This window comes from Enterococcus sp. DIV0755f (genome assembly GCF_051713725.1).
In the GTDB taxonomy this organism is placed as follows: domain Bacteria; phylum Bacillota; class Bacilli; order Lactobacillales; family Enterococcaceae; genus Enterococcus_D; species Enterococcus_D casseliflavus.
Window position 1 is genome coordinate 3,177,501 of record NZ_JBIOQL010000001.1, and the last position, 115,343, is coordinate 3,292,843.

Consider the following 115,343-nt stretch of genomic DNA (forward strand, 5'->3'; position numbering starts at 1 on the left):
CCCGGGAACGTATTCACCGCGGCGTGCTGATCCGCGATTACTAGCGATTCCGGCTTCATGTAGGCGAGTTGCAGCCTACAATCCGAACTGAGAGAAGCTTTAAGAGATTAGCTTAGCCTCGCGACTTCGCAACTCGTTGTACTTCCCATTGTAGCACGTGTGTAGCCCAGGTCATAAGGGGCATGATGATTTGACGTCATCCCCACCTTCCTCCGGTTTGTCACCGGCAGTCTCGCTAGAGTGCCCAACTAAATGATGGCAACTAACAATAAGGGTTGCGCTCGTTGCGGGACTTAACCCAACATCTCACGACACGAGCTGACGACAACCATGCACCACCTGTCACTTTGCCCCCGAAGGGGAAGCTCTATCTCTAGAGTGGTCAAAGGATGTCAAGACCTGGTAAGGTTCTTCGCGTTGCTTCGAATTAAACCACATGCTCCACCGCTTGTGCGGGCCCCCGTCAATTCCTTTGAGTTTCAACCTTGCGGTCGTACTCCCCAGGCGGAGTGCTTAATGCGTTTGCTGCAGCACTGAAGGGCGGAAACCCTCCAACACTTAGCACTCATCGTTTACGGCGTGGACTACCAGGGTATCTAATCCTGTTCGCTCCCCACGCTTTCGAGCCTCAGCGTCAGTTACAGACCAGAGAGCCGCCTTCGCCACTGGTGTTCCTCCATATATCTACGCATTTCACCGCTACACATGGAATTCCACTCTCCTCTTCTGCACTCAAGTCTCCCAGTTTCCAATGACCCTCCCCGGTTGAGCCGGGGGCTTTCACATCAGACTTAAGAAACCGCCTGCGCTCGCTTTACGCCCAATAAATCCGGACAACGCTTGCCACCTACGTATTACCGCGGCTGCTGGCACGTAGTTAGCCGTGGCTTTCTGGTTAGATACCGTCAAGGGATGAACATTTTACTCTCATCCTTGTTCTTCTCTAACAACAGAGTTTTACGATCCGAAAACCTTCTTCACTCACGCGGCGTTGCTCGGTCAGACTTTCGTCCATTGCCGAAGATTCCCTACTGCTGCCTCCCGTAGGAGTCTGGGCCGTGTCTCAGTCCCAGTGTGGCCGATCACCCTCTCAGGTCGGCTATGCATCGTTGCCTTGGTGAGCCGTTACCTCACCAACTAGCTAATGCACCGCGGGTCCATCCATCAGTGACGCAAAGGCGCCTTTCAACTTTCTTCCATGCGGAAAATAGTGTTATACGGTATTAGCACCTGTTTCCAAGTGTTATCCCCTTCTGATGGGCAGGTTACCCACGTGTTACTCACCCGTTCGCCACTCTTTTTCTTTCGGTGGAGCAAGCTCCGGTGAAAGAAAAAGCGTTCGACTTGCATGTATTAGGCACGCCGCCAGCGTTCGTCCTGAGCCAGGATCAAACTCTCATAATGATTTGTTTGAATGACCATACGGTCATTAAGCTCATAAAAATTAACTTTGCTAGCTATTGCTTGCATGTATTTGTTTCAATAAATTGAAACGTCCTACACATTGGTTCGTTTGCTTGCTTTGTTCAGTTTTCAAAGGTCTACCGTGCTGTGTTAGCAACTTTTATATCATATCAGAGTGACATTTAACTGTCAACTCTTTTTTAAAAGTTTTTTTCGCTCGTTGTTTTTCAACTTCGCAGCGGCTGTCTCAGCGACTTAATTAGAATAACAAATGATTTGTTATTTGTCAACAACTTTTTTCAATTATTTTTGTTGATCTATCAACATCAATTAACTATTTTAAAATTGCGACTTCGTTATAATATCATCTGTCGAGCTGTGCGTCAACTACTTTTTTCAATTCTTTTTAGGAATTCATTTAGTCATTTGGCACATGTAATAATATACCAACTAAATCCCTTGCGGTCAATCATTTTCTATGGCTTTTTTCAATTTTTACAAACCCGTCTAATCGCATTGGATCCAGCTTTTATCGTTCGCATTTAATCCGTTTTCTGGCAACTTTCGTGGCATTTTCCCCTCTAATTCCTCGCTGTTTTTCTCCCTGATCCAGCAGACAAGAAAAAAAGCCGCCCACCTCTTGCGAGTGGACGGAGTTTTTTTATCTCATTGTTGGGAATAATAAAACGTCGCGAATCGATTGCGCATCTGTCAACAGCATCACTAAGCGATCGATCCCGATCCCTAATCCACCAGTTGGCGGCATACCGTATTCAAGTGCTTCTAAGAAATCTTCATCCACCCCATGGGCTTCATCATTTCCTGCTTCGCGCTCTTTTTCTTGCCCTTCAAAACGTTCTCTTTGATCGATTGGATCATTTAGTTCCGTGAAGGCATTCGCAAATTCACGACCAACGATAAATAATTCAAAGCGGTCGGTAAAGCGTTCATCTTCTGGATTCTTTTTCGCTAATGGCGAAACTTCCACTGGATGACCGAAGACAAAGGTTGGCTGCTGTAACGTTTCTTCAACAAATGTCTCAAAGAATTCATTGATGATATGGCCAACAGTCATGGCATCATTGATTTCGACATGATGTTCTTTCGCTAAGCTGCGGGCTTCTTCAACGGACATTGGTTGCCAGAAATCAACACCTGTTTGATTTTTGATTGCATCGACCATATGGATTCGCGCAAAGTCGCTAGCTAGATCGACTTCTTGTCCATCGTATTGGATCGTTGCTGTGTGCAAGACTTTTTCAGCAGCATTACGGATAATGCCTTCGGTCAGATCCATCACATCTTTGAAATCTGTATATGCCGTATACGCTTCTAACATCGTAAACTCAGGATTATGGGTCGTATCGATGCCTTCATTTCGGAAAACGCGGCCGATCTCATAGACTTTTTCCATGCCGCCCACGATCAATCGTTTTAAGTGAAGCTCAAGAGCGATCCGTAAATACAGATCCATGTCTAAGGCATTGTGGTGGGTAATGAAGGGACGAGCCGCTGCACCACCTGCTTGATTATGCAATACTGGCGTTTCGACTTCGATATACCCATGACCGTCAAGGTAACGACGAATTTCGCTGATGATTTGGCTTCGTTTCATGAAACGATCAAAGCTTTCTTTATTACTGATCAAATCCAAGTAACGTTGACGGTAGCGTTGTTCTACGTTCGTCAAGCCATGGTATTTGTCAGGCAATGGACGCAATGCTTTTGATAAGATCACGATTTCTTTGGCTTTGATGGTCACTTCACCGGTATCGGTCTTCATGATTTCACCAGATACGCCGAAGAAATCACCTAAGTCTGCGTGTTTGAATACTTCGTAAGGTTCATCCCCTACTTGGTCTTTACGTACATATATTTGAATACGGCCTTCGCGGTCTTGTAAATGCGCAAAACCAGCCTTACCTTTTCCACGTTTTGTAACGATTCTTCCTGCAATGCTTGCTGAAAGATTCATTTCGGCTAATTCTTCTTTGGTTCTTTGATCAAATAACTCATGTAACTCGGCAGAATTATGGGTGCGTTCGAATCGCTTGCCAAAAGGATCAATGCCTTCTTCCCGTAGTTTTTCCATCTTTTCACGGCGAACCAACATTTGATCATTCAATTCTTCTTGTGTTTGTCGTTCCTCTGTCACGAGTTTTCCTCCATTCTTAACTTGGGTTTCCTTCTTATAATGCCAATGATGACGCAAAAAATCAAGCCGAACTTTCGAATCGACTTGATTTGTTTCTTATTCCTTAAGAGTTGCTAGCGGCTGTTTTTCGGTCTTTTCCACAAATGCATCTAATAAATCAAAAATCGTCTGCTTATCTTCCGCTTGGTTGATAGCTGCCTTCACTTTGGCTGCCCGCGAAATACCTTTTAAGTAGTACGCAGCATGTTGACGGAATTCTCGCGAAGCGATTTTTTCCCCTTTTAGCTCAGCCAAACGTTCTAAATGAAGTTTCGCTGTCGAAATTTTTTCTCGCGGTGTTGGTTCTGGCAATAACTCGCCTGTCTCCAAGTATTGCTTGGTGCGGTGGATCATCCATGGATTGCCTAACGCTGCCCGTCCGATCATCACTGCATCTGCACCGACTTCTTCCAACATTCGCTTGGCATCTTCAGGGGTTTTGACATCGCCGTTACCCATAAAGGGAATCGTGATACTTTGCTTCACTTGTTTCAACACGTCCCAATCAGCCGATCCTTCATACATCTGTACACGGGTTCTGCCATGCATACCGATCGCTGCGGCACCCGCTGCTTCTGCGGCTTGGGCATTTTCAACCGCAAAGACGTGCTGCTCATCCCAGCCGATCCGCATTTTGACGGTAACGGGCTTGTCGATCGCACTGGAAACAGCATGGACCATTTCATAAACCTTGTCGGGATCTAAAAGCCACTTCGCACCAGCTTCTGCTTTGATGATTTTGTTTACAGGACACCCCATGTTGATATCAATGATATCGGCAGTTGTGTTTTCTGCGACAAATTGCGCTGCTTCTACTAAGGATGCTTTATTCCCACCAAAAATCTGAATACTAAGAGGATGCTCGGTCTCGTCAATAAATAGCATCTCAAGGGTCTTCTTGTTCCGCAGTTGAATCCCTCGATCACTGATCATCTCACAGACGACTAAACCCGCGCCAAATTCTTTGACTGTCACACGAAACGCAGAATTGGTGATCCCTGCCATTGGCGCAACGACGACGCGATTAGGAATCTCAACCGACCCGATCTGCCATGTTTGTCTATCTTTCACTTACGCTTCCGCCTCTTTCTTCAATGCCGCCAATTCCGTTTCATCAAAATGATACTTGTTGCCACAAAACGAGCAGACTGCCTCTGCCCCGTGGTCTTCATCGATCATCGCTTGGATCTCATCAGCCCCCAAGGTAATGATCGCCGTCGCAAATTTTTCTTTCGTGCAATCACAATGGAACTGGACTGGCATTTTTTCTAGTACTTCGATCGTCGTATCTGGCAACAATGTCGCTAAGATCTCTTCTGGTGATTGTCCTTCATCGATCAAGGTTGATACTCGAGGCAATTCTCCCAAACGTTTTTCGATGGCATCAATGATCTCTTCACTGGCACCAGGCATGATCTGCAGCATAAAGCCACCGGCTGCCCGAATCGAATCATCGGTTTCTACTAATACACTCAGACCAACAGCAGAAGGAATCTGTTCTGACACTGCTAAATAATAAGTAAAATCTTCCCCAAGCTCCCCAGAGACGATCGGTGTTTGTCCAGAGAAGGGTTCTTTTAGCCCTAAGTCTTTGATCACGGTAAAGATCCCTTGGTCACCCACTGCGCCCCGAACGTCCAATTTTCCTTGAGGGTTCAACGGCAGACTGATCTGCGGATTTTTTATGTATCCTTTTACGTCCCCACGACCATTGCTGTCTACGACGATTGCCCCAGCAGGACCATTTCCTTGAATTTTGACGGTCAATTTGTCTTCCCCTTTTAAGGTACTGCCTAATAACAAACTTCCCACCATCGCCCGCCCTAAAGCAGCGGATGCCGTATTCCATGTTTCATGGCGTCGTTGTGCTTCGGCGATCGTTTCTGTTGCCGATACTGCATATGCTCGGACGAAGCCGTCATATGCTAGTGCTTTTACTAAATAATCCTTCATCTTGATTCTCCTTTTTATTCATTAATGAATCATACTAGGAAGCGCCGCTTTTTTCAACTGAATGTGTTTGAATTTAAGGAAAGTCTTCTTAAATAGAAACAAAAAGGCACCGAGTTTCCTCGGTGCCTTGATACGTCTTGTTTTAGGCGTTATCATCTTTGTTTTCTTGATCAGTCGGTTGGCTTTCGCTATTGCGGCGAACGTCTTCCAATTGTTGATCAAAATCGTTTGATGGTGCATCTTCGCTGTGTTTTTCTGCAGCTTGCTTCTCTGCATCCTTTTCTTCCAGCGCACGTTTCGCTTCTTCAAACGTTTGAGCTTTTTCACTAGGATACTCAGAGCTTTCGGTTCCTTCAGGCATTTTGCCTTCTTCAAACAAGGATTTGATTGCTTTGGCATCTAATGTTTCATGTTCAAGCAGTTTTTCAGCGATCAATTTGTGCTGTGCACGGTGTTCTTCAATGATTTCATGGGCTTTTTGATGAGCATCCATTAAAATCTTGCGAACTTCTTGATCGATTTCAAAGGCAACTTGTTCAGAGTAAGCTTTTGTTTGACCATAATCACGACCAACAAAGACTTGATGGTTTCCTTCATATTGAACTGGACCTAACTTGTCACTCATTCCATATTCTGTCACCATGCTTCTTGCAAGCGCAGTTGCTTGTTCAAAGTCATTGGAAGCACCCGTTGATTGTACACCGAAGATGATTTCTTCAGCCGTACGACCACCAAGCAACCCAACGATTTGTTCAAACATATCTTCTTTGGTCATCAAGAACTGATCTTCTTTCGGCAAGGCGATCATGTAACCACCCGCACGTCCCCGAGGAATGATCGTTACTTTGTGTACCACACGGGCACGACTCAAGACTAACCCAACAATGGTATGTCCTGCTTCATGGTAAGCAACCATTTCACGTTCGCGTTTGTTGATGACCCGATCTTTCTTCGCTGGACCAGCGATCACGCGGTCTTCTGCTTCATCGATATCTGAAGCATCGATTTTTTTCTTGTTACGACGAGCAGCAACTAATGCCGCTTCATTCAAGACGTTTTCCAGATCCGCACCAGCAAAGCCTGGTGTTTGTTGGGCAACGACTTTCAAATCAACATCATCTGATAAAGGTTTGTTGCGGGCATGGACACGGAGGATCGCTTCACGACCTTTCACGTCTGGACGACCAACCAAAATCTGACGGTCAAAACGACCTGGACGTAGCAACGCTGGATCTAAAACATCCGAACGGTTCGTTGCGGCAATGACGATCACGCCTTCATTCCCATCAAAACCATCCATTTCAACCAACAACTGGTTCAATGTTTGTTCCCGCTCATCATGTCCGCCACCCATACCGGCACCACGTTGGCGACCGACTGCATCGATTTCATCGATAAAGATGATGGCTGGTGCATTTTTCTTCGCTGTTTCAAATAAGTCACGCACCCGGCTTGCACCGACACCGACAAACATTTCAACGAAATCTGAACCAGAGATCGAGTAAAACGGTACGCCAGCTTCACCAGCAACGGCTTTGGCTAGTAATGTTTTCCCGGTTCCTGGAGGCCCCTCAAGTAAGACACCTGCTGGGATACGAGCACCTAATTCAACGAAGCGTCGAGGATCTTTCAAGAATTCCACGACTTCGACAAGCTCTTGTTTTTCTTCTTCTGCACCGGCTACGTCTGAAAAACGCACGCGGTTGGCTTTTTTATCCGCTTCTTTGGCTTTTGATTTGCCAAAGTTCATCACACGGCCGCCACCGCCACCGCCGCCACCTTGTTGGCTCATCATCATGTAGAAGAAGAAAATGATGATCACAAGTGGTAAGAAGCTAACCAAAAGCGATAACCAAATGCCGCTGTTGGATTCTTCTTCGATCGTGGTTTTGACCCCTTCTGCCGAGGCCAAACTGGTGACTTCGCTTAGTGTGGAATCATTCGGTAAAATGATCGTTGAAAAGCGGGTCGAACTCGCCTGTGTATTACCTAAAACAGACAAGCTGTTGTCATTGCTGACGGTTTGTTCTTCATTGTATTCACCCACGATTCGATACACACCGTTAGCGGGTTGAACAGTAAACTGTTTGATCTTCCCGTCTTTCAGCTGCTCTGTAAACGTGGAGTACTCGATCGTTGGGGTCTGCTGATTGCCATTTCCAAAAATGAAATATACGACCATGACCATCGCCAACAAGACAAGTACATAATATAAGGTATTTTTTACCATACCGTTATTTTTCTTATTCATGCGTACCTCCCTGGCTATTTTGTTTTATCAATCCTGACCATTTAATTGTATCACAATTGATTTAGAACAGTCACTAATTTGACTGATAAACACTAGGTTTTAAGACGCCAACGTAAGGTAAGTTTCGATATTGCTCTGCATAGTCCAGTCCATATCCAACAACAAACTCATTTGGCACATCGAAGCCGACATAATCTGCATCGATCTCAACGACACGACCTTCTGGCTTATCTAATAACGTTACGATTTTCACTGATTTCGCTTTACGGTATTTGAATAGATCCACCAGATAAGCCAATGTGCGACCGCTGTCAATGATGTCTTCAACGATCAAGAGATCACGGCCCTCAACATTTGTATCTAAATCTTTGATGATCTTGACTTCCCCAGATGAAATCATGGCATTGCCATAACTTGAGACATCCATGAAGTCTAACTCCAAGTAACAATCCATCTCACGAACGATGTCTGCCATGAAAGGAACGGCACCTTTCAGCACACCTACGACTAGAGGATTTTTATCCGCATAAGCCGCCGTTAATTCTTGACCAAGTTCCACACAACGATTTTTGATTTCGTCACGGGAAATCAAAATTTTCTCAATATCTTTATCTAGCATAAAGTTCTCCTTCCAACTCTTACTCCTGGTATTTATAAAGAAGTATGTAGTGTATTTTATCAGTTTCTGGCGCAATACTCAAATAGGAAAATGTATGAGGTAGTAAGGCAATCACCTCTTTTTCAAGGTTTGTGACGACCCAACTTTTTTCTCGCACTTCATTAGGAATTTTTGAATCGATAAAAAAACGACTGATCTTTTTGGTCAGACCACGCGCCAAGCGGATTCGGTCTCCCGGCTGGCGCTTACGCACCACCAGCTCAGAGGAATAGTTTAGCGGTAAATCTTGGGAAAACTCTGACCAATTTGTGATTTTTTTGGGAATATGCTGTTCATTTATCGGAAAATACCCAATCCATTCCTTTTCAGAAAGATAGATCCCCTCCCCTAAAACCAGTCGCTGACTAACTTCTGTCAACGGCGCTGCAGGCTTTTGGGGAACAGTAACAGGTTCCAATAACAATTGGTCATAACTGCGCCGCAGCTGCCATTGTTTGTGCAACGCCAATTGCCATTGCCCTTTCTTTTCATCCAGCAAACGCAATACCTGCGGCAGCTGTTTTTGATTGAGGGGCTGCTTCGTAAAAGCCTCTGCTTGCTGTAAAAAACCCGCATAGAAAAAATAGCGTTGCGCTGGCGAAAACGTCGGCAGCTGCTGCAGATCGATCACTAAGCGAGCAGCTTGCTGTTGAACGAACGCAGACAACCATTGCTGCTGCTCTTGTTGGATCAGCTGATTGGCGAACTGTACTTCTTCAGAAAGCTGTTGAAAATGTGGCAGCAGCTGCGGATTTTCCGCTTTTAAGGCTGGCACTACTTGCTGGCGTAGTCGGTTTCGCAAATACAGCGGTTCGTGATTGCTTTCGTCTTCAAAGTAGGGAATCTGCTGTGCTTGCGCATAGTCGTAAATCGCTGCCTTACTGACAGTAAGCAGTGGACGCAACAAGATCCCTGTGTGAAAAGGCTGCTGCTGTTGCATCCCGCCAGCCGATCGCAAACGACCTTCTCGCATTATCTTCATCAACATCGTTTCTACTTGGTCATCACTGTGGTGAGCAGTCAGCAAAACATCATAGCCTTCTTGGGACATGACATCGGCAAAAAACGTATAGCGAAAGTCCCGAGCGCTGGCTTCTACGCCGGTTTCTGGCGGATTTTCCCAGCACCGCTCGTAAAAAGGAATGCCGCGCTCTTGGCAGTACTGCCGTAAAAAAGCCGCTTCCTTGGCAGATGCTGGACGCAATTGATGGTTCACATGTGCCACGCCAAAACATGGCTCTTTTTGCATTTCAGGAAACAACTGACAAAAGATCTGCAACAAGACCATCGAATCGACGCCCGTCGATACCGCCAGCAAAAAGCGGCGTTTTTTTTCAGGATCGATGGCAGTGAGTTGCCCTCGAACGGTTTGAATGACCATCGTTTGACCTCCTTCTCATTTGGTAGACCCACAAGAAAGAAAGCTGAAACAAAACGAACCAACAGTTTTGTTCCAGCTTTTTCCAACTTGCTATTCATGTTTAGTTACGGCGTCCGCCGCGGCCACCGCGTTTTCCTTCTGTATTTCGACGTAATGACGAAAGACGATCATCACTATCTTTTAGAAAAGAACTCATCAATGAATCGAAGTCTTGTTTATTTACATTCGTATTTTGATTGCGTGAAAAAGATTTTTTCGGATTTGGTCGATTGAATTCTTTTTTCAGGTATTCACGTTTTTCTTCCGGTTTATCTTCTGCTTTGCGGATCGATAGGCCGATTTTTCCATCGTTGCCGATTGCCGTAACAAGTACTGTCACTTCATCCCCAACAGACAACACGTCGTGAATGTCTTTGACGAATCCGTTTGATACTTCACTGATATGCACCAAACCAGTTTTCCCTTCACCAAGATCAATGAACGCACCAAAATTTGTAATACCAGACACTTTGCCCTTTAGTTTCGCTCCAACTTCGATTGACATATAAAAAATGTTCCTCCTAATTTTTACCCATTTAAAATAATTCAAACTACTGCGCTGAGTAGGTATGACATTGCTTAATCTTGTGACTCTGTGGATGATGATTCTTGTCCGCTTTGCGAAGAACGCTCATTGGTGTTTTGAGAATCCGTCCCGTCTGGCAAGACTGGATAGATTTTTTCGCCATCTTTTGAGTAGAAGAATCGGCTGCGGGCCAATTTTGCCACATACTCATCGTCTTGCAGCAAGGCAACGTCTCGCTCCAGTGAAGCCACCTTTTGTTCTGCCTCTTTTTGTTCGGCGACTGTTTCCGCCTTATATTCCTTTAGCTTTTGCAGGCGCATTTGATCGTTGAACATTTGAATCCCTACGATCGCAAATATCGCTAATGCCGCCACGAAAAACGCCACCAGCCGACGTCGGCGAAACACGACTTGCCGCCGCTCTTTTTCAAACTTGGCAAATTGCTCTTTCGCATAATCGGTCTGCAATAGTTCTATTTTTTTATTTGATTCTTTTGCCACCTGAACTCGCTCCCGTCGCTGTCTTTGTTTTTTACATTATACCAACATCCGCAAAGCTTGTCTAACTGAAAATGCCGTAAAAATCAAGCATTTTCTGAGATTCTTTCCTCTGAAACGATCTCATACATTTTTGCAGCGTCTTCTTTTTTCGTCGATTCATGCAATTCATTGACTTTTACTTCCAAGACCTTATTCCCGAATTGAATGCGCATGGTATCGCCTACTTTGACGTCACTGCTTGACTTGGCTAATTTGCCGTTGATCTGAATGCGTCCCTTGTCTGCCACTTCTTTGGCCACAGAGCGACGCTTGATGATGCGGGAGATTTTAAGAAATTTATCTAATCTCATGTTTTTCACCTCTTCTTAATAGTTTCTTTCCAAATGGAACTAACAGCCATTCGCGAATCGTTAACAATTTGATTTTGATCGCTGCCCCGATAAAGGCTGCGCCTCCCAGACCGACACCGCCTAGGCAAAAAAGCAGTGCCTGTAGTCGATGGGTCAAAGGACCGTTCAATAAGATCGCAACGAAGCTATAATATAAGAATAGCACGCTTGCCATGATCCCTAAACAAATAAATAGTTTTTTTCCATAATTTCCTTCATGCCAAAAGTGATTGATGCTGCTTTGTGCTCGACGCTGTTCGGAAACCACAAAACAGCATAAGGTCGCGCCTAACCCCAACAGTGTACTGATACTCGCTCCTGCAGTCCCATACGAAGCAGTCAGCGGCCACATCGATAGACATTTGATCAAAAGACCGATCCCCGCAGCGAGCAAGCCGAAGGTATAGGTATTGCGACTTTGTTGAATGCTTTGATAGGCTTGGATCGTCGCCATCAGAGCGATAGAAAAGACAAACAATACCAGCGCCGCATTGCCAGAACCGTCTTTGAATAAGGCAAAGTTAATATAAGGCAGCAAAATCGCTAAGCCCACGGCAGAAGCCGAAGCAATCCCGATCGTTAGGCGCAAATACATTTTTGCCGACTTTTCAAACAGCTGCTGATTTTTTACCGTCAAATACTTGGTCAACGTTGGCAAAAACGTCGAGCTTAACGCCATCGCCACCACAAGACCTAGTTGGACGAGGGGTTGTCCGCGATCATAGATCCCTTTTGAAATTCGGGCTGCTTGTGCCGTCATCCCCCCCGCTTCTAGCGCATTGGTCAATAAAAACGAATCCGCTAACTGGAACAAGATCAAATAGCCGCTATAAATCGTCAACAGACCGCCTTCTAAGAAGAAGCGTTTCTTCAACGAGGCGGATAAACCAGCGGGATTTTCTCCTGTACTGGTGACTGGTTTATGCCATAGCGATAAGCGTTTGCCGTTGATTTGTCGGCTATAATAACTTAAGATCCACCACGCCGCAAGGCCCCCGACTAAGGCACCCATCATGGCGACAGTCCCCGTTTGATAAATCGTCCAGCCCAATTGCTGGAAAGCTGCCGCAGCACCTAAAATCACACCAACTCTAAGCAGCTGCTCTACGACTTGGGAAACTGCTGTCGGCACCATTTGCAAATTTCCTTGAAACATTCCTCGATAAAAGGTCAAAGGCGGGACAAATAAGAAGGTAAAAGAAACGACTCGAATCAAGCCCGCCAGTTGGTGGTCCCCCATCACTTGCGCGATCGGACCAGCAAATAAAAAGGTCACCGCCCATAAACTGATCGCAGACCAAAGCACGAAAGGCGTCAACGCTTGCAGCCGTTCCTTGCTTTTCAAAGGATCGGGTTCTTCAGCGACGATGCGGGAGATAAACTGTGGCAACCCTGACAACGCTAACGTCATCGCCAATCCATAAATCGGATAGACTTGTTGATACACATAAAACCCTTCGTCCCCTACCAGGTTCTGAAAAGGGACCCGATAAACGGCACTTAAGATTTTTGCGATAAAGGAAGCGATCGTTAAAATAAACGCCCCTTCCATCGTACGCTTCAATTGTGATTTCGGCATCCCTCTGGTTCCTTTCTAGCCTTGGCTGGCGTATTTTTGTTCCCGTAACGCTTTGACAAAATCTTGGATTTCTAATAGCCAGGTGCTTTCCTTCATCACTGGCGGAATCTGTAATTTGATGGTCATTTGCTCATGATCGACACCCATCGTGGCTTTTAATTTAGTAGCTTTCAATGCTTCAAACAGCTGCTCCACCGAATAATTTTTCGTGCCGACTTTACTCAAAATAAACGACACCGTCTGCTGCTGCTTACGGATAGTTTCTAACAAGGCACGATCGCCGTTCATCTTGATCTCGCCCACCGTTAAGAGATGCGCCACTTCTACAGGGTATTCACCGAAACGGTCTAACAGATCATCTTGAAGTTCATCAACTGCTTCTTGGGATTCCAGCTCACGAATTCGTTTGTAGATCTCGATTTTTTGCCGTTCGTCTTCAATATACGAAGTCGGTAAGTAGGCATCGATCCCCAGATCGATCTCGACGGTCGTTTTTTCTGTTTGGGTATTTTTCCCTTGTTTCCGAGTGACTGCTTCAGACAGCATTTGCGAGTACATGTCAAACCCGACTGCATCGATAAAGCCGTGCTGCTGCGCCCCCAATAGATTACCCGCTCCACGAATCGAAAGATCTCGCATCGCGATTTTGAAACCTGACCCCAACTCGGTAAAGTCCTTAATGGCTTGCAGCCGTTTTTCACTGACTTCATTCAACACTTTTTGCTGTTCGTACATGAAATACGCATAGGCGACCCGATTGCTCCGACCGACACGGCCGCGCAGCTGATACAACGTCGAAAGCCCCATGTAATCGGCATTTTCCACAAACAACGTATTGGCATTGGGAATATCCACACCGGTTTCAATGATCGTCGTCGTCACCAACACATCGTATTGCCCTTCAATAAAGTCAAACAGGGTATTTTCCAATTGAATCTCGGTCATTTGCCCGTGGGCATACGCGATTCGTGCGTCTGGCACTAACGCCTGCAGTTCTTCGACTTTTCGCTCGATCGTATCGACACGATTATAGAGATAAAACACTTGACCTCCCCGTGCCATCTCCCGTTGGATCGCTTCTCGCACTGCTCCTGGATTCATCTCCATCACATAGGTTTGGATCGGGTAACGATTTTCTGGTGGTGTTTCGATCACAGATAGGTCCCGTACCCCCAGCATCGACATATGCAATGTTCGTGGGATCGGCGTTGCCGTCAACGTCAACACATCGACTTGCGAACGCAGTTGTTTCAAGCGCTCTTTGTGTTTGACCCCAAACCGTTGTTCTTCATCGATCACCAATAAGCCCAAATCAGCAAACTCGACATCTTTTGACAATAATCGGTGGGTCCCCACCAAAATATCGACTTGCCCTTTGCGCACTTGCTCGATCGTTTCATTCTGCTGTTTTTTCGTCCGAAAACGACTCAGTACCCCAACATTGACGGGGAATCCTTCAAAACGATCGACCATCGTTTCATAGTGCTGCTGCGCCAAGATCGTTGTCGGTACTAAGAAAGCCACTTGTTTGCTTTCTTTGATCGCTTTAAAAGCAGCCCGCAGCGCCACTTCTGTTTTCCCAAAACCGACATCCCCGACTAACAAGCGGTCCATCGGCTTTTCTTTTTCCATATCCCGCTTGATCTCTGCCGTACTGCGCAGCTGATCATCGGTTTCCGAATACGGAAAGGCATCTTCAAACTCTTTTTGATAGGCATCGTCTGGTTGAAAGGCATAGCCTTTTTCTGATTCGCGTTTGGCATACAATAAAATCAAATCATCTGCAATGTCTTCAATTTTAGCCGTCACTTTGCGCTTGGTCTTCGCCCACTCGCTGCCACCTAATTTATTGATTTTCGGTGTTTTCGATTCGGAAGCCACATATTTTTGAATCAAATTCAGTTGGGTGACTGGAATAAAGAGCTTGTCTTCGTTTTGGTACAAGATCGTCATGTAATCTTGGTGGACGCCATCGACTTCTAAGGTTTCCATGCCAATGTACTTCCCGATCCCATGATTCGCATGGACGACATAATCGCCCGCTTTTAACTCATTGTAGCTTTTGAGCCGTTCCGCATTAGTGACATTTTGCCTGCGGGCTCTTTTTTTGTTCATCTTTTGGAAAATTTCTTTTTCCGTAACCACCACTAGCTTGTCTTGCGGCATTTCAAAGCCGCTTTGCAAACGTTCCACCACGATTTGGGTGCGTCCCGTAAACAGGCGATCTTGTTGCGTCTGCACGGCATAGATATCATGATCTCGCAGATCTTGCTCTAACTTCTTGGCCCGCTCTTGATCACTGACCAGAAAAATCACCGTCTGCTGCTGCTTCTCCCAGCGATCGATTTCAACTTTCAAGAGACCCATTTGGCTGAAAAACTGCTGCATCGGCCGGTATTGGAATTGATGGATCGCTTGGAAGCGAATGTTCCCCATTCCTTTTTGGAATAAAGAAAAGAAGCTGGTCACAAAGGTTTCTTTTTGCAGCAGCTGATGGACATCGATCCCGAATTGCTGTTCAGAAAAGACCCGCAGCTCCGCTAATTTTTGGGTATGCCACTCCGCCTCTTCCCGTTCGATCTCACGATTGGTCTCCATGATCCGAGCATAATCATCGATCATCAAAAAGGCATCTTCAGAAAAATAATCTAAGACACTCGTTTGCTGACGATACAGTAAATCCGTGTAGTAACGGGCACTTTCACCAGGAATCCCTGCTTGCCATTGAGAAGCCAACTGACCAAAATAATCTTCTAAAAAGGCGCGATCGGTTGCTTCTTTGGTGACTGCCAACCGTTTGTTCAATAATTCTTGCAGCTGCTTTTGCCCCGCAGCTAAATCTTCCGCTGAGAAAACCAATTCAGTAGTGGGTAAAATAGCCACTTGCTGCAGCGTTTCCACTGAGCGTTGCGTTTCCACGTTGAAAGAACGCATCGAGTCGATTTCTACATCGAATAACTCGATCCGTACGGGATATTCGGCGTTTAATGGATAAATATCGAGGATGCTCCCACGAATACTGAATTCGCCAGGTTTGCCAATCATTGACTGACGTTCGTAACCCATCAAGATCAATTGTTGCGGCAAACGCTCTAAATCGATCTCATCGCCGATCTGCCATTGAAATTGATTGGCTAACCAGGTTTTCTTTTCAGGCAAATACTTTCGCAAAGCCGCTACCGGCAACACATAGATCCCCGTTTTCCCTTGAGAAACAGCATTCAGCGCTGCCACGCGTTCTTCTCTGGCTTCTGGTGAAGAAAAAGCCATTTCGGCTGACAACACTTCATCCACTGGAAAAACGTAGACATCTTCCATCACATTGCGCAGATCTTCGGCTAGTTGATTTGTATAATAGAGATTAGGTGTCACGACGATCACTTGTTTTTGAAATGCCTGATACACACCAGTGATCGCTAATGTTTTTGCCGATCCAGCTAGACCGGTCAGTAATTGCCGGGGGGCCTGTTCACGTAAACCTGTATGCCAAGCCGCCACTGTCGGCACTTTATTTATTAATTCAATTAAATCCATCTCGGCCCTCCTTAGTTAAATCGATTCATTGTGGCAAGAAAGTCGCCGTTGGTCAAGTAATCACTACTTGCCTCGACCGCTTTATCAATACTTTGTAAAACGATGGGCAGATCGTCTTTTGCAAAAGGACTCAGGACATGATTGACCACGGTTTGTCCTGGACGTGGACGATCGATCCCGATTTTGATACGGTCAAAGACTGTTGAATCCAAATGAGCGATCAAACTCTTGATCCCATTGTGGCCACCTGCACTGCCTTTTTGGCGCAAACGAATTTTCCCTAATGCTAAATCGAGGTCATCATAGACCACCACTAGTTCTTCTTGGTAGATGCCAAAATAGGTCATCAACGGGCCTACCGCACGACCCGATTCATTCATGAAGGTTTGTGGTTTGACCAAAAGGATTTTTTCACCCTTCAAGAAAAACTCTGCCACCTCTGCTTCAAAAGCCGACTTTTTAAAGGTTGCTTGGTACTTTTGTGCCAACGCATCCACTACCATAAAGCCAACATTATGTTTGGTTTTTTCATATTTTTTGCCAGGATTTCCCAAGCCTACAATCATTTTCATTTTTTATTTACGCTCCATTATTTCTAGTTTCAAGCTGATTCTTCATCTATTTTATCGGTTTTCTTATCCAAACACAAAATACTGGGCACACAAATGCGCCCAGTTCTTTTGCTTAGGTAATTATAACACGAAATGGACTGTTATGGTGGCACCCTCTTGCTCAGTTTTTATCTTTCTTAACGAATCTTAATAAAACCTTGATATATCTTCTTTTTGACGTAATAACAAAGAAAGCATTTACAACTGAAACAGCGATATTTTGTGTAATATTGTTGTGCAAATCACATGACAAACATACTTGAAAATGGTAGGATGATAGCGAGTAAAACAATTATGCGGAAGGAATGATACACAGATGACTGCAAAAACGAACAAAAAAGATCACCAAAAGGTAATTCTTGTTGGAGACGGTGCGGTTGGTTCTAGTTACGCGTTTGCGCTGGTGACCCAAAACATTGCGCAAGAAGTCGGAATCATTGATATAAATACAGCAAAAACAGAAGGCGACGCAATTGACTTGTCCCATGCTTTGGCATTTACTTCCCCTAAAAAAATCTATGCCGCTTCTTATGAAGATGCACATGATGCTGATTTAGTCGTTATTACTGCTGGTGCGCCTCAAAAACCAGGCGAAACCCGTTTAGACTTAGTTCATAAAAACTTGAAAATCAACCGTGAAGTAGTTACCCAAATCGTTGATTCAGGCTTTAACGGAATTTTCTTAGTTGCAGCAAACCCAGTCGATATTTTGACTTATTCTACTTGGAAATTCTCAGGCTTCCCGAAAGAACGCGTTATCGGTTCAGGTACCTCATTAGACTCTGCCCGTTTCCGTCAAGCATTGGCTGAATTGGTCGATGTCGATGCCCGTAACGTCCATGCCTATATCTTAGGGGAACACGGCGATTCAGAATTCCCTGTTTGGTCTCATGCCAACGTAGCTGGCCTACAAATCTATGAATGGGTCAAAAATAACCCAGACATCGATGAAGAAGCAATGGTCAACATTTTCTTCAGTGTTCGTGATGCAGCCTACACCATCATCGAGAAAAAAGGTGCGACCTTCTACGGGATCGCGGTAGCCTTAGCACGGATCACTCGTGCGATCTTAGACGATGAAAATGCTGTTCTCCCATTATCTGTGTACATGAACGGCGAATACGGCTTAAACGACTTGTATATCGGTGCGCCTGCAGTCATCAATGCCCAAGGGATCCAAAAAGTAATTGAGATCCCATTAACAGATGGTGAAAAAGACCGGATGGCCGCTTCGGCAAAACAATTAAAAGATATTCTTGATGAAGCTTTTGCAAAATTAGATGCGGAAGACAATCAATAATTTCTTTCCCCTCGTGTTAAATAGTCAATTTTAGTTAGTCAATTATGCGACTGAACGAATCCTCCAGCTCACTCTTTTTCAGAACCCTTTGATCAAGATGGCTTGCTGACGATTCGTTCAGTTTTTTTATCGTAAGAAATGCGTTTCTACAGCTTGCCTAAAGATAGTTTAAGAATTTTCTATTTTTCATGGAAGTTCTCATTTGCCATATTCGCTTTCCCGTGGGAATATGGTATGATTTAAGCGTTATTATCTATTATGCCATTAGAAAAAAGGAGTAGTTGAATGACTCGTTCAAACAAACATACTGACGCCAAGAATAATACGAAGAAAATTGTTCTGATCGTTGTGGCCGCTTTACTCGTAGTGATCGCTGGCGGCTATACCTACCGAAGTACATATTATGCAAACCGTTTTCTACCAAAGACTGAAATCGATGGGATCGACATCAGCAACAAAACCGTTGCCGAGGCCAACGCCCTGCTGCATGATCGCTATTCACAAGAAGACTTTACTATCAAAGATGGTGATAGCGAATGGAAAACAGTCAACCTTGCTCAATTTGGTTTGCAGACGGATTTCACCGATGAGCTGCAATCGTTAAAAGATGAACAAAATCAGTGGAGCTGGGGAATGGCTTACGTTTCGGCTGCCGAAGAAAAGAAGCTAGACAATCTCTCAGTAGACCAAGACACCTTGACTAGCGAGACCAACACGATCCAAAAAGAACTCGAAACCTTAAATGAAGATCGTACCAAATCGGCTGATGCCACGTTGGAAAAAGGCGAAGACGGTTTTTCTATCAAACCAGAAGTTGACGGCGATGCCATCGATGTTGACAAAGCAGTGGCAGACTTGCAAGAAGCCATCGTCAGCGGCGAAAAGGAATTGAATCTCGTTGATTATGTCACAAAACCAAGTGTGACCGCCGATGATCCAGACTTAACGAAAGAAATGGATTCGTTGAATAAAATCGCCAAAGTAACTGGCAATTATACGATCAACGGAAATACGTTTCAAATCCCAAGAGAAACGATCATGGATTGGCTCTCTTATAAAGACGGCAACACAACGATCGACGAAGACAAAGTACGAAGCTATGTCACATCGATCGGCGAACAATACAATACTAGCACCAATTCTTCGACCTTCCAAAGTACCAAGCAAGGCGAAGTGACCGTCCCAGCCGGTACTCTTAGCTGGACGATCCAAACCGATGCAGAAACAGAAGCATTGATCGAGGCGTTAAAAGCTGGCGAAGACTTCACGCGTACACCGATCGCTCAAGGAAGCACCGATGCAGGCAGTCCGCTGTTTGGCAACACCTATATCGAAGTTGATCTAAAAAACCAACACATGTGGTATTACAAAGATGGCGAGTTGGTGTTGGATACAAAAATTATCTCTGGGAAACCAGCTACACCAACGCCAACTGGTGTCTTCTATGTCTGGAACAAAGAAGAAGATGCAACCTTGACTGGTGAAGATTATGCGTCCCCAGTTGATTACTGGATGCCCATCGATTGGACCGGTGTCGGTATCCATGATTCTGATTGGCAGACGGAATACGGTGGCGATCTTTGGAAAACCCGTGGTTCTCACGGCTGTATCAATACTCCGCCAGGCGTGATGAAAGAATTGTACAGCAAAGCCGAAGTCGGTACACCCGTGATCGTGATTTAATCAAAAAAAGAATCAAACCTTTTTATAGACGAACCAAAAGCTGCAAAAGAAAAATCTTTTGCGGCTTTTTTGTTGTCTCCCAAATGTTCCTATTTACAAAGAACTTTTTAATTAATATACTTAATTAACCAATTTAATTAATAAGGAGAATCATTTTGGAAAAAGTCGTTTTTATTGATCGTTCTACTTTGGCTGGAAGTCTGATCAAAATTTTCGCCCGCAACATCCAACTGCTGTCCGAGGATCAAATCAGCGTAACTGTTGTGACACCAGAACGTCTGGCGAATTATCGTTTTTCGCAAGAAAAACTCGTTTTGGTCGATCCCTTGCTTTCTTTAACAGATCCGGTGATCAAGCAGGCTATCCCACCACGCATCAAGCGCCTTTCGTTTCCCGTCAATCATTACAGCGGGATGAATACTGAGGCCATTCTAGAATTGATCCAACAAGCATAACCTAAAAAGGCGGACGGAAACCAATGGTTTCTGCCGCCTTTTCTCACTCAAACTCAGCCCTGCGAGACAAGTGTCTCTTCTTGTTCCAGCAAAACAACGGGTTCCCCTTTGTCTTGCAGTGCAGCAACGTGCATCGTGCCCCATTGGCAAAGAGTATCCAATAAGCCGCCTAAGGTTTCTCCATATTCACTCAAGGAATACTCAACTTTAGGTGGTACTTGATTATAGGACTTGCGAGTAACGATGTCAGATTCTTCTAATTCCCGCAATTGCTGGGTCAACATTTTTTGACTGATGCCAGGGATCTTCCGCCGTAAATCACTGGGACGTAATGCCCCATGGCGCAAATTACAAAGAATGATTGGTTTCCACTTCCCGCCGATGACATCCATGGTTGCTTCAACACCGATATTATAAATTTTTTCTGCCATTTTTTTCACCTCATTACGCTTGATATCACACAAAGGTTACCAAAAGGTGGGTATCAAACAAAAAAGTACGTACTATACAGTATTACCACCTCATTATATGATGATACCAGAAAAAAATAAAGGAGATGTTTTTATGATCGAAAAATTATCAGATACCGTCACCCTGAACAACGGCAGTGAAATCCCCGGGTTGGGGTTAGGTGTCTTTCAAATCCCTGAAGCTGACACAGCAGAGGTCGTGAAGCAAGCGATTATCAATGGCTATCGCTTGATTGATACAGCAGCGATTTACGGCAATGAAACAGGAACAGGGGCAGGAATCAAACAAGGCTTACAAGAAACGGGGTTGGCTCGTGAAGAACTCTTTGTCACTTCCAAACTTTGGAACGATCATTTAACTTATGATGAAACGATCCACGCCTTCAATGAAAGTCTGGCCCGCTTAAACCTCGAGTATCTCGACTTGTACTTGATCCATTGGCCAGGAAATCAAGCATTTCAAGAGTCCTGGCGTGCCTTGGAAGACCTCTATGTGGCAGGAAAAATCAAAGCGATCGGGGTCAGCAACTTTCAAATCCATCATCTGGAGCAATTATTGGCCAATGCTAAGGTCGTTCCTGTTATCAATCAGATCGAGCTGCATCCCAAACTGACGCAGCAAGACCTGCGGGCTTTTTGTGCTGAAAAAGCAATTGCGATCCAAGCTTGGTCGCCATTGATGCAAGGCAAACTGCTGAAAGATGACACCGTCTTGACGATCGCCGATGCACAGCAAAAATCAGCGGCACAAGTGCTTTTACGCTGGGCTATCCAACAAGGAATCTTAGTCAATGTCAAATCGACACACCCTGAGCGAATGATCGCTAATGCAGCGATTTTTGATTTCCATTTATCAGAAGCTGACATGGCCCACTTGAACGCATTAAATGAAGACTTACGAGTGGGTCCAGATCCAGACACATTCGATTTTCATTAACCAAACGATATACTAAACAAAACCTTAGGAGGAAGTATAATGACAAACACAAACACAGGCTTTTCAATGGTCAACCACGTGGGAATCACCGTCAGCAATCTCGAACGTTCCATCCAATTTTATGAAGCATTAACGGGAAAGAAGATCGCCAATCAAGATACGATCGGCGGCAAACGCATGGCGCAAACGCAAGGATTAGCAGATACACTGATCAAATATGCCAATCTTCATTTAGACAATCTCAACATCGATCTTTTAGAATACGTCGAACCAAAATCCAACAAAGCCAGCTATTCCAATGAGCAAATCAGCGCGATGCATCTTTGTTTTGAAGTCGAAGCTATCGATGAAGCCGTTGCTCGTCTAAAAGCCATTGGCGTTGAGCCTGACGGCACCCCCATCGTTTTTGAAGCACAAGACGGTTTGAAAAGCGGCTTTGGGACAGGTGTCGCCTACTTTACAGATCCAGACGGCACCAATCTTGAATTGATTGCACCAAAAGGCCCTTTTCAACGGGGATAAAAAAACGGATGGCGCTGCAAATCGCCATCCGTTTTTTTGCTAGAAGCACGTATTTTTCGATTGTTCCCCTTCATAGAAGCGTTCATAGCGGATACAATAAGTATGTACTCATCTTTAGTGGCTTCACTTACTTATCCAACAAATCGCACGTGAAAGGTAGTGATCTCGATCGATATTGGACTTTTGTTGTTGATTTTTACGGGTATTTTTTTCATCGTCTTCTGGTGCTTTTACCGAGAAGAACCCAATTATGTATTCGGCTTTCGCACCAAGCGCAGTACAGCCAGTGTCAGCAATTGGCGTTTTGCCCAGCAGTGGTTCTCCTTGTTAGCGATGCTCTTTCTAGGCGGGGTCGTTTTATTGCAGCGCAACGAGCTGATCGCAGAGGCTTTTTACCAAGTAGCCGTTTTTGGCAGCTATCTTCTAGCAGCGCTACTCGTAGAAACGGCACTGTATCTCAAAGATTCACGCACAAGCACCAAAAAGTAAGACAAAAAAGACATTCCAGCGAATGTCTTTTTTCTATTGTTTATTTTGATGATGGATCGTGATCCCCAACACCAAGGCTAGAATCCCTGAAACCACCCAGATAGTGCGGTGGAATAAGAAAATCCCTAGCAAGCTGCTTAAGACTGCACCAAAAAAGAAGCCGCCGATGATCAAGGAAATAGAAATGATCTTGGGCGTCACTGATCGGTCCTTTTTAAACCAGCGCATGTACACATAATCAGCCAGTGAACGTAAGTTGCCGGTGGTCATCGTGGTGGCATAGGGCATCCCTGCCAATCGACGATAGGCGGCATATTGAATCGCTGCAAAAAAAGATAACCCCGAATCGATCATGACATTGGGTAATGATCGAGCAAAAAAGCCCAGAACCAAAATACCGATTGCTTCAAAGATCAATGCGGCATTTTGCCAAACGATCCAGCCCCCTGTCGGAAAATGATGCTGCAGATAATTCGTCACTACGATCCCCACTAAAAACATGAAGATTGGTGGCAGATATCGAAAGGCTTGTTCAAACTGCCCCGTTGAAAGATTGATCCCTAACAAAATGACATTCCCCGACTGCATACTTGCAAACACTTCCCCGTGAAACAAGTAGGTATACGCATCTAAAAAACCGCCCGCCATAGCAAGAAGAATCCCCACCGGTAAACTTTCATGCACGACAAACTCCGATTTGCTTTTGACACTGCTCAAACTTTTTTCCATTGGTTTCGCCTCTTGTTTTTATACTTTCTGACAGCTTACTGCTTAAAAAACGTCGACAACTCGTTATGTTTTGCGGCGTTTAAGTGACTTTTTCGATAGCTGACAAATCAACCACCCCAAAAGAACGGCGGTCAGTGCTCCAGCTGAATCCAGCATGACATCTTGAAAAAGCGGCGTCCGTCCTCCCGTCAGCATTTGATGGTATTCATCGATCCCAGCGTAGCCGGTGGCTGCCAACCAAGCAAAAAAAGCGGCTAGCCAATACGGCTGTTTTCGAAAAACAAGCGTTAAGAACAAACTGCCACCTAGGACAAAATAAGTGAAGAAATGCGCACCTTTGCGAATGAAAAATTCCACAAATGAGAAATAGCCTTTTTCCGCAATACTGATCTCCGAACCAGCATAGGAAAAAGAGATCGTCTCCAACCAATCTTTCAATGGTTCATTTTTTAAGATACGTGAAAGCAACCCGATTTGTGATTGCTGCTCATAGGTTTGTGAAGAGCTGATAAAGAGGATGACCATTACCGCAATTGCGATACAAAAGTAAAAGTTCGGTTCTTTCAGTAATTTTTTCATAGTTTTCACTCCTCATTTTCCTATCTTACCATTTTCATTTGGTGATGCAACTGTTTTTCCAGCAAACCGTGGAGACATTGCACACACAAAAAGAGTGCTTCCGTCAAGTTTAGAAGCACTCTTTCTTTTTAAAAATAGCCATCGGTATGAAAAGCCGTCACCCGTTTGGTTGTGAGATCTTTGGGCTTGTGACGTTCAGCTTCCTCAACGATTCTCAGGGCTGTTTTGCGTTTTTTTCTCCAGTAAATAATGACGAACCCATCTCGTAGCCTTCTACATAATGATTCAACCGCTCGACGACCTCTGCTGCCGCTTCTTGTGACGGCGTGATGATCAATAAAATATCAAACCCTGCAATCGTGCCGACAATTTCTGGCAGCTCCATTTCATCAAGATAATTGGCGATCACATCGGCGCCATTTTCAGCCGTATGAACGACAACTAAAAAGTCAATCTGCGTAATCTTTTTTAGATACTCATACATCGAAAACGCAATTCTGTCTTCTAGATCCTGCTCTTTGGATTCAAAAATTGAATAATACGGTCGCCCATTTTTGGCATACGTTTTAGCGATGTTCATTTCCCGCATGTCTCTAGAAATCGTGGCTTGGGTAGCTGAAACATTTTCTTTTTTTAATAAATTCATCAATTCTTCTTGAGACTCAATCCGATGTAGGACAAAAAGTTTTTTGATAATTGCTTGTCGCTCTTTTTTTTTCATTTACTTGATCCGCTCCTCTCAAGTCGCCTCGCTTACTGAAATAGTTGATCCGTCTCGTTCACTTCTTGAAACGCAGCTTACAAGAACAACATCGAGAAGATTAAAATGGCAAGATTGGAAATTCCGATAACCAGTAACGGTTTGCGCATAAAGCGAGTCCAAGTAGAATAGTTGACCCGCGCCAGCTCCAATCCGCCCATCACGACGCCAGAAGTTGGTGTGATCAAATTCACTAATCCGCAACCAGCAGTAAAGATCATAACCATGACGTTCGGATTGAGTCCGATGCTTTGCGCCAAGGCACCCATGATAGGGATCGATACATATGCCAGTCCTGAAGTCGATGGAATCAAGAACGATAAGAGCAGATACAAAATATAGGCGCCAATTACGAACAGGACAGGTGATAACCCTTCTAAAAGATGGGAAGCCCGATCCAAAATAAACAGATCCAAGTACGTCGTTTGCATAATGTAGGAAGCCCCCCGTGCCACAACGATGATCAAGACAACGGATAAAATGTCTTTGACCCCATCGATAAAGTTGGTCACGATTTCTTTTTCTGAGAATCCTTGAATCAATGCAATGATGATACTGACGTAGAAGAACCACATAGCCAAATCACCAAAATACCATTCACCGAAGCTATTCCCCGTCAAAAAGGCGGTCCAACCGTCAAATACATGGATATCAAAGTCGCCCCAAGGAATCAAGGAAACCACCATGATCACAAAGGATAAGCCAAAAATCGTCAAAATCAGGCGATGCTTTTGCGTAAACGCCAAGGCTTCGTTCGTGTCTTTGACAAAATGCTCTTCCATTTCTTTTTGCTCTTGCAGCGATAAGATCGTGGAGCCTTTGTCAGCTTTGACTTTTTTGGCATAAGACATCACCACAAAGATACAATACGCGGTCGTGACTAACCAAAGCAATGCGCCAACTACTAGGATCGTGCCATTATTCGGAGCAATATCAATGCTTCGTAAGGCATCCATTGCCACCCCAGTAGCGAAAGGGTTAACGGTGGAGCCGATCACACCGGCACCTGCCCCCAACATGACGGTTCCTGCTGCGACGATCGTGTCAAAGCCCGATGCCACCATTGTGATTGCTAATAAGGAATAGAACGGAATCGTTTCTTCCGCCATTCCATAAGTTGAGCCACCAATTGAAAACAACACCATCAAAATCGGGATCAAAATCAACTCGTTGCCTTTGAGTTTTTTGACCAAATGCTGAATACCAGCTTCTAAAGCGCCTGTTCGTGTGACAATATTCAAAAAGCCACCCAAACAAAGAATAAACACACAGATCTCGATCGCATCACGAAATCCGTTAAAAGGCGCCATAAAGAAATCAGAAAACTTGGCACCGACGACTTGGCTGACCATCTCTTCTTGGCCTGCTGGTAATGAAGGTGCAAAGGGCTGACCGGCTAGTAGCCAAGAAGCGACCGTCAACGCAATAATGATCAGAAATAAGATACTGAACGATGTCAGCGACTTTTTTTCTTTTTGCTTTTTTTTCATCTTCGTTCCTCCTCTATTGAATCAGTCTTAGGTGCAAATTGCCAACAGCTAGTCTGTCTGTGGTCAATTCGCAACATGGGAAAAATAATCTTTGTCATAAATAATGAGTTCTTTGTAACGATAATAAATCTTTCTTTTATGCACGAGCGCCTTGATGGTTTGACTGACCGTCTCTCGCGTCGTTCCACTGTATTTAGCAATATCATTGATAAAAACTGGAAAAGGAATGCGAATCTGCTCTCCTTGTGACTGTCCGTGCTCGATCATCAAGAGACCGATCGTATTGACGACTCTTGTCTGCGCGCTAGAGGTGACACAGTACTCCACTCGGCGTCTTTGCTTCTCCAACTGCTGGCTCATTTGCTGATTCAGCCACAGCAACTGACTTGTAGATGAAACAACCAGCGGTTCAAACAGCGACATCGCTGCAAACTGCACGACAATGTCTGTTGCAGCGAATGCCGATACATCATAGTTGTCTCTTTCAAACAAGCCAATCAAAGGAAATAACTGATCAGGCCCAACAAAGTCTACATAACAATAGGAATCAGTTCCGTCGGTTTTTTCGATCCGTACGAGACCTTCGATCACATGGAATATCCGATCTCTTACGTCGCCTTCATAAAAAAGCACTTGGCCTTTTTTGTACGTACGGCAGTAAATATGCTCCTTCAATCGCTGTTGATTTTCTTCTTCCAGCCATTGAAAGCTATTCGCTCTTGTTGATGGATCTTTTATTTGGTAGTCGATCATTTCTCTCACTCCAATGTTTTGGACTTGCTTTGCTACTTCGCTTATTTCCAGGTGATCTGTGTACCAGCGTCTTCAATTTCTGCCAGCTTATCTAAGGAAGTAATCACTGCCCGTTTTTCCGTGCCCATTTTGACAAAATTCAAAGCTGCTTGTACTTTCGGTAACATGCTTCCCGGTGAAAAATGCCCTTCATCGACATAGGTTTCCAATTCAGCGGCGGTCACATGATCCAACCACTGCTCATTTTCCTTGCCAAAGTTCAAAGCGATTTTTTCCACGCCTGTCAAAATGATCAGCTGATCCGCATCGACTAAACGAGCTAATTTTTCAGAAGCAAAATCTTTATCGATCACGGCTTCAACCCCCAGCCCATTATCTAACACGGGAATGCCCCCGCCGCCTGCGCAAATAACGATCGTGTTTTGTTCAATCAGCGCCTTGATGCTGGCAACTTCTTGAATCGCTTGTGGCGCTGGACTGGCAACGACTTTCCGCCAACCACGACCAGCATCTTCACGATAGATGGCATCTGTTGCCGCCATGGCTTCTTTGGCAGCTGTTTCCGTTAAGAAAGGACCGATCGGTTTGGTCGGATGGGCAAATGCTGGATCTTGGGCATCGACTGTAATTTCCGTCACCACTGTCACTACCGGCTTAGCCATTTGGGCTTCTTTCAACTGGATTCTCAGCTCATTTTGTAACCAATAGCCAATACTGCCTTGCGTCATTGCCACACAGGTATCTAAAGGCATCGCTGGGTTTTTGCTAGAATCACTGGCTTGTTGCTGCAAAACCAAATTTCCCACTTGAGGCCCATTCCCATGGGTAATGATCAAATGAACGTCTTTTTGGATCAGGGGAATTAAATACTCGACGGTCTGTTTAAGCCGTTCTTTTTGCCCTTTGGCACTGGCATCATCTGCTAGGATAGCGTTGCCGCCGAGGGCGACAACGATCGTTGGTTTCTTTTCACTCATCTGCTCACTGCTCCTTCTTACACTCTAGGAATAAAGAGATCGCCTAAGGTTACTGCCATGATTGCTTTGATCGAGTGCATTCGGTTTTCAGCCTCTTCAAATTGACGGCCCCATTGACTGCGGAAAATGTCGTCTGTGATCTCCATTTCAGAAATGCCGAATTTTTCTTCGATCATTTTTCCATACGTCGTATTCGTATCATGGAACGCTGGCAAGCAGTGAAGCACGATCAAGCCATCGTCTTGTTTTCCAGTCGCCATTACCATTTCGCGGTTGATTTGGTAATCTTTCAACAGCTTCACCCGTTCTTCAAACTGGTCTTCTTCCCCCATTGAAACCCAAACATCGGTATACAGAACATCGGCATCTTTGACGCCTTTTTGAATATCGTCTGTTACCATCAGCTGACTGCCAGATTCTTTGGCAAATTTGTTGGCATAGTCTGTCACTTCTTCAGCTGGGAAAAGTTCTTTTGGTGCACAGATGCGAACATTGACACCTAAAATCGCCCCCGTCACTAACAAACTATTCGCCATATTGTTTCGGCCATCGCCCACATAGACTAACGTAATATTTTCTAATGTACCGAAGTTTTCTTTGATCGTCATGAAGTCAGCGATCATTTGGGTTGGATGCCATTCATCGGTCAAGCCATTCCAAACAGGAACGCCAGAGAATTTGGCTAAATCTTCAACGACTTGTTGGCTGAACCCGCGGAACTCAATGCCATCAAACATACTGCCTAAAACTCTGGCGGTATCTTCAACGGATTCTTTTTTGCCTAGCTGGATATCATTCGCACCTAAAAATTCTGGATGGGCACCAAGATCGATGGCAGCCGTCGTAAATGCCGCCCGTGTCCGAGTCGACGTTTTTTCAAATAAGAGGGCGATGTTCTTGCCTTCCAAATAGCGATGAGAAATATTTTGCTTTTTCAACTGTTTCAAATAGATGGAAAAATCAATCAGGTATTCTAACTCGGCTTTCGTAAAATCTTTTTCTGCTAAGAAGCTTCTTCCTTTAAATACTTGTTTCATTAGTAATTCCTCCTCTAGATTAAATATCTTCTCTGATAAATGGCATGCTCATGCAGCGAGGGCCGCCACGGCCGCGAACCAATTCACTGCCGGAGATTTTATGCAATTTGATGCCGGCTTCAGTTAACTTTTGATTGGTGATCGTGTTACGGTCATAGACCACGACTTCACCAGGTGCGATCGTCAAGGTATTGGAACCGTCATTCCATTGTTCCCGAGCTGCAGCGACCAAATCGTTCCCCCCACAGCGAATCAATTCCACTGCATCTAATTCTAAGTAGCGGCACAAAATGTTTTCTAACGTATCTTTTTCTTCTTTGATGGTTACGCCATCCCCGTCACGTGAGATTGAATAAACGGTCAGTTCGCCTTCAATTTCTGGATGGATCGTAAATTTGTCATAATCAACCATTGTAAATACCGTATCTAAATGCATGAATTTGCGTTCTTGACCAATATCAAAAGCTAAGACGTACTCAAAACTTGGTTCATGTTGGAACACATTACGAGCCAACTGTTCAATGGAAGTGGCATCTGTTCGTTGGGAGATCCCGATCGCTAACACTCGTTTTGACAGAACCAATTCATCGCCACCTTCAATTCGTGTTGGCTGATCACGGTCATAAAGCAAGTGCGGTGGCTGTTGTTGGAACATTGGATGATGAGCAAAAATGTATTTGCCATACAACGTTTCACGACGTCTTGTTTCTGAATACATGCGATTCAAGGAAACCCCGTTACCGATCGTCGCAAACGGATCGCGAGTGAAATACAAATTCGGCATTGGATCGATCAAAAACGGATACTGGTCATCCACAGCACCAGCTAGGCTTTGACTATGGGGCAATTTCAATTCATTTTTCGCTAGACCTGCCATCGTTTTATCGATGAATTGACGGTTATCTTCAAAAGATAAGAAATAATCGGTAATTTCAGCAATGATTTCTGGGCTTTGTAACGTTGTTTCTTCTAAATATTCCTTGATAAACTGCTCTTTGATTTCTTGACTAGTTAACGCTTCTGCTGCTAAATCTTCTAAATACAACACCTCCACATTATTATTACGCAATACATCGGCAAATTGATCATGTTCAGCCCTTGCTTGTTCCAAAAAGGGAATATCATCAAATAACAAGCGATTTAAATGATCGGGCACGAGGTTTTCTAATTCTCGACCAGGGCGATGGAGCATGACTTGCTTCAAGCGGCCGATTTCTGAAAAAACATGAATAGCATTTGACATTTCTTTACATCCTCCTTTGTTTTGATTACGCCTACATAGTACAAGAATGTATGCGCTTACCAAGCGACGTATTTCGCCTTCATTATGCAAAGCATTTGTCATTATGCAATAAAGAGTGAATATCTTCTTGCGAGCGTTTTTTTACTCGTTGTTATTTTTTTTTATGTAATATTTATTCAGCAATTTTTAAATAAGAATTTGATGAGAATCAAAAAATGATCGATTTTGTTCTTTTCTTTTGTTTTTGACGTCCCCGCCCAATGCAGGCAAAGCTTACGAAAGAAAAGAACTTTTTCAACCAACAGCTTTCCTTTTTCGATTAAAAAAATCCGATGGTTGCGACTAAATGTGGCTATGCTATACTTAATAAGATCGTAGGAAAAGAAAGGGGTTTGATAGGAATGACCTATTCAATCAATTGGGATCTAGAAACAATTTTTCCAGGAGGCAGTGATTCTGTTCAATTAAAAGAACGCATGAGCCAGCTGGAAGAAGAAATCAAAACTTACCGTGAAAAAGTTGACGCTTGGGTACCAAACGCTTCAGACAATGCGACAAAATTAGAGGAATTAATCGAACTTTCTGGCACAATCAATCAAGGATTTTCACAATGTGGCAGCTTTATCAATGCCTTGCTTTCAGCGAATGTCAACGACAGCAAAGCCAAAATCCTGACAGGCGACCTCTACGCAAAACTGCCAGCATTGCAAGCAGCACAAACCGTTTTCTCGAAAAAATTGACAGAAATTTCTGAGGATGATTGGACCGCGTTACTTACCGCGGAAAACTTAGCACCAATCGCCTTTCGTCTAAGCGAGATTCGTCGCGACGGCAAAGAATTGTTATCTGAAGCAGAAGAAACCATCATCAACACGTTAAATTTAGATGGCTTAAATGCTTGGAGCCAACATTACGATACGATCGTTGCCTCGATCGAAATTCCTTTCCTTCAAGAAGACGGCACGACGATCAACTTGTCCGCTGGTCAAGCCTTCAATAAAATGATGGGTGATCCAGATCCAGAAGTTCGTGCACGTTTATTTGACACTTGGGAAAAGACTTGGGCAGAAAAAGAAGACCTCTTTGCAGATACCTTGAACCATTTAGACGGCTTCCGCCTTTCTACATTCAAGCTTCACGGGGTCACTGATTACTTGAAAGAACCATTAGAATACAATCGTCTGCAAAAAGCGACATTGGATGCTATGTGGGGCACGATCCAAAAGAACAAACAGCCGATCGTTGATTTCTTGACCCGCAAAGCCCAGCTTTTCGGCAAAGAAAAAATGGAATGGCAAGACCAAGATGCGCCGATCATCCTTGGAGACATGGAAGAAAGAACCTACACCTTTGATGAAGCAGCTGACTTTATTTTGACCAACTTCCGTAAGTTCAGTCCGAAAATGGCTGACTTTGCCCAAGTTGCTTTTGAAAAAAGTTGGATCGAAGCAGAAGATCGTCCTGGCAAACGTCCTGGTGGCTATTGCACCAGCTTGCCAGAAACCAAAGAGTCACGTATTTTCATGACCTACAGCAATTCAGTCAACGAAGTAGCGACGCTTGCCCATGAGTTAGGTCACGCGTTTCACAGCAGCGTTCTTTGGGAGCTACCAGAATTAAACCGCAACTATGCCATGAACGTCGCCGAAACAGCAAGTACCTTTGCTGAATTGATTGTTGCTGATGCAACCCTCAAAGAAGCGACAACGAAGGAAGAAAAAATCAATCTATTGGATGCCAAAATGCAAAATGCGATCGCGATGTTCATGAACATCCATGCACGCTTTATTTTTGAAAATAGCTTTTACCAAGCCCGTCAAAACGGCTTAGTTTCAGCAGAGCAAATTACGGAAATGATGACAGCGGCGCAAAAAGAAAGCTATGCGGATGGGTTAGCGACTTATCACCCGCATTTCTGGGCAGCCAAATTGCACTTCTTTATTGATGATGTGCCATTCTACAACTTCCCTTACACCTTTGGTTACCTCTTTAGTATGGGGATCTACGCGTATGCCAATGAAAAAGGGTCTAGCTTTGAAGAAGAATACATTGCTTTATTGCAAGATACTGCTTCAATGACGACGGAAGAACTGGCACAAAAGCACCTTGGTGTTGATTTAACAAAACCAGACTTCTGGCAAGCAGGGATCGATATGGTCCTAAAAGATGTTGCCAGCTTTATGGAATTGACTGAAGACTATATCTAAAAGAAAAAACCCTCTTCCAACACGACGCTTGGAAGAGGGTTTTTCTATCAGGCATTCAATAAAGTTAAGCCAATCGTTAAGTAGCCTGCGTACAGACACCAAATCAAATAAGGAATAAACAAGTACATTGCTTTTTTGTCGATGCGAGCAAAGAGGATCATACAAATAATCACTGATAGGACTAACAAGACAATAATGACCGTTCCTGCCCAGTAAGCATTCCAGCCAAAGAAAACGATACTCCACAAGAAGTTTAGTACTTGCTGGATCGCAAAGAAGATATAGGCATTCTTTTTAAGCGCTGGATTGACTTTGGCTACGATCAACAGATACAACGCTGTTCCCATAAAGGCATACAAAATCGTCCAAACGATCCCAATGATCCCACCAGGAGGGGCTAAAAAGGGTTTTTCCATTTGCGCATACGTTCCAGCGATGTCTCCTGCAAACAAACTCGAGATGATTCCTGTTGCTTCGATGCCGATCACACAGACCAGCCAAATCAAAAATTTCATGTTCTCCACTCCTTCTTTTTTTCATGACTCTCTCATTTAATCGTACCATCGAATCGAAAAAAAGCAGAATAGAACGCTTAAAAAAAGAAACGCCCGTGTGGACGTTTCTTTCTTGTTCCTTGCAATTTATGCTGCTTGCTCCCCTTCTTGGGCTTCTTGCTTGACTAGTCCTGCATCATAAGAACGAGCGAATGGGAAGTAGATCAAAAAGGCAACCCCTGCACATAAGAACGCACAAACGGCGGCTTTCCAATCGCCTCCACTTCCAATGAATGCGCCGATGCCGATTGGAGAAGGCCATGGCATTTGGGCGATCATCGGTCGAATGATCTCCAATTCGATCGCAAAATAGGCAATCGATGCGGATGCCATCGGTGCTAAGAAAAAGGGAATCGCTAAGAAAGGATTATAAATCAAAGGAATCCCGAAAATCAACGGCTCGTTAATATTGAATAAGGCTGGAATGATCGAAGCTTTTCCTAACACTCTCAATTGTTTTGATTTTGCCAGATAAACCAAGAATAAAGCGAGACCTAGCGTTGCTCCTGAACCTCCGACGGTCACATACGCATTGTTAAACTCACCAGCTAATGCAAAATTGGCGCCCTCAGCATTGGCTGTCAAATTACCTAAGGTGATTGGCGTCAATACAGAGAAAATGATATTTGCGCCATGGATTCCTACTAACCATAATGCACTGACTAAAAAGTAAATCACCATCAACCCTAACCAACTATTAGTCAAGTTCGTCACAAACCCAAAAGGCACGGCAATGATTTGGAAAATATCCGTTCCCGCTGCAACCAAAGCCCCATTGATAATAAGGACCGTGAATGCGACGACAAAGGCAGGGATCAATGCTGTAAAGGCACGGGCGACTCCCAATGGTACTTCTTCGGGCATTTTAATGACCCATTTTTTCGTTACACACAAGCGGTACAACTGAACAGCCAACACCGCCATGATAATACCGGTAAATATCCCGGTCGTTCCTAAACGCTCCACCCCATCGCCACCGATCGCCCAGCCATTGATGATGGTATTTTCTTGATCGGTGATTCGTGACATGCTGCCATCCACGATCATCAATTGTGGGATCGACATGAAAAAGGCAAACATCGATAGTAACGCCCCACTCATAGGCGCAAGATCCAACTCTTCTTCTTCCGCATAGATCTTGGTGTATTCATAGCCGAGAACGATACAAAAATATAATGCCAAAAGTCCCATTGTCGTACTGTTTGCCAGCATATACAAATCACTGACTCTGAAAAAAGTATTATTGAAGAAATCTTCTAAAAAGGTAAAGGTCTGTGGCAATACATTGATAACTAAAAACATCGAGCCAACGATCGTAAAAGGAATCGAAGCCATCCCAGCAGCCATGATGGCACGTACGATTTTGAACTGTGCCACTTTTCCTAACGGTCCCATGACGGCCGTTTCTAAGAGACTGAACAACTTGCTATTTGATTGTTCCATAATGTAACTACTTCCCTTCAATGAGTTTTTGGTATTCTTTAATATATCCATAATACGTATCTTTTTTGCGACGGATCTTATTGACACGCTGCAAACATAACGCAGCTAACATTAGCCCCACACTAAGCCAGAGTGTAAGAATGCCTCGATTGATCGGCGTATTTTCAAGAAAAGGAAAAACGAATGAAAACAGATGAGAGAAGTAGCAGATGGCGATTAACAGGAGATTCATTGTCAGTTGACAAAGATAAAACAAGCGCGTCCAGCGCAGTTTTCCAGCTATTTGCTCTGAATAGCTGCCATAAAGACGCACGTATTCCCCGATCGCCGAAATGGCCAAAATCAGCAGTGCCAGCGGGAGGATCAAGAGTACGGCATTGCTGACCATCGCTGCTAAGAACCAATAAAGATTTGCAAAGAAAAAGACTGCTAATACATACCTTAGAAATAAAAAGCGGTGAAACCGAAACGTTTTTTCTGCCATTTTTTTCTGCTGTTCTCGATTGGTCATTTGATCCCTTCCTTTCTATCGCTCTCGCTGGTATAACGCCAGCATTTCAATCGCCACTTCTCGCAAAGTCATCGTTGTCATTAGATGATCTTGTGCATGGACCATGATGATCTCCATGTCGATTTTTTCGCCGCTGGCGTATTCTTGTAATAAGCCCGTCTGTGCTTTGTGGGCCTCTACTAGTGCTTCGTTTGCTTGATCCAGTTTTGCTTGTGCTGCTTCAAAAGTTCCTTGACGCATCTCTTGGAATGCTTCATGAACGATCGTCCGAGCATCTCCGCTGCTAAGAATAATTTGAAAGGCTGTCTCTTGTAGTTTTTCTGATTTCATTGTTCTTTCTCCCTTACATGTGCGATAAATGTGTTCCTAGGTGATACCCGATAAAGCATTCCATAAAATGTTCAAAATCACCACTTGTTATGAGTGCATCTTTAAATGACTCATCTTCAATGATCGGTACTAACAGTTGGCTGATTTTGTTCAATTCTACTTGCCCCAATCGATCAGGGGAAAGTAAGAAAATCAGCTGGATCTGGTCATGCTCGTCATCCCATTTTATGCCTTGTTCTAGTATAGCAACGGCCGCATAAGCATCATTGGTGATCGGTTCAATAGGGTGCGCCACCGCCAAATGATCGGAAAAGGCTACTGAGCTATAGGCTTCTCGTAAAGCAAGCTGCTTGCCTAGCGCTTCTTTCACCGCACGCTTTTCCACGCTTTCGATCCTCGTCAGCAGCTGGTCTAAAACAGCCTCTTTATCGGTCTCTTCGGCGAGCCAAAGAAAAAGTTCTGGGCGAAAGCTAGTCTCAATCAGTTCCCGCTCTTTGTCAGACAAGGTCTTCGGTCGCTGTTTCAGAACGCTACGGTACTGTTTTTTCGTTTTATACTGTTTCAATTGGCGATTGATTTTTTGGATATCTTTTTTATCTAAAAAAACACTGACTGTGACGATGGGGATATTTAGAACCACATCTGGTACTTTGATAGATGAAATGATCAAATCGATCCCTGCTAGTTTTTGTTCACTGATTTCGTAATAGCTGATCATCTCTTCAATCACGAGTTTTGAACCAAGTTCATGTTCCAAACGATTTTTTAACATTTGTGAACTACCGATTCCTGTTGCACAGATCACTAAGACCCGTGCTTTTTGCTGATTCGCTAAGCGTTCCATCGCAGCAGTCAAATGGATCGTCAAGTAGGCGAGCTCTCCTTCGGTCACTTTATAGGGGGCAAAGAAGGGAACATCAGAAAAATGCCGAATCGTTAGCTGAAAAAAGTCACTGTAATCTTTTTTGATGGTCTCTAACAAAGGATTTTCCATGCTCGTACCGTTATTCAATCGTTGCAATAAGGGGGTGATATGCATCATCAGCCCATCTATCAATAAGGGATCTTCGGCTAAGCAAAAGCCCGTTTCTTGATCGATCTTTTGTAAAACGACTAGCAGCTGTTGTTTGACCTCGTTATCGTCTAAATCGATCTGTTCACGAATGGTTTCAGAAACTAGTTTGTTTTTTAAATGAATGGCGATATAGAAAGCCTCTTCAGGTGGCAAGACGATGCCCATCTGTTGGCGGATCTTCTCGACGATCTCTAAAGCTGATTGGTATTCCACTTCCTGCGCTAAGTTTGCCTCTTGTGGATGCAGCTGGATCTCAAAGCCCGCCTGCAGCCGTTTTATTGCTAGACCAATATGAAGGACGATCGTATAGATCATAAAATCAGAGAGTTTCAAAAAATACTTGCGGCATGTATCCAAAACGATGATCACGATTTCCTCGATCGCTATCCCCTCTAATAGATGTTTGTACATGGAGAAGGCATACAAATTGTCTTGCAGGCGATTCATGAAAAAGTAATTCATGATGAAATGCCGTAGACTATTTTCAGATCCTGCAACGTAGATCCCCTGACTGGTTCGATGTTTCAACTCGATCGTATAAGGCTTTAACAATTGCTTGATTTCAACGATGTCGTTGGAAATCGTTGAACGAGAAACACATAGATCCGCCGCCAAGTCATCAACAAAAACAGGCTTTTGCCCAAATAACAATTGATTTAACACAAAATATTGGCGGTCATTGGCTTCATTGATCGTCGTAAGGTCGGCAGCTGTTGGTCTGGTGTTGGTTTTCTCAGTATAAAAACGATCAAAGGAACGCTGGTCGGTGATGTTTAGCCGATAGCCCTGCCCTTGCTTGGCACAAATCTGACCAAGCTTATGGTTCTTCAAGATAAGCCCCAACCCTTGAACATACTTGCGCGCAGTCCGATCTGAAACCCCCAGTTGCTTTGCGATCTGTTTACTACTGGTATACGTGTTGCGATTTTGGTAAAGCATTTTTAGCATGATGATCTCTTTTTTACTCAACATTTTTCATCAACCTTTTTCATCAACCTATTCTCATGAAGCTTTTTGTTTGAACGACTATTGTATATTTTGCTCCACCACAGCAGCTAATTTTTCAATGCCCATCGGTATCGGCACATAAGCTTGGGGCGGAATATTTACGATGGGTCGTTGGTACTTGATGGCAGCTTTTTCAAGATTCGCAAAGTACATTTTGGTTTGCGGGCTGACTAAGTATAAGTCGTATTCATCTTTGGCGATCGTGGCTGCTCCTTGAGAGGCAGACGTTGCATCTAGTTCAATTTCTTCTCCTCGTTCTTTAAAATATTCCGTCGTTTTTTTGGCAATGACTGATGAAGACATACCGCCTGCACAGATGATTAATGCTTTTTTCATATAGTTTTCCTCCTTAACGATGACACTCTATTTCACTATCTATGTTCAGTAGTTGCTAAATGATGCGTGGTTCTGACCATTCTTCCGCTGAATAAAAAAGTTGCTCACTAACTTAGCATTGCGATGGGTTGATACTGTCATCATAATAGATAGCGCTTTCTTTTTGAACACAAGGTGTTTCCTTATCGATGCGGAAACAAACTAGATGCGTCTACTTGATTTTACAAGAATTCCCTTCAAAAAATGATCGAAAAAAAAGCTTTACTTGTCTTTTGTCCAAGTAAAGCTTTTCTAATCATACGCTCTTTGATTGTTTTTCTTCAAACTTCCGTCGTTCATTTTCCACATACTTGTATAGGGCCCCGTAGCGGCTGCGGTAGCCTTTTTTCCATGGCTTCTCTTTACCGCAAAAATGTAACAAAACGGTATGCTCGATGACCCAATCCAAACTCCATTCCCCTAAACTGATCGTTTCATAGGTACGGTTTTTTCGTACGTCATAGTTGTAGAGCTGATCAGGGATCGCCAGCACCCGATCGCCGTACAACCCATTCAAAATGTCTTGATCTGGCAAAAAGAGGTTCAAATGATTTTTCTCAATGAACGCAGCGATCTCTGTTTCTTTGACCTCTTGCCGCAGCTGGTGCACATTCATCAGCAAAACGCCTGAATTATAGTAGCCTTCCGACTCATAATTGCGCAAACGGACTTTATTGATGACTGTTGTTACTTCTGTCAGCTTAGAATGGCTGGCGGCGGCATACAGAAAATCCCCTAACGTCAGTTCATACAAGGGGCGCAAATCATTGATGCACAAAATATCCGCATCCAGATACAAGATTTTTTCCACCTGCTGCGGCAAGTAATTTTGTGCCAATAATCGATAGTAGATCGACTCAGGGTAGCGATCACTGACTGGCGCGGTTTTAAAAATCGAGCCAGAACCAATAATGATGGGATGATAGGTCATCGCCAGCTTTTGACAAAAAGCCTCCAGCTCTGCAGCATGGCTCAATTCTTTTTCTTGTAAGACATAGACATCAAAGGATGCTACTGTCGTATGACGTTTGATTGAATATAACGTTGTTTTTAATTGTTCACTGAATCGATCATCAATCGCAAAAAGTAGATTCATGCTCTTGTTCACTCCTCTGTTACTGGCAGCGTGCAGGTTTTTGGAAAAAAATCGATTGCTGTTGCACGCAGCTTCTGTTCTTCTAGTATACCCGATTTTTGGTCTTTCTTTCAGTGAAACACCCTTGCCAATCGAACCCTTGCTTGGCAGACGCCAAAAAAGCTGTTCCATCCATGGGATGAAACAGCAAAGGATCGCTTATAAATGATTGTGTCTTAAAAACAGATCAGCGGATCGTTGCAAAAGCTTTTGACCACAACAATAATTCATCTAGCATATCATTGACACCCGCAGCCATGTGCTCACCGGGTTTGAAGGTACTGAAACTTTCAAAATCAGTAAATAAGTTGAAGGCTGGGTTGGTCCGCACGGTGGCAACTTTTTGTTCAGCTAATACGTTGCGCAATTGTTCAGCGGCCCGAATCCCACCGCCAGAACCGTAGCTGACGATCCCAGCAGCTTTATCAAACCATTCTTCCCGAGCAGAATCTACGGCATTTTTCAAGGAAGCTGCAAAACCGTGGTTGTATTCTTGCACGATAAAGATATAGCCATCTAATTCAGAAATTTTTTTGTTCCATGCTAGGTTTGGCTCAGCCGTTCCCATAAACGGTAAATCAAATGCCTTTACATCAACGATCTCGAACTGATGCTCTGACCGTTGATTAGCAATTTCTTGAATATATGCTCCGACTTGCGGACTTACGCGTCCTTCTCTTGTACTGCCTAAAATAATACCAAATTTCATGATAGGTTCCTCCTAAGATTGTTTTCGTTTGTTTTTTTAACGATTGGCAAATGTGTCTGCCCAGTCCAATAATTCCGTCAACATGTCGTTCATTCCTGCAGTCATATGCTCGCCAGGGGTAAAGGTGGCAAAGTTTTCAAAATCAGTAAATAAGTTGAAGGCAGGATTGGTGCGCACCGTGGCTACTTTTTGTTCCGCCAAAATCAAGCGAACTTGCTCAGCGGCACGAATCCCTCCTGCCGAACCATAGCTGACGATCGCTGCTGCTTTGTTGAACCATTCCTCTCGAGCGCTGTCCAACGCATTTTTCAAGGAAGCTGATATGCCATGATTGTATTCTTGTACGATGAAGAGGTAGCCGTCTAACTCAGCGATTTTTTCGTTCCACGCTTGGTTCACTTCACCTGTCCCCATAAATGGCAAGTCATAATCTTTGATATCAATGATTTCAAACGAGCGGTCGCTATGCGCGCGTGCTGTTTGTAAAACATAATTGGCTACTTGCGGACTCACACGGCCTTCTCTCGTACTGCCAACGATGATCCCGATTTTTTGCGCTTTTTTCTTTTCCGGGGTGCGATACACCTCTTTAATTACTTCTTTTTCAATTATTTGTTCTTTTTTCCCAAATCCAAAGACCATTCTTTTGTACTCCTTTTGTTGTGGTTTCTTTAACGATGGACTCAGCATACCAAACTTACTTTTAGTAAGTCAATCATTCTGCTTACTTTTTGTTAGAAAAAAATCTCAGCTGCTTCTTATTGACATTCGTTCGGTACCGAACTATAATCAACTCATCGATATAGTTAGGTACCGAACGATAAACCAAAAGGAGTGTACACCATGAGTACAATGACCGACCACTTAATGAAACAGCTTCGTTTTATCAGCGAAGCCAGCAATGCCTTTATGAGTCAAAACAACCAGCGCCTTTCGGGACAGCAACGTGTCCTGGCCGTATTAAATTTAGAAGACGGCTTGGTGCAAAGTTATCTTGCAGAAGTCTTAGACCTACGGCCAAGCTCTCTAGCGGAACTATTGAAGAAAATGGAAAATAGTGGCGATATTCATCGCAAAGAAGATGCTGCTGACAAACGGATCAAACGAATCTACCTGACAGAAACTGGAAGAAAAAAAGCGGAAAAATTACTAGCACAAAAAGAAGCCACCAGCAGTCAGTCGTTTTTTGCTGGGCTCTCAGAGGAGGATCAAACCGAGTTTGCTCGTCTGCTTGAAAACATCGCCGCTGGGTGGGAGACGGACTTCCAACAGCAGGCACAACGCTTTATTGACCCAATGGATCGTTTGCAAGCCATGCAAGAGATTCGGGAAGAAATGATGAAGCAATGGGGCGGAAATTGGCAGGAAATGACGAATGACGAGCGCCGAAAAATGAGGCAACAAATGAAAGATACTTGGCAAGAAATGGGCGTTGATGAGCGACGCAAAATGAAAAAACAGATCAAGGAAGCCATGCGGCAAATGCCGTTTCCTGGACATCGCGGCATGGTTGGCAATCGACCATTTGAGCCGTTTGGGCCGTTTGGGCCATTTGATAGTAGCGAGGCGAATGATCCACGGTACACATGGGTAAAAGGCAACTTTTTTGATGCCTACGGGTTTAGACAAGACCGCAAAGCAAGACCGACTTCCGCTTCTAAAGACGAAGCAGCCGAGGAGGATTGGCAGGATTTCTAATAACACCTAATTAAAAAGAAAAAGCGGTGAGCCATCTTGCTTGCTGCGGAGGAAAACGAATGGAAACAACGACACCAACAGTGAACAAAAACAAATTTAAAATGAAAGACTTTATCCACCTGATCGTCAGTGTCAATCCTAAGAAAGGCTTGTTTCTTTTAGGGATGCTCTTTAGCCTGATCACAAGTGCCGCCAGTTTGGTCGTGCCGCAGCTGACGAAAACACTGGTCGATGCCAGCGGCACCCCCACGTTCAGCACCTCCATGCTGGTCGTTTTGATCCTAGCCTTTGTGCTGCAATTAGGCGTAGGGACTTTAGGCGGCTTTCTCTTGCGCTATGTGGGAGAAAGTGCTGTGAAAACGTTGCGGGAACGTCTTTGGAAACATCTGCTGCATTTGCCAGTCAGCTATTTTGATGACCACAAGTCGGGGGAAAGCAGTTCGCGACTCGTCAATGATACGTCAGTGATCAAAGAACTAGTCACCTCGCAATTTCCCAGCTTTGTCACTGGCTTGATCCAATTGATCGGTTCGATGATCATCTTGTTTTTGATGGACTGGAAGATGGCTGCGATCATGTTCAGTGCGGTGCCTTTGATCACCTTGATCATGTGGCCAATCGGCAAGATCATGTCGAAACTAGGACGCCAGTTGCAAGCAGCGACCGCCGATTTCAATGCGGACGCCAGCGAAAAGCTCTCGGAGATCCGTTTAATCAAAGCCAGCAACGGAGAAGCCAGTGAACAAGAAAACGGTCGGCGCAACATTGGGGCAATTTTTACCCTCGGGGTCAAGGATGCGAAAGTCAGTGCGATTTTGCAGCCAATCATGACGACGGCCATGCTGGGCTTACTCGTAGGAATCCTCGGTTATGGCGCGATCCGTGTGCAAGCCGGCACCTTGACGAGTGGCGCATTGATCGCTTTTCTACTGTATCTCTTTAATATTATTGCGCCTGTGACGACGTTTGCGATGTTCTTTTCACAAGTCCAAAAAGCGATGGGTGCTACGGAACGGATCCAAGAAATTTTGGATACGCCGCTGGAGCCGATCCAGGCAGCACCCAAAGCCGCCATCGATGGAGCAATCTTACGGGCAGAACAAATCGATTTCAGTTACGATCCCAAACGGCCGATTTTGCAAAATATTTCTTTTGAAGCCAAACCCAACACCGTGATTGCTTTTGCAGGACCAAGCGGCGGCGGAAAATCCACGATTTTTGCATTACTGGAACGCTTTTATGAACCCACCAGCGGGCGCTTGCTGATTGGAGATCAGCCGATAGCTGACATTGATCTGCAAAACTGGCGGGCACAGATCGGCTATGTTTCCCAAGACAGTGCGGTCTTTGCTGGTACGATTCGGGAAAACTTGCAATACGGATTGGGCCGAACACTGTCAGAGGAGGAATTGTGGCAAGGGCTGGCATTGGCTTATGCCGATCAGTTCGTCCAAGAGTTCCCCGAAAAACTAGAAACACAAATCGGCGAACGCGGCGTCAAACTATCTGGTGGTCAAAAACAACGGATCGCCATCGCTCGAGCATTCTTGCGGGATCCCAAGCTGCTGATGCTCGATGAAGCGACCGCCAGCCTAGATTCTCAGTCGGAAGAAAAGGTCCAGCGGGCGTTGGATCATCTAATGGAAGGGCGCACGACATTAGTGATCGCCCATCGCTTGTCGACCATCGTGGATGCCGATCAAATCTACTTTATAGAAAAAGGTACCATTACCGGTCAAGGTACCCATGCAGAATTGATCAACAATCACCCGCTTTATGCTGCCTACGTGAATGAACAAATGATCAATTAAAGAATAAAAACTAGAAAAAAACTGCTTATTGATGGATAAGCAGTTTTTTTCTATTAGCCAACGGCTGAATGTTGCTTCTCTTCACGCGCCACAGGCACTTGATTCCCTCGCTGTAATTCTTTCAGCACCTGGTTTTCTGCCCGCAAAAAATCCCTTTCGCTTTGGGCAGTAGCAAGCTTTCCTTGATAGACCAAAACTTCTTCTTGGTAGGTTTTGGCGGTCTTTTGGACTTCTTCTTCTAACTGATCGATTTTATGGGTCAATTCTTGATTGATCTGTTCATATTTTAGGTAAAGCTTTTGGGCATTTTCGATATTCGTTTGTTCCAAATTCGCTTTGCTGGATACTCGGGTAGCCAAATAAGTAAGTACACCAGTAATGAGTGACGGCAAGACAACTGTTACGATCGATGTATCCATGATCCTCCCCCATTCTTTTCGATACGATTCATATCATCTGTTTCCAGTATAAAAGATACGATTCGTATCGTCAACTGATGTGATATTTTTTATATCAAATAACACAAAAATAGATACAAATTATATCCAACGTGCTATACTACAAAAAAGGAGGCGATCACTCATGCTTGGCGAACGGCTAAGAACACTCAGACTACGAACCAACCAAACCCAACAGCAGATCGCAGATCAGCTGGGAATCACCCGCGCAGCGTACTCGCATTTCGAAAATGATCGTAACGAACCCGATGGCGAGACCATCGTCAAACTCGCGGAGATTTTTCAAGTATCCACCGATTTTTTATTAGGCAGACAAGTCCCGGCAGGCTTTACGCAGCCCTCTGCAAAAGTTCAAACCGTTGCGGCCCATATTGATGATGACGTCACCGATGAGCAGATGGAAGATATCCTCAGCTATATTGAATTTATAAAACAGCGGCACGCCCAAAAGGAATGATGGAAATGGATAAAGTAGAAGAACTGATGGCCGCCTACCCAGACTTGCACTTTATTTTCGATAAGAATATGCCTGATGGTCAGCAAGGATTGTACATCGATCACCATATTTACTTGAACCCTGACCAATCACAAGAAGACCTCTTGAGCACCATCGGTGAAGAAATCGGTCATTATTTGACCAGTGCTGGCGACATTACCGCCCAAGATACCAACGAAAAACGCAAACAAGAACGCAAAGCCCGTGACATTGGTTCTGCGATCGTGGTCACGCCCTATGATATCATCGCTTGTTTTGAAGAAGGCTGCAAAACGTTGGCGGCATGCGCTGATTTTTTAGGTGTCCCCCCACAAACCTTCAAAGACGCAGTCACCTATTATGCTCGCCGCTTTGACGGTATCAAAACCGAAGAAAACTATACCTTGTTTTTCCATATCGACGGCACGATTGAAGTTGTCAAAACCTTTGGCAATCAAGGTTAAGCCTTTTTTGCACAAAAACAGACGTTCCTTTCCTGCTGCTAAATTCAGCGTTGACGGAACGTCTGTTTTTTATCCTTGCATGTTGACCCGCATCAATACGCGGTTCGGTCGATAGTTTTCTGAGGATTGATGAACCAGCGCGCCTTCCTCAAAACGATACAAATTGTATCCATAGCGTTCTTCAAAACGGACCATCCCCTCGCCTTCATCTTCCCCGACAAACGACATACTTGCCACAGTATAGTAAGGAATCCCTGCGATCGTTCCCGTAAATGCATGATGGGTATGTCCACTGAGAATACAAGAGATCTGATACTGCTGCAATAATGCCACCAAACGATTGGCACCGGCCCATGCCGGCGTGCTTGCTTGATAAGGCAACAAATGATGGTGCGTCACAAAAACGATCTTTTTCTCTTTGAGCTGCGCCAGCGTGGCTTGCAGCCATTCAAACTGCCGCTCATCTACGATACCGTCGGCATAGCCATAGCAGGAATTATCGAAAGTCACGATCGCCAATGTCTCCGTTTCATAGACTTGATTAAAAGGTGTATCACTGGCGGTTTCTACTGACTTGCCTTGCCAGCCTTGGCGAAAATGCCGTTTGATATCATGATTACCTAGCGTTACTACGATGGGCACTGAGCCAAAGGCTTTTTCTAAATATTGCTTCAAAGAGGCATAATCGGCAGGCGCGCCATCTTCGGTCAAATCGCCGCTGATCACCACCAAATCGATCGCTGCTCGCGCCTTGGCATCTTGGATACACTCTTCAAGAGGAATCAAAGGATTTTGCATGGCTGCCAGCATTCCTTGATACCCTTCTTCACAAGGCAGGTAACTTTCTCGAAAATGGATATCTGATATATGCAATACATTCATAGGTTTATCTCAATTTCTTTCTGATGATTCCAGTCAACTGGTCTAATAAGAAGACGGTCACAACGACGCCCAACAAAATAATACTTACCTTGCTCCAGGTTCTGGTTTGAATAGCAAAAATCAATGGTGCACCGATCCCGCCAGCACCGACTAACCCTAATGTTGCCGCACTGCGGACCGCAATTTCAAAATGATTCAATGCAAAGGAACTATAGATGGGTGCTAAGTAGGGGACCCGCACGAAAAACATCGTCTGCCAAAAATTGGCACCGACTGCTTGCATCTCTTCCGTCAAGCGCTCATCCATGGCTTCCATTTCTTCGGTAAACAACTTGCCCAGCATACCGATCTGGTGGACACCGATCGCCATAACTCCAGCAAAAGGTCCTGGACCTACCACACGGACAAAAATAATCGCATAAACCAGCTCGGGAAATGCCCGCAAGATATTGCAGATCATTTTGCCGATTTTTGCGACCCAGGGAGTCGAGGTCCATAGGTTGGCGGCACTCAGCAAGGTCACTGGAATCGCGCAGACTGTTGCAATCATCGTTCCTAGACAAGCGATCCCGATCGTCAGTAACAACAAGCTCCACAGATCTTCCCCACTGCCGTCATAAAAGAAGGACCAGTCTGGCTGACTCAGCCCTTGCAAGACATCTCTTCCCATCGCTAAGGAAAAGGTGCTTAATCCAGAATAATCCAGCGTCGCAGCGGATAAAACTAGTAAAACAGCAAAGAGCCCCCATAACAGCCAAGTCGTTTTCTTCACTTCTCTGATCATCATAGGAAAGACCTCCTTACCCGCTCACTGAGAAAATCAACGATCGCTACCGTCAGCAAAATCGTCAAGATAATGATCGAGACCCGCTCATAATTCAACAATGCCAATGAGGCGTTCAAGATGACCCCAATCCCGCCAGCACCCACATACCCTAACACCGTCGAAGCTCGAACATTGACTTCAAAGGCATAAAAAGTATAGCTGGCAAACTGGCTGATGACTTGGGGAATGATCGCCCAACCGGTCACTTGAAATTTATTCGCTCCTACCGCCGCTGCTGCTTCGATCGGCGCAAAATCAATGGTTTCGATCGCTTGGAACATCAACTGTGAAACCATACCAAAGGTAAAGACCGCGATGGTCAAAACACCAGTGGCTTCACCGATTCCAAAAATCGCTACGAACAATGCCGCCAACAATAGATTGGGGATCGTCCGCACCAGCCCTAAGAGAAAACGCATCGGCACCGAGACCCAACGGCTTTCTGTCACGACTGTTGTCGCCAACAGACTCACCGGTATCGCTGCGACTACTCCTAAAACGGTGCCTAAAAAGGACATCTGCAATGTCTTGATCAAGGGCATCATCAGTTGCGGTAGATAACTAAAGTCTGGGTGCAAAAAGCGAGCCATGAAAGCCGTCATCTGGCTGCGATTCGACCACACTTGTGCAAAATCAGCCCCTGTGATCCAGGCACTACTTTGAAAAAAGAGCAGCAATAAAAGAACCAGCAGCAGGTGTTTGTACCAATTAAAATGAACTGTTTCTTTCAGTTTCATCGATTTCTCCTGCCTTTTCTTCAAAAATTGCTTTGCCATAGATTTGTTCTAAACGCTGATCTGTCAAAGCGGCTGCGTTGCCGTCAAAAACGATCGCACCTGCTTTTAAGGCAATGATCCTTGTCGCATACTGACGAGCCAAGGGAATCGAATGCAGATTGATGACAATCGTTTTGCCCATTTCTTGATTGATCTTCTTCAGATCCTCCATCACTTTCTCTGTCGTGATGGGATCTAGTGATGCCACAGGTTCATCTGCTAAAATCACCGGCGCTTGTTGGACCAAGGCACGGGCGATGGATACCCGCTGCTGTTGCCCCCCACTCAACTGGTCACTTCTCGTTTGCAGTTTGTCTGACAAGCCGACAGTCGCTAGCGCTTCTTTCGTTCTTTCGTAGTCTTCTTTCGTAAACAACCCTAAAATACTTTTCCAGGTCCCGTAATACCCCAAACGCCCAGACAAAACATTTTTTTGAACGGTACTGCGTTTGACCAAATTGAAGCTTTGCGAGATCAATCCGATTTGTCGACGAATCAAGCGCAATTCTTTTTTATTGGCTTTCGTGACTGATTTGCCGTCTACCCGGATATCTCCTTCAGTGATTGGCACTAAGCGATTGATTGAGCGTAAAAAGGTACTCTTACCAGCACCGCTCAAGCCAATAATGGCCACAAATTCACCTTGCTCAATCGTTACATCTATGTTCTGTAATCCTTTGACCCCATTTGGGTAGACTTTGGATACATTCTCAAAAGTTATCATCTGTTTTCTCCATTATGTAGGGACCGCGGCAAAGTTTCCCCAATCGGTCACGGTCTATTTCACTAAAAAATGCACTGGTACTGCGTATTCCACCTATTCCCCTAGTAAATCGCTGCACATCTCCGTGTCCCGTTATCCTTCTACCGCAATCCCTGATTTTTTACTCTGCTGCTCGTTGTGTATAATCGCGAATGGTATCGTAAGCAGAATCTGCTGCTTCTTCATACCCTTGGTGTCCCCACAAGCTCATTGCTTCGGCACCCTCTTCATCATCTGCCATGTTCAAGAACACTTCTTTGATCTGCTCTTTTAGTTCAGCATCCATTGATGGTTGGACGGCAATGGCGTCATTTGGAATATCCCCTTCAGTCAAGTAAAGGACTTTTAGGTCTTTGAATAAATCGTTGTCTGGAAAGCTTGATGCAAAGACATTTCGTGCCCCTTGGAACACAAAGGCGGCGTCCATCTGACCATTCAAGACTGCAGTGATCTCACTTGGAATATCATTCACCGTCGTTAATGTAGCATCCGTCGTTGGATCAACTCCTGCATCTTTCAACTCGGCAACTGGGTAAATATAGCCGCTGGCAGAGTTTGGACTCAATGTGGCGATTTTTTTCCCTTTTAAGTCCGTCAATTCTGTCATATCGCTATCCGCACGGACCAAGATTTCCCCTTTGAAGGTATTGGTTTTTTCCCCTTCTAATGGCAAGCCCGTCTCTGGATCATAAGCACCTAATTGAGAAGTCAAAATCGCTTCAGCTGCATCCATGTCTTTGGCTTGAACATAAGCGGCTGGCGGCATGATCCCTAAATCAACTTGTCCAGAAGCCATCGCTTCTACGATCGTCGAATAATCCGTTGCTAACGTTACTTCTACTTCACGGTCTAATTTTTTTGATAAATACTCAGCAAACGGTTTTGCTTTGGCTTGCATCGAGCCGTCATTATTGGTCGGTACGAATTGTACCACCAGCTTTTCTTTTTCGGCTGCGGCACTGCTGTCGCTGCTGCTGCTCCCATTCCCACAGCCGGTCAATGCGGCAACTAACGCAATTCCTAACATTCCTTTAACAATTCGTTTCAATGGCATTTTTTCTCCTCCTAATGGTTTGACGCTTTCTTACATTCAAATCATACCAAGTATCCCATCAAAATGAAGTGACACATGTCCTATTTTACCTTATTTTTACATACAATTTACATTAGATTTTATTTATCGTTCGTGTTGAGTCGAAAGGGGAACTAAGCTATACTTAAAGAAAACCATTCAGGAGTGGCTGATTTCCATGAAAAAAATCGATGATACCGTACGCCTCAGTAATTACATTGACACCTTCGATCTGCAATCTTATATGGACAATGATTTGTTAGCGATGGCCACTTTGCATTCCTTTGAAAAAGAAGAGCACCTGATTCGAACGGGTACGCCTTCTGAATACTTGTATTTTCTCGTAGAAGGAACCGTGATGGTCTATTCCTTCTCTTCGGATACCCAAACGATTTGTATTGATTACGCCAAGCCAGCTGCACCTTTAGGAGAAGCTTCCTCTTTATGGGAACTCTTGCCGAAAAGCAGTGTCAAAGCCGCTTCTGCTTGCGTCTGTGTCTGCATCCCTTTGAATCGCTACCGCAACACCTTGCAACAAGACGTCCGCTTTTTGCAAACCATCTGTCAGTTGCTCAGTTCCCGCTTGAATTCGGGGATCAACTTAGCGAATTCATTGACGGAACCTGTAGAGACACGGTTGGCCAAATTTATTCTTGCGCATCAAGAAAATCAACACTTTTCCTTTCAGTTGACCACCTGTGCCGCAATCTTGAATGTCAGCTATCGCCACCTGCTGCGAACCTTTACCAGCTTTCGGGAAGACAAGCTGATCGAAAAACAAAAACAGGGCTATGCAATTCTCGATTTCCCCGCTTTAGAGTCGCTTGCCGAAAATTTAAGCCATGTGTAAGGAACAGTCCCCAAGAATGTTCGGGTTTTCCCTGAGTAGGCGTTCCTGATGTTGGTCTTGCCCTTAACTCGCGCTGTGACAAGCGTTTGCCACCAAATAAGGCAAGCGAGAAGGGAAACTGCGCCTTATTTTCTTACAAAAAACCCGATCCTTGCTGATATTCAGTCGAGGATCGGGTTTCTTTTGCTTATTTTACGATGGCTAAGAAGTCTTCTCCTTGCAAGACATCGGATTGATTCATATCCATCACATCTAAATATTGCGGGGTATTCGTCACAACGATTGGTGTGATCGTGGATAAGCCGGCTGCTTTGATCGTATCTAGATCAAACTTCACCAACAAATCACCGCGTTTGACTTGATCGTCTTGTTTAACAAAGACCTCAAAGCCTTTGCCATCTAGTTCCACGGTATCCATACCAATATGCATCAAGACTTCTGCTCCATCCGTAGTGGTCAAACCAACGGCATGGCCGGTAGGAAAGAGCGTCGTGATGGTGCCATCTGCTGGCGCATATAAAGCCCCGACGGTCGGTTCGATGGCGATGCCTTTTCCTAATGCACCAGAAGAAAAGACTTGGTCTTTGACTTCTGCTAAGGGAACCACTTTGCCTTCTAACGGACTACTGAGGATCACACGTTCTTTAGACGAACTATCTGTGGGTGTAACTGACTCTTTTGCCGGTGCTGCACTGGCATCGGTTGCTGGCTGATCTTCAAAACGTAAGAAGAAGGTCAAGACAAACGCGGCGCCAAAAGCGATAGCCGTTCCGATTGAAGCTGCGATCAGACCACTTAGATCTTTCGTATCTTGTGGGATAAAGGACGGCAGACTTAGTAAGCTGACTAACCCAAAGGTATAGTTTTCGACTTGGCTGAAGCCAATGAAGGCACCACCGAGGGCACCACTGATACACGCGGCGATAAATGGTTTTTTCAAAGGCAAGGTTACCCCATACACCGTCGGTTCTGTGATCCCAAAAATTGAGGTGATCGTTGAAGAAAGGGCCAACCCTTTCAATTTCACATTTTTTGTCATAAAGAATACTGCTAGCGCTGCACCCCCTTGAGAAAGGACAGCTGGCAACAGCATCGGCACCATCGTATCGACACCGGTTTGACTGAGATTCAACATCATGATCGGTACAAAGCCCCAGTGCATGCCAAACATCACAAAGACTTGCCATAAACCACCCATGACAGCCCCAGCGATCAGTGGGCTAAAGTGGTAAATGCTGTCGTAAGCACTACCTAACAAGTTTCCTAAAATCGTTCCTAGTGGACCGACGACAATAAAGGTCAATGGCGCCATGATCAAGAAGACCGCTAAAGGTACACAGATGATCTGTAAGAAGCTAGGAATGACTTTTTTAAAGAAACGCTCCACATAGCTTTGTAAAAAGACCGCTAAAATAATCGGAATGACGGAAGACGTATAAGCACTCGCACCAATAATGACCGGTAAGCCTAGGAAACTCAACGTTTGTCCAGCCAAAGCGGTAATATTTGGATGAACCAATGCCATCGCTAAGGAAACCGCTAGAAATTCATTGGTACGAAACTTCTTCGCTGCAGTAAAAGCCAACATCACTGGTAAATAGGTAAACAGCCCATCGGCAATCGCATACAATACGGTGTAGACCCCAGAATCAGCTGCTAACCAATTCAAGGTGACTGCCAGCGTCAAGAATCCTTTTAAGACCCCGGCACCTGCCATTGCGCCTAAAAATGGCGTAAAGATCGACGAAATAATATCCACCAGTTGATTCAACAAATTGCCTTTGTCGCCTTTGCTGTCTGTTTCGCCATCAAAGTTCGCTACTCCATTCAATTCACGGTAAACGTCGCTGACATGACTGCCGATCACCACTTGGTATTGTCCGCCGCTTTGAACGACTTGGATAACATCGTCGTCTTGATTCAAGCGTGCCGTATCCGCTTTGTGCTCATCTTTTAATTTGAAACGCAAGCGGGTCGCACAATGCACCACGCTGTTGACATTTTCTTTGCCGCCCACCGCATCAAGGACGCGAACTGCAATTTCTTTATTTGAACTCATTTTTTCAACACTCCTTTTTTAATAAAAAAACCCAGATTGAAAAAACGACCGTCCAACGAGTCTTTTCCTCGCTGACTGTTGTCTTTTCAATCTGGGTATTGCCTGCCTGACAGTAACAATCCGTTAATGATTGAATGTTAATTGGTTTGATCATTGACGACACGTTCGATGTGGATCGTTAAGTAGATCATTTCTGATTCACCGATCGATTTGTCGTAGGTTTTGATCAAGTACTCGTTGATCCGTTGGACCGTTTGAAACGCTTTAGGGTACTTCGATTGCACAAGGGCAAATAAAAACTCATCTTTTTCCCCTGAAAGTTCATCGCTTAAATAACGCTGCGCAAAATACTGCAAATGCGTGGTGATCCGTTGATAATTCAAGGAATCTGGGTTAAAGACTCGTCCATAAAAGCGACTGATGATCGCCAGTACGTCACGTACGATTTCTACCGCTTGCATCGTGGTTTCCATCGTGCCATTGGCTTGTTCGCTATTGACGATATGAAAGGCGATAAAGCCGATCTCCGATTCTGGCAATGTAATCCCGAAGACTTTTTCAAAATAAGCAACGGCATCTGCTGCAACCGCATACTCTTTCGGATAAAACTTGCGGGTCTCAAACAACAATGGATTCGGCAGCTCAATGCCTTCACGTGCCCGAACCAGCGCATAATGGATATGGTCGGTCAGGGTCAAATAAATATTTGGCGACAGCTCGATCCCCAAGGATGCTTCCGCATCATCCACCACTTGCTTGACGGCTTCGACTTCTTCCACAGGAATGTCTGAAAACAATTGCTGAAACTGATTTGCAGTAAAGGTATCCTTTAACACAAATTCTTTTTCGACAAAGGCTTCATCCACTGGATCGCCGACTTTTTTCTTAAACGCAATGCCGCGACCCATATAGATCACTTCCTGACCGGCATCATTGGTCGAGATGACGACATTATTATTTAAAATTTTTCCAATAACCATCGCTTTCCCTCACTCCAAAATAAAAAAACCTAGAATCTCCCCGTTAGCGCGCTGCGGTCAATTCTGGTTTTGCCTGCCGAACAGTAACAATCCTTGTAACTGAAAGAATAATAACACACCCCTGTGGCAGATGCAACCCTTTTCAAGCAGAATTTCTACAACGGGTTTTTCCTTTGTTATACCATTGAAGGGTTCTCCTTGCAACATCCTTCACTACCTAAAATGCTTTGTTTTTTAATAAAAAAAGGAACGGCCCAGCTGCAGCCATTCCTGATGTATCAAAGTTGCTTTCTTTGCTGTCCCATGCGCCGCTCTTTCATCGCCGTTCCTAACGTACCATAGGTGAAGACAGCGATCCCCAGCCAAATAAACGCAAAGGCGGAAAATTGGGCCAGTGAATAGGTTTCGTGAAACAAAAAGATGGCTAACAAAAGCATGATTGTCGGGTTGACGTATTGAATAAACCCAAGCGTAATGTAAGAAACATTTTTCGCAGCTTCCGCAAACAGCAGCAGCGGAATAGCCGTCACGATCCCAGCACCCATCAATAAGAGATTGGTTTGCAAGGGATAATTCATAAAGCCGACGGTTGAAAATCCTAAAATATACACGAGGGCAAAGGGGAAAATCACCATCGTTTCGATCGTTAACCCAGTAACCGAACTAATGGGGATTCTTTTTTTGATCAAGCCATACGTACTAAAGGAAAAGGCCATGATCAGTGAGGCATAAGGAATCGTTCCTGTTTGGATCGATAATAAGATCACCCCGATACTTGCCAGCAGACACGCCAGCATGCCAGTACGACTAAGACGTTCCTTCAAAAAAACGGTCGCTAACAAGACATTGACTAGCGGATTGATGTAATAGCCTAAGCTGGCTTGCATCACGTGGCCCGCACTCACCGCGAAGATAAAGGTGAACCAGTTGATGGAGATCAGCACAGAAGCTAAAACGATCAGTCCAGCAAATGCTTTGTTCTTCCACAGCAGACGCGCTTCTTGTAAAAATTGCGTTTTCTTCCCAGAAAGCACGATAAACAACACCATAAAAACAAAGGACCACACGATTCGGTAGCACATCGTTGCTAATGGCGAAACCCCAACGATTATTTTCCAATATAGTGTGACCAAGCCCCACAAGACATAGGCAGACAATCCAAAATAAACGCCTTTATTCTTCATTTTCTCCCTGATTTTTTTCCATTAAAGCAAGCCTTTAATGAAAAAAAATACTCCTCCTAAACCATAAGTTATCTTATTATATCGAATTTTTTGGTTTTTCATAGAGTTTCATGAAATAAATCAAGAAAAGTACCCTTCAAAGAAAGGTGCCCCTCTTTATTCCAGTGGTTCTTCTGCCCCTTCTAGCCAAACGGCTTCTGGTTTCTGATCACGAATCAAGAATAGCCCCGTTGCAAACAGCAGTCCAGAAGCGATCGTCATCAATAAGAAAGAAACATTCATCCCATGAAGCAATGCACTTGTTCCTGTTAAGGTCGTGCTTTTTTGCGCCACACTATTCATGATCCCGACAAATAATGCTGTCCCGATGGCGCCTGCCACCGTTCGCAAAGAAGTCAATAACGCTGTTCCATGCGCCGTCAGTTGCGGCGGAATATTTTTATTTCCCCACGTCACGAAGGGCATCAACAAACAGCCTGTGGCGGCACAGCGCAGCATGTTCAAAACCACTGCTACCCAAATACCCGTGTGCATATGGATAAAATACATGCCGATGTTGCTCAAGACCAGTGAACCGCCGCCAAAAAGCGTCAACAGACGGATGCCGACTTTGTCATAGATTCGCCCAGCCACGGGACTTAAGAAAGCCGAGACCAGTGAGCCTGGCAAAACGACTAATCCCGAGATCGTCGCTGATTTGCCTAAAATCGACTGCACGTATAGCGGCATCAGCATCGCCGAACCCATCAAGACCAAGTAAAGCATGATACTGCCAAAGACACTGATGGCATACTCTTTTGTTTTTAAGACCCGCAGATCCAAAAATGGAGTTTCCGCTCTTAACTGACGGAAGACAAAGAAGATCCCAGCTACCAAACCGAGCCCTAAGGTTCCTAAAACGGGTAAGCTGAAAAAGCCATAGCTGCCGATATTGCCAAAACCTAAAGTAATCCCACCAAAGGCGAAGGCACTCAAAACAAAAGAGGTCTGATCAAATTTGCTGTTGCTTACTGGCAACACATCATCAAAAACCTTTATGGCCCAAATCAGTGAAATCAAAACGATCACGGCAACGATATAAAAAATCGCATGCCAGTTCAAACGGTCCACGATCACCCCAGCAAGAGTCGGTGCGATCACGGGTGCCGCGGTGATCGATAGTCCATACCAGCCCATCACGACACCAATACGATTGATCGGATAGATCGATAAGAGAATCACTTGCGCCATTGCGGTCAAGATTCCATTGCCTACGGCCTGCAAAATACGAGCAAGCATCATGACTAGAAAATTGGGTGCTGCAGCACAAAGCAGCAAGCCCACCAACGCAATTCCTAAGGCAGCGAGATACAGCTTTTTGGTTGGCACACGATTCATAAGATATGCCGTCAAGGGCATAACGATCGCCATCGCCAAGGAATAACCGCTAGTCAGCCATTGTCCCGTAGTGACGGAAATCTGCAGGTCAGTGACAATGGCGGGTAAAGCCGTCGTCAAGGCGGTCGCCAACATGGATACGGCAATACATGTAATCATTAAATTAATAAAAATCAGCGTCCGCTGACGTTCCGTTCGTTGGACTGTTTCACTCAATCAACGTCCGCCTCCTTCTCAAGATAAAACTGTTCGATTTTTGCTAAGGCTTGACCAAAGGCTTGTTTTTCTTCTGCCGTCAAATAGGTCAGCATTTCTTGGTGCGCCTTACTGCGTTTTTCTTTCATTCGCTGTGCCTCTTTTTTGCCCGCTTCCGTCAGCGAAATCAGATGGCTGCGTTTATCTTTCGGATCGACTTCTTTTTGGATCAGCCCTTTTTCAGCCAGTTTTTTTAGTAGTTCGCCAGTGGATGTCGAGCGAATCGCTAAATACGCGGCGAGATCTTTTTGGGTCAACGTCCCTTTTTCGTCCAATACCAGTAGGCAATTGAACTGTCCCCGACCTGGCATAAAACGCCCATATTTTTGTTCCGCATACCGCCGATTTAATTTATACACTTCAAACAATCGTTCCACGATTTCTTGTTCGGAAACCATCGACCTTCAGCTCCTTTCGCCTCTTCACTATTTAGATAGGTACCTAATTAAAAGTCCGCTCTCCATTTTACATAGGTACCTATCTATTGTCAAGAAAGGATTGACAATGAGAGCGGGTACAGCAACCAAAAACAAAAAAAGAACAAGCGACAGACCACGTTTCATTCATCCTTCACAAACAATTGCCCATAGAAAAACACCTACAGGAAAGAACATTTCCTCCTGTAGGCCTTTGGTTCCACTCGTTAGTCATTGTTAAACACATCTTTTTGTTTCTCGTTTATTTTTAATTGCAGCAAATAAAGCGCCCCTAGAAGATTGGCTTCATTACCAAATTTACATTTTTCGATAACAACAGAAGTGATGGTTTCCTCAACCAAAGAAGACTGCTTCTTGACATTCTGGTAAAGAACTTTAATTTCCCTGATCAATTGCGGTTGCTGACTAATACCTCCACCAATCACTACTTTTTCAATGTCTAGCACAGCTTGCAACGTCAAAATAATATGAACAACTTCTCGACAATAATTTTTAAATAGCTCTTTTATTCGTGGATCCCCCATTTCTAATGCCTCAAAAACAGCTTTTCCATCATCTAAATCTAGTAACCCTAATTCTTTTGCGGCACGCTGAATAAATTGAACAGCTGAAGTCGTAACTCCCATGAGGTTCTTTGTTTCGCCAGATTCTGGTGTTCGTGGCAAAAAACTCAATTCCCCTGCCTGAAAATGCTCTCCCTGAAGAATCGCTCCATCTAAAATGATTCCACCTCCGACGCCTGTTCCTAAAACGATCGCTGCAGCGTTCTTCTTTCCTTTTAGATTACCCAACCATAATTCAGCTAATGCTGCTGCCTTTCCATCATTGCAGACTAAGCAAGGGAGATTAAATGTTGTTTCAATAAAATCACAAATAGCAAATTCATGTAGAAACGGTAATGCCCCTCCATTAAATATTATCCCTTGAGTATGATCGATTTTACCAGGGCAACAAATTCCTACACCAGCAATATCTCCTCCTTGTGCAGCTATGATCGATACTAACAATCGCTTTAACCCGAACAAGGTTTGCGGCGTTTTCTCTCTTTGGACGTCTTGCATTTTTCCAAACGCATCGATTAGCGCGAATTTCAAATATGTTCCACCAATATCAATTGCCAAATAAGTTTTCATTGCTATCTTTCCTTTCTCTTGCTACTTTTATTACATACCATGTTTTAAATTAATAGGAGGATATCGCTCTTGAATCAACAAGAATTAGAAACCTACCTTAGAGAGATCAATGACTACGAAAAAGAACAACGAAAAACAGGGACGAGCATCAATAATATTCCGAACCTTTCAGATAATGGTAACGATTTATTTGATTCTGCGACAGGTCATTTCCGACTGCCCAAAGCCCCGTTTTTCCAAGGAAATCAGGTATATATTGCAAAGCACAATCGTTTTGGACCGATGATCGAACACATTCATGACTTTATTGAAATAAATTATGTTTATAGTGGCGAATGTACCCAATACATCAAAGGTCAAAAAATACTCCTGACTGAAGGCGATTTTTGTGTGTTAGATCGCGATGTTCCCCACTCTATCGATCCATTAAAAGAAGACGACTTACTCATCAATATATTAATTAATGATCAAACCTTTACTTCATTATTTTGCCTACAGTTAGAACGTAATAATAGCTTGATCGGGAATTTTTTGGCTACTGCATTTGATGAACAAGCCCAACATGATCAGTTCCTACTTTTTCATACCAGCTCTACGCCGCACTTACATACCCAAGTTCAATTACTGTTGCAAGAGTACTGGCGATCAGAAGTCATCGATTTTCGTTTTATTAGCCAATATTTACAACTGATCCTCTCAGAATTGATGCGGCTTTATACGATCGAAGTTAGTAGAAATCAGACCAGTCAGTTTAATGCGCTTGATGTTCTTGAATATATTGATGAACACTACCAAAGTGTGTCCTTAAACGAGCTTAGTCAAGTCTTCAACTTCAATGCAAACTATATCAGCAACGCGTTAAAAAAAGGAACTGGGAAAAATTTCCAAGAGACGCTCCTCCAAAAAAGGCTATTAGTTGCGAAAGATTTACTGTTGCATTCGACTTATTCAATAGAAGAAATTGCTGCTACTGCAGGCTTTCACTCCACAAGCTATTTTTATCGGCAATTTAAACGAGTGTTCCAAACGACTCCCAAAAGTATGCGGAGCCATGAAAAAACTCATTAGGGTGTGTTCAGCAAAATCATTTAGTTATTGGCTACCTGCTTTCTTTTTCGTAAAATATCCACAAAGAAAATCACCGTTAACATAAGAAAGCCAGCACCAGCAATTCCTAAAGCAAAACTTGCTGTGGTGTTTCCAAAAATACGAGCGAAAAAAGAGCTAATATAAGGGGAAGAAAAAGACCCTAGATTCGAGCCGACCATCCCCACCGAAACTGCTAATGTTTCTGATCCTTTTGGTGCAGCGCCCAGCAAAGCACCAAAGATGTAAGGAATGAACAAAGATAAACAAAATCCAATCAACACAAGATAACTTGTCACTGCATAGATGTTAGTAGCCATCGAAAGCAAAAAGAAACTGATCGTTGCCACTCCCCCACCAACCACAGGGGTAAATTGGCGAAAAATCTGAAAGAACTTTCCGTACACTAAGCCACTAATAAACCCTGCTAACGTCATTAAGGAGAGTGCTGTCCCTAGAAAATTAGCATGCGCCATCTGCTGTTCGCTGACCAAAGAGCCTACTTTTGTAAAGACGACCATTACCATTGCCAAGAGCGCAAAGAGGCCAGCTGCATAAAAAAACGTTGGCAGATTGATCTGTTGTTTTGTCTTTTTCGTCTGTTGAGAAGCTCCTTGAGTCTCTGGTACAACAAACTGAAATAAGATCAAGAGAGGCAATGCCAATAAGTAGACGGCAAAAGCATAATGCCAATTGACAGTTGCAAGGATCCCTGCTAAAAACGTTGCAAAACTTGATCCTATACTTTGGGCAGCGCTTTGAAACCCAATCAGCGCTTGCTTTTCATCACCTTCATAAAAATCGTTGATCAAACTTACAGCTAAAGAGTTGTAACAGCCTAGACCTGCCCCAAAAATAAAGCGAGACAGATAAATCAACGTAAAATTCTGGGTAAATAGGGGAAACACACCACCAACCAAAGAGAGCAACAAGCCTAGCATAACAGTTTTCTTGCTTCCAATTTTTGATGAAATAAAACCGCTTAACAAGACAAAAATCATCATGGTAAAAGAGGGGACGGTCACTAAAGATTCAATTGTCGTTTGGCTGATATCTGGAAAATTAGCTTGAATCATAGGAATTGTCATGGAAATAGCATTCGCCGATGTTAGTAATAAAGAGATTGACAAAAGCGTTAACTTAAATAGGAAACCTCGTTTTTTCGTCATTTATTTTCTTTCCTTTCTAATTCATAACGTATATGATAGGTGCCTGATCCCACGAAGACTGTGAGATCATTTGGTCCTTCTTGTACCGATGGATACTCTGCTTCATGTTCCACATATTTCGCAATGCCGATATCAACGACTGTGCGCCCTGATCTGTGACCAAATCGCTTTGGCTGCCAGGTTTCACTGATTTCTCTTTGCACGTTTTCTTGATCAGCTACTGATGGTAAAACGATCTCTGCTTCTGTATTAGCAGGTACTACAACCGTTAGTTCATAAGTCTCTTCGTTTCGTTTCCAACTACTGCACAAGGAACCAAACATCGTTTCTAATGAAGCATTGCAATGTGTTAAGTGCTGAGATAACTTAGGAGCAATAATTGATTGCTGATAACCCGGAGCTTTTACCTTAATGCCGGCGATTGTTTCATACATCCAATTACCAATCGATCCATATGCATAATGGTTAAACGAATTCATCCCATCATCCCAAAACGTTCCGTCATTTTTGATTCCATCCCAATGCTCCCAAACCGTTGTCGCTCCTTTTTCTACTTGGTACAACCATGAGGGAAGATCTTTGTTAAAAAGTAACTGGTAGGCTAAATCTAAATGACCATTTTCCGAGAGAACGTGGCAGATATAGGGACTCCCAATAAAGCCTGTATCGAGGTGCCGATCTTTTTGTTCAATCAATTCTACTAGTCGATTGACAATAGAAAGCTTTTGCCCTTCTGGATAAAGTTCGAACATCAGGATAAGAATATGGGCTGTTTGAGTATCGCTAGTTAACCCATTATCTGTAACATAAGTTTCTCCTATTTTCGTTTTGACTGTGCGATACAGCTCATCATAAATCTTGTATTCTTGATACTTCCCTAATATGCGAGCAGTGTTTGCAACGATTCTGGTAGAATAAGCAAAATAGCAAGTAGCAACGAGTGTTTCATCCGTTGCGCCAAAAAAACTGCCTTCTTCTGCATCCAGCGCTAACCAGTCCCCAAGTTGCAATCCCGTATTCCACAGCGCTTCTTCGGGCCCTTGTCCTCGGATGTAATCCACCCAAGCTTTCATACTGTCAAAGCTTTCTTCTAAGATTTGGCGATCCCCGTATCGTTGATACATTTCCCACGGTACAATCGTTGCAGCATCCCCCCAAGCTGCGGTTGTTCTTGCAGCATTATCTGCAAAGACCCCTTTTAAGACATCCGGAACAACAAAGGGAACTGAGCCATCTTTCATTTGAGAAAAGCGTAAATCTTTCAACCACTTATAAAAGAATTGATACGTATCCATATTAAAGCTAGCCGTAGGAAAGAAAATTTGTGCATCAGCAGTCCAGCCTAGCCGTTCATCTCTTTGCGGGCAATCGGTAGGGACATCTAAAAAATTTCCTTTTTGTCCCCAAAGAATATTGTGCTGTAGTTGGTTAATTGCTGCATCAGAGGTCTCGAAAAGGCCAGTCTTTGGCATGTCAGAATGTAAAACCACACCTGAGAAATCTTCTTTTTTGATGCCTTCAGGAAAGTTTTCTAAATGAACATAACGGAAGCCATGAAAGGTGAACATCGGCTCGATCGTTTGAACAGAACCGTCTAATGTATACGTATCTGTTTGTTGGGCATCCCGTATATTGCCACGATAAAAATTACCGTCTCGATCTAACACCTCTCCGTGTATCAAACGAACGACTTGATTCTTTTCTCCTTTAATCGTAAAACGCACCCATCCCACCATATTTTGTCCCATGTCTAAAACCAGACGCCCTGAAGGATCACGGAACAAATCAATCGGGGTCAATTCCTCTTGCTTTCGTACTGGCTCATTTTCTTGATTGGTTAATTGTTTTTTCGAATAAGATATCGCTTTCAAATGACCGTTATACTTTCTTTCTAGAAGAAGATTTTGCTCCTCGCCATTGTATAAATCAGCAAAAAGCCATTGATTGCTATACTCCTGCCACGTTTCATCACTACCGATTATTTCGGTGGATCCATCTGCATAAGTCAGTTCAATCTGAGCAATAAATGCATTAAAGTTTCCATAAGTGTCTTTCTTTTTCTCCCAACCAAGATAGCCGCTATACCATCCTTCCGCAACGGTTATTTGCACTTCGTTTTGGCGCTGCAACTGCGAAGTGATGTCATAAACTTGATATTGAATACGATCGTTATAGTCTGTCCAGCCTGGAGTAAAATAATCATCCCCAATTTTCATTTGATTTAATTCTGCAAAATAGATACCCAGAGCACTGAGATAAATTCTGGCTTTCACAACTTCTTGTTGAATCGTAAACTTGTAAGCACCTGTAAACGGTTTTATTTTCCCTTGTTCAACAATGGGACATTTTGTTGTCACCCAATCGGCTTGCCAATCACCTGCTTCAAGCAAGCCTGTCTCAAAATGAGTTACTCCCCAATCACTTTCTTGTCCAGTGCTCGCCAGACTTTTTACCCGTACATGATAGGTTTGTCGAGAAGCCAGCTTGGGGCCTTTATATGGGATATTCGTTGATTGCTCGCTCCACTCATTGTGATGCCAGATAACCGTTTTAAACTCATTGTCTAATGATAGTTGCAAATCATACCGTTTTTGTTTAATATTCCTATCTTCCGAATCGATTTGCCACGAAAAACTTACTTGTTCTCCGCCAACACCAATTGGTGCTTCTAAGTGATTGATTATTATCTTCCTGATATTCATGGAATTCCTCCTTTTTTTTCTTATTTTAAGCAAGATAGAAAACGGATACAATTCACTTTTCACCGATATTAATTGAACTATCTACAGATAAGAAACATAGTTGCTTCACTATCGATCAATGCAAAAACAAAAAAGCAGTCCCATTTTTCGAATAAAAGAAAAAGGGAACTGCTTTATTATGTTTACATTTATTAATAATCACCCGTTCAGCAAACGATCATCTTACTTTCGATCTATTTCACTCGTCTTTCTTTAAGGAGCAGCCTAAGTTATTCTGTCTTTCCCTCAGCAAACTCTGCCAGCAGTTGCCGAACTTCATCCGTTGATTTGGTATTCATCAATTTTGCCCGCAAATCACTGGCTCCAGGGAAGCCTTTGACATAGATTTTAAAGAAACGATGCAATCCTGCGATCGAGCGTGGCACCATTTTGGCGTAATGGTCCTGCAGATCTAATTGCAGCTGCAACAAGCCTAATAGCTCTTCTGAGGTATGCTCTTTCGGTTCTTTTTCAAAGGCATAGGGATTCTTGAAAATACCCCGGCCGATCATGATTCCGTCTACGCCATATTTTTCTGCTAGCTCCAAACCTTTGGTACGATCAGGGATATCGCCGTTGATCGTCAGCTTCGTTTGTGGGGCGATTCTATCCCGCAAGGTAACCACTTCAGGAATCAATTCCCAATGAGCATCGACCTTGCTCATTTCTTTGCGGGTTCGCAAATGGATCGAAAGGTTGGCGATATCCTGTTGCAGGACATGGGTCAACCAGGCTTCCATTTCTCCTAGTTCGGTATAGCCCAGACGCGTCTTGACGCTGACCGGCAAGCCGCCAGCTTTGGCTGCTTGGATCAGCTCAGCCGCAACGTCCGGTCGCAAGATCAAGCCGCTGCCTTTGCCTCGTCCGGCAACGTTTGGCACTGGGCAGCCCATATTTAAGTCGATCCCTTTAAAGCCCATCTCGGCTAATCCGATACTCATCTCACGGAAATACTCTGGCTTGTCGCCCCAAATGTGTGCCACCATCGGTTGCTCATCTTCGGTGAAGACTAAACGTCCTCGCACACTGTCGCGTCCTTCTGGATGGCAGTAACTATCGGAGTTGGTAAATTCCGTAAAGAAAACATCTGGTGCGCCGGCAGCTTGAACGACATGCCGAAAAACGACATCAGTGACATCTTCCATTGGTGCTAGGATAAAAAAAGGCTTCGGCAATTCAGCCCAAAAATTTGTTGTCATGATTTACGCTCCATTTCTTTGTCCAAGGATCTTCTTTTATGACCCCCACTTGCAAAACAAACCCCATTATACTAAGAATGCGTCAAAGAAGCAAAAGAGCAAGACGACACCCGCCGGTGCTTCGCCTTGCTCTTTTGCAACAGACGCTTAATATTGCCGAATAACTGGCGGTTCGTAGGCTTGAATAAAGGCTTCAAGCTCCTTCGTTGTTTGCGCAAAGCCAATTTTTTCGCGATCGGCCTGCGTCAAGAACTCATTTTCCACCATATTGTCATACAAGGCTCTCGTTGCGCGGTAAAAATTGTTCACATCATAAAAAGCACACGGATTCGGGTTCTGACCGATTCTTGACCATGAGATCATCTCCGTGATTTCTTCCAGCGTACCAGGACCGCCTGGTAGTGCGACAAAGGCCTGAGATAATTCGAACATTTTCCGTTTTCTTTCTGACATCGTCTCGACGACATGGAGCTCGGTCAATCCAGGATGTGCTAGTTCCCGATCTTTTAAAAAGGTTGGGATCACCCCGATCACCTGACCGCCATTTTCTAAGACAGCATCTGCCAATACGCCCATCAAGCCTGCTTTTCCGCCACCATAAACTAGCGTATTTTTCCGTGAAGCGATCCACTGCCCCAATTCTTGAGCGGCTGTTGCAAAACTAGGTTCATTACCGACACTGGCACCACAATAGACTGCAATTTTCATAAAACTCTCCATCATCCTTCTCAATCATTTTGAAATAGTATATCATGATTCTGATAAAGGTTCTGGGAAAGGATGGAAAAAAATTTATGAACATTGAGGAGTATCAACGATTTATCAGTGACTTCTACAAAGCCCGCAATTGGTATCAGTACGATCCGTTTATTCGGGCGAATTTTTTAGCAGAGGAAGTTGGGGAAGTGAGCCGTGCCATTCGGACATTGGAGATCGGTCGTGACCGTCCCGATGAACAAGAAGGCTTGCCAGAAGAAAAACTGGCAAACCTGACGGAAGAATTGGGCGATGTACTGGATAACTTATTTATTCTCGCTGATAAATACGATATTTCTCTAGAGATGATCATGCAAAAACACAAAGAGAAGCTATTGTCTCGCTATCAAATGGACCATATGACAGAAAAAAACAGCTAACGGGTTACTTGTTGCGGAACGGGCAGCGGCAAAGGTTGCTTTTCCCAAATACAAAAAACCAACGTTTCTGTGGTCGATCGGCCAGTGAAACGTTGGTTTTCTTCTATTATATAAAAAGTTGGTTCTCCTTTTTATGCAATAGGAGGTGTTTATTGTGCCATTTGCTCTACCAGTTCTTCCAATCCAGTCAAGGCTTGGTAGCCGTAGCCAAAGAGATAATTGTAGTCCATGCTGTAGACTTGTTTGTTTTTGATGGCTTTCATGCTGGAGAGTTTGTCATTTTTGTACAAGCCTTCAATGATTTCTTGACCAGAAACACTGCCTTCGATCGTTGACCAGTCACCGACGATCAAGACATCGGGATCCGTTTCGATCAAGGTTTCGACACTGACTTCTCCTGAATAGTCTTGAAACACATTGTTCAGTTTGATCATGTCAAAGTTGCTGTTGAAAAAAGACTCGTCTTGAGCGGCATAGACACTGACCACACTTGGATCAGACATAAAGAGATGGGCAAAGGTTTGCTCTTCTTTGTCTGCTACTTTTTCTTCCAAGGCACTCTGGCGATCCTTTAATTCTTTTTCAAAAGCAGCGGCTGCCTCAGGGACATTGAAGAGCTTACCAAGGTTTTCAATGTCTTGATAAACGGAATCAAATGTTGCACCAGTGACAGAGGTTTCTTGGACGTAAGTCGGAATGCCCATCTCGTTCAAGGAATCAACGGTGCCGACGCCCCAATCTTGATTATCGAAAAGTCCCCCGCGGCCAAAAATCAAATCCGGATCCACACTGAGCGCCGTTTCTTTACTGATATAGTCGCTGCCCAGGTCGTTTAGTTCTGCATAATCAGCAGCAACTTCCTCATCGGCGGCACCAAAGGTTGCACCGACACCCGCAATCTGATCCTTGAGGCCGAGATGCAGCAGCAATTCCGCTGCTGGTCGTGTGTTGGCTACGACTTTTTTTGGTGCCTCATTAAAGGTTTGGTCCTTGGCAGTCCACTGCGTACCGCCTTCTGCTTTGGTGTAGTTGCTGATGGTTAAGGGATACGTACTTTCTGCCTGCGAGGAAGAAGCCGAAGTTCCTTCATCCTTCGTATTGCCGCAAGCGCTTAATGTAAAGACTGCCAATCCTACCCCAATCATTTTTCCCCATTTATTCATCTGTTTGCTCCTTTTCAAAATAATAATGAAACCCTAATCCGCCTGTGATCGGATGATGGTAAATACTGCATTTCACGCCATAGATTTCTTCGATCAGTTCTTCTGTCAGCAACGTTTCTGGTTCGCCATATCCTACGACCCGACCATCTTTTAAGGCATAGATGATGTCGCAATAGTTAGCTGCTTGTTCCAAATTGTGCAGCGCCGCCAACAAGCCAATCTTCAGATGCTTGACGGTTTCTAAGATTTCCAGTTGATATCGGATATCCAAATGATTGGTCGGCTCATCGAGAATCATAAATTTCGGTTCTTGGGTGATGGCACGAGCAAGGACGACCCGCTGTTTTTCGCCTCCTGATAATGAGAGATAGCTGCGTTTTCTGTAGGCACTTAACCCTGTTTTGGCTAAGGCTTCAGTGACCAGCTCATGATCGGCTTTGGTGTCTTGTTCCAACAACCCCTTGTGGGGCGTGCGGCCTAAAAGCACCATCTGTTCTACTGTTAAATCAAAGCTCAACTCATTGAACTGACTGACGACGCTGACTTGCTGGGCGACTTTTTTTTCGGAACTTTTCAAAATATTCATCTCACCCAAATAAATGTCGCCGCTGTCAGGTTTCAACGTTTTGTAGATAGCTTTTAACAATGTAGATTTGCCGCTGCCGTTGGAACCAATCAAGCCGACAAATTGCCCCTGTGCGGTTTGGACGGAGATGTCTTTTAGTATCTGCTGATCCCCGATCGTCAGATTGAGCTTTTCAACTGCTAATTTCATTCCGTCACCCCCCAAAGTTGTATTGCCGTTTGACAATGATATAGATAAAGATCGGTGCACCGATCAGCGCTGTAATGATCCCGATCGGCAGTTCGACTCCTTGCAGAGTCGAGCGGGCGATCACATCCGCCCAAATCAAAAACAACGCGCCTGTCAAAGCGGTCAAAGGCATCAACAGGCGATGATCCGACCCGCTGACTCCACGTACGATATGAGGAATGATCAAGCCGACAAAGCCGATCATACCAGAATTCGCAACGATGATACTGGTTAATAGCGCTGCTAGCAGCATGTAAAAACGACGATAGAAGGTCAGCTTGACCCCTAAGGTGGAGGCAACTTCATCTCCCAGCAAAAGCGTATTCAAAACACGGTATTGCGTCAGGAAGAACAGCGTGATCAAAGAAACCAGAACCACGATAAAGCCCAATTTGTTCCAAGAAGCCGAGGCTAAGCTGCCCATCGACCAAAACGCCACAGTCTTCATCCCTTCTGCATTGCTAGCCAGATAGATGATCAAGTTTGAAACAGAGCTGCATAAGGCACTGACGATCGTCCCCGACAGCACAAGTTTTGTGGAAGTCATTTTCCCACCGATACTGGCAAGCAGCAGCACCAAAATAGTGGCAATCCCCGCTCCTGCAAAGGCACCAAACGATAAGCCCAGTTGTAAGACTAGCGCCGAGCCGCCAAAACCGACTAAGATGGCGAAGGTCGCCCCTAAGGATGCGCCAGAAGAGATTCCTAAGATATAGGGATCTGCCAGCGGATTTTGGACCACCGCTTGCATCACTGCCCCGCTGATCGCTAACCCCATGCCTACAAAAATAGAGAGCAAGACCCGCGGTGCCCGAACAAACCAGACGATATTGATGTTTGCGTCTGAAATGCCTGAAAGATCACCAACCAATCCATGGCTGATTTTATAGAAGAGAATTTGGTAAACTTCGCCAAGGGTGATATTGGCTTGACCGTTTGCCAAAGCAACTCCTGCAGATAAGAGAATGGCGACAACTAAAACACAGCAAATGATTGTCGAAACCATCCAACGATTTGATTTAATCAACCCTACCGACATGTGATTCTCCTTTATTCAGCACGACTCCCTCCTGATTTCACAGCAAAAACAACCTTGACTGTTGCCTCGCCGTCATCATAAAAGAAGCATCTGTGCGTTTTTTCGCTTATAACAGTTCTTCTCATGAAAAGCGCCAAAGCCATGTGCTGCTTTGACATCTATTTGCAAATGAGAATCACTCTCAATGAATAGAGTCATTATAAGGAACCTTTTGTGAAATGTAAATAATTTTCTGAAAATTTCCTTAAATAAGAGTTATTCTAATGTTCGTGATTGATTGGGCGTTTTCCTCTCCATTGACCTATCGAAAATACGGTACCCGTGAAGAAGCGAATCCTTTGGCATAATAATCAAGTGTTTTTTTATGATGAAAAAAAGACAGACTTCATTTTGTACGAAGTCTGTCTCCAGTCTGATGCCTATGCTCAGGCAGGCTTGTTCTTGCTAGCTTCCCTTTGTTCGAACGTGAAACCTATGCGTTGCCAAGGATTTGCTGATTCAACGAAATCATCTCCAAAAGACCTTGAGCGGCTTCGCTGCCTTTGTTGCCAGCTTTGGTTCCCGCCCGTTCAATGGCTTGTTCGATCGTTTCAGTCGTCAACACACCAAACATGATCGGAATGTCGGCATTCAGACCAATTTGGGCTACGCCTTTCGCCACTTCATTTGAGATCAATTCATAGTGGGTCGTTGCTCCGCGAATCAAGGCACCTAATGTCACGATCCCATCGTATTGCTTGTGGTCAACGATTTTTTTGGTAATATACGGAATCTCATAAGCACCTGGAACCCAATACACATCGATATTTTCTGCTTTGACTCCATGACGCAACAAATTGTCTTTGGCGCCTTCCACTAACTTGGAAGTGATAAACTCGTTGAATCGTGAAACTACGATCCCTACTTTGACTGCCTCTCCCTGAAACGTTCCTTCAAATACTGTCATCGTTCATTCTCCTTTGGTTGATTAAATAGATAGGTAATGGTGAAACTTTTCTTTCTTCGTTTTCAAATAGCTGCTATTTTCTTTATGCGCAGGCATCTCCAGCGGTACTCGTTCTGCTACCTTGATCCCTAAGCTTTCTAATTCCTTCACTTTGTCAGGGTTGTTGGTCATCAATTGAATCTCCTGCACTTCTAAGGAACGTAAAACATCAGCGGCAAACGTGTAATGACGGGCATCTGCTGCAAACCCTAATGCAATATTTGCTTCATAAGTATCCATGCCTTGTTCCTGCAGCTGATAGGCACGGAGCTTGTTCCGCAAGCCAATACCGCGGCCTTCTTGGCGTAGATACAAAATCGCACCGCGGCCTTTTGCTTCGATCTGCCGCATCGCTTCTTGCAGCTGTTCGCCGCAATCACAGCGATGAGAGCCGAAGACGTCGCCTGTTAAACACTCTGAATGGATCCGTAGTAACAGCGGCTCGGTAGTATGTTGAATCTCGCCTTTGGCTAATAAAAGGTGTTCATTGCCGAACTCATCTTCAAATAAGGTCAATTGGAACGCCCCAAAAGCCGTTGGCAGATCCACCGTGATAGGCGTGGTTCCTCGTAGATATTCCGCCAACTCATCAATGGTCAAAAACGGCAGCTGCCATTTTTCTGCTAATTTTTTCAATTCTGGGACCCGAGCCATCGTGCCATCTTCATTTAAAATCTCACAAATGTAGGCTGCTTCCACGCTGCCAGCAAGCTTCGCTAAATCCACAGCCGCTTCTGTATGTCCTCTGCGTTCCAACACGCCGCCAGGTTGAGCGGTCAATGGGAAGATATGGCCAGGGCGATAAAAATCCGCAGCTTGTGACGCAGGATCAGCCAATTTTTCAATCGTCACTGCCCGGTCTTTCGCAGAAATTCCCGTACTCGTCGTCACGTGATCGACACTGATGGTAAACGCGGTGCCAAAGGCATCCGTATTATTGGCGGTCATCTCAGGCAATGCCAGCTTTTCAGCGATCGCTTGTGAGATGGGTGCACAGATCAAGCCGCGGCCATAAGTCGCCATAAAATTGACGGATTCTGGCGTTGCGTATTCAGCGATCCCAATCAAATCTCCTTCTGATTCTCGATTTTCATCATCGGCGACAATCACTAAGCCGCCTTTTTTTAACCGTTCCACTGCTTGTTCTACTTTATGCATCGTCTGCCTTCTTTCATTTTCGTTGGTATTTGACATATTTCCCGATCATATCCGTCTCGATATTGACCCACTCCCCTTGTTTCAACTGCCCCAGCGTCGTCTGGTCTTTGGAATGGGGGATCAAGCTAACGGAAAATGCCTGTGCCGTCGTCTGGGTAACCGTCAAACTGACGCCATTGATCGCAATCGACCCTTGCGGAATGATTTCCCCTTGCACACTGACAGGATAAGCAAACGTCAAGATCAAGGCATTTTCCAACTGCTTTTTCTGGATCAAACGGGTCGTTACATCAATATGGCCTGCGACAAAGTGGCCTTCAAAACGCTGCGTTGCTGCCATCGCTCGCTCCAAATTGACTTCGGCACCCACCGAGAGTTGTTTAAAGGTGGTTCGTTGAAAGGTTTCTGGCATGATATCCACCGTAAACGTCGTCGCTTGTTTGGCGATCGCCGTCAAACACGTCCCGTTGATCGCCATACTGTCTCCGATCTGGTAATCCGCCAGTAATCCTTCGGACGCACTGCAAGTTAGCTGGATCGTGCGGCTTTGCTTGCGGATCTCTTTGATGCGGCCTTTTTCCTGAATCAATCCTGTGAACATTCCTCTGGTCTCCTTCCTCGGATGCAAACATCTTCCCCAACTGCAGTCACCGTCACCTCTGTTAGCTGCTGCAGCTGTTTCGGGGTACGCTCACTGGTAAAACTTGCGAGACTATTGCCCCCAAGAAACTTTGGCGCCACATAGGTAATGCTTTCTTGCCACAGTCCGCTGGCTAAAAAGGCATCATGGATCGCAGCGCCTCCTTCTACGTAAAGCGATTGGACCTGTCGTGCGGCAAGCTCCTTCAGCAATGAAACAATTGTCAACTCTTCCAGCTGGATCACTGACACATGAGCTGGCAAATCACTGACAGTTGTCTGCTGCGTAAAAATCCACACAGGTGCCGAATCATCGGCAAACAGTGCCAAATGGGGTTGCGACAGCGTTCGCCCCCGACGGTCTAACACGATGCGAATCGGCGGAAAGCTGGTTTCAACCGTGGTCAATAACGTAGGATCATCCGTCAACACCGTCTGACTGCCCACTAAGATTCCTTGATAGTCTCCACGTTCTTGATGGACGTTTTGCCAAACCGCTGAACCAGTGATCGCACTGCGAGTTAACGCATCATGAGCGATCCGGCCATCTAAAGTGATCGCTTGCTTCAACGCCACGTAAGGTCGCTGATGCCGATGGTAAAAATTATAGTGTGGATTCAAACGGCGCACCGCTGTTTCTTCGATGCCCACCAACACGTCGATGCCCTGTTCTTCTAAAAAGCGCTTGCCTTGTCCAGCCACGATCGGGTTAGGGTCTAACTGGCCGATGACTACCTTTTTGATGCCGCTGTCGATGATCAGCTGGGTGCAAGGCGGCTGTTTTCCTTGATGGTTGCAAGGTTCTAACGTCACGTATAAAGTCGAATTGATTAGGTCTTCGGAGGAATGGCATTGTTCGATGGCGTTTCGTTCCGCATGGGACTGCCCATAGACTAAGTGAGCCCCTTTGGCAATGACCCGTTGCTCTTTGACGATCACAGCGCCCACTAGCGGATTGGTAAAGGTTTGGTAACGCCCTTTTTTGGCTTCTGTGATCGCCAAACGCATGTATTCGTTATGCATCTTCCTTCCTCCTTTCAATAAAAAAATGCCTCGTGAGAATCTCACGAGGCATAGACAAACAAGACCGGCAAAAAATCAATTTTAGACGCACTGCGCCCCTTGAAATTTTGTGGTTTTTCTTCTCCCATCCAGACTTTCACTGTCGGTGCCAGATTCACACTGGCTCCACCGCATAGCTATGCGGGTCACGGACTTCAAGCATTGCGCTTGTCACCGTCGGTCGGGAATTACACCCTGCCCCGAAGAATACTATTCAATTCATGTGCATTTTAGCCCGACCATTTTTGTTTGTCAATAGGCCTGATTACAGGCCAATAGGAATTCCTCTTGGCTTTTTCTTTTGGCAACCCCAAAGCAGCGACAGCAGAAATCCCTTGTCGTTCCGCCACTTTCCTAAGCTGCAGCAAGGCGATTTTGCCTGTAAAAAAACACGAGAAAACCTAGGTTAAATATTTTTTCTCGAACGAAGCCATTTATCAAACTCCGTCACGAGTAAGACGACCATCCCAGAAGCTGCTGAGATGACCCAGCCGATCAAGGACATGTCCTCCGTATGAAAGGCGCTTTGCATAAATGGAACATAGGTCAATAACAGTTGCAGAACCAGCATCACACCAATGATCACGAACGCTTTTGGATTGGTGAAGGAAGCTTTAGAAAACGCTGGTGCACTGGTACGGATGTTGAACAAATAAAAAATCTTACTCAAGACCACGATATTGACCATCATGGTACTAGCAACGGCTTCGCTGACGCCTTGCAGCAAGAGCCAGTCATGGGCGATCAAACTGATGACTGCCATCAAGATCGATACATACGCCATCTGCCAAATATCGTGACGATTCAACAATTTATTGCCTGTCTTTCGCGGTTTGCGGCTCATGATCCCAGACTCTGCTGGTTCAAAGATAAACGCAAACTGGATCGTAATAGCAGAAACCATGTTGATCCACAGCAGTTGTGTCGCCTGCAGCGGCAATTCTTTTTGCATCATGATCGTAAAGGCAATGATCAGCCCTTCGGCAAAAGATGTCGGCAACAGAAACAGAATACTCTTTTTGATGTTGTCATAGATCCTGCGTCCTTCGCGAATCGCTAAGGACATGGTACCGAAATTGTCATCGGTCAAGATCATATCAGCAGAATCTTTGGCTACATCCGTGCCGCTGATCCCCATCGCTACACCGATATCCGCCCGCTTCAACGCAGGGGCATCGTTAACACCGTCCCCTGTCATCGCCGTGACTTTGCCTTTGGCTTGCAGCGCTTTGATAATGTCCAATTTATTTTTCGGTGTGGTTCGTGCAAAGACTTGATTCGTCAAGGCAGCATCTTGAAATTCGGCTTCACTCATCTGATCCAACTCGGCACCAGTCACGACGTGAATCTCATCCGCTAAGCCAAGCTTTTCGCCAATCGCTTTGGCGGTCAGAGGGTGATCGCCAGTGATCATTTTCACTTGAACACCGGCTTGGTTCATTTCCTTCAGGGAGGCAATCACTTCTTCTCGCGGCGGATCGATGATCCCAGCGATCCCTAGTAATTGCAGCCCTTGCTCAAAAATCGTTTCATCAATGTGATCGATCGAAACTTTCTGATAGCCCACTGCTACCACTCGTTTGCCTTCTGCCGACAAGCGGCGGACATGGTCTGTCCAATAGGCTTCATCAAAAGGCGTCGCTTGTTTTTGCACCATTTCAAACAATTTATCTGGGGATCCTTTAACAAATAGCAAGCGTTCCCCCGCAGGGTTTGCCACTAGTTTCGCCATGTAGCGGTTGTCCGAATCAAAGGGCAGCATATCCAGCTCTTGGTAAGCAGGTGCTTGCGGATAGGCAAATTGCTTATGATACAGCGTCAAAAAGGAGCCGTCTGTTGGTTCCCCATTGATCGTCCAGTGATTTCCTTCTGGGACCAGTACCGTATCGTTGGCTTCGTAACCAGCTTCCAAAAACAACTGCAAGGTGTCTTGCGCGTGGACGTCCTCCTGCTTTGGACGAATTTCTCCCACCGGCGCATAGCCGTCACCCGTCACTTCATATTCCTGCTCAGCCAATACGATGTCTTTGACCGTCATTTCGTTTTTGGTCAGGGTACCTGTTTTATCCGTCGCGATCACATCCACTGAGCCTAGCGTTTCAACCGCTGGCAGCGTTTTGATGATGGTGTGCTTGTTTTTTGCCATGTCGCTGACACCCATCGCCAAAACCACCGAGGTCGTTGCTGGCAATCCTTCTGGGATCGAGCCGACGATCATGGTGACAACGGCTAAGGATAAGACAGAGATCGCATAGGTTTGCTGGAACAAACTGACGACAAATAGCAAGACCGCCACGCCCATGATCACATAGGTGATGCCTTTCCCCAGTCCATCGATCTCTTTCATCAACGGCGTTTTTCGTTCTTCCGTTTGATTGACTTCAGCTGAGATTTTCCCGATCTCAGTCTTGACGCCAGTAGCGATCACGATCCCTTTCCCGCTTCCTGACGTCACGGAAGTCGAAGCAAACGCCAAATTCCGTTGTTCCGCTAATGGAGTTGCTTCATCCATTAAGGCATCTGTTATTTTTTCCACCGAATCGGCTTCACCAGTCAAGGCGGATTCTTGGATACGCAAGTTGTCGGCTTCGATGATTCGCAGATCTGCGGGCACATTGTCACCAGCTTCTAGGAATACGACATCCCCTGGAACGACTTCGGCAGCTGGAATATCTTGACGAATCCCATTCCGATAGACCGTGGCTTCTGCTGATAGCATCTCTTTGATCCGTTCTAACGCATCGGAAGCATTCGCTTCTTGGTAATAACCGATCAACGCATTGACCAGCACGACGATGCCAATGATCACGGCATCAGAGAAATGCCCCATCAGCAGCGTTAAGATGGCGGAGAAAATCAAAATGTAGATGATCGTGTTATGGAATTGTCGCAGCAGCAAACGCCACTTGGCGGTTTTTTTAACCGCTAATTGGTTCAATCCGTAGGTTTCTAACCGCTCGGTTACTTGCGCCTCATCTAATCCTTGATCGATTGACGGCACCTGATACTGTTCGATTGTTTCTGACACTGATAACTGAAACTCTTTTTTATTCATTTTTTTCTTCTTCCTTTTCTTTTTCATTGATGGATAACACAAATAAGCCCCTTATTTAGAAACTGCTCCTAAATAACGCGCTGTTGTTTGTCTCCTATTCAATTAAAAAGTAAGGCAAGTCAAAATAGTGTTTCTGCTCACCGTCACTCGAGTCGCTTGACATTCGTTTACCACCCCCTCTAAAGTTAGCAATAAGCGTAACAAACTATTTTTCCAAAGTCAAGAGTCACCGCTTTCAAAAATGAAAAGTGGCTGGCTTCTTCACAAAAAAAGCCGCACGCCAACGATTCGTCGCCGTGCAGCTCCTTCAGTACATTCTCTTCAAGCCCAAAGGCTCGCCTTAAAGCTGATCCAGTGACTCGCTGATGGGGGTTTCCCCAGCTTGGACTTTGATGACTTTTTGATAAGTTGCTGGACGTTCCAGCATTTCACCTAACAAGACGGCGACATCCTCGATGGGGATCGCACCAGAGGTCGTTTCACTGATCTCGATCAAACTAGATCCTGGTGTTTCTTTCAACGCACCCGGCTGCAAAATCGTATAGTCTAGTGCGGTGTTGTCGATCAGCCAGCGATCAGAGAAAAATTTGGCGATCGTGTAATCCATCAATGACGCCATGCCTTCCCTTTGCCACTGTTCAGGTTCTAAGGCATAGGCTGAGCTAAGGTGGATGTAGCGCTTAATTCCTTTTGCTTCAGCGGCTTGCATCACTTTGACCGCACCATACAGATCAGATTGCAGCAAGTCTTTGCCTCGGGAACCCGCCACGAAGTATACCGCTTCCGCATCTGCGAATTTCGCCGCCATCTCTTCCGGTTCCGTGTGTAAATCAAAGAACACGGGGTTGATCGTCTCCGTTTCTGTGATTTTCTCACTGCTGCGCGCACCAGCATAAACGATGTGTCCTTGTTTTTCTAGAAAGGTGATCAATTTTTGGCCTACTCGTCCAGTAGCACCAACGACAAAAATTTTCATTTTCTTTGCTCCTCTCGTTTCTTTTTCCAACTCTTGCTAGTATCATCGTAGGACAAAAACCAAGATCCAACAACTATTCTGTTTCTAAACGAAGGGGAAAAAAGCACAGCACAAACCAATTCTTGCTGTTTTTCCCCATAGAAACCCATGTTTTTAAAAAAACACCCAAAAAAATGAAAAAAATTTTCTCAAACGATTGACAAAGCGTTGACTCTTTTGTAGACTAGGTAGAAATAATTTAAATATTTAGAAAATTCAAAATAAAGAAAAGGACGGTGGCGTATATGACCCGCACCAATGTTAGCAAACGAATTATTTTATTATTATAGTCGGGACTGTTTGATTTTATACATTCAAAGAGTCCCTATTCACATTGCATCCAAAAAGAAGAACAGCTTCTTGAGATGGAGTGTTTTTTTATACCCATTTTCAAGAAAGCGGCCTTTTACAAGCTGACACACAGATGTTAGATAGATCCAAAACGCTCGTTGAACAACTGCTGCCGATTCCCCGCGGTTATGCACTGCACTTATTCTAAAGACCCCTTCTGTTTGGACACTTGATTGGTCAAGCAGAAAAAAGGAAGGATGATTTTTTATTATGAAAACCGTCAACACGATCGCTGCTTTTGTAAACAAGTATTTGATCTACATCATGATTTTATTGATGATCGTCTCTTATTTTTTCCCGCAACCCTTCTTATGGATTCCGCCTCGTACAACGATTCTTTTGAGCATCATCATGTTTTGTATGGGGATGACTCTAAACGTTGCTGCGTTTAAAATGGTCGTCTTACAGCCCAAAGCATTCATCTTAGGGGTGCTTTTCCAGTTCACCATCAGCCCTTTGGTGGCTTACGGCTTAGCGCAGCTGTTTGGTCTTTCTTCCGGTTTGATCATCGGTTTTGTCTTACTAGGCTGCGTTTCTGGCGGAACCGCCAGCAATGTCATGACCTTCATCGGCAAAGGCGATGTCGCCCTCACCGTTTCCATGACCACGGTATCAACCTTGTTAGCGACCGTCGTTACACCCTTTTTGGTTTATGTCTTAGCTGGTCAGTACACCGAGATCTCCTTCTGGGAAATGCTCTTGTCTGTCTTGCAGATGGTGCTTTTGCCGATCATTTTAGGGGTGATCGTCCACAAACTCATTGCCAAGCACATCGAGCGATTTCTGCAATCATTTGTGTTGATTTCTTCCGTCAGTATCTTATTGATCGTTGCAGGAACTGTCGCTCGCAACGGCGCCGTCATCGTCCAATCTGGCTTGATCGTGATTTTCTTAGTCTTGCTCCATAACTTGATCGGCTACGGCGCAGGCTATGGTCTGAGCCGTGTGATGGGCGTCAGTGCCACCCAAGCCAAATCCATCATGTTTCAATTAGGAATGAAAAATACTGGCCTAGCGATCTCGTTAGCCAATGCCCACTTTGCCGCCATTGCTGCAGCCGTTACCCCTGCCGCAGTCGGCATGGTGATCCATCAAATTACCGGACCAATTTTAGCCAATCTCGTGGCCAAGAAAGAAGGAGAAAAGTATGAGTCAAAGTATCTTTTTGCCAAACTACACAATCGGGGCGGACGCCTACGAAAAAGTAAATGACATCGTAAAACCATACGGCACCAATGCCGTGATCATCGGCGGAAAAACCGCCCTTGAAAAAGCTGAAGACAAGATTAAAGCCGCTTTAACGTCAGCAGTCCAAGTGACGGATACCTTGTGGTACGGCGGCAACTCGACCTATGAAAACGTCGATCAGCTGTTAGCTACTCCAAGTGTCCAAGCCGCCGATGTTCTATTCGCCGTTGGTGGCGGCCGCGTCTGCGATACCGTCAAAGTGGTTGGGGAAAAAGCTGGCAAACCAGTCTTCACCTTCCCAACGATTGGCTCCAACTGCTCACCAGTCACCGCGGTCTGTGTCATCTATAAAGAAAACGGCGAGATGCAAGGGTTGTTTTTCCCTTCGCAACCGCCGACCCATGCCTTTATCGACAGTGAGATCATCGCCCAAGCCCCCGACAAGTACTTATGGGCAGGAATCGGCGATGCCCTCTCCAAAGAGATCGAATCGACGTTTTCAGCGCGGGGTGATCAGTTAGATTACACCGATGGGTTAGGCATCCAAATCGGCAAAATGTGCACGGAACGCTTATTGCAATACGGCACACAAGCTTTGAAAGACAGTGCCGCCAATCAGCCGTCTTATGCCATTGAGCAAGTCGTCTTGGATATCATCGTGACCACCGGCTTAGTTTCCGTCTTAGTCATCAATGATTACAACTCCGCCCTTGCCCATTCCTTTTACTACGGAACGACCGTTTTGGAAAAAATGGAAGACTATTTACACGGCGCATCCGTTAGTTACGGCGTTTTGGCCTTGTTGCAGCTCGATCAGCAAGATGCCCTCTTCCAGCGCATCTACGCCTTTATGAAGGAAAACAAACTGCCGGTTTGCTTAGCGGATATGGGCCTTAACGACACCAGCGACCTTGAGGCGATCTTAGACAAAGCAATGACCACCAATGACATCGTCCACGTGCCTTATGAGATCACGCGAGAAATGTTTAAACAAGCAATCCTAGACGTGGAAGCCTATCATGCTAAACAAAACCAAGCAGCATTGGCAGCGGCCAATTAAATGAAACCCTCCAGCAATTCGTTGCTGGAGGGTTTTTGTATGCTCTTTTATCTCTTACGTTTGATTGCAATCGTTTTTGATTTCATTAAAAAGATTCATAGCAAGTTAATACGATACTACTCATTATCTAAGTCTTTAGAAAATATTAAAAAGCACAATCAGTCTATGATACGACTGAAAGACTGCGTAGCTCACTGTCATTTACTTGTGAATAAAAGCGCATGGAAAAGCAATCCTTGTTATACTTATAAATAACACGAAGTCCTTAGAAAAAGGAGGAAAACTCATGACCCGTTACAAACGATTTCGCTTTGTTCATTTAGGCGCTCTTTTGGTGTTGGGCTTACTCCTCACTGGCTGCAGTGCGGATACGGCACCAATTGAAGAACAACCGACTACCAACACCGCCACTTCTTCTGAACCAGCGGTTTCCTATGAAACCTTTCCATTGCCGCAACCAATCTTAGACGGGGAAACCAGTGTGGCGGAAGCTCTCTTCGAGCGGCGCTCGCAACGGGATTTTCTAGAAACTGAGCTAACACAAGAACAGCTGGCACAGCTTTTATGGGCTGCTGCCGGTGTCACTACAGAAGATGGTCGCCGGACAGCGCCTTCGGCTGGTGCCTTGTATCCCTTAGACCTCTATGTTGTGGTCACACAGGTAACGGGGCTTGAGCCAGGGCTTTATCTGTATCAACCAGAGCAGCATACCTTAGCAAAAGTTCTTGCCGGCGATTTTCGGACCGCACTGGCGGAATGTTCGTTGGATCAGCAAGCGATCCAACGGGCACCTGCCACATTGCTTTATACAGTGGTTTATGAACGACTGATCGAGCGCTATGGGGACCGAGGAATCGAACGCTATGCCTATATCGAAGTCGGTCATTCCGCCCAAAACGTCCTTTTGCAAGCCCAAGCGTTAGGCTTAGGTGCTGTGCCGATCGGCGCCTTCACGGATCATGAACTCACAGAGCTGCTGCAGCTGCCAACGGAAAATGAACCCCGCTATTTGATTCCTGTAGGGGTTATTGAGTAACACTACTGAGTAACAGGTATCATTTTTCGTGGGGTTGTCAGTCTTTCATTAGAAACTGGCAAGGTTGATTTTCCCAGCAAAACTAGTACAATCGAAAAACCACCTGCAAAAACAGCAGGTGGTTTTTCGATGGGCTTATAGTTTGTATGCTCGGACTTCTTCTGGTATTTCTTCTAGCGGCAACTCTTTCACCACCGCTTCGGTGCCTGCTGCCATCGCTGTATCGTAGTACCAGCATTTGTATTTGATCGTATTCATGGTTTCTTGTAAGGCTGCCATTTGCTTTGTGACTTCTTCCAGACGTTCATGAAACAGCTGCTGCCGTTTCTGCAAAGACGCATCGCCTTCCTCGCCCCAATCCAAGAAATTCTTGATGTCTTTGATGGGCATGCCAGTATTCTTCAAACAATCGATCACTTTGATCGTCGCTACTTCTTTTTCGGAAAACATCCGAATGCCGCCATTACTACGGGCCAGCTTCGGAAACATCCCTTCTCGATCGTAATAACGCAGAGTCGAGATGGGGATATTAGTCGTTTGTGATACTTCGCCAATCGAGTAACTCACTTGCATCGCTCCTAAAAAAAATTTTGTTTATCGCTTGACCTAAACCTAACTTCAAGTTCTACAATTAAAATACACCGCAAGCACTGAACTGTCAATCACCTATCGTCTCATAGGTTCGCCATTGGCAGTAGCAGGATTCGATGAAAAAAATCATTCACTGGAGGAAATACAAATGACAGAAATCAAAGAAAAAGTTATCGTAATTATGGGAGCATCTTCAGGAATTGGGGAAGCAACCGCCGTTAAACTAGCCGAACAAGGGGCAAAAGTAGTGATCGCTGCCCGCCGTGAAGAGCGCATCAAAGCACTGGCTGAAAAATTAGGAGAAAATGTCTTGTATCAAACAGCCGATGTCACCAATCGCGAACAAGTCCAGCAAGTCATTGATTTAGCCATGACCTCCTTTGGTCGGATTGATGTCCTTTTTAATAATGCTGGCATCATGCCTCAAGGAAACTTGGCAGAGTTGAACTATGACAGCTGGCAAAAAATGCTGAATATCAATATCATGGGGGTATTGAACGGGATCGGCGCTGTGCTGCCCATCATGCAAAAACAGCAAGACGGTTTGATCATCGCCACTGACTCAGTTGCCGGACATGTCATTTACCCGGGTTCTGCCGTGTACAACGGGACAAAGTTTGCAGTTCGTGCAATTATGGAAGGCTTGCGCCAAGAAGAACGTGAACATGGCATTCGCTCAACCATCGTCTCTCCGGGAATGGTCTCCACGGAATTGTTTGAAACCGTCGGCAATGCTCAACTAGAAGCAGCCTTGAAAGAAACCTCTCGCGTAGAAGGCAACAGCCTAACGCCAGAAGACGTAGCAAATGCAGTGGTTTATGCCATTCAACAGCCCAAACATGTGGCGATCAGCGAAGTCTTGCTGCGCCCAGCAAAACAAACCGTTTAAGCTATTTCTACTAATCTATGAAACCTGCGACTGCTTCAGGCTGGTCGCAGGTTTTTTTGTCGTCAAAGCCCACCGTTTTCTTGGAAAAATTACTTGATTTTCTTGTAACACCCACTTGTCGAAAGAATGTAAACCAATGGTTGCTTTATGTAAACGACTAGGTTCTGTTGCTACGGGGGAAATTTTTTTATACTTAGTACAAAGCTTCCGTATAAAAACGACCAATCAGAAACAAACCGGACGTTCTCCTCATGAACGATGAATAGCCGAGCAAGCGCGCAGCCCTACCTTCACCGTTGACTTGCAAGTACTGCCTTAGCTGTCCTCTTTTTAGTACTTGCTTTTTATAAAAGAATGGAGTGTGTATATGAATGTAAAACAGCTACTCATTATTGCCGAGCAACGAAGAAACATTACGAATCAAAAATTGACCTATGCCGAAAATTTCTTGGCTGCCGGCTACTCTGCTGCCGAATTGCTGGCAGACGAAACCTTTCTTGAATTAGAGCGAAGGGAAACCCAACTGATTGCAGAACGCAACGCCATTTTTTACGAAGAAGTCAGCCACAATTAATCCCCCTGTCCAATTGTAGGCGACGAACAAGCGAAGGCTCAGCAGCACCTTCGCTTTTTTAACCCTCAAAGGCGTCCTTTGCCGTGAGGATCACGCTGCTTGATCGTCCAATAAAACAGCCCTGCAAAGAAACTACCGAGAATCAGGAAATTCATGCCGTATAGACAGTAGAGGAAGAAAAAGTTCAGCTGCCCACTGCGCCAAAAGCCCATGATTCCCACTAAAACCAGACTGTTGACGCATCCTGTCAACACACAAACCGTGCGACTGCACTCCAAACTTTGTAATAGGTATTTTGTGATTTCATATAACGGACTGACGAGCATTATCCCCAGCATGATTGGTAGAATAGCTGGCAACAAGTCTAAAACAGCGACATCTGTAGTAAACAACTGAAAAAAAGCGGGACGAAAGAGCCAGATCAGACTGGCGATTCCAACATAAGCCACAAAAGAAGAAGCGAAGGCACTTTTCCCCACTGCTAAAATCTTCTGACGGTTTTTCTGTCCATTCGCCTCACTCGCAAAGACGGTCACTGCGTTGCCATACATCAAAGCAGGCAACCGTGCGATCATCAATCCTTGGCTGCCGATCGCATAGGCTGCCAGCGTACTGACACCCAATCGTGAGACGAAAGCTTCAAAAGCAATAATAAAGACTAAACCCTCAAAGCATTCCTGAATCATTAAAGGGACCGCTTTTTTCAATAAAAAGGTGCGTTTTCGTGGTCTTTGTTTCAGCCCCCTGGCTAGACTTTCTCGTAAAAGAACCCCATAAATCCCCAGCAAGCACAAAGTCGCAAGCATATTTGCGATGCCACTGCCTAAGACCCCCATTGCGGGAAAACCGAGATTGCCGTTGATCAATAGATAGCTAAGCAACACCTGTACCAACGCACTAATAATGGAAACACCGAGGATGTAGTTCGTTTTCTTTTCAATTTTTAAAAGGCTAGTAAAAACAAACGTGACTAAGGTAAGTAAAATATAGGGAGACATGATTGCAAGATACAATGTTGCGGTCCTTAGCAGCTCCCCGCTAAATCCGTAGACAACCTGCAAAATGCCGCGTCCAAAAAGCAGGAAAATCAAGAAAAAGCTCACGCCGATCGCGACTACTAGAAAAAGAACCGAGGACAGATAATCATTTAACTGCGTCTCTTCTCTTTGCCCGACTGCCTTTGCGCCATAAATATTAAAAGCCAGGCCAATCGCACCTAAAATACCCGCAAAAGCGTAGAGAAATCCGTCGATCAGTGCGATCGCCGCCAGCGCTTCCGTGGATCTTCTTGAAATAATCGCTAATGAAACTTGCGCAATAATGATTTGAAACAAATTGGAAGCAATCAAAGGCAATGTAAAAGACTGTATTTTTTTGTTCAAAAAGCTCTCCTCTCTCATTCGTCATAACTGCGCAACACCCACTCGCTTATTGTGATTTTAGTCACAAGAAAAGCGATCGTTGGTCGCTACATATACTCAACGACCCATCGGGCGTTTTGACGTTTCTCCCTCCATTTAACCATACAGCCTTCTCGGTGTATATTCCTTCGTAATTAAAAAACAAAACATACCGACAATCTCCGCTTATTTCCTCTATTGGTGTCGACAAGCAATCACTGATGAAGAGTAAAAAGGTTCAGAAGAACATGCTGCTCTTCTGAACCTTTTCCATAGGATGATAAAAAACGCGACAAACCTTTCAAAAATCCCGTTATTTCTTCACGATCAGCTGAACGGCTTGATCGATTTTCTGCTTTTGGGTTTCCGTGTCGCTGTCTGGATTTTCCAAACAATTTTTCAAATTTTCAGCGACAATGATCCCCATAATACGGTTAACACTGGAACTGACGGCGGACAATTGCGTGATGACATCGACGCATTCTTTCTCGTCTTCGATCATTTTTTGAATCCCCCTCAACTGGCCTTCGGTTCGTTTTAACCGATTCAAAATATCTTTGTTGCATGCGGTCATCGTTTGATTTCTCCTCTCCATGCTGACATGCCGCCGAGGACATTGGTCACTTGAAACCCTTGCTGGCTCAAAAACTCAGACGCCATTTGCGAACGAGCCCCTGAATGACAGATGACATAGTAGTTTTTATCCTTCTCTAAGTCGCTGATTTGTTCCGTCAGCTCGCTCAACGGTAGGTTTTGTGCTGTTTTGATGTGTCCTTGTGCAAACTCATCGACTTCTCTGACATCAAGGATCTCAAGTGGTTCACGTTTTTCTTTTTGGGCAAATTCCTCCATAGATATTGCTTTAATCATGAATAATCATCTCCGGCTTAATAGTATTATACAACGAAAAGGCACCATCGAGGTTTTGACAATTGATGCCCGCTTGTTTTAAGATGCGTTCGGCAATGTAGCTTCTCAATCCGCTATGACACGTAACGACATACGAAACGCTTGGATCCAATTCAGACAACCGATCCCTCAATTCATCTAACGGAATGTGGAGCGCTTGTTGAAAACGTCCATTATCGGCTAATTCCATCTCTGAACGAACATCCAACAACTGCTTACCGTTTTCTAAGGCATCCGTCAATTCGTGCCACTGAATATTCTCACTGATTCCTTCCGCCAGATTGATCGCTGCATAGCCAAGCATATTCACTGGATCTTTGGCTGAGCCAAAAGGCGGTGCATAGGTGAATTCCAGTTCAGGCAAGTCAAAGATCGTTAAGCCGCCTTTGATCGCTGTTGCCAATATATCGATCCGTTTATCGACTCCTTTGGCACCGATGCCTTGCGCACCGTAGATTTTTCCAGTATTAGCATCAAAAATCAGTTTCAAATAAATATCCGTCGCATCAGGATAATACCCTGCATGGGCTTTGCCTGACAGATGAACCACCTGGGGATTTAGCCCTGCCAGTTTGGCGCTGCGCTCACTCAACCCTGTGGAAGCTGCTGCAAGATCGAATACGCGCACGATCGCAGTCCCGATACTGCCTTTGTTTTTGCGAGCCAGTCCTCCCAACACATCAGCTACTTGCCGACCTTGGCGATTGGCTGGTGACGCCAGGGAGATCAGCGTGTCTTCGTTGGTGATTTGTTGTTTCACAACGATGGCATCACCCACCGCGTAAATATCTTTCTTGCTGGTTTGGTATTGCTCATCTACTAGGATACCCCCCCGGTGTCCTAATTCAATACCAGCACGTTTCGCCAAATCCGTTTCTGGTTGGACACCTACCGAAAGAATCGTGACATCTGAGGCCAGGACCGTGCCATCCTCCAGAACGATTTCTTGCCCTGCTTTTTCAAAAGCGGTCGCTGACTGCGAGGTCAAAACTTTGATCCCTTGCTTGATCAATTCATTTTTGACATACGCAGCCATTTCTTCGTCCAAAGGTGGCAATACGTGGGGTGCTTTTTCTACGATCGTTACTTCGAGGCCTTTTTTATGTAAATTTTCAGCGACTTCTAACCCAATAAACCCAGCGCCAATGATCGTCGCTTTTTGAGGCTTTTTGTCTTCAAGATGTGCCATGATTTGGTCTAAGTCAGGAACATTGCGCAAAGAAAAGGCGTTGGTTGCTTCTTCTAGCCCTTTGATCGCTGGTACTAGCGGTTTTGCCCCCGGCGATAAAATCAACGCATCATAAGATTCCGTGAAGACGTGTTCGCCATGTTTGACCGTCACCGTTTTCTCCTCTGGCTGGATCGCCAGTACCTCATGAAAAGGTCGCACATCTAAGTTGAACCGTTTCTTTAATGCGTCAGGTGTTTGGACCAATAGGGCATCTCGCTCTTTGATCTCACCAGAAATGGCATACGGCAGCCCGCAATTCGCAAAAGAGACAAAAGGACCTTTTTCAAAAACAATGATCTCCGCTGCTTCTTTAAGCCGACGTAAGCGCGTTGCTGCCGACATTCCCCCTGCTACCCCACCGACAATAACTATTTTTTCCATCATTACTTTCCTCCTTTGGTTGTTCCGCGCCATTGATTCATGCCGCCACGAACGTTGACCACATCAAAACCTTTTTTACTTAGGATTTTGGCTGCTTGTTTGCTTCGCATCCCCGATTGGCAAATGACTGCCAGTTTCTTGTCGCCTTTTTGAGTAAATCCAGCAATCTTATTTAACGGTACATTTTTCGCATAGGCAATGTGCCCGCTGCGGTACTCCGCTGGCGTGCGTACATCCAGAACCGTCCATTCTTTGGCTCCTTCTTTTTGTAAATCTGCTGTTGACATACTTGGTATGCGCTTAAATAGTGAAAACATTTCTTGCTCCTTTCGTATACCCCTTGGGGTATATTAAACAAGATGTTTTGCGATTTGTCAACTAAGTGATTTTCTTTAAGAAAAGAAACTTGCTGTTGCGCTACTCCCCGCTCGATACTCTCGACAGCTGTCGGACAGCTACCGATCAAGCAGCGAAAGGCCTGTATCCCACAATTCCCTCCCCTCGATCACAATGCTATAATAAAAGAAAAGATACATTGTAAAAATAACACACATCAAATCGTTTACTTAGCAGCTGATCGCTTTGATTATTAAAGATGATTGGCTCCCGCCCTAACCAAGAGCGGACAAAAAAGCGACGCAAGCACCACTTTCCCTTGATTTATCAAGCAGCAAGCCCTGCTTTCTTGGAACCAACGAGGGTTTCGACTATGCTTAAGTCACATCAGCGAAAGGAAGATAAGATGGAATTTGGCGAAAAAATCAAAGAAGTACGTACGAGAAATAATTTGACCCAAGAACAATTTGCCACTCAACTACACGTGACAAGACAAGCCGTTTCGAACTGGGAAAACAATTGTAATCTACCAGATTTAGAAATGCTGATTGCCATCGCCACGATTTTTGAACTCTCGCTTGATGAATTGATTTTAGGAGGAACTCAAGTGAACAAGATCACTGAAAAACTAATCAAAGACGGCAGCGAGACCCGACGCGCCAAACTCAATTTGATCACGACCCTGATCGGAACATTTTTACTACTATTCGGCTTTGCTTGCTTCTTCATCAAAGCAAGCGCCGTAGAATACATCGATCAATCCGGCATTTTACATGAAAATTTCTACCTGATTCCTGTAGGATTTTTGTTCCTATTGGCTAGTTTCGTAGTATTTGCAGGAACCGGGATCAGTTATTTTCGAGCTGTTAGGAGAAAATAAATAAGAAGACGGCATAAAGCGACCCTCGAAAAGCAGATCAAAATCTGACTTTGGCGGGTCGCTCCATTTAAATTGCCTTGCTAAATTGTTTGATTCCAGTAAATACTGTACCGATACTTTATCTCCTTACAAAATCCCCTCTATTCTTCTTTCGTTTCACAAATTAATCCCACTGATCATTCCTGAAAGTGTTTAAACTATTTACGACTATTCGTCAAGCAATTATGCTTAAAATAGTATAAAAAATCAAACCAATCATTTTTTTTGACACAAAAAATGTCAGATGATAGCCTTGAAATAGAAGGTTATCACTAACAATGACCTTCTTGCTTTTGGAATAAATAATAAAAAGGAGTGTATGAAATGAAACATCTAAAAGCGTTGGTTGTCAAAGCACTAATGATTTGGGCGATTTTGTGGATTGTGTTGTCAGGGATTTACGATGTCAGTTTTATGGACTCGACGATCGTCGGTGTGATCATTGTGGTGATGATCTATGTGCTAGGCGACTTGGTCATTTTGCGTAAGATCGGTAACATTGCGGCAACGGTTGCAGATGCCGGCGCAGCAGCCCTTATCCTATGGCTGTATCTGACTTATATGGACTATACAAATGACATTTGGATGTTAGTATTGATCCCAGCAGTATTGATCGGTGTGGCAGAATGGTTCTTCCACAAATGGTTGTTAAAAGCAGACATCGTGCCAGATGAACGGAAAATGAAATAATTTTGTTGATTGCTAGAATCGAACGCAGACTCTTGTTCTGTGTTCGATTTTTTTTGTTTACAAGATCGGCTATTGAAAAGCGACGCATCTTCTTATTCCATATGCTTTCTATAATCATGGACGCTTGCCAAGATTTCTGGTTAGCTAAAGCAATCGCCAAATTTGAATAAATCCCATCTTTCCATTACTATAAACGAAATCCGATCGTTTTTTGCACGGTTATATTATCAAGGAGGTTTGTATGGCAATTCATGTGATGTGGTTTAGAAAGGATCTACGCTTAGAGGACAACACGGCACTGACTGAGGCGCTTGCGTCTCTTCAAGCAAACGACCATTTGTTGTGTGTATTTCATCTCAATGACAAGCAGTTTCTCCCCAAGGCGCCAAGCCATGATTACTTTTTTAGCGCAGTTGCTCACTTTATCGAGGCTGCCAAAAAGCAAAATCTGACGATCCACCTCTTGACAGGGACTTTGACAGAAGCCTTTGATCAGTTGTTCGCTTGCTATCCAGAATGGAGCCAGCTTTACTTCAACTTTGATAACCGTGGATTTGGTCGTAAACGTGATCTCTACATAAAAGAATTGGTCGAGAAAAAAGGCATCACTGTCCATTCTTTTGAAGATCATCATCTGCATCAACCAACAGAAGTCACCAAAGAGGATGGGACGTACTACAAAAAATTTACCCCCTACTATAAGAAATGGATTCAATTGCCCAAACCGGTGTATCAAAAGCAGGCTCTCGATTTTGAAAAAGCCGTTCATTTTGATGATGCCCCTCACTTCAAAGCAGGGACAGCGCTGCTTGCTAAGCTGCTAGAAAATAGAAAGACCGATTTTTCAACGATCGTTGGGGAAGACTATGCGCACAAGCAATTGCAGGCATTTGTGCAAAAGCGTTTGGCCACCTATGAAAAAGACCGTGATATCCCTTCGATCAAAGGAACGAGCCGCCTGTCTCCTTTCTTGTCTTTTGGACAAATCTCTATTCGGAAGGTTTGGGCCGCTTGCCAAGGAATGCCATCAAGCACTGGCAAAGCGACCTTTTTAAAAGAACTGGCTTGGCGAGATTTTTATCATATGATCTACTTCAGCCATCCTGAACAAAAAAACTATGAACTCATCGAGAAATATCGAAACATGGATTGGCGAAAGAATGAAGAGGAGTTCACCAAATGGCAAGCAGGGCAAACCGGCTATCCGATCATTGATGCCGCGATGCGGCAGCTGAATCAAACCGGTTGGATGCATAACCGTCTACGGATGATCGTCGCTTCCTTTCTAACCAAAGATTTACTGATCGATTGGCGGCAAGGAGAAGCCTATTTTGCTCGACAATTGATCGACTACGATGCTGCCAGCAATATCGGCGGCTGGCAGTGGGCAGCTTCGACTGGCACCGATGCGGTTCCTTACTTTCGAATTTTCAACCCTATCACACAAGGGAAAAAATTCGACAAGGATGGGACGTTTATCAAACAATTTGTTCCCGAACTCGCCCAGTTGCCGCTAAAATTCATCCATGAACCCTACTTGATGACTGACGAAGAACAAGCCGACCTAAAGGTAGTTTTAGGCACCGACTATCCGTTGCCTGTAGTTGACCACAACGAAGCCAGAAAAAGAGCCCTCGATTTGTATAGTAAAATCGAACCATAAAAAGCTGCCATGGACTGCTCTCAAGCATTTTCGGTAAAAAAAACCAGCAAAGACGGTCTCTTACGGAGCGCCTTTGCTGGTTTTTTATGAAACTGGTGCACTATTTTTCACCTTTCTATAGTGAAAAAACAAGCGGCATGTCACATCAAATAGTCTGCTGCTGGGCATACATAAAAGAAGCATTTTCCATGCTGTGTTTTTTAATTAAGGTCTTGTTGTCTACTTCCCCTCTTATTTCTAGTCGCTCTAAGCACCAATCCCCTAACGATTCATAGATCGAACCCTTTACTAGCGGCGTTCCCTGCTTTTTCACGACTGGCTAGTAACGTTTCTCCTTGCAAAACTGTTCGTCTGATGAAAGGACATCTATAGAACCATTCTGTTATAATAGCTCCATATTTAAGGATAAGGATGGTTTATATGAAAAAAATAATCGGATTCATCTTAGTCGTACTTTTTGGGTTTGTTGGATACAAAGGCTATGAATATTATCAATCCACCTACTCAGGACAAACAGCTTACGCGTATGTCCCGTCTGAGATTCCGCCTAAGGTCCAACACGAAAGTAAGAGCGGCATCGGCGACCAGTCTCCTTGGTATTCTTACGATTACACATTAAACTTTGTAAAAGAAGATGGCAGTACCCAAACCCTTGAGGTTTCATTATCAGAAGATAACGCAAAACCCTTAACACCAAATTCTTATGTAAAAGCGGTGATCAGTGAAAAGCGTACAATAAAAGGCCCGAATGGCATTGAAAAAAACGCAATTCCCAAAAAGGTTCTAGAGAAATTAGAAAATCAGAACTAACGATGCCAGACTCACATCTCTATGTGGGTCTTTTTTACCTCCTTCCAAAATCAGCATTTTGAATCCCTTCTGTTCGTTTCATTGATGTCTTCTGCTCTGTTGCGATACGTATACAAGGATACTGGGCACATTTATCTAGCAGAAAGCTGCTTGACTGATCCCTATTCTTATTCCGTCATCAATGATAAGAGCAATTCAAGCTCCTTTTCCCTTCCCTCCTTCGCAGATAATTGAAAAAGCAGCGAATCACCTATCCGTTGACTCACTGCTTTTTGACTAACAAGTAATGGCTCACACCACAAAAGAATGGTACTTAGAGTAAGCAATTTGATCGACGATCGCAGAAACCTGATTGACATCTAAATCGGCACCGATGGCAGTCACTTGATAAAATTGACCATAATTGTTGCCAAGTTGAGGGACACGGGCGTTTGAAATCAGCAAATCGTATTCTTCCTCATTGTTGTAAGGAGAAATAGTCACATTTTGTTTCCCTTTTAGTTCATTTTTTAACAAGTAAATGGAAGCATCTGCCAAAAGACTGGAGCCCATATTTAAGACCCCGATCCGTACCCGATATTCCTCTTTCGGTGATAACAGATAGATTAAAAAGACCAGACGTTTCTTGAGGTAGTTGAGTTTCGTGGGCGTAAACAAGTTGGTTGGTGCAATAATGTGTTGCAGGATGTCTGTAATCACTTGATCTCGCAAGGAATTGTGAAACAGCTTGTGGTAATAATTCAAGGTGACTCTGTCAATGGAGTAATTTACCCCATGAAAGTAATAGACTTGTGCGATCAAGGAGAAGACACTGGCTTTAATATCGATCGTCGTATGCGAGGCTTCAAGACAATAAATGGACTGGATCGCTGCCATCACTTCATCGGTAATCTCAAAGACAGGATTTTTATTGGTATACAACCCTAAGCGAAGCTCCTCGTAAGGAATTCCTCCTACCGTAACGAGAAAAAGACAGATAAAGAAGGGGACGATCTTGGCTTCGTCTACTGAACAGATGCTTTTTTTCGACACATAGGCCTGTCGAATAAAGCGACAAATCGGCATTTCTTGGCAACGATTGATTTTGATTTGTTCCTCCGGACTTAAGCTTCCCAAAGTTGTGTGAGGCGTGACTTTTTTCATGATCACAAATAGCCAGATCTTCAACTGCTTTTGTTGCGCAATCGAGAGGGTTATTTTTTTCGCTAGCTCCGCCACCAGCTCATCGATCAAAACAGAATCGATCGCTGTTTCCCCCATTTTAAAAAAATTATAGTAAAAATAAATGCGTTGCGTCATCGTTCCCGCTAGCTTTTTGTTCTTTATCTTTAATTCAAAATGCTGCAGCAGCTGATTGCACTCTGCAATCACACGATTCAGTGTCCCCACGCTTATTTTTAATTCATCGGCTAATACGAAAGCGTCATAGCCCGCATGTTGAAACAAATAATGGATGATTTGATATTTTACAGATTTTTTCAATAACGTGTCGGTCAAATCATCCAATGAGACGCTGTCGTTTACTTGCAGATCAAGGGTATAACGGTTGATTGCAAAAGAGACCTTCTCATTTTTTAGTTGTTGCTGAAGATTTTCTGATAGTTTCGTCAAGGTTGGCATCGTAATCTCTAATTCCCGACACGCATCACTTTTTTTGATATGACCCGTCGATAAATACAAGAATTTGAGCAAGATGTACTCCAATTTCAAGTCTTTATCCAGTAAGTCTTCTTTATACATGACTGTTTTTCCTCCTGTGTAAATCCTTATTCTTTTCGAATAGTTACAACCAATTTACAGAAAAAGATAGCAGTACATTTCCTATGAAACAAACAAATGTAGTAAAAACATGCCCTTTCTACACATACTTTTCCTTCACTTACTCCCCAAATAAACCAAAACGAACGAACAAAAATGCGCCCTGCCAGACGAACTTTCCTCAGAGTTTCCTCGCGACAATGTTCTCGGATTTTCTTTTTGTTTATGTAAAACATGCTTCTCTAAAAAAATATATTTAGACCATAATAATTAATACTATCACAAGCTAGAAATGTCAATAAATGAAATTATCAAGCGCCATTTTTTTACTTTCTCTTAAAAAATGACCCTATCAAGTACTTACCCGTTCGTATAAACAAAAAAATCAAAGGCAGTCGATGCAACCGCCTTTGATTTTTCTATAAACCATTGTTCATTCAGTCTTGCAAAAAACGTTTCATAAAGGGTCTTTTTATTCATTGAAAAAAGCAATGAATGGGTTTCTAGCGATACCGTTTCTTAATGTGAAAAGCCATAGGTTTGATCAGATGAAACATGACGGCTTGGTCGCTTGTTCAAGCGCTCGATTCCTTCTTTCATATCTTGCACCAGATCCATTGCCATTTGCATACTTAAATCTGCCCGGCAGACAAAGCGTTGGATATTGATATGTGATAGATTATCAGGTAATGGATAGGTAGGGACCTGCCAGCCTTTCATGGCAAATTCATCCGTCAAATCATACAGATTCCAAGAAATGTCGGCATCTTCTTTTAATTTGTAGCAGACGATCGGCAACCGTGACCCATCATTATAAATATCGAAGTAACCCATGTTTTCAATTTCTTTTGCCAGATATTGGGCAACATCACTGGTCTTTTTGTGGATCAAGCGGTAGCCTTCAAACCCATTGCGGATAAAGGTGTAATATTGTCCGATGATTTGGCTGGCGCTTCTTGAAAAGTTGATGGCCATCGTTGGCATTTCACCGCCAAGATAACTTACTTTAAAGACCAACTCTTCTGGTAGGAAATCTTTTTCTTTCCAAAGCACCCAACCGATACCAGGATAGACTAACCCATATTTATGTCCAGACGTACTGATGGAACGAACGTTTTTCAAACGGAAATCCCATTCAAGCTCTGGTTCCATAAATGGTGTGTACAATCCACCACTAGCCGCATCCACGTGGATGTAGACTTTGTAGTCGGTGTGTTTGTTGTATTCCTCTAATTTCTTATCTAGTGCTTTGATATCATCGTATCGTCCAGTGTAAGTGATCCCTAAAATACCGACGACCCCGATCGTATATTCATCTAAATAGTCCGTGACCTTTTCGACATTGATGCTGCCATGTTCTTCATCGATAGGGATCGTCCGCATTTCAATGTCCCAGTAGACACAGAATTTTTCCCAAACGACTTGATAGGCAGAAGAAATCACTAAGTTTGGTTTTTGTTTATTGATATCTAAGCCAAGTTTTTTTGCCCGATTGCGCCAAGCAAATTTTAAGGCCAATCCACCTAGCATACACGCTTCACTTGAGCCTACTGTTGATGTACCGATAAAATCAGACGCTTCTGGGGCATGCCATAAATCAGCGATCATGTTGACACAGCGGTTTTCAATTTCTGCTGTCCGTGGGTACTCGGTTTTATCGATGGCGTTTTTATCAAGGGTTTCACTCATGATTTTGACTGCTTCTGGTTCCATGTAGGTTTGACAAAACGTCGCCAAATTTTGTCTTGAGACCCCTTCATCGATCAATTGATCTTTGACTAATTCATAGGCATCCCGCGGTACCAAGGACTCTTTTGGTAATTTGTACATAGGGATCGCCCGATCCATTGCCTCATTCCCATAGATAGGTTCCAAATATTGGGCTTCTTTTCGATTTTTTTTAGTAAATAACATGCAGCTCTCCTCCTCATAGGTTGTGCTTTTTATTTTTTATCGCTTGCTTTTTCACCTACGTATTTATAGATGACAAACGGTATCACGACAATTATCAGCCAGCTGATGATCAAGATGGCTAAATAGGTTCCGCCTTTTCCCGATCCGATATCGCTCGGTGGAAAGAAGGAAATAAAGAAAGAAAAAATAGAAACAAGCAAACCAACCATCGCAACACCAATTTTCACATTTTTCCCACCAGGAATATGATACGTTCTTGTTAAGTCGTCTTTTTCCTTGACTAACTTAATATACGAAAGAAACAAGAGGACATAAGCAACCAGATAGATGCAGACCGTCAAAGCCATCGCAACGAAGAAGGATAGATTGGCGCCCCCGCCACCTAATGTCAAGACAACCGCCCAAATAGAAACAATGATGCCTTGCACCAAAACGATGTTGATTGGGACATTGTGTTGATTGACTTTTGCCATTTGTTTTGGCAGCAAGCCATTTTCAGCTGCTTCAAGCATCGCCGTCGATGGACCGACCACCCAAGCGGCAATTTCTGCAATAACACCTAAACAGATGACCACGGCAATCAAACGAACCAGCCATTCCCCGCCGCCAAAATGATGGATCAAATAAGAATAGGCTTGGATCACACCAGTATCAAGAGACAATTGATTTTGGGGAATCGTGGCAGCCACGGTTGCTCCGCCGAGCGTATCCAAAAGTATCGTCGCTACGACTAAAATCAAAATGGCTTTCGGGTAATTCTTTCCAGGATTGTCCATATCTTTTACGTGACTGGCAGAAGATTCAACCCCTGCATAGGCCAAAATAAAGGAAACAAAAACGACCAGCGTATTGATTTTCGTAAAATCAGGAATCCATGCGCCTGAGCCAAAGGAAACTTTGATGGGATTTCCTTGAGCAATGTAGACAATTCCTAGGATAAAAAGTATGATCCCAGTTGCGACGATCCCCACAAAGAACCCTACTTTGGCAATCTTCGCAGTATTTTTTGTTCCGCCAAATTGCGAGATCGTAATCAACCAAAAGATCACTAAAGTGGCAATCAGCTTCAGCCAAACATTGGTATTAAGAGCCGGCCAATTTAGGGCATAGGAAAGCGCCCCGACAATAAAGTAAATCATCGTAATAAAGCCTACCGTGATTTGGAACCATTGGAAGAAAATGGCAGCAAAGCCCCATTTTCTCCCTAATGTTTTTGAGACCCAGGTATAGAGTCCCCCTTTTTCCCATCCTTTTACAGTAGCCATCTCCGCAGAGCAAAGGGCTACAGGGATAAACCAGAGGAAACCGCCGACGAGTAGATAAAAAACTAGATTCATCTTCGATGTCGCAAAGGTTGGATACTCATATACCGTCATCACCATTGAAGCAGTTATCGCAAAAAAACTCAACAATGATAGTTTTTTCTTGCTAGTATCCATTTTTTTTCAACCTCCTATCGTTAGATACTATTTTTCAGCAGCGGAAGAAAGATCAATATGGTACGTATGTGTCAGATCACCATCTGCTTTAAATTCGATTTCGATTGCTTTGATCGCTGGCAAACTTTGTTCTTGTGCTACTTTAAAGTGAATAAAGCCATCTTTGTGTTTGTCATGGGTCAAAATTTCATCATCTAAATAGTCCACAAATACTTCCGCTTCAATTTTCTTGCCATCATTCAACACCAAATATGCTTTGTCAGGTTTGATTTTTTTGTCTTTCGAATCTTCATTAAACAATTGATATTTCAGTGAGAGCAATGTTTTGTATTCTTTGTCTTTGTCTTTGAATTCTTCTACATTCACAATTTTTACATGGTTCACTAAAAAGCGAATGTGATCCCAACCAGCATTTTCATAATTCGTTTCATACCAAACAACATCTTTGACTTTCGGATCGATTCCCTTGGTTACGATTTCTTCAAAATACCCGTCATCACTCAATTTTTCACTTCCCACGATCACCTCATCTGAAGAATCACTGATCAACGTTTCGGTTCCTGACCCAGAGACCACTTCCCCTGACTCTTCCACTGTTGAGCACGCACCTAGAGTGAACAAAACGCCTACACCTAAAACGAAACCTGCAACTAATGATGTTTTTTTCATTGTAAATCCTGTCCTTTCTTTTATTATTTTTATTCCATCTCAGGTATACCATTTATCTAAAAAAAGCGAATATCTAATTTTTTATTTTAAAAACAAAAAAACGCGAAAAATACTTCGCGTTTCGGTGCTATCATGAAGTGCAGATAAGAACAATGACCATTGAAAAGAAAGGACTGAGTTTTTTGAAAGCGCTTGTGGTCGTCATAACCGCCGTTTTGTTGGGTATCCGCCCACTTTCAGCTATCTTTTGTCTGGAAAGTACGGAAAGACCTACTTCTAGCGCAACGATTTCTCGGATAGAAGTTGCCCAAAATGAGTGGGTGCCTTCTGGGTCACCAAGGTTTGTTGGAACGCTGATGCTTCCTGATGCAAAAGACAACGTGCTGACAGCTGACGGGCATTTTCTGAGAAAGACTTCCAAGCTTGCGACGAATAGACGAGGAGCAATAGCAGCTTGTAGGGTTCAAAAAACACCAAAAACCGCACGGGGCAGCCAACTTACTCAGCGTTGCAGCTCTTCAGCCCTTACGACTTTGCGGTTAGAAAAAGCGTGTCAGGCACGGGCAATCAACCGTCCTTAGTTCTCATCCGAGTATTTGGTGTCGTACATGACGCCTTCATCCACAGGGTTTCCGCAGTGATGGCACATAGGTAAGTCAAAAACAAATGATCCTCAAACGTTTATCCTCACGTGTATCCTAGACAAATCTACTTCCCCATCCTGAACACAAAAAATAGCCACTACTTACTTTCCACTTACTTGTGCCATCCTCTGCTTGATAAAACGATCAAACTTTTTTGATTAAAAACAAAAAATTGCCTCTTCTGTTTTGATCATTTTTTAGTGATCGATCATTACTTAGCTAGCTAAGCCCCCCAAACCAAAAGCAGCCTCCGAAAAACAGTTTCGGGGGCTGCTTGGGGTGAGCTTTGCTCACTATTTAGTTTTCTTATAAAAATTTTAATATGAGAAATCATTTATTACAATATGAATGAGAAAATTGAGTTACGCTTTCTATTTTCATAAGTAAGTATAGATTCTATTCACAATGTAACATAGTAACCTTATTTAACTAAGCTATTTTTTTAAGAAGACCTTATCAATCTTCTGAAGCAAAAATATTCCACCAGATTATATTAGTCTTGCCGAAGCCATTTTTATATGCTCTTCAATATTGTACTTATAGCTAACGCACTTCGACTCACCTGTATTCATTCGAATTAACGGACAGCCTCCTAAACACAAAGGTTGAACTTTACAACTTGAACATTTCGCTTTCGAAAAAAATTTGTACTCTGTAAATGTTTTATGCACACTGTTCAATTGTATTCCTGTATAGATATCTCCTACTCGTCCAATCGTTTTACCAATATGAACCCAGCATTTATATAAAAATCCATTAGGGTCGATTACATAGTCGTCTCGATTGATAGCTTCGCAGAACCCAATCGTTGTCCGTGGTATGGCAACAATATTTATCCCTCTTTCCAAAAGACTTTTATAAACCATTATTTCTTCTTTCGAAAACTCTTGGGATGTATAACATGTGGGTGTTTTGTAGGTATCAAAATCCTCTACCGGCGCAAGATAAAAGCCAACTTTCTTAAGTAAATTAAAATTATCCAGCGAGTTCATCAAACGAATAACATCTTCATGATTATTCTCCCTATCTATATTTACTCTTACAGTTACTGGAATATATTTTAGAGTTTTAACTATATTCTGTAATATTCTTGCAAATGTCCCTTTCCCATTTGTTAAACATCTTCTAGAATCATGATTTATCTGATCCCCATCCAGAGTAATTTGAGCATAATTAACGTGATAACTTTTTAAAAGTTGTGCAACTTTTTCTGTTAGCAAATAACCATTGGATACAATTTCTGCGTTGAAACTTTTATATTTTTTTTCGTTTTTCATTATTATTTCACTTATAACTTTAATAGAGTTCAATCCCATCAAAGGCTCTCCTCCATACCAAATTACTTTCAATGACTGATGGGGTAATACATTTTTAAGAATAAACTCGGCTGTTTTCTTAGCAGTTTCAGTAGTCATAGTATGTTGTCTAAACCCTTGCTCGTAACAATAAAAACAGGAGAAATTACAGTTCATCGTAGGTGCAATTGTGAAAGTTACTTGACTAGGATTATATCGTTTTTCATTTGCCACAGACACTAATCTTGCTTCTTCATCAATCTCATCGGAAACAATGATATTTTGATTTTCTAAATAAGAGAATAATTCTGTTTTCTCCAAGTTATCGTTATTAATAAAAGTCTGTAGATCATGGAACTCGCTTTGAGTTAGTAAAACGATAGCAGAGTATACCGAATTGTACAAAAGTATTTCATTATCCACTTCTTCAACAATCGTATATTGCGATAATTTCATAAAATCACTCCTAATTAAATTGGGTAAAAAATTTCCTGTTACCTAGATTTGTATGCTTTACAAAAGAACGTATGAATGTTTCTCTATCAATTGAATAGTTTGGGTTACATGAAGTATCACACTGTACCTTTCCTCGACACACTGCAATTAATTCACATGAATTACACTGATTGTTGCTTTTCGGAAGAACACTCTTTTGGTCATAAAGGCTATATTGAACATCTTCTGCAAAAGAAGATGATTCTGTAAAACTTTTTATTATTCTACGTTCATAAAAATTTGTTGCATTACATAACCCTATAGATCCATCAGAGAAAAACTTTACAGACCAAGGATTATACGCATCGCACTCAAAGCGATACGAAGAAAATGGAGAGATATTCACCAGGAAACCGTTTTCAATTAGGTGATCAATTGCAGTTGAAGATACCCACTTTAGATATTTCTCATAGGATAATGCATTGAAATAATTTTCATTAAACTCATAGTTATTAATGTAATAGCAATTGATATGGGCTTTGATATCACTTTGGCGGATCGTAACGAGAAAAGACTGAAACTCTTCTGTATTTTTATCAGATGTATTATAACCAATATGGATTTTAACACGTCCGCTCTTAGATGCTACCGCTAGATTTTCAAAAATCTTATCATACGTTCTGCTTCCACTCTTAAGAGATCTATTTCTATCATGATCTTTTCTAGATGTTAGTGTAGTATCGACAATTAAAGAATCAAAATGATTTACAAAATCTGGAGTGAGTAGATAGGCGTTTGTTCCTAAACCATAAGAAATTGAGAGTGATTTCTCTGACACAATTTGATCAATCTTACTTTTAATTGCGAGAATTCTTTTTTTATAAAGAAGTGGCTCGCCCCCGAAAAAATAGATATATAGTCTCCGAACACCTAGCTGAGCAATGTCTAAAATGTATTGCATTATATTATTTATCGTCTGATCAGTAATAACATTTTTAGAAAGGAAATCATTCTGGTAACAATAAGTACACGAAAAGTTGCAATCTTCTGTAATATTTATAGTGATAGTAACTAAGTCTCTCTTTAAATTAATTGTTTTCTGTTTATAACTTTCCAAATCACCGTGTATAAATCCATTTTCAAATAAATATTTTCGTTCATCTTCACTTATTTCGCTCGAAATCTCCGTTTTACTTTTCATTTTTTTTGAATCAACAGTAACTATTTCTTGCGTTAATGTATTGCAAAGAATAGTCTCGTTACCGTTCTCAATGATATCGACATACCGTGAAAAACGCATCACCTAACCCCCTTTTTCAATAATTATACATTTCACAAAATAATATTTCAATTTTTTTTTAATTTGTGATATAGTTTTTACATAGGAGGGAGAGAATGAAAAAAATATTAAAAAGAAACCGCTCACTTTTCTTTTTGCATGTGATTTTATGCGCAATCGTAGCGCTCATTCAAGTTGGGGTTGCTTTGGTGTATAGACAAATCACTGAGGTTGCTATGTCAGGAGATGTAAAAAGACTTTTATTTATTGGTATATTCGCCTTCTTTTACATCTTATTGAACACGATGAGCGATTTTATTCCAAGAAGAAGTAAATCCATCTTAGTTCAATCAATAATGAATCAACTGAGAGAGAGTCTCTCGCAGAAAATCGTTCGAATGAATCCGGTACTATTTCTTAAAAATGAGAAAAACGAGTATCTCTCAAAGTTGGCAAATGAAATGAAAGTCGTTGAATTAGAATTTTTAAAGCCCGGATTTGGACTGATTTTAAGCATTTTTACCTTTCTATTCTCTCTTTTATTCACACTAAAATTAAACACTTCTTTTTCATTGATTATGCTGCTCTTAGCTTTTAGTCCTTTGCTAGCCCCTTATTTCGCTAAGCGAATCCTTAGTGATCGTCGCAAGTCCGTTGTTCTGGAGCAAGATCGTACACTTAGTTTATTTGACCAACTTCTCTCAGGATACATGACCTTACGTGTCGGCAAAGGTTTTCCAAAATATACGAAAATTTTTACTAACAGTAGTGAACGATTAAAAAAGGAAAGTATCACTTTTGAAACCTTACAAGGACTGACTTATGCAATTTCTTTTGGACTTGGGGATCTTGCTTATTCGGGGACATGGATCGTTGGTGGCTTCTTTGTTGCTGCCAAAATAATCACCATTCCCGATCTTATTGCGATGACTACACTAATGAGTACGATTGCCGGTCCGTTAGAGTATTTCAGTACTTCAGTTACAGATATTTTAGCGAGCAAGAAGGTCGCGGACGATCTTATAGCTTTCATTGATGGTACCGATGATGATGAGCCCAATCGCTCACTTGAACTTGCAGAACCAATAACTACTTTATCGATTGAAAATCTGCATTTCCATCATGGAAATCGTTTGATTTTTAATGGTTTTACTCAAACATTTGAGCGTGGAAAAAAATATGCTATCACTGGCGCAAGCGGTAGTGGGAAGTCGACACTATTGAATATTTTAGCGGGAATTTACCCTATCGACGATCATCAAGTATTGGTTGACCAGCAAGAGATGAATCAGCTATCTAGAGACTCCCTTTATGAGAAAGTCGCACTTGTCCAACAAAAAACTGCTATCTTCCAGACGAGTATTGCTTACAACGTTTCTATTTTTAGTGAATACGAACTTGAAAAAATCGTTGATGTTTTAAAACGAAGTGGATTAGATGATCGCTTTGATAACAATGATTTAACCGATACGCAAGATAATACATGGATAAACTTTCTTTCTGGCGGCGAGCTTAGACGGCTTGAGATTGCTCGGGCAATCTTTAAAGATTCCGATGTTATTCTTTTTGACGAACCAACATCTGGTCTAGACAGTATAAACGAGATGATTATCAGTGACTTAATCTGCTCACTTACAGATAAAATAATCATTGTCGTTACTCACTCAACAAATCAAGAATTTCTAGGTTCATTTGATGAGCTAATTCAGTTAAATAAATCATGAATTTAGATGATATAGGCCTACCTTATGTCATCTGGAAATATAAAAGAAAGGAGAGGTATACAATGAAAGTAATCTCTGAAGCTTCAAAAGAACAAATCATCACTATGTGTGGAAGTAATCAGCATTCCCATCATCCACCAATCATCTTACCTGAAGAGACTGATACACCATTTTCAAATCAGAAAAAAGAAGAGATAAAAAAAGAAGAGAAAGCTAGTTAAGAGAAAATCATTTGATCCTTACTTTACTTATTAATAAGGATAATAGCAATCAAAGAAGGGGTCGTGACTAGCTATATATGTCTCGACCCCTTCTTACATATTTCCCGCAAACACAAATAATTTTTAACAGCTACTTGTTATCAACTTTCTTCATATACAGAATTGGATAAGGGTTTCCTTGTTCGTCTAACTCGCTTCTTTTGTATACCTCAAATCCCATATGCTCATAAAATCCTTTCGCCTGAGGATTCTGTTCATTTACTCCCAGTTCATTTACAGCATAGTTTTCCATCCCGTAAGCCAAGAGTTTTTTCCCTAGTCCCTTACCTCTTTGTTCATTTGCTATAAAAAGCATTTCAAGATTTCGATCCGAGATCCCCATGAAGCCAGCTGGCTCTCCATTTTCACTTTCTACGATAATCAAATGTGACACATGATGCAATGCCTCTGGAATGTATTGCTTAATGGCTTGGATTTCGGTCTCTGACAAAAAGGTGTGCGTCGCCTTAACAGAACTCTCCCAAACTTCAATTAATTGTTGCTCTAACTTTTGATTCATACTACTTACTTCTTTTATATTCATAGATATTCATACTCTCATTAGCTTATTTTCGTTTTTCATAACAAGAACCGATTGTTTCCTTGATCCAAGTTAAAAATTTTCATCATCATCATAACATGAGATGGATTTATTTAAAATCTATGGATGATAAATGCCTTGCTCATATAGATAGCAAAACAATCATCTATGCATGTATTTCTGAATACTAAGAGAGCATGATATGCTTTGAAACACACTAAAAAAGGAGCTTTCAATGCTGATGATTGCTCAAATCAATCTGTTGAAATACAAATGCTTGAAGCTTTTTCTTCCTATATAGTCGTCCTGACGAACAAAATATATTCTTTTAAATAAATAATTTTCAACCACTTGCCCTAGAGTCCACTTCAGGGTTTATGATTACTTATAGAAAAAGATAAGGAGAACCAACGATGAATATAAAAAAAGCAGCGGAAATGTTTGATTTGAGCGTAGACACATTGCGCTATTATGAACGAGTCGGTGTGATTCCACCTGTCCAACGCAATGAGAGTGGCTATCGGGTGTACACAACGAATGATCTAAACTGGATCTATCTAGCAAAACATTTACGAAATGCAGGATTGTCCATCGAATCGCTAATTGAATTTGCTCAATTGGCACAAGTTCGTGAAAGTCAAAATGTCGAAAAAGCCCAAAAACAGATTTTAGCCGATCAACTCGAAGAATTAGAGAAAAAGTTAGCAGAAATGCAGGAAGTACGAGACCTGCTTATTTATAAGATAGAAACGTATGATGAGCATATCGCAAAATTCAAAGCAGGAAATATGACTCCTGATAAAGTGGAAAAATTATGGGAACGAAAGAAATAAAATCTTTTACTTGCTATGGACTTAACTCCAAGGTTTAGGATAGAACATGTAATGAAAATTAGAGGAGGAAACACTATGCAAACAATCACACTCAATAATGGTGTCACCATGCCGCAACTAGGATTTGGCGTTTATCAAATTCCTTTGGAAGAAACAGCTGAGGCTGTTTACCAAGCAATCAAAGCTGGGTATCGCCTGATCGACACTGCTTCTATTTATGGAAATGAAAAAGAAACCGGCGAGGGAATCAAGCGCGCCATCACTGAAGGTCTAGTCACTCGAGAAAAACTTTTTGTTACCTCTAAATTATTTATTCTCCAAGCTTCCGAAGATAAAGCGAAAGAAACGATTGAACATTCGCTTGAAACAATGGGATTAAATTATCTTGATCTCTACCTTATTCACCAACCATATGGAGATATTTATGGTGCTTGGCGCTCAATGGTTGCTGCTCAAAAAACAGGGAAATTACGTGCAATTGGCGTTTCAAATTTCAAATCAGCTAAGATGATCGAGTTTGTCGGCTTGAATGAGGTGAAACCTCAAATCAATCAAATCGAAGTGAACCCTTGGAATCAACGAGTGGAAGATCAGGAATGGCATGAAAAATATGACGTCCAAGTGGAAGCTTGGGCACCTTTTGCAGAAGGACGTCATGACCTATTTACCAATCCGACATTAGCAGAAATTGGCAAGCAATATGGCAAAACGGTTGGCCAAGTTGTCCTTCGCTGGTTGATGCAAAGAGGGATCGTCGCTTTAGCAAAAACAGTTCGTACAGAACGGATGGCTGAAAACATTGCTATTTTTGACTTTGAGCTTTCCCAGGAAGACATTGAAAAAATAGCCGCTTTAGATAAAAAAGAGTCCGCATTCTTTGACCACGATGCCCCCCAACAAGTGGAATGGTTTATGAATCGGATGTTAGATACTGAAAACTAATAGGATTTTTATTGAAGGAAACCAATACAAGTCCGCTTCCGTTTCGAAAGGAAGCGGACTTGTATTGGTTCTTACTGAGTTGTATCTTGTCTCTTTTCTTGGTAATTCTTACAAAATTTTTGGAAATTCTGTCTTGATCAAGTAACTGAAGAATCCATCGATTAAACTCATTTCTCTGGAGCACTGTGCTTGTAGCTAAACAACGGACAGCGTTCTGTTACGCTCGCTCTTAAAATCTCTATTGTACGATTTCTATTTACTACTCCCTATTTATCAAAGACAATGATCTTTTTGCCAGTATTTCCGCCTGCTTGGAAATCAAGGTGAGCTTGCTTGATTGCTTCTAATTCAAAGGGATATGTCTTGTCTACAAGGACATCAAGTTTTCCTTGCGCATAAAGATCAATGACTTTTTCCAGCTCTTCAACAGTCATGAACCCCATAGAATACATACCAGTAATTCCTCTACGCTCCGTTTCTTCTTGGTTGATTGGCGCATTAACAGAAGTGACGCGCCCGCCTTTTTTGATTACTTGATAACTGTTCTCCAATGTTTTAGGACCAGTTAAATTAACCACTAAATCGGCATTAGAAACCAATTTTGTGAAATCTTCTGTTTGATAATCGATCGTTTCATCTGCCCCTAACTCCTTCATATAGTCAGCTTGTTCAGCGCTGCCTGTTGCTATGACATACGCCCCGGCATGTTTTGCCAGCTGAACAGCTTTAGACCCGACACCGCCAGCACCGCCATGAATCAGTACTTTTTGTCCAGCTTTTGCTTGACCATCACGAATGGTTGCACCGTAGGCTGTGGCCACGCCAAGGAAAAATCCACCTAACGGCACCAAGTCCAGCTCCTTCGGTACAGCAGCAACAACTGCTGACTCGTCTAACAAAATGTATTCAGAATATGTACTCATAAACGCCATCCCAACCACATGATCACCTACTGAAAAGCGGGTCACATCATCTCCGACAGCTGTTACGATACCAGAAAAGTCTTGTCCCAAAGAGTGTGGAAGCACAGGTTTCAATTCTTTTGGCATCGTTGGAAATGGTCCATTCGCACGAATAACAATATCAGGATCATTCACGCCGATCGCTGCGGTTTTGATCACAATTTGTTTAGCAGCTGGCTCAGGGATAGCAGCTTCAACCATTTGCATCACATCTACAGAGCCATATTGATTCAGTATCATTTTTTTCATAAAAAAACCTTCTTTCTTAAGATGATTTCATTATGACCTGTTACCTCAATAATAAAAAGTACCATATTTTTTGATAGGTACTATCGTTTTCAATAGATTTGTGTAATCATACGGATTTCAGGTACAAAAAAAATCCTTGAACGCTTCAAGGATTGACTACTTTTTCGTTTTCTGACTCATAGGTAGAAGCAAATGTTTCTAAGGCATCCAAAACTGGCATGAATTTATACCCCATTTCGGTCAGTGAGTATTCAACTTTTGGCGGCACTTGCGGATAGACTTCACGATGAATGAGGCCATAGCTTTCAAGCAAGCGCAATTCCTTTGTCAAATTTGCTTGGGTCACCATGGGCATTTTACGACTAAGCGCACCGAAACGAAGCGTTTTGTGCCGTAAAAAGGACAAGATGACCATGGACCACTTGCCGCGTACGACCTTCTGGACGCTAGCCACTGGGCATTCTACAAATAATTCAGTTTCTTCTGTTTGCTGCATCATTACTTCCTCCTATTCGCTCACTTTTGCTGCGGTCTTTCATATCAGCAATACTACCGAAATGATGACGACATACGAAAACATGAAGTATAGACATCAGTATATAACGACTGCAAAAAATAGCAAGCCCGTAACGCTTATCTGAACTCTCAAATCGGCTTCAATCAACCTAATTTTAGAGCTTCTAAGCGTACAGCCAAGCTATCCTCAATTCCTTTACGCTTATAGGCAGCCACTGCACAGTAATTTTTAGATCAAGATGGCTGCTGCCATCACAACGAAAGAAGAGACGACATGCGCAATAATCGGTTCTCCACTATTATCTCTGCATCAAAGGCTACCCCTTTATTTCAATTAAATGATAGAAAGAGTGATCAAGGCAATCCCAAAAGTGATGCCATCTAGAACAAACCATTCTTTTTTACCTTGAGACGCCTTGGTAGCAATCAAACAACTTACTCCATAAAGAATCAATAGAAATCCTATGTTTATGGGAAAAGATAACCAAGCTGTCAGGGCATTAACAAATAAGAGAAGCATCAATGGTAAAATATAAAATAATGCATACCACTTTTTTAAATAGTGCGGCAGCTTCTGGTAATTTGAATACATCTATTTATCCTCACAATTCATTTCATATTGGTCATTTATTTCTGATATGAGCAGTAAGTACTTTCGTTATAAAATGAGACAAAACAAAGCTTAGGATGATAATCCCAAAAGTAATAGCAAAAGATAAAATCGTATTCTCCAGTAAATTAGCAAATAAGGGCAGATTAATATACAAATAACATCCAATTGCCGCAATAATACTACCTGCTAAATAGAAACAAAGCAGTTCAGCGACTGTTTTTGAAGAATGAACGTTTCGATCAACTGATGAAAAGTCGCCATTTTGAAAAGGTATTGGTGATCCAGTTTGTGAAGGATCAGATTTTGTATTCATTACGTTAAAGGAATTACTAGATAGATTGCTAATTGAATGTTGTTTTCGATTCTTTTCGTGATTGTTCATAGCTATTCAGACCTGCTTCCCTAAAAAATTCATTATTTTCAATTCCTTCAAAATAATCTCAATACCATGATTTCATGCATTGTGCTATTGCATCTATTCAAAAAACTCTATATTTTCAAAACCAAGTCGAATCAACAGCACGTTGTAGGGTCATCGGTCCATGTTTTGCTTCATATATAAAATCTTTTGACTGTAATCCAGTACGCTCCTTAAAAATTTTCTCAAACATAGAAGAATCGTTAATGGGATCGTCATTGTGTGTCAAAGTCAATATATAGTGTTTCTCTTTTGGTTTACTCCAGACCCCCATATTACTTAAAGAAGCTAAATCAAGCGGTGGAGTATTAGAAGATAAATTAATCGTATACTGGCGTCTATGCAAAACATCATTTATTTTCATAAAGCACTTCCTTAATTAGTTAGTATTTCCTCAAACATTACAGATCCAAACAAACAATAGTTACCTTTTCATTCAAATACAAACGTACATCATATTATATTGCGTTCCTCTTAAGCATTTTTTCAAGATAAGCTTCAGTTCTTCCTATCTCTAAAATAACAAAAAACCAAATAACCACTCGAGCATACTAACAAAGGAAGCCCGACATAGAGCATACCAGTTCCTAATGGATAATTAATAGCAAGATCAAGTTGGATATTCTTAAGTTCTTCTTTGCTGATTGTGTCAAAATCTTGAATAGGGATCAAAATCGTCTGTAAAAAAAAGCCAACGATCGTCATAAAAAGGCTGATCCCAAAACAGCCAATTGCAAATTTTTTCATAAGAGTCCTCTTTTCAGCATACACTTTCTTACTGTATGTTCTTATTATACATACCAATCATTAAAAAAAGAACCTTAAATTATTTTTTAACATTAATTTTACAACAATAAAAAGAAAATGAATCAATCGGTAAACAAAAAATTGACAAAACTCAATTAGTACTATATAGTTCTATTATGACAAATTATAAACATTCAAATAAAAACAGAGTGATTGAAACAGCCGCCAGCCTTTTTCTTAAAGTCGGCTACACGTATACCAGTATGGATGAGGTCGTGCAACAAAGCGGTGTGTCAAAATCAAATGTCTATTACCACTTCTCAAGTAAGGAGGAATTATTACTAGCAGTGATTGATTTTTGGATCACTATATACCGAGAAAAACTAGCAGACATTTTGAAACAGACCAATCTAACTTTGGAAGAAAAAATACTGACCTTTCTAGAAAGTTTGGCTGAAGAAATTGAAGAGCGGGACTATCAAGGCAGCTGTCCCTTCATTACTTTCATTATGCAAGCGCCGAAAAATGATCGGCAGGTCCAAGAAAAAATCAATCATTTTTTTGATTATTTAACGCGTATCTGCGAAGGATTGATTCAAGAAGGAATAAATACTAAAGCATTTCGTGAAGACATCAACGTCAAAGAAACGGCGGAGATTTTTGTGAACAACCTTGAAGGGGCACTCTTTTTAGCAGAAGTAAAAAAAGAGAGTCAGTATCTCACTACTACAGCCAAAAATTTATTTAAATTACTCGTTTAAGAGTAATTTTTTTATATAAAATTAGTACTAAATAGTTCTAAAAAGGAGGAAATAATGAATATTTTAATTATCGGGGCAACTGGGTTTATTGGCAAAGAAGTCGTCAAACAACTCGCAAGGGAAGATGTTTTCTTAACATTACTTGTCAGAAATCCAGCGAAAGCAAGACCCTTGCAAGCATTAGCCCCTGAAAAAATAGCGTTGGTAACAGGCGATTTAACAAAAGAAAACTTAGGCCTAAATGCGATCGACCACGAACGAGCAATGCACTGCAACATGATTCTTCACTGCGGCGGTCCTATGGATATCACTTTATCAGAAGCAGCCGCGAAGAACTCCTTTTTAGAAGGCAGCAAAAACCTCATGACCCTTGCAACAGAAATCAACAAGAGAAACAAATTGAAAAAGATCATCCACGTAGCTGGGTACATGAGCCCATTCACGGATGATGCTTCTGTCTGGGAAACGACGGATGTGTTCAAAGAGGTGCATCCAGCGTTACTTGGAACCCCGCCCTATGAGCAGATGAAGTTTTTATCTGATATTTATATTCGACAAGAAGCGAAAAAGCACCATATTCCTTTAGCAGTAATCAATCCGCCAACCGTCATCGGTGATGAGCAAACCGGCAGCACCGAACAACTCGAAGGCTTTGGCTTATTTATAAAAATAATCCGAAGTGGAGCCTTACCTGTTATCCCCGGAGGAACCGACTATCGACTGCCGTTGATCAATAAAAATGTACTCGCTCAATTTATTGTCAAAACCATATTCAATGAGACAAAAGACGAAATGACGTATCCCCTTGTTGCCGATAAACACGCCGATAAAGAGATCGTTCAACTGATGGGACTGATTTCTGAAAGTCTTAATCGAAACAAACCTCGGCTGACTGTTCCTTTTGGCTTACTCAAGTTCGTTATGGCAGCTGGCGGAAGCAAACTAACGGGTATTCCTGAAAGCAGTTTAAACTTTTTGACCAATAGAACGTTTGACAACCGGCTGACAAAACGCGATTTTGAACCGGAACTGATAAAAAAAATAGCAGCATCAAACATCCCATTAGCAGTAGCTGACATTGATTTTCGCTTGACCTATGGGGAAGAAAGCCTAACACCCTACACACGCATAGCTGTCAACGAAGCGACGGTCTATCAATTGGAGGGCTCTGCTACTCCTCTCGTGCTTTTGCATGGCTTATTTAGCGATGGCACCGATCTCTTTCAACTGGGACTAGCATTGAATAAACAAACAGGCAGAAAAATTATCATTGCAGACTTACCAGGATTCGGAAGATCTCCGTTTATTAAAAAGCAACAGCTGTTGACACCATATCTTGAGTTGGTACGCTCACTAAAGAATATCCTGCCTGATGGCTCTGTCTTTATCGGCCATTCTTTTGGGGCTGCCTTGTTACTAACAGCCGCTGAACAGCGCTTCTTTTCAGAGAACGATCAACTGATTATTTTACAACCACCTGTCCAAAAAACCGATTCGGTCCCTGCAACATGGCTCAGTAAACTAGCTTTAAAGCATGCCTCTGAACGACAACTACTCGCCTATTTTACAAAAAAAGGACTGCTGATAGACGAAGCAGTCTCTTCTAGTGAATATTTAAAAAGAGTGAAGAAGAGTGTTCGTTCTTCACGGATAGTCAACACAACACTTCAACTAAATCGGTTGTTAAAAGAAATGTCCCTTCACCAAAGAATAGATCCTTCGATTCCAATCGTATGGGGAACCGAGGATAAAAGCTATTTACCGCCAAGAGAAACGACTAAAATAGTCGATATGCCATTGGGTCATCATTTTCCAATCAGCCATCCGCAAGAAACAGCTGATGTGCTGGTAGAGTTGATCGAAGGGTGATTTTAGAGAGGCATGCGATGATTCGTTATCGTAAGCTGAATACATTCTTCTACTATTCAACGAAAAATTCTATTTCGCTCCTCATCAGTCTTTTGAAATTCAGACAACTAAATGACCTTTTCCTTTTCATAGATAGTTACGGTGAAATCATTCTGATAATCAAAGGTACAACCATAGCGAGAATGTTTCAGCATTGTTTTTACAATATACAGGCCCAAGCCTGTACCAGCATTTTCTCCATAAGAAAAGAAGGGCTTCGCAAGATCTGATTGTTTCATTACAACAGCTTGCTTGACAGGGTTTTCAATGATTATTTGTTTACTTGTAAAAATAATGGTAATTGTACTTTCAGCCGGGGAATGGAAAATTGCATTGCTCAATAGATTGGAGAAAATCTTCTTCGCCAATTTTGGATGATAGTAAAATGTTAGCTCTTGCTGTTGATCGATTTCGATGGATAATCCTTTGTCTTTCCATAAAACATCATATTCTTCGATTAACTGATCTATCATGTTTCTGACTGAAAGTGGTTGTTCTTCGTGGGTTTGCTTATTATGAAAAACAAAAAGAATTTCTTTGATCAACTGCTGCAGTTTTTTCAATTCATTCTCTGTTGTGAACAACGACTCTTGCTGTTCCTCCGTTAAGTAGCCGTCTCTGATATTCGCCAACAGTAACTGACTAGCCATAATTGGTGTTTTCATCTCATGAGTAAAGCCTTCTAGGAGGGTCTTTTTTTCCAGTTCCAGCTGCGTGATCTGTTCGACTTGATCCAAAGTCTCACGTTGCGCACACTGCAGCTTTTGATACAAAGACATGATTTGATTTTCGATTACTAGGTAATCGTGCAACTTGATCATCGCATTAACTTCATGAATGTCTTCATAAGGGATATTTTTATCCATCATGTGAAAGATCGAATCCAGTTTGCTTTTTTCGCGACGGTACAAATACGTGTACAAAGCGCTACCCACCAAAGTCAAGAGCGACACTAGCAGCAAGACAAAAGGTGTTGCTACCCAAATCAGCTCTTTTACATCAACTGCACTGATTTGAGTAGGGTAACTGATGTAGACTTTATAACCATTGCTTTCAAATGTCGCTTGGTAGCCGTTCGTCAGATGCAGAATCTCTCCATTTTTTGCAGAGAACGATTGCTCGATTGGATAAACGGTATTATTGTGGGGGTCGAAAACAATAATTGTGTAACCCTCGATCCGATAGCTATCTAAGTGTTGAAAAGAGAGCTCATCCGCACTGACAATGCCTTTAATGGCGCTGACTGCTGAATCAAAAATAGCTTGCTGCTTCTTCTCGATTTGAGGACCGATATTGAACAGGAAAAAACCAGCCACAATTGCAAAGGTCAAGAAAGACATTGTCAATGTAAATAAGCAAATAATTCGACTGATGCTCCACTTAATTTTTCTCTTTATCAATGCGATAACCGATCCCCTTAACAGTTTGAATACTATTTTTCCCTAGCTTACTACGGAGATTTTTGATATGGACATCGATTGCTCTAGAATCAACAAAGGAGTCATATCACCAAATCGCATCCAAGAACTCCTCTCTTGAAAAAACCTTTCCTTGGTTTAAAAGCATCATCTGCAAAAGCTCAAACTCTTTCGAGGTCAATTCGATTGGCTGGTCTTGTCTACGAACTTGATAGTTATTGACCTCCAAACTCAGATCGTTATAGGTGATCACCGTGTTTTCCTTTGACCCCGCTCTACGTAAAATTGCATTGATTTTTAACGAAAGGATATTGATAGAAAAGGGCTTGATCACATAATCATCAATTCGCTTATTATATAGGTTTACTTGAGTAAATTCATCATTCAATGCACTGATAACAATGACTGGTATCTGATTGCATCCAGCTAAATGGTTTAAAAACTCTTCCCCACTCATCTTTGGTAACATTAAATCTAATAAAATCAAATCGAACGTTTGTTTTTCCAAAACTTTTAATGCGGATTCCGCTCTATCAAAGGATGTAACCTGATAGCCTTCTTTTTTTAAACTCAGCTCGATTCCTCTTCTGATTTCATTGGTGTCCTCGATGAGAAGAATTTCTTTGGGCATGGCGCTCCTCCTTTAGTCTTTAAGCAAGGTCAGTTGTCCATTTTTGATGGTGTATACACAATCAGAAATCTTTTTAAAGGTCAGGTCATGACTAACGATAATGATGCATTTGCCAGCGTCTCGTAATTCCTCAAAGATCGACATGACGTTTTCACTGTTTGCCAGATCCAGGCTGCCAGTCGGTTCGTCTGCAATGATTAGATCAGAATTCAACGCTAATGCTCGGGCGATCGCCACTCGCTGCTGCTGCCCACCAGATAACTGGTGGCATTTTTTTAATTGCATATCCCCACAAATTCCAACTTTATTCAAATACTTACTGGGTGACTGCGTGCTTTTTACTTTATGAATATTTGTAGCAATCGTGATATTCTCTAGAGGTGACAAGTAAGGAATCAAATTGAGCGACTGAAAAATATAGCTGACTTTTCGGCGATATTGAACTAAATCGGTCATCGGTTGACCTTTAAATTCAACAGTCCCATGTTGTAAAAATTCCAGACCGGAAATCAAAGACAAAAAGGTACTTTTGCCAACACCAGATTGGCCGATGATTGTATGGAGTTTGCCAGAGTCAAACACCTGAGTGACGTTTTCTAAAATCGGTTCATTTTTATATGAGTAACTGATATCTGTAATTTTGAGCATCAAATCTTCTCCTTTAGTATTAATGAAATCCATGAATTTTTCTTGAATAAATGTAGGCACTTTTACTATTTTTCATTGGTTTATTCATTATTCGATAAAATTTCTTTGGGACTTTGTTTTCATCACCAGTCGTTCCTGTTTTTTGTTGCATTTCTGCTACCATATTATAGGTTTTGTCTTGCGCTGAGATAACTTGGGTCCCAAAATTCATTGTCGCAGCTTTGACGATTGATAGTGGTCCAGTTGTTCCTGGAATTTCTGGGTTGATCTCAACATCTGGATCTTTTTCTGGATCAATGACTTCTAAGTCCTCATCTTCGTCAGTTGCGGGACGAAATTCCACCTGACCGTCGGTCGGTAAGTTACGGACTTCCCTTGATTCGTTTGTTTCTGTCGTTTCATCGGCAAGAACGGCACTTGCGCTCCCGGCTAAAATCGTTGTTGATAATGCGGCAATCGTTGCTAATCGGATAAATTTCATAAAATATTCCTGCTTTCTTGTTTTTAGTTTCTGTGTTGTAGTTTGTTTCGTCGTCTCTTTTGATAAAAGACAAAGCTTACGAGTAGAAGCCCTAACCAAAGGAGCCAATCATTTGTCTCACTATTGGTTTGCGGCAAGGAACCGCCAGGTTTGGTCGTCCCTGTTGTGGGCGGTTTAACAATGTGTTCCGGCGGCTTCGGATCAGGTGTCCCGATTGGTTCATATACCCCGGTAAAGCCAATCGTCCCTTCTGTTTCAGCAGATCGGACTTGTGACCCGTTGACCAGTGTCGGAAATTGCAAGGTCAATAAGACCCCTATGACCCCAACCACCAGCCCTAGTTTTCGTTTCATCTTCCCTCCTCCTTTATTGGTTCAGCTCAATAACCATCGTTTGTGGGAAGACGACAAAAAAGACATTCGATTAAATCGAATGTCTGAAAAAAAGTTGTTAGATTAGGTTTTCTATAAAAGGAAATACATATATAATCGCCATTCTAAAAAACGATGGTTATTGATAATCATTAATACATAAGTACCGCACATCTAATGCTTGTCTTACACCTATTAGATTACAAGCTGTGATCAGAAAAAGAAAATCGATATTTTCATAGCATCCTGCATATTTACGCAAACGTCTGAAAATAAAGAACTTATTTAACGAGTCGTTTCCTAAATAGAAGAAAAGATTCGAGTAATTTGAATCCCCAAACAGAAAATATTTCTGTCGTAGGAATTGATAATAACACGCTCATTCATGAACGCACTTTGTTGCAGAAATCAAAGAATTCGCAAAAAAAGCACCACTTCTCTTAACGATTCATTTTCTTTCTCAAATGAGGTAAGTGAGTGTAATCTTACTTTTCATCTGGATTCTTGATTCTCATTTCCTTACACTCAGGCAACTATGGATATTCTATACTATCTAACTTTCCTTATTGTTTATTATTCTCTTTTTCCATAATCCAAATAAAGTTGTTTCTGGCATGTCTAAGTACCTATTGAACTCAAAAAATCTAATTTCCATTTTTTCCAGAGAATTCATTTTGCTAACTTACTCAATCAAACTGTTCCAATTCAATCACTCATTTTTATCGCTCACTATAAACGAACGCCTCTCCCAACACACTACAAAAAACAACCGAGAGAAACTTGAATATAACCATCTAAACTTTTCTCATAAGCTATTGACTGTGTGGTTACCCGACACGATATACTTATCCTCAGGAGGCTGCTTATGAAATTACTTACAACAAGTGAACTAGCATCATTGTTTTCTATTTCGAAACACACCATTCGACACTATATTGATATCGAATTGCTCACACCAAAGGAACGAAATGAAAACGGGTATTTTTTCTTTGATGAAGAAAATATCTACAAACTCTATCAGATTCTCGTTTTTAAAAATATTGGTTACTCGCTTCGTTCCATCAAAACCATTTTGACCCAATCAAACATGGCACCTTTTTTTACTGAAGCCGAACAAACGATCCAAAAAAAGATCGATGAATTGCTGGCTATAAAAAATACCGTACACGCCGTTATCGAAGCCCAAAATTCCTACAAGTTAAACGAAATAAGTTTCTTCGAGAGGTCCGATCGTTATTTTCATTCTTTTCCAGAATCAGTTGTGGAAAATGGCGAGGTGGATTTGATAAAAGCCAATAATATGAATCTATCCTCTCTCGATCAAATTTTTTATGTTCATCGTGAAAATGAAGATATCCCTTGTCTTGAAAGTAAAAAGGAAGAAGGGGAATTTGCTTTTACTAAAGGGACTTATGCAAGTATGAGTTTTATCGTGGAGACGGAAGATTGTATCAAACAAAATATCGACCTTTTTTTAACTGACAAACTGCTGTCTGTCAGAAATATTTCTCAAAATCAACTCTTATTTTTTGAAAACGTCTATTGCTCATTAGCCTATAACAGCGCCACTATTTTTACTGTAGAAATGAAATTGTGAAAGAAGGAATCTATTATGTATTTAGTAACAACCGAGACCATTGCAGACCAAAAAATCAGTGAAGTAAAAGGAGCTATTTTTAATGAACAAGTGATTTCAGTAAACATCGTAAAGGACGCCATAAGTGGGATAAAAGGGATATTTGGTGGAAAATCTACTACCTATTCTGATGAATATTCTAAAGGAAGAAAGCTGGCTCTCGCGGAGTTGGAACAACAAGCGCATCGCTTATCGGCAAACGCCATAGTCAATACGCATATCAGCTACAATCAATTTGTAAATTCAGATATTATGTTAATTGTGGTGACAGCCAGCGGAACAGCGGTTGTTATTGAAGACTAGAGAATTCTGTATGTTTTTATAAAACGCGTTTCAAAATAAAGAAGACACGGTGCGGATCACCGTGATCTGATTTATTTTCATTGCGCTTAAAAGATCATTTATTTCATTAAAAAAGCGACCGCATAAAAACGGTCACTTCTGAGATCAAATGGAAAATTCTACTATAGCGTTTGTTTTTTCCGATTTAATCGATGCTCATTTATTACGAAACCAACTATCCCTACCAATATAGCTACAACAGAAACGATTAGGTCATAGACAGTCAGGTCATGAAATCTAAGAACCGGCGCTACTAAAGTAACGAGGCTAAACAAAAACACCCGTTCACTTTTATGAAGATTTGGTTCATAAGTCATACTTGTCCAAGTG

110 protein-coding genes, 1 rRNA gene, 2 pseudogenes and 1 riboswitch (2 of these 114 cut by a window edge) are annotated in these 115,343 nt (G+C 43.1%); of the genes and pseudogenes, 32 read left to right on the forward strand and 81 right to left on the reverse strand.

The features are described from left to right. The 13 genes from IGI73_RS14740 to pth all read right to left on the reverse strand — a co-directional run. Positions 1 to 1,404, reverse strand: a 16S ribosomal RNA gene (locus tag IGI73_RS14740); it reaches 155 nt to the left of the window's first position. A 661-nt stretch (positions 1,405 to 2,065) separates the two neighbouring features. Then, the gene (gene lysS, locus IGI73_RS14745) at positions 2,066 to 3,559 is read right to left on the reverse strand and encodes a lysine--tRNA ligase (protein WP_034858661.1); all 1,494 of its coding nucleotides are present in this window, start codon (positions 3,557 to 3,559) and stop codon (positions 2,066 to 2,068) included. A 96-nt stretch (positions 3,560 to 3,655) separates the two neighbouring features. After that, positions 3,656 to 4,669 carry a tRNA dihydrouridine synthase DusB gene (gene dusB / locus IGI73_RS14750; RefSeq protein ID WP_016608445.1) on the reverse strand — a complete coding sequence of 338 codons (1,014 nt, stop codon included), beginning with the start codon at positions 4,667 to 4,669 and terminating at the stop codon, positions 3,656 to 3,658. Beyond that, complete coding sequence (gene hslO / locus IGI73_RS14755) at positions 4,670 to 5,551, reverse strand: Hsp33 family molecular chaperone HslO (RefSeq protein ID WP_005230756.1); 882 nt, start codon at positions 5,549 to 5,551, stop codon at positions 4,670 to 4,672. Between the two features lie 142 nt (positions 5,552 to 5,693). Then, a complete protein-coding gene (ftsH, locus tag IGI73_RS14760; RefSeq protein WP_010749000.1) occupies positions 5,694 to 7,802 on the reverse strand; it encodes an ATP-dependent zinc metalloprotease FtsH in 2,109 nt (702 codons plus the stop codon). A gap of 73 nt (positions 7,803 to 7,875) precedes the next feature. Then, complete coding sequence (gene hpt, locus IGI73_RS14765) at positions 7,876 to 8,421, reverse strand: hypoxanthine phosphoribosyltransferase (protein ID WP_005230750.1); 546 nt, start codon at positions 8,419 to 8,421, stop codon at positions 7,876 to 7,878. A 19-nt stretch (positions 8,422 to 8,440) separates the two neighbouring features. Further along, positions 8,441 to 9,841, reverse strand: coding sequence for a tRNA lysidine(34) synthetase TilS (gene tilS, locus IGI73_RS14770; RefSeq protein WP_428207258.1), 1,401 nt, complete (start codon positions 9,839 to 9,841; stop codon positions 8,441 to 8,443). 100 nt (positions 9,842 to 9,941) lie between these two features. Beyond that, a complete protein-coding gene (locus tag IGI73_RS14775; RefSeq protein ID WP_208769859.1) occupies positions 9,942 to 10,385 on the reverse strand; it encodes a S1 domain-containing RNA-binding protein in 444 nt (147 codons plus the stop codon). A gap of 74 nt (positions 10,386 to 10,459) precedes the next feature. Next, a complete protein-coding gene (locus IGI73_RS14780) occupies positions 10,460 to 10,906 on the reverse strand; it encodes an FtsB family cell division protein (protein WP_005230746.1) in 447 nt (148 codons plus the stop codon). An 83-nt stretch (positions 10,907 to 10,989) separates the two neighbouring features. Further along, positions 10,990 to 11,256 (reverse strand): RNA-binding S4 domain-containing protein, encoded by a 267-nt coding sequence (locus IGI73_RS14785; RefSeq protein ID WP_005230745.1) that lies wholly within the window; start codon positions 11,254 to 11,256, stop codon positions 10,990 to 10,992. Further along, positions 11,243 to 12,874 (reverse strand): polysaccharide biosynthesis protein, encoded by a 1,632-nt coding sequence (locus tag IGI73_RS14790; protein ID WP_010748997.1) that lies wholly within the window; start codon positions 12,872 to 12,874, stop codon positions 11,243 to 11,245. The genes IGI73_RS14785 and IGI73_RS14790 overlap by 14 nt, the downstream gene beginning before the upstream one ends. A gap of 15 nt (positions 12,875 to 12,889) precedes the next feature. After that, the gene (mfd, locus tag IGI73_RS14795; protein WP_438759272.1) at positions 12,890 to 16,408 is read right to left on the reverse strand and encodes a transcription-repair coupling factor; all 3,519 of its coding nucleotides are present in this window, start codon (positions 16,406 to 16,408) and stop codon (positions 12,890 to 12,892) included. 11 nt (positions 16,409 to 16,419) lie between these two features. Then, complete coding sequence (pth, locus tag IGI73_RS14800; protein ID WP_015510502.1) at positions 16,420 to 16,980, reverse strand: aminoacyl-tRNA hydrolase; 561 nt, start codon at positions 16,978 to 16,980, stop codon at positions 16,420 to 16,422. A gap of 355 nt (positions 16,981 to 17,335) precedes the next feature. On the opposite strand from pth, the gene IGI73_RS14805 reads away from it, so the two are divergent. The 3 genes from IGI73_RS14805 (at position 17,336) to IGI73_RS14815 (ending at position 20,457) form a co-directional block, all read left to right on the forward strand. After that, complete coding sequence (locus IGI73_RS14805; RefSeq protein WP_005230720.1) at positions 17,336 to 18,319, forward strand: L-lactate dehydrogenase; 984 nt, start codon at positions 17,336 to 17,338, stop codon at positions 18,317 to 18,319. Between the two features lie 285 nt (positions 18,320 to 18,604). After that, a complete protein-coding gene (locus IGI73_RS14810) occupies positions 18,605 to 20,002 on the forward strand; it encodes a L,D-transpeptidase family protein (RefSeq protein ID WP_167822285.1) in 1,398 nt (465 codons plus the stop codon). A 155-nt stretch (positions 20,003 to 20,157) separates the two neighbouring features. Further along, positions 20,158 to 20,457, forward strand: coding sequence for a hypothetical protein (locus IGI73_RS14815; RefSeq protein WP_208769858.1), 300 nt, complete (start codon positions 20,158 to 20,160; stop codon positions 20,455 to 20,457). Positions 20,458 to 20,510: 53 nt separating this feature from the next. On the opposite strand, the gene IGI73_RS14820 is transcribed toward IGI73_RS14815, so the two are convergent. After that, positions 20,511 to 20,888 carry a winged helix-turn-helix transcriptional regulator gene (locus tag IGI73_RS14820; RefSeq protein WP_208769857.1) on the reverse strand — a complete coding sequence of 126 codons (378 nt, stop codon included), beginning with the start codon at positions 20,886 to 20,888 and terminating at the stop codon, positions 20,511 to 20,513. Positions 20,889 to 20,985: 97 nt separating this feature from the next. Between IGI73_RS14820 and IGI73_RS14825 the strand changes: the two genes are divergently transcribed. The 3 genes from IGI73_RS14825 (at position 20,986) to IGI73_RS14835 (ending at position 22,875) form a co-directional block, all read left to right on the forward strand. Then, complete coding sequence (locus tag IGI73_RS14825) at positions 20,986 to 21,864, forward strand: aldo/keto reductase (protein ID WP_375847523.1); 879 nt, start codon at positions 20,986 to 20,988, stop codon at positions 21,862 to 21,864. Between the two features lie 39 nt (positions 21,865 to 21,903). Continuing rightward, a complete protein-coding gene (locus IGI73_RS14830; protein ID WP_156236841.1) occupies positions 21,904 to 22,386 on the forward strand; it encodes a VOC family protein in 483 nt (160 codons plus the stop codon). A gap of 159 nt (positions 22,387 to 22,545) precedes the next feature. Beyond that, entirely contained in the window at positions 22,546 to 22,875 is a 330-nt protein-coding gene (locus IGI73_RS14835; RefSeq protein ID WP_016608455.1) for an SdpI family protein, read from the forward strand. 33 nt (positions 22,876 to 22,908) lie between these two features. Here the strand turns inward: IGI73_RS14835 and IGI73_RS14840 are convergent, their stop codons facing one another. From IGI73_RS14840 to arcA, 8 genes are all read right to left on the reverse strand, one after another. After that, complete coding sequence (locus IGI73_RS14840; RefSeq protein WP_074536488.1) at positions 22,909 to 23,604, reverse strand: YoaK family protein; 696 nt, start codon at positions 23,602 to 23,604, stop codon at positions 22,909 to 22,911. A 63-nt stretch (positions 23,605 to 23,667) separates the two neighbouring features. Next, the gene (locus tag IGI73_RS14845; RefSeq protein ID WP_208769856.1) at positions 23,668 to 24,183 is read right to left on the reverse strand and encodes a VanZ family protein; all 516 of its coding nucleotides are present in this window, start codon (positions 24,181 to 24,183) and stop codon (positions 23,668 to 23,670) included. Positions 24,184 to 24,397: 214 nt separating this feature from the next. Then, complete coding sequence (locus tag IGI73_RS14850; protein WP_005230706.1) at positions 24,398 to 24,904, reverse strand: arginine repressor; 507 nt, start codon at positions 24,902 to 24,904, stop codon at positions 24,398 to 24,400. A 77-nt stretch (positions 24,905 to 24,981) separates the two neighbouring features. Continuing rightward, a complete protein-coding gene (locus tag IGI73_RS14855; RefSeq protein ID WP_010748979.1) occupies positions 24,982 to 26,433 on the reverse strand; it encodes a YfcC family protein in 1,452 nt (483 codons plus the stop codon). Positions 26,434 to 26,496: 63 nt separating this feature from the next. Then, positions 26,497 to 27,186 carry a Crp/Fnr family transcriptional regulator gene (locus tag IGI73_RS14860; protein ID WP_005230704.1) on the reverse strand — a complete coding sequence of 230 codons (690 nt, stop codon included), beginning with the start codon at positions 27,184 to 27,186 and terminating at the stop codon, positions 26,497 to 26,499. Between the two features lie 41 nt (positions 27,187 to 27,227). Continuing rightward, a complete protein-coding gene (gene arcC / locus IGI73_RS14865; RefSeq protein ID WP_005230702.1) occupies positions 27,228 to 28,163 on the reverse strand; it encodes a carbamate kinase in 936 nt (311 codons plus the stop codon). Positions 28,164 to 28,180: 17 nt separating this feature from the next. Beyond that, positions 28,181 to 29,200 carry an ornithine carbamoyltransferase gene (gene argF, locus IGI73_RS14870; RefSeq protein WP_016608459.1) on the reverse strand — a complete coding sequence of 340 codons (1,020 nt, stop codon included), beginning with the start codon at positions 29,198 to 29,200 and terminating at the stop codon, positions 28,181 to 28,183. Positions 29,201 to 29,219: 19 nt separating this feature from the next. Then, positions 29,220 to 30,443 (reverse strand): arginine deiminase, encoded by a 1,224-nt coding sequence (gene arcA, locus IGI73_RS14875; RefSeq protein ID WP_010748983.1) that lies wholly within the window; start codon positions 30,441 to 30,443, stop codon positions 29,220 to 29,222. Positions 30,444 to 30,844: 401 nt separating this feature from the next. On the opposite strand from arcA, the gene IGI73_RS14880 reads away from it, so the two are divergent. Beyond that, the gene (locus IGI73_RS14880) at positions 30,845 to 32,650 is read left to right on the forward strand and encodes a M3 family oligoendopeptidase (protein WP_142965285.1); all 1,806 of its coding nucleotides are present in this window, start codon (positions 30,845 to 30,847) and stop codon (positions 32,648 to 32,650) included. A 47-nt stretch (positions 32,651 to 32,697) separates the two neighbouring features. Here the strand turns inward: IGI73_RS14880 and IGI73_RS14885 are convergent, their stop codons facing one another. From IGI73_RS14885 to IGI73_RS14925, 9 genes are all read right to left on the reverse strand, one after another. Then, positions 32,698 to 33,165 carry a TspO/MBR family protein gene (locus IGI73_RS14885; RefSeq protein ID WP_010748985.1) on the reverse strand — a complete coding sequence of 156 codons (468 nt, stop codon included), beginning with the start codon at positions 33,163 to 33,165 and terminating at the stop codon, positions 32,698 to 32,700. A gap of 126 nt (positions 33,166 to 33,291) precedes the next feature. Beyond that, positions 33,292 to 34,647, reverse strand: a complete 1,356-nt coding sequence (celB, locus tag IGI73_RS14890) for a PTS cellobiose transporter subunit IIC (RefSeq protein WP_128432609.1) — start codon at positions 34,645 to 34,647, stop codon at positions 33,292 to 33,294. A gap of 7 nt (positions 34,648 to 34,654) precedes the next feature. Beyond that, positions 34,655 to 35,158 (reverse strand): hypothetical protein, encoded by a 504-nt coding sequence (locus tag IGI73_RS14895; protein ID WP_128432607.1) that lies wholly within the window; start codon positions 35,156 to 35,158, stop codon positions 34,655 to 34,657. Positions 35,159 to 35,173: 15 nt separating this feature from the next. Then, complete coding sequence (locus IGI73_RS14900; protein WP_015510513.1) at positions 35,174 to 35,488, reverse strand: PTS cellobiose transporter subunit IIA; 315 nt, start codon at positions 35,486 to 35,488, stop codon at positions 35,174 to 35,176. 13 nt (positions 35,489 to 35,501) lie between these two features. Next, on the reverse strand, positions 35,502 to 37,535 hold the full coding sequence (locus IGI73_RS14905) for a BglG family transcription antiterminator (RefSeq protein WP_208769854.1): 2,034 nt from the start codon (positions 37,533 to 37,535) through the stop codon (positions 35,502 to 35,504). 54 nt (positions 37,536 to 37,589) lie between these two features. Next, the gene (locus tag IGI73_RS14910; protein WP_142965281.1) at positions 37,590 to 37,907 is read right to left on the reverse strand and encodes a PTS cellobiose transporter subunit IIB; all 318 of its coding nucleotides are present in this window, start codon (positions 37,905 to 37,907) and stop codon (positions 37,590 to 37,592) included. A gap of 295 nt (positions 37,908 to 38,202) precedes the next feature. After that, entirely contained in the window at positions 38,203 to 39,042 is an 840-nt protein-coding gene (locus IGI73_RS14915; RefSeq protein WP_208769853.1) for a glycosyltransferase family 8 protein, read from the reverse strand. A 226-nt stretch (positions 39,043 to 39,268) separates the two neighbouring features. Beyond that, the gene (locus IGI73_RS14920) at positions 39,269 to 39,790 is read right to left on the reverse strand and encodes an NADPH-dependent FMN reductase (protein ID WP_086338758.1); all 522 of its coding nucleotides are present in this window, start codon (positions 39,788 to 39,790) and stop codon (positions 39,269 to 39,271) included. A gap of 36 nt (positions 39,791 to 39,826) precedes the next feature. After that, positions 39,827 to 40,432 carry an NADPH-dependent FMN reductase gene (locus IGI73_RS14925; protein ID WP_010748988.1) on the reverse strand — a complete coding sequence of 202 codons (606 nt, stop codon included), beginning with the start codon at positions 40,430 to 40,432 and terminating at the stop codon, positions 39,827 to 39,829. Positions 40,433 to 40,633: 201 nt separating this feature from the next. On the opposite strand from IGI73_RS14925, the gene IGI73_RS14930 reads away from it, so the two are divergent. Both IGI73_RS14930 and IGI73_RS14935 read left to right on the forward strand, forming a co-directional pair. Next, entirely contained in the window at positions 40,634 to 41,488 is an 855-nt protein-coding gene (locus tag IGI73_RS14930; protein WP_086338759.1) for a MarR family transcriptional regulator, read from the forward strand. Between the two features lie 59 nt (positions 41,489 to 41,547). Beyond that, entirely contained in the window at positions 41,548 to 43,299 is a 1,752-nt protein-coding gene (locus IGI73_RS14935; RefSeq protein ID WP_208769852.1) for an ABC transporter ATP-binding protein, read from the forward strand. Between the two features lie 53 nt (positions 43,300 to 43,352). Here IGI73_RS14935 and IGI73_RS14940 read toward each other — a convergent pair whose 3' ends face one another. Further along, positions 43,353 to 43,718 carry a hypothetical protein gene (locus IGI73_RS14940; RefSeq protein WP_008380201.1) on the reverse strand — a complete coding sequence of 122 codons (366 nt, stop codon included), beginning with the start codon at positions 43,716 to 43,718 and terminating at the stop codon, positions 43,353 to 43,355. Positions 43,719 to 43,881: 163 nt separating this feature from the next. Here IGI73_RS14940 and IGI73_RS14945 point away from each other — a divergent pair, with 163 nt between their 5' ends. Together IGI73_RS14945 and IGI73_RS14950 are read left to right on the forward strand one after the other, a co-directional pair. Beyond that, on the forward strand, positions 43,882 to 44,214 hold the full coding sequence (locus IGI73_RS14945; protein WP_015510522.1) for a helix-turn-helix domain-containing protein: 333 nt from the start codon (positions 43,882 to 43,884) through the stop codon (positions 44,212 to 44,214). A gap of 5 nt (positions 44,215 to 44,219) precedes the next feature. Next, entirely contained in the window at positions 44,220 to 44,696 is a 477-nt protein-coding gene (locus tag IGI73_RS14950) for an ImmA/IrrE family metallo-endopeptidase (RefSeq protein ID WP_034858679.1), read from the forward strand. Positions 44,697 to 44,765: 69 nt separating this feature from the next. On the opposite strand, the gene IGI73_RS14955 is transcribed toward IGI73_RS14950, so the two are convergent. The 5 genes from IGI73_RS14955 to IGI73_RS14975 form a co-directional block, all read right to left on the reverse strand. Next, complete coding sequence (locus IGI73_RS14955) at positions 44,766 to 45,578, reverse strand: metallophosphoesterase family protein (RefSeq protein ID WP_428207259.1); 813 nt, start codon at positions 45,576 to 45,578, stop codon at positions 44,766 to 44,768. 4 nt (positions 45,579 to 45,582) lie between these two features. Beyond that, complete coding sequence (gene phnE / locus IGI73_RS14960; RefSeq protein WP_010748972.1) at positions 45,583 to 46,365, reverse strand: phosphonate ABC transporter, permease protein PhnE; 783 nt, start codon at positions 46,363 to 46,365, stop codon at positions 45,583 to 45,585. Beyond that, positions 46,362 to 47,141 carry a phosphonate ABC transporter, permease protein PhnE gene (gene phnE, locus IGI73_RS14965; RefSeq protein WP_208769850.1) on the reverse strand — a complete coding sequence of 260 codons (780 nt, stop codon included), beginning with the start codon at positions 47,139 to 47,141 and terminating at the stop codon, positions 46,362 to 46,364. The genes phnE (IGI73_RS14960) and phnE (IGI73_RS14965) overlap by 4 nt, the downstream gene beginning before the upstream one ends. After that, positions 47,113 to 47,904: a phosphonate ABC transporter ATP-binding protein gene (gene phnC / locus IGI73_RS14970; RefSeq protein WP_005230661.1), complete on the reverse strand. Its 792-nt coding sequence runs from the start codon at positions 47,902 to 47,904 to the stop codon at positions 47,113 to 47,115. The genes phnE (IGI73_RS14965) and phnC overlap by 29 nt, the downstream gene beginning before the upstream one ends. Before the next feature lie 160 nt (positions 47,905 to 48,064). After that, positions 48,065 to 48,997 carry a phosphate/phosphite/phosphonate ABC transporter substrate-binding protein gene (locus IGI73_RS14975; RefSeq protein WP_005230658.1) on the reverse strand — a complete coding sequence of 311 codons (933 nt, stop codon included), beginning with the start codon at positions 48,995 to 48,997 and terminating at the stop codon, positions 48,065 to 48,067. Positions 48,998 to 49,193: 196 nt separating this feature from the next. Here IGI73_RS14975 and IGI73_RS14980 point away from each other — a divergent pair, with 196 nt between their 5' ends. After that, positions 49,194 to 49,865 (forward strand): cyclic nucleotide-binding domain-containing protein, encoded by a 672-nt coding sequence (locus tag IGI73_RS14980; protein WP_086338763.1) that lies wholly within the window; start codon positions 49,194 to 49,196, stop codon positions 49,863 to 49,865. A gap of 187 nt (positions 49,866 to 50,052) precedes the next feature. Here the strand turns inward: IGI73_RS14980 and IGI73_RS14985 are convergent, their stop codons facing one another. The 6 genes from IGI73_RS14985 to IGI73_RS15010 all read right to left on the reverse strand — a co-directional run bounded on the left by IGI73_RS14985 (position 50,053) and on the right by IGI73_RS15010 (position 57,290). Continuing rightward, positions 50,053 to 51,924: a beta-glucoside-specific PTS transporter subunit IIABC gene (locus tag IGI73_RS14985; RefSeq protein ID WP_208769849.1), complete on the reverse strand. Its 1,872-nt coding sequence runs from the start codon at positions 51,922 to 51,924 to the stop codon at positions 50,053 to 50,055. A 137-nt stretch (positions 51,925 to 52,061) separates the two neighbouring features. Beyond that, entirely contained in the window at positions 52,062 to 52,904 is an 843-nt protein-coding gene (gene licT, locus IGI73_RS14990; RefSeq protein WP_123833966.1) for a BglG family transcription antiterminator LicT, read from the reverse strand. Between the two features lie 278 nt (positions 52,905 to 53,182). After that, on the reverse strand, positions 53,183 to 54,088 hold the full coding sequence (gene rarD, locus IGI73_RS14995) for an EamA family transporter RarD (protein ID WP_005230654.1): 906 nt from the start codon (positions 54,086 to 54,088) through the stop codon (positions 53,183 to 53,185). 156 nt (positions 54,089 to 54,244) lie between these two features. Beyond that, positions 54,245 to 55,681, reverse strand: a complete 1,437-nt coding sequence (locus tag IGI73_RS15000) for an MDR family MFS transporter (RefSeq protein WP_236550388.1) — start codon at positions 55,679 to 55,681, stop codon at positions 54,245 to 54,247. After that, a complete protein-coding gene (locus tag IGI73_RS15005; RefSeq protein ID WP_208769848.1) occupies positions 55,678 to 56,118 on the reverse strand; it encodes a MarR family winged helix-turn-helix transcriptional regulator in 441 nt (146 codons plus the stop codon). The genes IGI73_RS15000 and IGI73_RS15005 overlap by 4 nt, the downstream gene beginning before the upstream one ends. A 245-nt stretch (positions 56,119 to 56,363) precedes the next feature. Beyond that, the gene (locus tag IGI73_RS15010; protein WP_115232916.1) at positions 56,364 to 57,290 is read right to left on the reverse strand and encodes an ROK family protein; all 927 of its coding nucleotides are present in this window, start codon (positions 57,288 to 57,290) and stop codon (positions 56,364 to 56,366) included. A gap of 69 nt (positions 57,291 to 57,359) precedes the next feature. Here IGI73_RS15010 and IGI73_RS15015 point away from each other — a divergent pair, with 69 nt between their 5' ends. Continuing rightward, positions 57,360 to 58,358, forward strand: a complete 999-nt coding sequence (locus tag IGI73_RS15015) for an AraC family transcriptional regulator (protein ID WP_115232917.1) — start codon at positions 57,360 to 57,362, stop codon at positions 58,356 to 58,358. 20 nt (positions 58,359 to 58,378) lie between these two features. Here the strand turns inward: IGI73_RS15015 and IGI73_RS15020 are convergent, their stop codons facing one another. The 4 genes from IGI73_RS15020 to IGI73_RS15035 all read right to left on the reverse strand — a co-directional run bounded on the left by IGI73_RS15020 (position 58,379) and on the right by IGI73_RS15035 (position 64,193). Then, the gene (locus IGI73_RS15020) at positions 58,379 to 59,545 is read right to left on the reverse strand and encodes an MFS transporter (RefSeq protein WP_208769847.1); all 1,167 of its coding nucleotides are present in this window, start codon (positions 59,543 to 59,545) and stop codon (positions 58,379 to 58,381) included. Continuing rightward, positions 59,542 to 62,247: an alpha-L-rhamnosidase gene (locus IGI73_RS15025; protein ID WP_208769846.1), complete on the reverse strand. Its 2,706-nt coding sequence runs from the start codon at positions 62,245 to 62,247 to the stop codon at positions 59,542 to 59,544. The genes IGI73_RS15020 and IGI73_RS15025 overlap by 4 nt, the downstream gene beginning before the upstream one ends. Before the next feature lie 269 nt (positions 62,248 to 62,516). Further along, the gene (locus tag IGI73_RS15030; RefSeq protein WP_208769845.1) at positions 62,517 to 63,485 is read right to left on the reverse strand and encodes a tRNA dihydrouridine synthase; all 969 of its coding nucleotides are present in this window, start codon (positions 63,483 to 63,485) and stop codon (positions 62,517 to 62,519) included. A gap of 147 nt (positions 63,486 to 63,632) precedes the next feature. Next, positions 63,633 to 64,193: a TIGR00730 family Rossman fold protein gene (locus IGI73_RS15035; protein WP_074934167.1), complete on the reverse strand. Its 561-nt coding sequence runs from the start codon at positions 64,191 to 64,193 to the stop codon at positions 63,633 to 63,635. An 86-nt stretch (positions 64,194 to 64,279) separates the two neighbouring features. On the opposite strand from IGI73_RS15035, the gene IGI73_RS15040 reads away from it, so the two are divergent. Continuing rightward, a complete protein-coding gene (locus tag IGI73_RS15040) occupies positions 64,280 to 64,621 on the forward strand; it encodes a MazG nucleotide pyrophosphohydrolase domain-containing protein (protein WP_142968657.1) in 342 nt (113 codons plus the stop codon). 149 nt (positions 64,622 to 64,770) lie between these two features. Here IGI73_RS15040 and IGI73_RS15045 read toward each other — a convergent pair whose 3' ends face one another. The 9 genes from IGI73_RS15045 to IGI73_RS15085 form a co-directional block, all read right to left on the reverse strand. After that, the gene (locus tag IGI73_RS15045) at positions 64,771 to 65,784 is read right to left on the reverse strand and encodes an ABC transporter substrate-binding protein (protein WP_005233274.1); all 1,014 of its coding nucleotides are present in this window, start codon (positions 65,782 to 65,784) and stop codon (positions 64,771 to 64,773) included. Next, positions 65,777 to 66,559, reverse strand: coding sequence for an ABC transporter ATP-binding protein (locus IGI73_RS15050; RefSeq protein WP_010748955.1), 783 nt, complete (start codon positions 66,557 to 66,559; stop codon positions 65,777 to 65,779). Before IGI73_RS15050 ends, IGI73_RS15045 begins: the two co-directional genes overlap by 8 nt. 4 nt (positions 66,560 to 66,563) lie before the next feature. Further along, a complete protein-coding gene (locus IGI73_RS15055; RefSeq protein WP_005233272.1) occupies positions 66,564 to 67,637 on the reverse strand; it encodes a FecCD family ABC transporter permease in 1,074 nt (357 codons plus the stop codon). Between the two features lie 472 nt (positions 67,638 to 68,109). Next, positions 68,110 to 68,583, reverse strand: a complete 474-nt coding sequence (gene ribH, locus IGI73_RS15060) for a 6,7-dimethyl-8-ribityllumazine synthase (RefSeq protein ID WP_005230622.1) — start codon at positions 68,581 to 68,583, stop codon at positions 68,110 to 68,112. A 21-nt stretch (positions 68,584 to 68,604) separates the two neighbouring features. Further along, positions 68,605 to 69,816: a 3,4-dihydroxy-2-butanone-4-phosphate synthase gene (gene ribB / locus IGI73_RS15065; protein WP_375847497.1), complete on the reverse strand. Its 1,212-nt coding sequence runs from the start codon at positions 69,814 to 69,816 to the stop codon at positions 68,605 to 68,607. Further along, the gene (locus IGI73_RS15070; protein WP_005230617.1) at positions 69,794 to 70,381 is read right to left on the reverse strand and encodes a riboflavin synthase; all 588 of its coding nucleotides are present in this window, start codon (positions 70,379 to 70,381) and stop codon (positions 69,794 to 69,796) included. Before IGI73_RS15070 ends, ribB begins: the two co-directional genes overlap by 23 nt. After that, a complete protein-coding gene (ribD, locus tag IGI73_RS15075) occupies positions 70,366 to 71,442 on the reverse strand; it encodes a bifunctional diaminohydroxyphosphoribosylaminopyrimidine deaminase/5-amino-6-(5-phosphoribosylamino)uracil reductase RibD (protein WP_016608485.1) in 1,077 nt (358 codons plus the stop codon). Before ribD ends, IGI73_RS15070 begins: the two co-directional genes overlap by 16 nt. Positions 71,443 to 71,554: 112 nt before the next feature. Next, positions 71,555 to 71,693, reverse strand: a riboswitch (FMN riboswitch). Between the two features lie 194 nt (positions 71,694 to 71,887). Further along, positions 71,888 to 74,536 carry an HAD-IC family P-type ATPase gene (locus IGI73_RS15080; RefSeq protein WP_208769843.1) on the reverse strand — a complete coding sequence of 883 codons (2,649 nt, stop codon included), beginning with the start codon at positions 74,534 to 74,536 and terminating at the stop codon, positions 71,888 to 71,890. Positions 74,537 to 74,876: 340 nt separating this feature from the next. Beyond that, complete coding sequence (locus IGI73_RS15085) at positions 74,877 to 75,512, reverse strand: NAD(P)H-binding protein (RefSeq protein ID WP_208769842.1); 636 nt, start codon at positions 75,510 to 75,512, stop codon at positions 74,877 to 74,879. A 600-nt stretch (positions 75,513 to 76,112) separates the two neighbouring features. Between IGI73_RS15085 and IGI73_RS15090 the strand changes: the two genes are divergently transcribed. The 3 genes from IGI73_RS15090 to IGI73_RS15100 all read left to right on the forward strand — a co-directional run bounded on the left by IGI73_RS15090 (position 76,113) and on the right by IGI73_RS15100 (position 79,186). Then, complete coding sequence (locus tag IGI73_RS15090; RefSeq protein ID WP_010748949.1) at positions 76,113 to 77,114, forward strand: bile acid:sodium symporter family protein; 1,002 nt, start codon at positions 76,113 to 76,115, stop codon at positions 77,112 to 77,114. Continuing rightward, on the forward strand, positions 77,050 to 78,150 hold the full coding sequence (locus tag IGI73_RS15095; protein ID WP_096741884.1) for an iron-containing alcohol dehydrogenase family protein: 1,101 nt from the start codon (positions 77,050 to 77,052) through the stop codon (positions 78,148 to 78,150). Before IGI73_RS15090 ends, IGI73_RS15095 begins: the two co-directional genes overlap by 65 nt. A 286-nt stretch (positions 78,151 to 78,436) precedes the next feature. Beyond that, positions 78,437 to 79,186 (forward strand): SagB/ThcOx family dehydrogenase, encoded by a 750-nt coding sequence (locus tag IGI73_RS15100; RefSeq protein WP_208769841.1) that lies wholly within the window; start codon positions 78,437 to 78,439, stop codon positions 79,184 to 79,186. A gap of 135 nt (positions 79,187 to 79,321) precedes the next feature. Here the strand turns inward: IGI73_RS15100 and IGI73_RS15105 are convergent, their stop codons facing one another. Then, positions 79,322 to 79,759 (reverse strand): MerR family transcriptional regulator, encoded by a 438-nt coding sequence (locus tag IGI73_RS15105; RefSeq protein WP_208769840.1) that lies wholly within the window; start codon positions 79,757 to 79,759, stop codon positions 79,322 to 79,324. Between the two features lie 166 nt (positions 79,760 to 79,925). Between IGI73_RS15105 and IGI73_RS15110 the strand changes: the two genes are divergently transcribed. Together IGI73_RS15110 and IGI73_RS15115 are read left to right on the forward strand one after the other, a co-directional pair. Continuing rightward, the gene (locus IGI73_RS15110) at positions 79,926 to 80,666 is read left to right on the forward strand and encodes an SDR family oxidoreductase (protein WP_086338773.1); all 741 of its coding nucleotides are present in this window, start codon (positions 79,926 to 79,928) and stop codon (positions 80,664 to 80,666) included. Between the two features lie 367 nt (positions 80,667 to 81,033). Next, entirely contained in the window at positions 81,034 to 81,240 is a 207-nt protein-coding gene (locus IGI73_RS15115) for a hypothetical protein (protein WP_005230591.1), read from the forward strand. 65 nt (positions 81,241 to 81,305) lie between these two features. Here IGI73_RS15115 and IGI73_RS15120 read toward each other — a convergent pair whose 3' ends face one another. The 5 genes from IGI73_RS15120 to IGI73_RS15140 all read right to left on the reverse strand — a co-directional run bounded on the left by IGI73_RS15120 (position 81,306) and on the right by IGI73_RS15140 (position 85,478). Next, positions 81,306 to 82,622: an MATE family efflux transporter gene (locus IGI73_RS15120; protein WP_208769839.1), complete on the reverse strand. Its 1,317-nt coding sequence runs from the start codon at positions 82,620 to 82,622 to the stop codon at positions 81,306 to 81,308. Between the two features lie 331 nt (positions 82,623 to 82,953). Then, positions 82,954 to 83,214, reverse strand: a complete 261-nt coding sequence (locus IGI73_RS15125; protein ID WP_005230585.1) for a metal-sensitive transcriptional regulator — start codon at positions 83,212 to 83,214, stop codon at positions 82,954 to 82,956. Then, entirely contained in the window at positions 83,211 to 83,510 is a 300-nt protein-coding gene (locus tag IGI73_RS15130; protein ID WP_010748942.1) for a rhodanese-like domain-containing protein, read from the reverse strand. The genes IGI73_RS15125 and IGI73_RS15130 overlap by 4 nt, the downstream gene beginning before the upstream one ends. Next, a complete protein-coding gene (locus IGI73_RS15135) occupies positions 83,503 to 85,161 on the reverse strand; it encodes an FAD-dependent oxidoreductase (protein ID WP_375847521.1) in 1,659 nt (552 codons plus the stop codon). The genes IGI73_RS15130 and IGI73_RS15135 overlap by 8 nt, the downstream gene beginning before the upstream one ends. A 2-nt stretch (positions 85,162 to 85,163) precedes the next feature. After that, positions 85,164 to 85,478, reverse strand: a complete 315-nt coding sequence (locus tag IGI73_RS15140) for a rhodanese-like domain-containing protein (protein WP_005230579.1) — start codon at positions 85,476 to 85,478, stop codon at positions 85,164 to 85,166. A gap of 425 nt (positions 85,479 to 85,903) precedes the next feature. Here IGI73_RS15140 and IGI73_RS15145 point away from each other — a divergent pair, with 425 nt between their 5' ends. The 4 genes from IGI73_RS15145 to IGI73_RS15160 all read left to right on the forward strand — a co-directional run bounded on the left by IGI73_RS15145 (position 85,904) and on the right by IGI73_RS15160 (position 89,579). Continuing rightward, complete coding sequence (locus tag IGI73_RS15145; protein WP_208769836.1) at positions 85,904 to 86,377, forward strand: DUF3955 domain-containing protein; 474 nt, start codon at positions 85,904 to 85,906, stop codon at positions 86,375 to 86,377. Between the two features lie 363 nt (positions 86,378 to 86,740). After that, positions 86,741 to 87,106: a DUF2512 family protein gene (locus IGI73_RS15150; RefSeq protein WP_086338777.1), complete on the forward strand. Its 366-nt coding sequence runs from the start codon at positions 86,741 to 86,743 to the stop codon at positions 87,104 to 87,106. Positions 87,107 to 87,347: 241 nt separating this feature from the next. Beyond that, positions 87,348 to 88,769 carry a cryptochrome/photolyase family protein gene (locus IGI73_RS15155; protein ID WP_208769835.1) on the forward strand — a complete coding sequence of 474 codons (1,422 nt, stop codon included), beginning with the start codon at positions 87,348 to 87,350 and terminating at the stop codon, positions 88,767 to 88,769. Between the two features lie 411 nt (positions 88,770 to 89,180). Further along, positions 89,181 to 89,579, forward strand: coding sequence for a YxeA family protein (locus IGI73_RS15160; protein ID WP_208769833.1), 399 nt, complete (start codon positions 89,181 to 89,183; stop codon positions 89,577 to 89,579). Positions 89,580 to 89,870: 291 nt separating this feature from the next. On the opposite strand, the gene IGI73_RS15165 is transcribed toward IGI73_RS15160, so the two are convergent. From IGI73_RS15165 to IGI73_RS15180, 4 genes are all read right to left on the reverse strand, one after another. After that, positions 89,871 to 91,319, reverse strand: coding sequence for a helix-turn-helix domain-containing protein (locus tag IGI73_RS15165; protein ID WP_221693272.1), 1,449 nt, complete (start codon positions 91,317 to 91,319; stop codon positions 89,871 to 89,873). 537 nt (positions 91,320 to 91,856) lie between these two features. Beyond that, the gene (locus IGI73_RS15170) at positions 91,857 to 93,251 is read right to left on the reverse strand and encodes a glutamate decarboxylase (protein WP_208769831.1); all 1,395 of its coding nucleotides are present in this window, start codon (positions 93,249 to 93,251) and stop codon (positions 91,857 to 91,859) included. Positions 93,252 to 93,280: 29 nt separating this feature from the next. After that, positions 93,281 to 94,690: an amino acid permease gene (locus IGI73_RS15175; RefSeq protein ID WP_010748933.1), complete on the reverse strand. Its 1,410-nt coding sequence runs from the start codon at positions 94,688 to 94,690 to the stop codon at positions 93,281 to 93,283. A 27-nt stretch (positions 94,691 to 94,717) separates the two neighbouring features. Then, positions 94,718 to 95,359 carry a hypothetical protein gene (locus tag IGI73_RS15180; RefSeq protein WP_142968647.1) on the reverse strand — a complete coding sequence of 214 codons (642 nt, stop codon included), beginning with the start codon at positions 95,357 to 95,359 and terminating at the stop codon, positions 94,718 to 94,720. A 152-nt stretch (positions 95,360 to 95,511) separates the two neighbouring features. Here IGI73_RS15180 and IGI73_RS15185 point away from each other — a divergent pair, with 152 nt between their 5' ends. Then, positions 95,512 to 95,940, forward strand: coding sequence for a hypothetical protein (locus tag IGI73_RS15185; RefSeq protein ID WP_185953358.1), 429 nt, complete (start codon positions 95,512 to 95,514; stop codon positions 95,938 to 95,940). Between the two features lie 551 nt (positions 95,941 to 96,491). On the opposite strand, the gene IGI73_RS15190 is transcribed toward IGI73_RS15185, so the two are convergent. Both IGI73_RS15190 and IGI73_RS15195 read right to left on the reverse strand, forming a co-directional pair. Then, positions 96,492 to 97,754, reverse strand: a complete 1,263-nt coding sequence (locus IGI73_RS15190) for a radical SAM/SPASM domain-containing protein (protein WP_016608510.1) — start codon at positions 97,752 to 97,754, stop codon at positions 96,492 to 96,494. A 10-nt stretch (positions 97,755 to 97,764) separates the two neighbouring features. Next, positions 97,765 to 99,033 carry a radical SAM protein gene (locus IGI73_RS15195; RefSeq protein WP_428207263.1) on the reverse strand — a complete coding sequence of 423 codons (1,269 nt, stop codon included), beginning with the start codon at positions 99,031 to 99,033 and terminating at the stop codon, positions 97,765 to 97,767. Between the two features lie 95 nt (positions 99,034 to 99,128). Here IGI73_RS15195 and IGI73_RS15200 point away from each other — a divergent pair, with 95 nt between their 5' ends. Together IGI73_RS15200 and IGI73_RS15205 are read left to right on the forward strand one after the other, a co-directional pair. After that, positions 99,129 to 100,736 carry an ATP-binding cassette domain-containing protein gene (locus IGI73_RS15200; RefSeq protein WP_142968646.1) on the forward strand — a complete coding sequence of 536 codons (1,608 nt, stop codon included), beginning with the start codon at positions 99,129 to 99,131 and terminating at the stop codon, positions 100,734 to 100,736. 62 nt (positions 100,737 to 100,798) lie between these two features. Then, the gene (locus IGI73_RS15205) at positions 100,799 to 100,957 is read left to right on the forward strand and encodes a hypothetical protein (protein ID WP_008380281.1); all 159 of its coding nucleotides are present in this window, start codon (positions 100,799 to 100,801) and stop codon (positions 100,955 to 100,957) included. A 130-nt stretch (positions 100,958 to 101,087) separates the two neighbouring features. On the opposite strand, the gene IGI73_RS15210 is transcribed toward IGI73_RS15205, so the two are convergent. Next, positions 101,088 to 101,540: a GNAT family N-acetyltransferase gene (locus tag IGI73_RS15210; protein WP_016608513.1), complete on the reverse strand. Its 453-nt coding sequence runs from the start codon at positions 101,538 to 101,540 to the stop codon at positions 101,088 to 101,090. 410 nt (positions 101,541 to 101,950) lie between these two features. Here IGI73_RS15210 and IGI73_RS15215 point away from each other — a divergent pair, with 410 nt between their 5' ends. Both IGI73_RS15215 and IGI73_RS15220 read left to right on the forward strand, forming a co-directional pair. Next, positions 101,951 to 102,370, forward strand: a complete 420-nt coding sequence (locus IGI73_RS15215; RefSeq protein WP_016608514.1) for a MerR family transcriptional regulator — start codon at positions 101,951 to 101,953, stop codon at positions 102,368 to 102,370. A 75-nt stretch (positions 102,371 to 102,445) separates the two neighbouring features. After that, on the forward strand, positions 102,446 to 103,312 hold the full coding sequence (locus IGI73_RS15220) for an aldo/keto reductase (RefSeq protein WP_231588490.1): 867 nt from the start codon (positions 102,446 to 102,448) through the stop codon (positions 103,310 to 103,312). Positions 103,313 to 103,578: 266 nt separating this feature from the next. On the opposite strand, the gene IGI73_RS15225 is transcribed toward IGI73_RS15220, so the two are convergent. From IGI73_RS15225 to IGI73_RS15250, 6 genes are all read right to left on the reverse strand, one after another. Continuing rightward, positions 103,579 to 104,523, reverse strand: coding sequence for an NADP-dependent oxidoreductase (locus IGI73_RS15225; protein WP_156237254.1), 945 nt, complete (start codon positions 104,521 to 104,523; stop codon positions 103,579 to 103,581). 145 nt (positions 104,524 to 104,668) lie between these two features. After that, positions 104,669 to 105,019, reverse strand: a complete 351-nt coding sequence (locus tag IGI73_RS15230) for a winged helix-turn-helix transcriptional regulator (protein ID WP_208769827.1) — start codon at positions 105,017 to 105,019, stop codon at positions 104,669 to 104,671. 354 nt (positions 105,020 to 105,373) lie between these two features. Next, on the reverse strand, positions 105,374 to 105,631 hold the full coding sequence (locus IGI73_RS15235; protein WP_167823314.1) for a hypothetical protein: 258 nt from the start codon (positions 105,629 to 105,631) through the stop codon (positions 105,374 to 105,376). Between the two features lie 31 nt (positions 105,632 to 105,662). Then, positions 105,663 to 106,034: a hypothetical protein gene (locus tag IGI73_RS15240; protein WP_208769826.1), complete on the reverse strand. Its 372-nt coding sequence runs from the start codon at positions 106,032 to 106,034 to the stop codon at positions 105,663 to 105,665. A 115-nt stretch (positions 106,035 to 106,149) separates the two neighbouring features. Continuing rightward, positions 106,150 to 106,434 carry a hypothetical protein gene (locus tag IGI73_RS15245; RefSeq protein ID WP_086338784.1) on the reverse strand — a complete coding sequence of 95 codons (285 nt, stop codon included), beginning with the start codon at positions 106,432 to 106,434 and terminating at the stop codon, positions 106,150 to 106,152. A 134-nt stretch (positions 106,435 to 106,568) separates the two neighbouring features. After that, positions 106,569 to 106,817, reverse strand: coding sequence for a hypothetical protein (locus IGI73_RS15250; RefSeq protein ID WP_208769825.1), 249 nt, complete (start codon positions 106,815 to 106,817; stop codon positions 106,569 to 106,571). Positions 106,818 to 106,993: 176 nt separating this feature from the next. Between IGI73_RS15250 and IGI73_RS15255 the strand changes: the two genes are divergently transcribed. Beyond that, complete coding sequence (locus IGI73_RS15255) at positions 106,994 to 107,578, forward strand: TetR/AcrR family transcriptional regulator (RefSeq protein WP_208769823.1); 585 nt, start codon at positions 106,994 to 106,996, stop codon at positions 107,576 to 107,578. A gap of 54 nt (positions 107,579 to 107,632) precedes the next feature. After that, the gene (locus IGI73_RS15260; RefSeq protein WP_428207264.1) at positions 107,633 to 109,447 is read left to right on the forward strand and encodes an alpha/beta fold hydrolase; all 1,815 of its coding nucleotides are present in this window, start codon (positions 107,633 to 107,635) and stop codon (positions 109,445 to 109,447) included. A gap of 107 nt (positions 109,448 to 109,554) precedes the next feature. On the opposite strand, the gene IGI73_RS15265 is transcribed toward IGI73_RS15260, so the two are convergent. From IGI73_RS15265 to IGI73_RS15285, 5 genes and pseudogenes are all read right to left on the reverse strand, one after another. Continuing rightward, positions 109,555 to 110,817 carry a sensor histidine kinase gene (locus IGI73_RS15265; protein ID WP_208787787.1) on the reverse strand — a complete coding sequence of 421 codons (1,263 nt, stop codon included), beginning with the start codon at positions 110,815 to 110,817 and terminating at the stop codon, positions 109,555 to 109,557. A gap of 49 nt (positions 110,818 to 110,866) precedes the next feature. Then, positions 110,867 to 111,535: pseudogene (locus tag IGI73_RS15270) on the reverse strand (response regulator transcription factor). 12 nt (positions 111,536 to 111,547) lie between these two features. Beyond that, positions 111,548 to 112,183, reverse strand: coding sequence for an ATP-binding cassette domain-containing protein (locus IGI73_RS15275; protein WP_208769819.1), 636 nt, complete (start codon positions 112,181 to 112,183; stop codon positions 111,548 to 111,550). A gap of 106 nt (positions 112,184 to 112,289) precedes the next feature. Next, positions 112,290 to 112,664, reverse strand: a pseudogene (locus IGI73_RS15280) (WxL domain-containing protein); the annotation flags it as partial. Between the two features lie 23 nt (positions 112,665 to 112,687). After that, positions 112,688 to 113,017, reverse strand: a complete 330-nt coding sequence (locus IGI73_RS15285; RefSeq protein ID WP_244323105.1) for an LPXTG cell wall anchor domain-containing protein — start codon at positions 113,015 to 113,017, stop codon at positions 112,688 to 112,690. Between the two features lie 883 nt (positions 113,018 to 113,900). On the opposite strand from IGI73_RS15285, the gene IGI73_RS15290 reads away from it, so the two are divergent. Next, positions 113,901 to 114,632 (forward strand): MerR family transcriptional regulator, encoded by a 732-nt coding sequence (locus IGI73_RS15290; protein WP_208769816.1) that lies wholly within the window; start codon positions 113,901 to 113,903, stop codon positions 114,630 to 114,632. Between the two features lie 15 nt (positions 114,633 to 114,647). Continuing rightward, a complete protein-coding gene (locus tag IGI73_RS15295) occupies positions 114,648 to 114,974 on the forward strand; it encodes a YbjQ family protein (protein ID WP_142967667.1) in 327 nt (108 codons plus the stop codon). 161 nt (positions 114,975 to 115,135) lie between these two features. On the opposite strand, the gene IGI73_RS15300 is transcribed toward IGI73_RS15295, so the two are convergent. Further along, positions 115,136 to 115,343: the 3' portion of a hypothetical protein gene (locus tag IGI73_RS15300; protein WP_142967668.1), read on the reverse strand. It continues 185 nt past the right edge of the window; only the last 208 of its 393 coding nucleotides appear in the window; the start codon falls outside the window, past its right edge; it ends in the stop codon at positions 115,136 to 115,138.

Coding starts and splice junctions, on each gene's coding strand:
- IGI73_RS14790 (WP_010748997.1), bottom strand. CDS start 12,874: ATGCCGAAATCACAATTGAAGCGTACGATGGAAGGGGCGTTTATTTTA.
- phnE (WP_208769850.1), bottom strand. CDS start 47,141: ATGAAACTGAAAGAAACAGTTCATTTTAATTGGTACAAACACCTGCTG.
- IGI73_RS15245 (WP_086338784.1), bottom strand. CDS start 106,434: ATGAAAATAAATGATGTTTTGCATAGACGCCAGTATACGATTAATTTA.
- IGI73_RS15195 (WP_428207263.1), bottom strand. CDS start 99,033: ATGCGTTTTTCACGGTATGTCGATATCATTGAGAACGGTAACGAGACT.
- IGI73_RS14845 (WP_208769856.1), bottom strand. CDS start 24,183: ATGAAAAAATTACTGAAAGAACCGAACTTTTACTTTTGTATCGCAATT.
- IGI73_RS14850 (WP_005230706.1), bottom strand. CDS start 24,904: ATGAAAAAAAAAGAGCGACAAGCAATTATCAAAAAACTTTTTGTCCTA.
- IGI73_RS15225 (WP_156237254.1), bottom strand. CDS start 104,523: ATGAAAAAAATGATACTGAATCAATATGGCTCTGTAGATGTGATGCAA.
- IGI73_RS14945 (WP_015510522.1), top strand. CDS start 43,882: ATGCTTGGCGAACGGCTAAGAACACTCAGACTACGAACCAACCAAACC.
- IGI73_RS15055 (WP_005233272.1), bottom strand. CDS start 67,637: ATGTCGGTAGGGTTGATTAAATCAAATCGTTGGATGGTTTCGACAATC.
- IGI73_RS15235 (WP_167823314.1), bottom strand. CDS start 105,631: ATGTATTCAAATTACCAGAAGCTGCCGCACTATTTAAAAAAGTGGTAT.
- IGI73_RS14925 (WP_010748988.1), bottom strand. CDS start 40,432: ATGGTCTTTGGATTTGGGAAAAAAGAACAAATAATTGAAAAAGAAGTA.
- pth (WP_015510502.1), bottom strand. CDS start 16,980: ATGAAAATGATTGTAGGCTTGGGAAATCCTGGCAAAAAATATGAAAAA.
- IGI73_RS14905 (WP_208769854.1), bottom strand. CDS start 37,535: ATGTTGAGTAAAAAAGAGATCATCATGCTAAAAATGCTTTACCAAAAT.
- IGI73_RS14915 (WP_208769853.1), bottom strand. CDS start 39,042: ATGAATCTACTTTTTGCGATTGATGATCGATTCAGTGAACAATTAAAA.
- IGI73_RS15170 (WP_208769831.1), bottom strand. CDS start 93,251: ATGTTATTTACTAAAAAAAATCGAAAAGAAGCCCAATATTTGGAACCT.
- IGI73_RS14935 (WP_208769852.1), top strand. CDS start 41,548: ATGGAAACAACGACACCAACAGTGAACAAAAACAAATTTAAAATGAAA.
- IGI73_RS15130 (WP_010748942.1), bottom strand. CDS start 83,510: ATGATTAAAGCAATATCTATGGAGGAATTTGCCCAAAAAGAAAAACGT.
- IGI73_RS15040 (WP_142968657.1), top strand. CDS start 64,280: ATGAACATTGAGGAGTATCAACGATTTATCAGTGACTTCTACAAAGCC.
- IGI73_RS14775 (WP_208769859.1), bottom strand. CDS start 10,385: ATGTCAATCGAAGTTGGAGCGAAACTAAAGGGCAAAGTGTCTGGTATT.
- IGI73_RS14830 (WP_156236841.1), top strand. CDS start 21,904: ATGACAAACACAAACACAGGCTTTTCAATGGTCAACCACGTGGGAATC.
- IGI73_RS15190 (WP_016608510.1), bottom strand. CDS start 97,754: ATGAAATTATCGCAATATACGATTGTTGAAGAAGTGGATAATGAAATA.
- rarD (WP_005230654.1), bottom strand. CDS start 54,088: ATGAAGAATAAAGGCGTTTATTTTGGATTGTCTGCCTATGTCTTGTGG.
- IGI73_RS14975 (WP_005230658.1), bottom strand. CDS start 48,997: ATGCCATTGAAACGAATTGTTAAAGGAATGTTAGGAATTGCGTTAGTT.
- IGI73_RS15165 (WP_221693272.1), bottom strand. CDS start 91,319: ATGTATAAAGAAGACTTACTGGATAAAGACTTGAAATTGGAGTACATC.
- IGI73_RS15255 (WP_208769823.1), top strand. CDS start 106,994: ATGACAAATTATAAACATTCAAATAAAAACAGAGTGATTGAAACAGCC.
- hslO (WP_005230756.1), bottom strand. CDS start 5,551: ATGAAGGATTATTTAGTAAAAGCACTAGCATATGACGGCTTCGTCCGA.
- IGI73_RS14955 (WP_428207259.1), bottom strand. CDS start 45,578: ATGAATGTATTGCATATATCAGATATCCATTTTCGAGAAAGTTACCTG.
- IGI73_RS14825 (WP_375847523.1), top strand. CDS start 20,986: ATGATGATACCAGAAAAAAATAAAGGAGATGTTTTTATGATCGAAAAA.
- IGI73_RS15005 (WP_208769848.1), bottom strand. CDS start 56,118: ATGGTTTCCGAACAAGAAATCGTGGAACGATTGTTTGAAGTGTATAAA.
- IGI73_RS15085 (WP_208769842.1), bottom strand. CDS start 75,512: ATGAAAATTTTTGTCGTTGGTGCTACTGGACGAGTAGGCCAAAAATTG.
- licT (WP_123833966.1), bottom strand. CDS start 52,904: ATGGTTATTGGAAAAATTTTAAATAATAATGTCGTCATCTCGACCAAT.
- IGI73_RS15230 (WP_208769827.1), bottom strand. CDS start 105,019: ATGCAGCAAACAGAAGAAACTGAATTATTTGTAGAATGCCCAGTGGCT.
- IGI73_RS15260 (WP_428207264.1), top strand. CDS start 107,633: ATGAATATTTTAATTATCGGGGCAACTGGGTTTATTGGCAAAGAAGTC.
- IGI73_RS15250 (WP_208769825.1), bottom strand. CDS start 106,817: ATGAAAAAATTTGCAATTGGCTGTTTTGGGATCAGCCTTTTTATGACG.
- IGI73_RS14930 (WP_086338759.1), top strand. CDS start 40,634: ATGAGTACAATGACCGACCACTTAATGAAACAGCTTCGTTTTATCAGC.
- IGI73_RS15220 (WP_231588490.1), top strand. CDS start 102,446: ATGCAAACAATCACACTCAATAATGGTGTCACCATGCCGCAACTAGGA.
- IGI73_RS15135 (WP_375847521.1), bottom strand. CDS start 85,161: ATGGAAAAAATAGTTATTGTCGGTGGGGTAGCAGGGGGAATGTCGGCA.
- IGI73_RS15050 (WP_010748955.1), bottom strand. CDS start 66,559: ATGAAATTAGCAGTTGAAAAGCTCAATCTGACGATCGGGGATCAGCAG.
- phnC (WP_005230661.1), bottom strand. CDS start 47,904: ATGATAACTTTTGAGAATGTATCCAAAGTCTACCCAAATGGGGTCAAA.
- IGI73_RS15020 (WP_208769847.1), bottom strand. CDS start 59,545: ATGACGAAAAAACGAGGTTTCCTATTTAAGTTAACGCTTTTGTCAATC.
- IGI73_RS15290 (WP_208769816.1), top strand. CDS start 113,901: ATGAAATTACTTACAACAAGTGAACTAGCATCATTGTTTTCTATTTCG.
- IGI73_RS15140 (WP_005230579.1), bottom strand. CDS start 85,478: ATGTTTTCACTATTTAAGCGCATACCAAGTATGTCAACAGCAGATTTA.
- IGI73_RS15090 (WP_010748949.1), top strand. CDS start 76,113: ATGAAAACCGTCAACACGATCGCTGCTTTTGTAAACAAGTATTTGATC.
- ftsH (WP_010749000.1), bottom strand. CDS start 7,802: ATGAATAAGAAAAATAACGGTATGGTAAAAAATACCTTATATTATGTA.
- IGI73_RS14840 (WP_074536488.1), bottom strand. CDS start 23,604: ATGGAAAAAAGTTTGAGCAGTGTCAAAAGCAAATCGGAGTTTGTCGTG.
- IGI73_RS14855 (WP_010748979.1), bottom strand. CDS start 26,433: ATGAAAAAAAAGCAAAAAGAAAAAAAGTCGCTGACATCGTTCAGTATC.
- IGI73_RS15180 (WP_142968647.1), bottom strand. CDS start 95,359: ATGAAAAAAACATCATTAGTTGCAGGTTTCGTTTTAGGTGTAGGCGTT.
- celB (WP_128432609.1), bottom strand. CDS start 34,647: ATGGAACAATCAAATAGCAAGTTGTTCAGTCTCTTAGAAACGGCCGTC.
- IGI73_RS15215 (WP_016608514.1), top strand. CDS start 101,951: ATGAATATAAAAAAAGCAGCGGAAATGTTTGATTTGAGCGTAGACACA.
- IGI73_RS14940 (WP_008380201.1), bottom strand. CDS start 43,718: ATGGATACATCGATCGTAACAGTTGTCTTGCCGTCACTCATTACTGGT.
- IGI73_RS14980 (WP_086338763.1), top strand. CDS start 49,194: ATGAAAAAAATCGATGATACCGTACGCCTCAGTAATTACATTGACACC.
- argF (WP_016608459.1), bottom strand. CDS start 29,200: ATGAAACAAGTATTTAAAGGAAGAAGCTTCTTAGCAGAAAAAGATTTT.
- IGI73_RS15100 (WP_208769841.1), top strand. CDS start 78,437: ATGACCCGTTACAAACGATTTCGCTTTGTTCATTTAGGCGCTCTTTTG.
- IGI73_RS15030 (WP_208769845.1), bottom strand. CDS start 63,485: ATGACAACAAATTTTTGGGCTGAATTGCCGAAGCCTTTTTTTATCCTA.
- IGI73_RS15145 (WP_208769836.1), top strand. CDS start 85,904: ATGGAATTTGGCGAAAAAATCAAAGAAGTACGTACGAGAAATAATTTG.
- IGI73_RS15025 (WP_208769846.1), bottom strand. CDS start 62,247: ATGAATATCAGGAAGATAATAATCAATCACTTAGAAGCACCAATTGGT.
- IGI73_RS15010 (WP_115232916.1), bottom strand. CDS start 57,290: ATGAAAACTTATTTGGCAATTGATATTGGTGGAACATATTTGAAATTC.
- ribB (WP_375847497.1), bottom strand. CDS start 69,816: ATGTCAAATACCAACGAAAATGAAAGAAGGCAGACGATGCATAAAGTA.
- IGI73_RS15115 (WP_005230591.1), top strand. CDS start 81,034: ATGAATGTAAAACAGCTACTCATTATTGCCGAGCAACGAAGAAACATT.
- IGI73_RS15035 (WP_074934167.1), bottom strand. CDS start 64,193: ATGAAAATTGCAGTCTATTGTGGTGCCAGTGTCGGTAATGAACCTAGT.
- IGI73_RS14785 (WP_005230745.1), bottom strand. CDS start 11,256: ATGAGATTAGATAAATTTCTTAAAATCTCCCGCATCATCAAGCGTCGC.
- IGI73_RS14885 (WP_010748985.1), bottom strand. CDS start 33,165: ATGAAATTTTTGATTTGGCTGGTCTGTGTGATCGGCATCGAAGCAACA.
- phnE (WP_010748972.1), bottom strand. CDS start 46,365: ATGATGATCAGAGAAGTGAAGAAAACGACTTGGCTGTTATGGGGGCTC.
- IGI73_RS15285 (WP_244323105.1), bottom strand. CDS start 113,017: ATGAAACGAAAACTAGGGCTGGTGGTTGGGGTCATAGGGGTCTTATTG.
- IGI73_RS15175 (WP_010748933.1), bottom strand. CDS start 94,690: ATGGATACTAGCAAGAAAAAACTATCATTGTTGAGTTTTTTTGCGATA.
- IGI73_RS15070 (WP_005230617.1), bottom strand. CDS start 70,381: ATGTTCACAGGATTGATTCAGGAAAAAGGCCGCATCAAAGAGATCCGC.
- ribD (WP_016608485.1), bottom strand. CDS start 71,442: ATGCATAACGAATACATGCGTTTGGCGATCACAGAAGCCAAAAAAGGG.
- IGI73_RS15200 (WP_142968646.1), top strand. CDS start 99,129: ATGAAAAAAATATTAAAAAGAAACCGCTCACTTTTCTTTTTGCATGTG.
- IGI73_RS15125 (WP_005230585.1), bottom strand. CDS start 83,214: ATGACCGCATGCAACAAAGATATTTTGAATCGGTTAAAACGAACCGAA.
- arcC (WP_005230702.1), bottom strand. CDS start 28,163: ATGAGTGAAAAGAAACCAACGATCGTTGTCGCCCTCGGCGGCAACGCT.
- hpt (WP_005230750.1), bottom strand. CDS start 8,421: ATGCTAGATAAAGATATTGAGAAAATTTTGATTTCCCGTGACGAAATC.
- mfd (WP_438759272.1), bottom strand. CDS start 16,408: ATGGATTTAATTGAATTAATAAATAAAGTGCCGACAGTGGCGGCTTGG.
- IGI73_RS15185 (WP_185953358.1), top strand. CDS start 95,512: ATGACCATTGAAAAGAAAGGACTGAGTTTTTTGAAAGCGCTTGTGGTC.
- IGI73_RS15205 (WP_008380281.1), top strand. CDS start 100,799: ATGAAAGTAATCTCTGAAGCTTCAAAAGAACAAATCATCACTATGTGT.
- IGI73_RS15105 (WP_208769840.1), bottom strand. CDS start 79,759: ATGCAAGTGAGTTACTCGATTGGCGAAGTATCACAAACGACTAATATC.
- tilS (WP_428207258.1), bottom strand. CDS start 9,841: ATGGTCATTCAAACCGTTCGAGGGCAACTCACTGCCATCGATCCTGAA.
- IGI73_RS15080 (WP_208769843.1), bottom strand. CDS start 74,536: ATGAATAAAAAAGAGTTTCAGTTATCAGTGTCAGAAACAATCGAACAG.
- IGI73_RS14900 (WP_015510513.1), bottom strand. CDS start 35,488: ATGAAATCAGAAAAACTACAAGAGACAGCCTTTCAAATTATTCTTAGC.
- IGI73_RS14910 (WP_142965281.1), bottom strand. CDS start 37,907: ATGAAAAAAGCATTAATCATCTGTGCAGGCGGTATGTCTTCATCAGTC.
- IGI73_RS15150 (WP_086338777.1), top strand. CDS start 86,741: ATGAAACATCTAAAAGCGTTGGTTGTCAAAGCACTAATGATTTGGGCG.
- IGI73_RS14895 (WP_128432607.1), bottom strand. CDS start 35,158: ATGACCAATCGAGAACAGCAGAAAAAAATGGCAGAAAAAACGTTTCGG.
- arcA (WP_010748983.1), bottom strand. CDS start 30,443: ATGTCAAATGCTATTCATGTTTTTTCAGAAATCGGCCGCTTGAAGCAA.
- IGI73_RS15045 (WP_005233274.1), bottom strand. CDS start 65,784: ATGAATAAATGGGGAAAAATGATTGGGGTAGGATTGGCAGTCTTTACA.
- IGI73_RS14880 (WP_142965285.1), top strand. CDS start 30,845: ATGACCTATTCAATCAATTGGGATCTAGAAACAATTTTTCCAGGAGGC.
- IGI73_RS14860 (WP_005230704.1), bottom strand. CDS start 27,186: ATGATCGACTACCAAATAAAAGATCCATCAACAAGAGCGAATAGCTTT.
- IGI73_RS14810 (WP_167822285.1), top strand. CDS start 18,605: ATGACTCGTTCAAACAAACATACTGACGCCAAGAATAATACGAAGAAA.
- IGI73_RS15110 (WP_086338773.1), top strand. CDS start 79,926: ATGACAGAAATCAAAGAAAAAGTTATCGTAATTATGGGAGCATCTTCA.
- IGI73_RS15295 (WP_142967667.1), top strand. CDS start 114,648: ATGTATTTAGTAACAACCGAGACCATTGCAGACCAAAAAATCAGTGAA.
- IGI73_RS14820 (WP_208769857.1), bottom strand. CDS start 20,888: ATGGCAGAAAAAATTTATAATATCGGTGTTGAAGCAACCATGGATGTC.
- IGI73_RS14950 (WP_034858679.1), top strand. CDS start 44,220: ATGGATAAAGTAGAAGAACTGATGGCCGCCTACCCAGACTTGCACTTT.
- IGI73_RS14920 (WP_086338758.1), bottom strand. CDS start 39,790: ATGAAATTTGGTATTATTTTAGGCAGTACAAGAGAAGGACGCGTAAGT.
- IGI73_RS15095 (WP_096741884.1), top strand. CDS start 77,050: ATGAGTCAAAGTATCTTTTTGCCAAACTACACAATCGGGGCGGACGCC.
- ribH (WP_005230622.1), bottom strand. CDS start 68,583: ATGACAGTATTTGAAGGAACGTTTCAGGGAGAGGCAGTCAAAGTAGGG.
- IGI73_RS15160 (WP_208769833.1), top strand. CDS start 89,181: ATGGTTTATATGAAAAAAATAATCGGATTCATCTTAGTCGTACTTTTT.
- IGI73_RS15275 (WP_208769819.1), bottom strand. CDS start 112,183: ATGCTCAAAATTACAGATATCAGTTACTCATATAAAAATGAACCGATT.
- IGI73_RS14985 (WP_208769849.1), bottom strand. CDS start 51,924: ATGAGTTCAAATAAAGAAATTGCAGTTCGCGTCCTTGATGCGGTGGGC.
- IGI73_RS15210 (WP_016608513.1), bottom strand. CDS start 101,540: ATGAATATAAAAGAAGTAAGTAGTATGAATCAAAAGTTAGAGCAACAA.
- IGI73_RS15240 (WP_208769826.1), bottom strand. CDS start 106,034: ATGAACAATCACGAAAAGAATCGAAAACAACATTCAATTAGCAATCTA.
- IGI73_RS14805 (WP_005230720.1), top strand. CDS start 17,336: ATGACTGCAAAAACGAACAAAAAAGATCACCAAAAGGTAATTCTTGTT.
- IGI73_RS15155 (WP_208769835.1), top strand. CDS start 87,348: ATGGCAATTCATGTGATGTGGTTTAGAAAGGATCTACGCTTAGAGGAC.